Here is a 92,494-nt window from a genome sequence, read left to right as displayed (position 1 = left end):
ACTACGAGGCGTAGGCTACGGCAAGGATCCCCCAGTGCCAGCTTCCGGGACGCAACGTGCACGCCACGAATGTCAGAAACCTGAAAAAGAACCCCTCCCTCGCGCTGCGCCAGGCCGAAGAGTCGCCGGGTCACTGGGGTCAGGTCTTGCAATCCAGCACCGCCCGACTACACGTCGCCCATGGCCAGACCCCTTCGTATCGAGCTAGCCGGCGGGCTCTACCACGTTACCTCGCGCGGCGATCGGCGTGAGACCCTATTGCGGCAGGCCATCGCCGAGCACTTCGGGATCAGTCGAATGACCGTCAGTCGGGCGGTCAAGCGACACGAGGACGCGGCCGCAGCCGATGGCGTTATAGGGGTGACCCCTGGGGGCTCCTGATCGTTCGAAACCGCGACTTGCAAACCTTTGAAACCCGTGACTTGCCCGACCGGATCGACGACCTGAGCCGAGAAGCGGAATCGGGAGGCCTGTCCATCGTCACGCGAGACGGCCGGCCCATCTTCGTTCTCTTCGCGGATGTCGATTTGAATCGCAACGGCCACGATGCCTTCGCCGGGTTCTGGTCGCTCCCTGTCCTGGATCAGCGCGGCATCGACACCGTAGACTACGAGGCGTAGGCTACGGCAAGGATCCCCCAGTGCCAGCTTCCGGGACGCAACGTGCACGCCACGAATGTCAGAAACCTGAAAAAGAACCCCTCCCTCGCGCTGCGCCAGGCCGAAGAGTCGCCCGTGCTTGTGCTCAAGGGCGATGAACCCAACGCGCTGATCGTCCACATCGACAAGTCGATTGCCGAGGGGGAGCGGTCGGTCAGACCAGCCTTGGCTGCGGCACTCTTCAAAGACGGTACACTGTCTTTGGGCGGAGCCGTCCGGCTGAGTGGTATGGTCACGCAGGCGTTTCTCCAGTACCTCGATGAATTGGGTATCGACGTCGTGCGCTTTGACGAAACGACCAGGCACGAAGCCGCGGACCTGGATCGATGGCTCGCGTCGTAATCGCCGACGCTGGGCCACTCATCGCCTTTGCTGGAATCGACGGACTCTTCATCCTGCGGGCGTTGTTTTCGCGGATCTGGATCACCGCGTCGGTGCGGAACGAATGCTTGGTGACCGTGGGAGTGGACGCTCAACGGATCGCTGCATCCATCCGGGACGGCTGGCTGTGCGTCGAGGCCCATGCAAGGGAATCGATCGCCTTGACCCCCAGCCTGGGGCTCGGTGAAAGCGATTCGATCCGACTGGCCCTGGAGGACCGGGAGCATTCACTGCTGATCATGGACGACCGGCTAGCGAGGCGGTGTGCCCTGCGCAAGGGGCTAAACATCGTCGGATCGGTTCGGCTGCTCGATGTGGCGCAGCGGCGAGGGTTGATCCAGAGCGCCGAGGGATGCGTTCGGCAGATGTCGGATTTCGGCTACCGGGTCTCCGTTGACCTGTTGGAGCAGATCCGATCCAGTTAGAAGTCTTATCGTTACCGCAAAAACGGGATCACGCAAAAACAAAAACGCAAACGCAACACGCCGGCAGCCTCAAGCAAGCAGGGTGCTTGAATGCAAGACCCCATCGCGCGCGTGTGACCCCATTGCGTGCCATTGCGTGCATTGCGGACGCCATCGCCGACTCGAGCAATCCGCGATCCCGAACATCGGACAATCCGCTACCAGCCGTTCGTGCAAAAGCATCGGGAGGTCGTCGGAAAGCCAGACAGGTTCCGTCACTTGGCCAACTCGCGCAGGGTATTGCGATACTTTCTGATGCCCTCCTCGGCGATCTCCATCTGCCGCTCGAACTCGGGATCATAGGGGGCCAGCCGATAGCCCCCTTCCGGGGCCTCGGTCAGAATCAGCTTGTCGCCGTCACCAAGATGCATGCGATTGAGCACCTCCCGCGGCAGCCGCACGCCCAAGGAGTTGCCGATCTTGACGATTTTCAGCTGAACCATGACGACCTCCAGAGTAGTTGCGGCTGCGAACACAAACAGGATCGCACCTTGCGAACCGCTCGGCAAAGCCCCGAGAACCGGTGTCTGTCACCGTAGTTGTCCGCTTTTTCACGCCGCTTGCCCAAGATCCGCGCCGCGCTCGCGGCACCGCCCGCCGCGACAGCGCAGGCCGAAGAAGCCGGCGAGCGCGTCCCCTTAGATGCCTATCCGTGCCCGACGTGCCGCACCGGCCGGCTGCGCGTGATCGCCCGCCTGAGCGCCCCGCGCCGCGACGGGCGAGGCGCCGCCTTGCGCGCCTGACACCGATCGCGTCGCCTCCTCCGGCTGGACCGACCCACAACGGTCGGCCCTTGTGCTCGCCTGAAATCCGGAGAATGGCCTAAGATTGCCCGCAGAGCCGTTGGATTGCGACCTCACGGACCGATGCCGATGCCCTTGATCAAGACATCTGCCCCTGCTCGACCCCTGGCCGCGCCCACGCGCCGTTGCCGGGCGGACCGGCCGCGACAATGCAATCCCCTCTTTCTAGAGCGTGCCCGAGCAGACGGACACGCCGTGCCGCGAGCGGATTAGTCCAACAAGCGCCTAAAGCCGACCATGTGCTGCGCCGTCGCACTCGGCGCGTTGTATTCGGCGTCATCATAGGCGCAGTACAGCCTGGCCTAGGCTTCACGTTCGGCTCTAGACAGAAATTGATATGCCCACTGTTCTAAGAATCAGAGGCTTGAGATTTCACTTTTACTCTGACGAAGGCACGGAGCCTGCTCATATTCATATTCGCAGCGCTGAGGGCGAGTGTAAGTTCTGGTTGTCACCGATATCGCTAGCACGAAATAGAGGTGTGCCCTCGCATAGGATCAGGGAAATCGAGAGAATCGTCTACGAAAATCAACCGTTTCTTCTGGAGAAATTCAATGAACACCATGGCGATTGAAAATGAGCCATGCGCCCTACGTGCTTGGGCCGAGGGCCGAATGATCTACCTCGAACTCACAGATGGACGTATCGTTGGCTTCCCGGCGGATCGCTTTAGAATTCTAAGTGCAGCCCCCGAGGAGAAACTGAAAGAAGTGAGCGTTGAGTTAAACGGATATGCTCTTCGATGGGAAGAACTTGACGAGGACCTAACTGTTGAGGGTGTAGTCGCCGGACGATTCCAACTCCCTCTTCCGGAACAAGCTGCATAGCGTTTCAGGCAGAAATTCGCGGAACAAGCGCACAAACTCCGCCCGCATGCTGGCTGGCCGTCGCCACGCTCTGGCCAGCCACCGGAGCGGCCCCGGCCCGGGGATATCGGGCAGGCGCAGCGTCAGCGCACACGGTCTTGGCCCGATCAATCGCCGCGACATGACACCGGCTTGCGCCTCATGCCGCGTAACCCAAGTGACGAAAAAACGGGGTCAAAAAACGGGGTCACAAAAAACGGGGTCACAAAAAACGGGGTCAGGTCTTGCAATCCAGCACCGCCCGACTACACTTCGGCCATGGCCAGACCCCTTCGTATCGAGCTAGCCGGCGGGCTCTACCACGTTACCTCGCGCGGCGATCGGCGTGAGGCCATCTATCGTGACGATGCGGATCGCAGCGCTTGGCTGGAGCTTTTAGGCGATGTCTGTGAGCGGTTCAACTGGCGGTGCCACGCCTACTGCCAGATGACGAACCATTACCACATCGTCGTCGAGACACCTGAGGCCAACCTGTCCAAGGGCATGCGCCAGCTGAACGGTGTCTACACCCAAAGGACCAACCGACGCCACGGGCTGGTGGGACACCTGTTGCAGGGACGCTTCAAAGCCATCTTGGTGGAACGCGATGCGTACCTGTTGGAGCTCGCGCGCTACGTCGTGCTGAATCCCGTGCACGCGGGCATGGTCCCGGCGGCGGAAGGGTGGGCATGGAGCAGCTACCGGGCGATGGTCGGGCGGGCGTCGGCGCCGGCGTGGTTGGAGACGGATTGGCTGCTCGGGCAGTTCGGCGAGGACCGCGGCGTCGCGCAGGCAGGGTATGCGGATTTCGTTCGCCAAGGGGTCGGCAGTGCGAGCATCTGGGAAGGTCTGCGTCATCCGGTCTTTCTCGGCAGGGAGGGTTTCGCCGAGCGCCATCGCGCGACGACCAAGCCCTTGGGACGGCTGCGCGAGGTCCCGCGCGCGCAGCGCCGGGCGTTGGCGGAGCCCCTCGCCGGCTTCGCGCGCCGGTATCCCAACCGTGACGAGGCCATGGCTCGGGCCTTCGCCACCGGCGTCTACACGATGCAGGAGATTGCCGCGTTCTTCGGCGTGCATTACTCGACGGTGAGCCGCGCCGTACGACGCCTCGAGGCCGCACCAGACTGCAACGCGCCCGCGCCGGCAGCCTCAAGCAAGTAGGATGCTTGAATGCAAGACCTGACCCCAATGCCCCTCAATGCCCCTGACCCCATGCCCTCGGGGTTCACTCTGCGGGTGCCGACACCGCGCCGCTGCGATGCTGCCGCTTGGCGGCCATCGCGGCACGCGAGGCAGCCGCCCGGTCGGCGGAATCCTGTTCCCATTGAAGACGCGCCTCCGACGACAGGATCTCACCGCAGACATTGTCCGGGATGCAGTACGACCGCTCCTCGAAGGGATCGTCGAAGCTGTAGCAGACCTGGCCGTCGGGACAGGAGCCGGGCGTGCAACCTTCGCGTCCGGCGCAGAGGGCGGGCGGCAGGCTGCGGCCGTCCGGGCACCGCACGTTCCAGCGTGCCAGGCACTTGGTGGCGCAGTCATGGCCAGAGAAAAAGCCATCACCCTGGAACGTGCAGGCGGAGCCAGCGGGCTGGCCGCAGCCGGCGGGCCACAGGCTCGCGCAAATCGCCAGTACAGAAATGAAGAGACGCCTCCTCATTCGCATGCCACCTCCACCCGGCGGTTGAGCGAGCGCCCGGCCTCGGTGCCATTGTCGGCGATGGGCTGTGCCTCGCCGGCGCCGGCTGCGGACAGGCGCCGCTCGTCGATACCGCGTTGCGCGAGCGCGGCGGCCACCGCCGCCGCACGTCGCTGTGACAGTTCGCGGTTGTAGGCCTCCGAACCCTCGCTGGATGTGTGGCCGACGATGACGATCCTCGACGCCGGCGCGTCCTTCAGGCCTTCGAACAAGGCATCGAGCACCGGCGCCGAGTCCGGGCGAATCAGGGCCGAGTCGTAGTCGAACCGGATGCCATGAACGATCGATCCGCAACCGGGCGGCCGCGTCTCGCGTTCGCTGCACTCGGTGATCAGTGTCGGATCGGACGCACCTGTATAGAGCCTGAACGGGGCGCGGTTGGTCGAGCGCACACCGATGACGGCGCCCTCTTCGTTCAGGCTCAGCACGAAGCTGCTGGGTACGCCGCTGTCGCGATGCCTGCCGGTGGCGTGCAGCAGGTTACCACTCACCGTGCCGCTCAGGTCGCCGGTGCCATCGTAGCAGCCGGACACGTTCGCGCCATCCTGCCGGAGCTCCAGCAGCAGGCCGCGGCCCTTCCACTTGCCCGTGAAGGTCTCCAGCATCGGCACCGGCTCCTGGCGCCCCTCGCCGATGATCTCGCTGAATTCGAAGAAGGTCTTGTCGCGTTGCACATCGATGCCGCCGCGCAGCCTGAGCTTCAACCAGGTCACGGGCTTCGCCGAGGTGGCCGGGATGCGCGTGATCTGTCCCTTCGCCGCGTGCGTCGCCAGGGTCGCGGCCGCGAGGGGCTCGAAGGGACCGTCCGGTCCCTCGCTACCGCCGAGGATCTCGACCTCGCGGAAGAAGGTCTGCGACGGGCTTGGCGTCTCGCGCACCTGCGGCACGGCGAAACCAGTGAACACCGTCGCCGCCGGCAGCCGGTAGACGAACCAGAGTTCCGTGTCCGCCGCGCCCGGTTTGGGCGTCACCACGAAGCCGGCCCCATCGCCATCGATGATCGCCAGCGCCGCGTCCATGTCCACCTTGAGTGCCTCCGCCATCCCGCCCACCCGCACGGGCAGCGCACCATTGGCGAAGTTCAGATAGTCGACGGCATGAGGGTCCTGAGCGGGGGATACCGTCGGTGTCGACAGCATCGCGGCCATGGCCAGGACATGATGCAGCCGAAGTCGTTCGTGAGAGGGCACGGCTGAACGCTCCTTCAGGTTGAGCGCTGGGAAATTCGGTCAGCACGGTCACGATGAAGCCGGCGCCGATCTCGATACGCAGGACGTCGCCGCGCAGGAGCACGAGCGGCCAGATCCAGGCTGCGGTCCCTGAGCGACACGTCGCCGATGCCGACCGCCGTCGGATCGAACCAGCGACCGCAACCCCGTAGACATGGGGGAAGTGATGATGGACAGCCGGCCATCCGTCACGGCGCCTGATTTCAAGAGACATGGCCGCGCCGGTCCACCGGCGCGGCCAGGGTCACCGCCCCGCCCGACGGACGTTGGCGCCGAGGTCGATGGAGACCCCGGCGGTCCGCCGCCAGCGATGGTCGCCCGCAAGCGGGCTCCTACCGGCGCAGGCGACGCCGGCGGAAGCAGCCGGTACGCCTCGCCTGCACTCGCCCGTGGATCAGCGATCCATCGTCTTCCGGCCGGGGTTCGGGAGTCGCGGCATCCAGGCCGTCGCCTCAGCGGGGACGGCCGTTGGGGTCCTGCGCGGTCGATGGCCCGGAGGCGTCGCGGTGGCGGGCGGCGACGCGGACGTAGTGCGCGGCCGAGTAGGCGAGGTGCTCGTGCTCCTGGTCGGTCAGCGGCCGCACGCGCCTTGCGGGCGCCCCGAGGTAGAGGTACCCGCCTTCGAGCACGGTCCCCGGCGCGACCAGGGCGCCGGCGCCGATCAGGGTGCGCGGGCCGACGACGGCCCCGTCGAGTACCCGGGCACCGATCCCGATCAGGCACAGGTCATGGACCTCGCAGCCGTGCAGCACGACCTGGTGGCCGACCGTCACATCGTCGTGGACGATGGTCGGCGCCCCGCGGGGCCGAAAGCGGCTGTCGTGCGAGACGTGGAGGATGGCGCCATCCTGGATGTTGCTGCGGGCACCGATCTCGATGCGATGGACGTCGCCGCGTACGACCGCGAACGGCCAGATCGAGGCATCGGCCCCGATGGTCACGTCGCCGATCAGGACCGCCGTCGGGTCGACCCAGACCCCGGGCGCGACCTGCGGTGCCCTGCCCTCGAAATAGCGCGTGCTCACTCGGCCACCCCCACAGCTGTTTTCCCGCCGATCGAATGTCCGTTCGCTAGTGCCTCGCTCCAGAAATACCGAGGCCGCTTTCATGTCGCCCTATGATGCGAGCGCCGTAGGGGCCCGCTCGCGGCGGCAAAGGGCGCCCGAAACCTAGACAGTAGGACCGCAAAGCGCGGCGCATCCCGCGATGCAGGTGTCGCCAACGCCTGGTGCCGACGCTCGCGCTGGACGCGACAGGCCCGTGCCATGCGCGGGGGGGCCGCCAAGGATGCCCGAATGCGCGATCGTGAGATCGTCAGCGGCGGGAGGCGTCGCGGTTTCCATCAGCGGCGGGATGCGCTGCGCTTTCCATAGGCGGCGGGATGCGCTGCGCTTTCCCGCCCTACGGCTACGCCTCCTTGGCGCCTCTGCGGTTGAACGGCCGGTCATCCGCAAAGGCTATCACAGCGCCGGCCGGGCTGAGCAGAGCGGAATTCTGGTATTCTCGAATCACGCTCCCTGCCATCACCATCGACCGCCGTTGTGCCCATGATCGAGCCATCCCGTCTTCTCGTTGCCCTGGTCCTGGGCACGCTCGCGGCGCCGCTGCCGGCCGCCTTTCGCGACGATGCCTTCGTCCCGGACCAGACGGCGCCGACACCCTCGAGCGTCCGCGAGGGCGAGCATTGGTCGGAGGGCGGCACGACTCTGCCGCCCTGGCCGCAGGACGCCGACCTGATCTTCTTTCCGGTCGATGGCCCGAAGGGCCTCTTTCGGTACGCGATCGACGGGCGCAACCTGGCGATCGGCGAGGACGAGGTGGTGCGTTACACACTGGTGGCGGAATCGGCGAGCGGCGCGCGCAACGTCTCCTTCGAGGGGATTCGCTGCACGGCGAACGGGCATTATCGGCTCTACGCCTATGGTGCCGCCGGGCGCTTCACGCCGGTCGCCGAGACCGATTGGCTGGCGATCGCCAAGAACGACCCGGACGGCTATCGCGACGACCTCTGGCGCACCTATCTCTGCGTGCCGCTGAAGTTCGTCCCCCGGACCCGACCCGAGATCCTGCGCGCGCTCGAGCGCGGCCGCGTCTCGCGCCTCGAGGGCACGGGCTTCATGGCCGATTGAGGCCGACCCGCGACGGCTCCATTCTGTCGATCATGTCCGTGCCGCATTGGCGCGGCGGGTGCCGTGCGCGCCCGCCCCGTCGCGCGGCCGTGCCCCGTTTCACTGGAGGTCTTGCCATCCCATGGACAATCCCCTGCTTTCGATGACCGGCCTGCCGGCCTTCACGCAGATCCGCCCCGAGCACGTCGAGCCGGCCATCGACCAACTCCTCGCGCGCTGCCGCGCCCGCATCGCCGAGCTGACCGCCCCCGATCACCTCCCGACCTGGGAGTCGTTCGTCGAGCCGCTCGACCTGGCCGACGATGAGCTGAGCCGGGCCTGGTCGCCGGTCAGCCACCTGAACGGGGTCATGAACAGCGAGGCGCTGCGCGCCGCCTACAACGCCTGCCTGCCGAAGCTCACCGACTACGGCACCGAGGTCGGCCAGAACGAGGCCCTGTTCCGCGCCTATCAGGCCGTCGCCGGCCAGGAGCACCTGGACGCGGCCCAGCGAAAGGTCCTGAAGAACGCGCTACGCGACTTCCACCTCTCGGGCGTCGACCTGCCACCCGAGAAGAAGGCCCGTTACAAGGAGATCAGCCTGGCCCTGTCGCAGCTCACGAGCCGCTTTTCGGACAATCTGCTCGATGCGACGAACGCCTGGAGCAAGCGGATCGACGACGAGGCCGCCCTCGCCGGGCTGCCGGCGTCGGCCCGCGAGCTCGCCGCCCAGACGGCGACTCAGCGCGGCGAGACCGGCTTTCTGCTGACGCTGGATCTGCCGTCCTACCTGCCCGTGATGACCTACGCCGATGACAGGGCGCTACGCCGCGAGGTCTACGAGGCCTTCGGCACCCGCGCCTCGGACCAAGGACCCCACGCTGGGCAGTGGGACAACGGCGAGGTCATGGAGCAGATCCTCGCGCTACGCCACGAGCTGGCCCAGCTCCTGGGCTTCGCCAACTATGCCGAGCGCTCGCTCGCGACCAAGATGGCCCGCTCGTGCGACCAGGTCGTCGCCTTCCTCGAGGATCTCGCGGCGCGCTCGATCGGGCGCGCCCGCGCCGAGCTCGAGGAGGTCGCGGCCTTCGCCCGCGACCAGCACGGCCTCGACCGGCTGGAACCCTGGGACGTCGCCTACTACTCCGAGAAGCTGCGCGTCCACCGCTACGCGATCAGCCAGGAGGACCTGCGCCCCTACTTCCCGCTGCCGCGGGTGCTCGGCGGGCTGTTTGGCGTCGTCGAGCGGCTCTTCGACATCCGCATCCGGGAGGTCGAGGGCGTCGAGACCTGGCACCCGGACGTGCGCTTCTTCGAGATCCGCGACGCCGGCGGGACGCTGCGCGGGCAGTTCTATCTCGACCCCTTCGCCCGCCAGAACAAGCGCGGCGGCGCCTGGATGGACGTCTGCACGAACCGCATCCACACCACGGCCTATGACCAGCTGCCGGTCGCCTACCTGGTCTGCAACTTCGCCCCGCCGATCGGCGAGCGCCCGTCGCTGCTGACCCACAACGAGGTCGAGACCCTCTTCCACGAGTTCGGCCACGGCCTGCACCACATGCTGACCCGGGTCGACTACCCGGCCGTCGCCGGCATCAACGGCGTGCCCTGGGACGCCGTCGAGCTGCCGAGCCAGTTCCTCGAGAACTGGTGCTGGGAGCGCGCCTCGCTCGACCTGATCGCCGCGCACTGGGAGAGCGGCGCGCCGCTGCCCGAGGACCTCTTCGCGCGGATGCTGGCGGCGAAGAACTTCCAGTCCGGGATGCAGATGGTGCGCCAACTGGAGTTCGCGCTCTTCGACTTCCGCCTCCACCGCGAGTATGACCCCGCCCGCGGCGGGCGGGTCTACGAGATCCTCGACGCGGTGCGCGACCAGGTCGCCGTCATCAAGCCGCCGCCGTTCCACCGCTTCGCCCACGGCTTCTCGCACATCTTCGCCGGCGGCTACGCGGCCGGCTACTACAGCTACAAGTGGGCCGAGGTCCTCTCCGCCGACGCCTTCTCGCTGTTCGAGGAGCGCGGCGTGCTCGATACCGAGACCGGTCGTTCGTTCCGCGAGAACATCCTGGAGCAGGGCGGCGCGGCCGACGCGATGGACCTCTTCGTGCGCTTCCGCGGCCGCGAGCCGCGCGTCGACGCCCTGTTGCGCCACGCCGGCATCGCGGCCTGAGGGGATGGCGATGGTCTATCAGGATCTGCGCGACTTCATCGCCCAGCTCGAGCAGCGCGGCGAACTCAAGCGTATCCGCATCCCCGTCGACCCCTACCTGGAGGTCACCGAGATCTGCGACCGCACGCTGCGCGCCGGCGGGCCGGCGCTCCTCTTCGAGCGGCCCAAGGGGTCGACGATGCCACTGCTCGGCAACCTGTTCGGGACGCCGCAGCGGGTCGCCCTCGGGATGGGCGAGGAGTCGGTCGAGGCGCTGCGCGAGGTCGGGCGACTGCTGGCCTTCCTCAAGGAGCCGGAGCCGCCGCGCGGGATGAAGGCGGCGTGGGAGAGCCTGCCGATCTTCCGCAAGGTCCTCGACATGGCCCCGAAGGTCCGTAACAGCGCCCCCTGCCAGGAGGTCGTCCACGAGGGCGGCGACGTCGACCTCGGCCAGTTGCCGATCCAGACCTGCTGGCCGGGCGACGCCGGGCCGCTGATCACCTGGGGCCTGGTCGTCACCCGCGGCCCCGAGAAGCCGCGTCAGAACCTCGGCATCTATCGGATGCAGGTCATCGGCCGCAACCGGGTCATCATGCGCTGGCTGGCCCACCGCGGCGGCGCGCTCGACTTCCGCGACTGGCAGCGCCAGCACCCGGGCGAGCCCTTCCCGGTGGCCGTGGCGCTCGGTGCCGACCCGGCGACCATCCTCGGCGCCGTCACACCGGTGCCCGATTCGTTATCGGAGTACGCCTTCGCCGGCCTCCTGCGCGGGCGGCGCACCGAGGTCACGGCCTGCCTCGGCAGCGATCTGCAGGTGCCGGCGAGCGCCGAGATCGTCCTGGAGGGCCACATCGCCCCGGACGACACGGCCCCCGAGGGACCGTTCGGCGACCACACAGGTTATTACAACGAGGTCGACCGCTTCCCGGTCTTCCAGATCGAGCGCCTGACCCATCGGCGCGACCCCATCTACCACAGCACCTACACGGGCCGCCCGCCCGACGAGCCGGCGATCCTCGGGGTCGCGCTCAACGAGGTCTTCGTGCCGATCCTGCAGAAGCAGTTCCCGGAGATCGTCGACTTCTACCTGCCCCCGGAGGGCTGCTCCTACCGCCTGGCGGTCGTGAGCATGAAGAAGCAATACCCCGGGCACGCCAAGCGGGTGATGATGGGCGTCTGGTCGTTCCTGCGCCAGTTCATGTACACGAAGTTCGTCATCGTCGTCGACGACGACATCGACGCCCGTAGCTGGCAGGACGTGATCTGGGCCATGACCACGCGCATGGACCCGGCGCGCGACACGCTCCTGATCGAGCACACGCCGATCGATTATCTGGACTTCGCCTCGCCGGTCTCGGGCCTCGGCTCGAAGATGGGCCTCGACGCGACCAACAAGTGGCCCGGCGAGACGACGCGCGAGTGGGGCCAACCGATCCAGATGGAGGCCGCCGTCAAGCAGCGCATCGATCGGATCTGGCGGGAGCTCGGGATCGACTAGCGAGGCGCGCGGGACGAAGAGTGGCCGTGCGTCCGACCGCCTGTTCCTCCCCGTGCGACGGGCGGTCTGCGCGGACCTCGCCGGTCCGGCGAACGCCGGCGCTTCAGGCCCGCCGGGTCATCCGATCGCCGCGCGGCCGCGCCTCGTTCACCATCACCTTGCGCCCCTTCAGCAGCAGCTCGTTGAGCTCGGCGATGGCCCGCTCGGCCTCGCTGTCATTGGGCATGTCGACAAACCCGAAGCCCTTCGACTGCCCGGAGAACTTGTCCTTGATGACCTCGGCGCTGACCAGGACGCCATGCTCAGAGAAGAGGTCGCGCAGCTCCTCGTCCGTCACGCTGTATGGCAGATTGCCGACGTAGATCCTCATCGTTGACTCTCGCGATTGGCGTGCATTGCTCCGACCGGCGCCCTCGACCCGCCAACGCACAAACGGATCGACGACGATACGGGAAACGGGTGCCTCAGCCCTCGGCCACGCCACCGGCCACGAACCGATCGCCGGGCATCCGATCGCTGGCGCGGGCGATCGCAATCCCTCGCAGCGAGGTGGACCGCCAATCGTCAGCGGCGGACGGGCGACCAGGCCTCGACAGCGGAGAGACGCTCGCACCTCGTCGCGCGCGGCCATCGGCGGCGAGGACGGGCACACGGCGTCGGATCGCGGGTGGGCGGCCCCTCGGGCGAGGGGCGGGCCTTCCGGGACGGTACTGGAGGTCGCGGGGGCTCGTCGGATGGGCGGGTCTTGGCCGTCGCTATTCACGTCTTGCTAAAAACCTAGACCATGGTCCAGGGCTCGTCAACGATGCCCGCGGTCACCGGCGGAGGCGGCAAACCCCGCGTCAAGATGGACTCGTCGGCGCCGCCTGCGCTGGAAGGCGCCCACTTGGGGGCGATCGGGGCGGGCCTATCTTGGCGGGCGCCGCGTTGCCGGCCGTCGGGTTACGCCCTCGGGGGCTAACCCGACCTACGGCCCTGCGGCCCGGCGACCATTGGCACGGCCTGCTATCGGGAAGAAGGGGTTGGGCGCGCTGTCATCCGACTCACCGCTTGGTTCTTGGTGAGCAGGTCACCTCAGGCAAGGGCCGCGCCTGTACGGGGGGCCGCCGGGGGATGGGGAAGGTCTGCGGGGAGATCGGAACCGAGGGCCGGCGCGGGACCATCGGCGCCAGCGGGGTACGCCCCGGAGGATGGCCGACGGGGGCGACCCTCCGGGGATGTCGTCAGTCGACGTTGCCCTTGTCGTATTGATCGAGCGCATAGCCGCTGATGGCGCCGACGCCGGCACCGATCAAGGCACCCTCGCCGGCCTCGCCGCTCAGCGACCCGAGCGCCGCACCGGTCGCGGCGCCGACGGCGGCGCCGCTGGCGGTCCGCGAGGTCGTCGTCGTTCCGCAAGCCGCCAAGGTGGCGGCGCCCACCACCACAACCATCAATATCATCAGATTTTTCATCGGCCTATCTCCTGCCATGCGATCTTCGATCGACCGGGTCGGCGGCCCGCCGGCGATTCGACGGCGCCACCCTTCGTCAAATGTACTGCGCGGCGCCGGTCGGCGAGCGCCGCGATCAGTGCCGCGCCAGCGCGCCCGCCAGCCCGTCCTCGAGGGTCGGGTAGGCCAGCTCGACGCCGAGCGCCGTGCGCAACTTGCGGTTGCTCAGCCGGCGGGATTCGCGCATGTAGGACTGCATGCCAGCCGACAGCTGACCCGCCATCTCGGAGATCGGGATCTCGGGCGGCCGCGGCAGACCCGCCGCATCGGCGATCTGAAAGAAGTAGTCGGTCATCGTGCTCGGGCGATCGTCGCAGACGTTATAGACCTCGCCATCGGCGCCGCGTTCCATGGCCGCGACGCAGGCCTGCACCAGGTCGTCGACATGGATGCGGTTGGAGAAGGGTGCCTGCGATTCGCAGACGAGCGGCAGACCTTGGCGTATGCGCTCGAGCGGCAACCGCTCGGGGCCGTAGATGCCGGCTACGCGCAGGATGACCAGGGTCTCGCCACTCGCCTGGCGCCACTGGCGCAGCGTCTGCTCGGCGTCCCAACGGCGCTGGGCGCGCTCGGCGCTCGGGCGCACCGGCCAGGTCTCGTCGACCCAGGCACCGCCGCAATCACCATAGACCCCGGTCGTGCTGATGTAGACGAGGCGCCGCGGATGCCCCTGGCGGGCGCAGGCGGCTACCAGACGGCGCGTCACCCTGTCCTCGACGCCCTGCCCCGGCGGCGGCGCCAGGTGGAAGAGCGACCGCCCGGCGAGCGGCAGCCGGCCCAGATCGTCGGCCGCGAGGTCGATGGCCAGGGCCGGGATCCCCTCATCGCTCAGGGCGCGGCGGCTCGCCTCGCTGGCGACGACCCCAAGCACGGCGGTGCCGCGATCGAGGTAGTGGCGGGCGAGCCGCCGCCCGAGGTAGCCGCAGCCCAGGATCAGGACCGCCGGATCGCGGCCCTCGATCGATTCGTCTTCGCAGCGCATCGTATCCCCTCCCGTACCGACTGGGTCGAAGGGCGATCATAACCCGGCCGCGGGCCGAGGGTCCGCAGTCCCGGAAGGATCCGAAAATGGGGGGCAGTTCGGCCGCGCCGCGGCGTGGTCGGGTGAGGCGCGCACGCACGGCCTCCCATGACAACGAACCGCTCGCGCGCGCCGTGACCCGACAGCGGCCTCCGCGGGCGCCGCGTGGCCGGCCGTCGGGTTACGCCCTGGGGGGCTAACCCGACCTACGGCCCGGGCGAACATCGGCATGGCCCGTAGACACCGTCTTTCCAGCGGCGGCCAGCGCGCCACAGGCGGCGAGGATCGATTCATCGTCGGCGCGCGCGGCGACTCCGACCTCGCCGAAGCCGAGTTGGCGTGCCAGGTCGGCGGTGCGCTCGGCGACGACGACCAGGGGGGTCGCGAGGAGCGCGGTGCGGCCCGCCGGGCCGACGAGGGTCAGCAGGTTCCGCAGGGCCTCATCGCTCGTGGCCATCGTAACGGCCACCTGCTCGTCCCAGCGCGCGACGAGGGCGTCGACGTCGCTGCTCGGCAGCACGCGCCGATAGACCTCGGCATAGACGACCTCGGCCCCGCGCCCGGCGAGGGTGTCGCGCATCAGGGTCCGGCCGCCCTCGCCGCGTACGATCAACACGCGCCAGCCGCGCACGTCGGCGAGCTCGGGCATCTCCAGCAGCGTCTCGCTGTCGTAGCGCCCGGCGGGCACCAGGTCCGGGGCACGCCCGGCGCCGGCGAGCGCCTCGGCCGTGGCCCGCCCGACCGCGGCCAGCCGCGGCCCGCTCGGCAGCGCACCGCCCGGCAGCAGCGGCAGGGCCTGCTCGACGGCGTTGCGACTGACGAAGATCAGCAGGTCCCAGCGCTCGGCGAGGAGGCGCCGCAGCGGGGCCGGGTCGGCGGCGGGCTCGATGTCGAGGACCGGCAGGCGGATCGCTCGCCCGCCGGCCGCCTCGATCAGGGCGCAGAGGCGTTCGGCCTGCGCCGCCGGGCGCGTGACCAGCACCCCGCGCCCGGCCAACGCGCCGGCGGGGGTCATGATTCCTGCAGGGCGGCGAGGATCTCGCCGGCACCCTGGGCGAGCAGCGCGTCGGCCACCGCCTGGCCGATGGCCTCGGCCTCGCTCGGCGGGCCGCTGCGCTCGGCGCGCAGCACCCGGGCACCGTCGGGCGTGCCGACCAGACCGCGCAGGAAGAGCTCCTCGCCGCGCCACACGGCGTGGCCCGCGATCGGCACCTGACAGCCGCCGTGCAGCCGCTCGTTCATCGCCCGTTCGGCGCGCACGCGGGCCGCCGTACCGGCATGGTGCAGCGGCGCGATCAGCGCGTTGACGCGCGGATCGTCGACGCGGCACTCGATGCCGATGGCCCCCTGGCCGATCGCCGGCAGGCTCTCCTCGGTGGTCATCCGGGCGCGGATGCGCTCGCCGAAGCCGAGGCGGATCAGCCCGGCCGCGGCCAGGATGATGGCGTCGTACTCCCCGGCATCGAGGCGCGCGAGGCGGGTATTGACGTTGCCGCGCAACGGCTCGATGACCAGGTCGGGACGGCGGGCGACGATCTGGCACTGACGGCGCAGGCTGGAGGTGCCGACCCGCGCGCCTTGCGGCAGCTCATCGAAACTCGCGTAGCGATTGGAGACGAAGGCGTCGCTCGGGTCCTCGCGCTCCATGACCACGGACAGATGGAGGCCGACGGGGAACTCGACCGGCACGTCCTTGAGCGAGTGCACGGCGATGTCGGCGGTCCCCTCGAGCATGCCCTGCTCGAGCTCCTTGACGAAGAGGCCTTTGCCGCCGACCTTGGCCAGAGGCGCATCGAGCATCTTGTCGCCCTTCGTCGTCATGCCGACGATCTCGACGGCGAGGCCAGCGTGGACGGCCTTCAGGGCGGCGGCGACGTGCTCGGCCTGCCAGACGGCGAGGGGGGACTTACGGGTCGCGATGCGGATGGTCTCGGACATGGGTCGCTTCCGGCAAAAAGCGCAAAATTACACCGCCGCGCGGCGCGGGGCAAATCGGCGCGGCACGCAGGGCCGGGCTGGTCCGTGCTGCGGCCTCTTTTCGAGGTGGTCGAACGGTTGCCGGCAATTGGCTGCCGGCGGCCCCTCCGCATCGCCCGCACCGGTCCCTTGCAAGCGGCCCCCCCTACCGACGCAGGCGACGCCGGCGGCCCCCCGGTGCGCCTCGTCGGCATCCCCCGCTGCATCAGAGGAGATCCGGCCTGGCACGCAGGGTCCAATCCCGCGGCAGTCCGGTCGGTTGTGCAAACGCGCGGCAACGGGTAAGGTTGCGCGCTTCGGATTACGAACAGCGCCCCAACGGCCGCCGACGGACGCGGCCGACGACGCTCCGCCGCAGCTCAGGAATCACCCGCCAAGCCATGCTCCAGGTTGTCGATCTTGCGTGTCGACGCGGTGACCGCCGCCTGTTCTCGGCGCTCGGCTTCGCCCTCGACCCCGGGGTCCTGCTGCATGTGCGGGGCCGCAACGGCAGTGGCAAGACGACCCTGCTGCGCGCGCTGTGCGGCCTGCTGCTCCCCGAGCAGGGTACGATCCGCTGGCGCGGCGAGGACATCCGCACGCTCGGCGACGAGTACCACGGGGACCTCCTCTACTTCGGCCATCTCAACGGCATCAAGGGCGACCTGACGGGGATCGAGAACCTGCGCATCGCCGCCACCCTCGACGGCGACCGGATCGACACCGACGACCTCTGGCGGGCGCTCGCGCGCATGGGGCTGGAGGGCTTCGAGGATCTGCCCACGCGGATGCTCTCGCAGGGCCAGAAGAAGCGCGTCGCCCTCGCCCGCCTGGTGCTCAGTTCGGCGCCGTTGTGGATCCTCGACGAGCCCTTCACGGCGCTCGACAAGGACGCGGTCGTGCTGCTCCAGACCCTGATCGCCAACCACGTCGATGCCGGTGGGTTGGCGATCCTGACGACCCATCAGGAGGTGCCGCTGACCTCGGGTCGGATCCAGCGGCTGGACCTCGGCACCGGTTTCGACACCGAGCACTGACCGATGGGCCGCGCCTTCCTCAGCCTCCTACGCCGCGACATCACGCTGGCGATGCGCCGGCGCACCGATGTCCTGACGACCCTGTTCTTCTTCGTCATCGTCGTCAGCCTCTTTCCATTCGGCGTCGGCAGCGAACAGCAGATCCTGCGCCAGCTCGGGCCGGGCGTCGTCTGGGTCGCGGCCCTGCTCGCGTCGATGCTGGCCCTGGAGCGGCTCTTCGCCGCCGACTACGAGGACGGCACCCTCGAGCAACTCCTCCTCACCCGTCACCCGCTGTCCTTGCTGGTCCTGGCGAAGGTGACCGCGCACTGGCTGCTGACCGGCCTGCCGGTGGTGTTGATCGCCCCCCTGATCGGCATGCAATATTATCTGCCGGAGACGGCGATCGTCGCGATGATGCTGGCCCTGCTCGTGGGCACGCCGGTGCTGAGCCTGGTCGGGGCGATCGGGGCGGCCCTGACGCTCGGGTTGCGTGGCGGCGGGATCCTGCTCTCGCTGCTGATCCTGCCCCTCTACGTCCCCGTCCTGGTCTACGGCGCCGGCGCCGTCACGGCCGCCTTCACGACGCCAGCCGAGAGCCAGCCCTACTTCTACCTGCTGGGCGCCTTCCTGGTGCTCTCGCTGATATTGGCGCCACTCGCCTCGGCGGCGGCACTCCGAATCTCGCTTGAATAGGCAGCGTTGCCTGCCCCTGGGTATCACGATGAAGGTCAATTGGTTCAAGTTCGCCGCGCCCGCCAACTTCTATCCGGTGGCCGGCTGGCTGGTCTCGGTGTTCGCGGTGCTCGCCGCCGCCGCCATCCTGATCGGCCTCTACTGGGGCTTCTTCGAGACCCCGTCGGTGCTCGGCGGGACCAACCCGCAGAAGGAGTACTACCGGATCATCTTCATCCACGTGCCGGCGGCCTGGATGTCGATGTGGCTCTATCTGGTCCTCGCCGGCTGGTGCGCGATCGGCCTGGTATTCAACACCCGCCTGTCCTACATGATGGCCGCCGCGGTCGCCCCGACCGGCGCCATCTTCACCTTCCTCGCCCTCTGGACCGGCGCCCTCTGGGGGCGGCCGAGCTGGGGGACCTACTGGGATTGGGACCCGCGGCTGACCTCGGAGCTGATCCTCTTCTTCCTCTACCTCGGCTACATCGCCCTGCACTCGGCGATCGACGACACCCGCCGCGCCGACAAGGCCGCCGCGCTGCTCGCGATCGTCGGCTTGATCTGCGTGCCGGTGATCTTCTGGTCGATCAACTGCCCGGATCCGACCCAGTGCGCCGCCCTGCATCAGCGCTCGTCGCTGTCGCAGATGGAGTCCAACATCCTCTCCTCGATGCTGATCATGGCCTTCGGCTTCTGGATGTACTCCTTCGCCGCGGCCTTCGCGCGGCTGCGCGGGATCATCCTCGAGCGCGAGGCCGATACGGCCTGGGTCCAAGAACTGGCCACGAAGGAGGCACGTCGATGAAAGAATTCCTCGCCCAAGGCGGCTATGCCTTCTTCGTCTGGGGCGCCTATGGTATGGCAGCGCTCCTGCTCATCGTCGAGGTGGTCGTGCTCGCCCGTCGGCGTCGAACCATTTTGACCCGCATCGGTCGATTAGTCCGGATGCGGGGCGCCAAGACGCCCTGAGCGGCGAGGCGCCGCGGCATTCGGGCGGAGGACCGCCGTCGCGGGCGGTTCGCCGAGGTCCCCTAGAAGAGGTAACTCATGAGACCCAGAACCAAGCGTCTTCTCTTCGTCGGCCTCGCCATCGGCGGTGTCGGCGTCGCTGCCACGTTGGCGATCACCGCCCTGCAGAGCAACATCTCCTATTTCTTCAGCCCGTCTCAGGTGATCGCGGCCGAGGCCCCGACGGACCGCGTCTTCCGCATCGGCGGGATGGTCGAGGAGGGTTCCATCGCCCGCCAGCCCGATGGGCTGACCGTGCTCTTCTCGGTGACCGACAACGCCGAGCGCGTCCAGGTGAGTTACACCGGCATCCTGCCCGACCTCTTCGGTGCCGATCAGGGCGTCGTCGCCCGCGGGCGCCTCGGCCAAGACGGGGTCTTCTATGCCGAGGAGGTCCTCGCCAAGCACGATGAATCCTACATGCCCCCCGAGGTCGCGGCGACGCTGAAGACCGCCCAGACCGATACCCCAACGACGGCGGTCGCAACCCAATGATCCCGGAGATCGGTCACTTCGCCCTGATCCTGGCCCTGCTGCTGGCCCTGGTCCAAGCCTCGTTGCCGCTCGTCGGCTCCTTCATCGGCAACCGCCTCTGGATGGCCTCGGCCCGCCCGCTCGCGTACGGCCAAGCCCTGTTCCTCACGATCGCCTTCGCCGCCCTGGTGCAGGTCTTCCTGGCCGATGACTTCTCGGTCATCTACGCCGCCTCGAACTCCAACAGCCTGCTGCCGCCCGTCTACAAGGTCTCGGCCGTCTGGGGCGCCCACGAGGGCTCGCTGCTGCTCTGGGCGCTGTTCCTCGGCCTCTGGGCGGCCGCCGTCGCCGCCTTCAGCCGGGCCCTGCCGCTCGCGATGGTCGCGCGCACGCTGGCGGTCCTCGGCATGGTCAGCATCGGCTTCCTGCTGTTCATGCTGTTGACGTCCAACCCCTTCGAACGCCTCTTCCCGGTGCCGCCCGATGGGCGCGACCTCAATCCGCTGCTCCAAGACCCGGGCCTCGCGATCCACCCGCCGATGCTCTACATGGGCTATGTCGGCTTCTCGGTCGCCTTCGCGCTGGCCATCGCCGCCCTGATCGGCGGCAAGCTCGACGCCGCCTGGGCACGCTGGTCCCGGCCCTGGACGACGATCGCCTGGACCTTCCTCACGATCGGCATCGTGCTCGGCAGTTGGTGGGCCTACTACGAGCTCGGCTGGGGCGGCTGGTGGTTCTGGGATCCGGTGGAGAACGCCTCGTTGATGCCCTGGATCGTCGGCACCGCGCTCCTGCACTCGCTGGCCGTCACCGAAAAGCGCGGCGCCTTCAAGAGCTGGACCGTCCTGCTCGCCCTCTCGGCCTTCTCGCTGAGCCTGCTCGGGACCTTCCTGGTGCGCTCCGGCGTGTTGACCTCGGTCCATGCCTTCGCCACCGACCCGACCCGCGGGGTCTTCATCCTCGCCTTCCTCGGCGTCGTCATCGGCGGCTCGCTGGCCCTCTACGCCTGGCGCGCCCCGGCGGTCTCCGGCGGCGGGCGCTTCACGCTCGTCTCGCGCGAGAGCTTCCTGCTCGCGAACAACCTGCTACTGGTCCTGCTGACGCTGCTGGTGCTGCTCGGCACCCTGGCCCCGCTCATCTACGAGGCCATGTCCTGGGGCAAGATCTCGGTCGGCTTCCCGTGGTTCAACAAGATGTTCCTCGGGGTGACGCCCTTCGTCGCGCTGGCCCTCGGGGTCGGCGTCCTGGCGCGTTGGAAGCAGGACGAGCCCGCTCGCCTGGCACGCCAACTGGCCCTAGCCGCGGCGCTGAGCGCGGCGGTGCTGCTGGTGTCGTTCTGGCCACCCTTCTCGCACGGCGCCCTGTGGGTGCCGGTCGGCCTGGCGCTGGCCGCCTGGGTGCTCTTCTCGCACCTGACGAGCCTCTACGAGCGGCTGCGCCACAAGACGCGCCTCGGCGGCGGTCTCCTCGCCGACCTGACCGGCCATAGCCGCAGCTACTACGGCATGCTGATTGCCCATCTGGGCGTCGCCGTCTTCATCGTCGGCCTGACGATGCTCTCGAACTTCCAGATCGAGAAGGACCTGCGCATGGCGCCCGGCGATCGCACCGAGGTGGCCGGCTACCAGTTCCTGTTCGAGGGCTCCGGGCCGGTCAAAGGCCCGAACTACGACGCCCAACGCGGCCGCGTCCTGGTCTTCGACGGCGATCGGCAGGTCGCGGTCCTGACACCGGAGAAGCGGACCTACCTGGCGAGTTCGCAGACGATGACGGAGGCGGCCATCGACGCCGGCCTGCTGCGCGACGTCTACGTCTCGCTCGGCGAGCCGCTCGCGGGCGGCGCCTGGAGCCTGCGCATCTACTACAAGCCCTACGTGCGCTGGATCTGGCTCGGCGGGCTGCTGATGGCGATCGGTGGGGTCCTCGCGGTCACCGACCGACGCTATCGCACGGCGACCCAGGCGGCGAGCGTGCCGTCGGCCGGCGCCGTGGCCAAGGCCTGATCGATCGGGAGCCAAGCACATGAGCCAATCTCGCGCCAAGAAGACCCTCAAGTTTCTGATACCGCTCGGCCTCTTCGTGGTCCTCGTCGGGTTCCTCGGCTACGGCCTGACGACGGATCCGCGCAAGGTGCCCTCGCCGCTGATCGGCAAGTCGATCCCGGACTTCACACTGCCGACACTGGCCGACCCGGATCGCCAGGTCACCCAGGAGGCACTGAAGGGCACCGTCTCGCTCGTCAATGTCTGGGCCTCCTGGTGCCCGTCGTGCCGTGCCGAGCACCGCATGCTGATGGGCATCGCCCAGGAGGGCATCGACGACCTCCAGATCGTCGGTTTGAACTGGAAGGACGAGCGCCCGCAGGCCCAGGACATGCTGCGGCTGTTCGGCAATCCGTACGTCGTGAACCTCTTCGACCCGGACAACCAGGTCGGTCTCGACTTCGGCGTCTACGGCGCCCCCGAGACCTTCGTCATCGATCGTCACGGCATCATCCGGTACAAGCACATCGGGCCGGTCGACGCCGAGGTCTGGGAGCAGACCCTGCGGCCCCTCGTGCAGCAACTGAAGGCGCAAAGCTGATGTCTCTTCGTCTGTTCGCCCTGCCGGCCGCCCTGCTCGCCGGCCTCCTCGTCGCGGGCACCTGCGGCGCCTTCACGCTCGAGGAATACACCTTCGAGGATCCAGCTCGCCAGCAGGACTTCCGCGAACTGATCGGCGAGATCCGCTGCCTGGTCTGCCAGAACGAGTCCCTCGCCGCCTCCCAGGCCGACCTGGCCCAGGACCTGCGCAACGAGATCTACCGGTTGATGCAGGAGGGGCGCCCGCGCGACGAGGTCATCGATTATCTGGTCTCGCGCTACGGCGACTTCGTCCTCTACGAACCCCCGCTGAGGCTCAACACGCTGCCACTGTGGCTCGGCCCCATCCTGCTCGCCATCGTCGGCGTCGTGCTCCTACGCCGTGCGATCGCGCAGAAGCGGCCGCTCGCCGACGAGGCGCTGAGCCCGGAAGAGCAGGCCCGGCTCGAGGCCCTCCTCGCTCGCCAGCAAGACCATCCGGACCAGGACCCGCGTACATGACCATTTTCTGGATCTTGGCCGGCGGCCTCACGGCCCTGGCCCTGCTGTTCGTCGTCCCGCCCCTGCTGACGCGGCGCGCGGTCGCCACCGGCGTCGACCAGGACGACCTCAACCTGACCCTCTTTCGTGAGCAACTCGCCGAGCTCGACCGCGACCTGGCCGCCGGCAACCTGGAGCAGGCCCAATACGAGGCCGCCCGTCACGACCTGGAGCGCGAGCTCCTCGCCGACGTCGATGCCGCCCAGCCGAGCGGTCGTCGCTGGCGCGACGGCGGTCGCTGGATGGCCATCGTCCTCGCCGTCGTCATCCCGGCCGGCGCGATCGGGCTCTATCTCGAGCTCGGCGAGGCCGAGATCATCCCGCGGCTCCAGGCGGCCGCCACCCAACAAGGCAGTGGCGGCACGGGGCACGCGGGCGGTGACCTCGCGTCGATGGAGGCACTGGTCGAGCGCCTGGCGGCGCGGATGGCCGAGAACCCGCAGGACCTCGCCGGCTGGCTGATGCTCGGGCGGTCCTACTACGCGATCGAGCGCCCGGACCGCGCGCTCGAGGCCTTCGAGCAGGCCTACGAACTGGCCCCCGACGATCCCGACACCCTGTTGGCGCTGGCCCAGGGGATCGCGGCCGTAGACGATGGGAACCTCTCGGGTCGCCCGGCCGAGCTGATCGAGAAGGTCCTCGCCATTGACCCGGACAACCTCGGCGGCCGCTGGCTGAGCGGCATGCTGGCCTTCCAGCAGCACGACTACGAGGCGGCTGCCGCCCTTTGGGAGGGCGTCCTGCCGCAGCTCGACCCGAACGGCGACGAGGCCATCGAGCTGCGCCAGTTCATCGCCGAAGCCCGCCGCCGCACCGATGAAGCGGGGCCGGCGGCCCCGAACACGACCGCGGTGGCGGGCGCGCCGGCTGAAGCCGAACCAGCCACGGCCATGGCGTTGCCGGAAACCGCCGATGCGCAGGTCGCGGATGCCCGGGTCGAGGTCACCGTTCGCCTTGACGAGGCGCTGCGCGCCGAAGTGGGCGACGACGACACCCTGTTCGTCTATGCCAAGGCCGCCGGCGGCCCATCGATGCCGCTCGCCGTCGTGCGGGCACGGGTCGCTGACCTGCCGCTGACCGTGACCCTCGACGACAGCTTGGCGATGACCCCCGAACAGCGGCTCTCGGGCGCCGAACAGGTCCTCATCGGTGCCCGCATCAGCAAGGCCGGCGAGGCGATGCCGCAAAGCGGCGACTTGGAGGGCGAGACGGGTCCGGTCGCCGTTGGCGCCGACCCGACCCCGGTCACGGTCGTCATCGACCGCGCGCGGCCCTGACGAGGGTAGCCCGCGACGGGCCGACCTCGTCGGCCCCTACCCGTCCCCCTTCTGATAGGTGCCGACCAGCTCGGTACGGGCCAGGATGTGCCCGTCGATCGCGAGCAGGAGCCGATCCTTCGTCGGGTGATCGAGTCCATCGACGACGGTATCGAGGGCGTAGAGGCGGTGAAAATAGCGGTGCCGGCCGACCGGCGGGCACGGCCCCCCGTAGCCGGTGCGCCCCCAGCTGTTGACCCCTTCCCCGGTCCCCGGCGGCAGGTCGTCCGACGCCACGCCAGCGGGCAGGCCGGCGCAGTCCGCCGGCAGGTTGTAGAGCAGCCAGTGGTCCCACACCATCTTCGGCGCCGCCGGATCCGGGGCATCGGGGTCGTCGACGATCAGGACGAAGCTGCGCGTGCCGGCCGGTGCACCGCTCCAGGCCAGGTCCGGCGATACGTCGTCGCCCTCGCAGGTGAAGCGGCACGGGATCGATTGGCCCTCGGCGAAGGCCTGAGAGGTGATCCTGAGAGTCATGGCAACCTCCTCGGCAGAGACGATCTGCCCCCCATTATGGCGCATCCGCGCGATGGCGAAACCCGGAGATCGTGGCTGAACCCCGACCGTCTGCGGACGCGGCCGACCAGCAAGGGCACTCCTCCCAAGCGGCGGGTCGAGACAACGCCACGATCGATCGCCACCGTCATCGCGCCCCTTGAGACTGACCCGCGACGGCCTGATGTTCGCTCTTATGCGAGGTGCACGGCCGCCTTGGCGACTCCGTCACAGAGGGCCTGGTTGGCCCTCGCACTGATCACGGAAATAGCCTATAGTCTGGCTTAAGAAACGCCTACGAGAATTGGGTCGAGGCGCCGCAACGAGAAGTCCCTCCCGCCGACGAGGGGCCGGTGCGGTGCCCGGATTCGACAAGACCCTACCGAGCTGTGCGTCCTTCGGCGGCCCAAGTGGCCGCCTTTTTTATTGCCCCTCTCATCGCGAACGCCCCGACCGCGCTGCCCGAGCGACAGCGCCACGGCGCACCCACGGCCGCCGAGGCACCCTGGCCAAGCTCAGCCGACGGCCGCGTCCGACGCCTTCTCAGGCGCGGGCACACGACAGGCGCCGAAGAAGTCGTAGTGCTCGAGCGCCTCGAGGATGCCGGCCGCGAAGGGCCGCTCGGCGAAGTAGATGCTGTCGATGTCGGCGAGTTGCGAGAGCTCCTCGTGATGACGGTTGGCGACAACGACCGCCAAGGTGTTGCCACGCATCATATCCTCGTCCGCGCCGGAGCCGCCGGCGGTCAGGATGTGCTCCAACGGAATGTCCCACTGGTGGGCGAAGTAGCGCAACGCGAGCCCCTTGGAGGCGCGCACCGGCACGATATCGAGGAACTGGCCGAAGGCGACGACCAGGTTCACGGTCAGGTCCGCCTGGTGCAGCAGCCGGGAGATCTCCTCCAGCGGCGGGGCCTCGTTGGCATCGATGTAGTAGCTGACCTTGAAGCGCCCCTGCTCGGTCTTCGGCTGGAGGCGCAGGCCCGGGACCTCGGCGAGGACCTGGCGCACCCGGGCCGGGTACCAGAGGTGGTCGATATGGCGCGTCCAGGCGCGGTCGAGGGTCAGCTGCGGGGCGTACGCGATCTCGGTGCCGAGCCCCGTGATCAGCACATCCGGCTGCGGGATGCCGTAGCGCTTGAGCACCGCGAGCGCCGAGTCCAGACGCCGGCCGGTCGCGATGCCGAAGGTCGCGCACTGGCGGTGTTCGCGCATGACGCGGATGAAGTCGGCCAGCGAGGCTGGGTCGCCGAGGAGGTTCTGATCGAGATCGGTGAAGATCGCGCGGTCGTGATAGAGCATCGGCCGGCGTGCCGGGACCGCGCGCAGCGGCGCCACCGTCTTCGTGACGATCGGTTCGATCGCCTCCATATAGCGCTCCGCGTGGGCCGACCAGGAATACTGGGCCTTGACCCCCTTGAGACCGCTCGCCGCCATCGCCCGCCAGCGCGTCGCCCCGCACAAGACCTGGAGCAGGGCCTTGGTCATCGCCGCCTTGTCGAGCGGATCGATCAGGATGCCGTTGCGGCACTGGGCGACGATGTCCTGCGGGCCGCCATCCTCGGTCGCGACGATCGGTAGGCCGCTCGCGGCGGCCTCGATCAGCGTCAGGCCGAACGGCTCGGTCAGGGCCGGATTGATGAAGACGCCACGGCGCGCCGCGGCGAGCCGGTAGAGGATCGGCACCTCGTCGGACCTGTGATGCTTCGGATAGGCGACCAGGCCGTAGAGGTCGTAGATATCGATGGCCAACAGCAGGTTCGTGAGGACCGTCTGGGCACCCGAGTCGAGATCGGCGATGTCGTCGCGATTACCGGCGACGATGACCAGATTGGCCGTCTTCTGCAGTTCCTCGGACTCGCCGTAGGCCTCCACCAGGGTCGCGATGTTCTTGCGCTCGTCGGGACGCGAGAGGGCCAGGATCATCGGCCGCTCGGGCTCGCGGAGGAACCGGGCCAGCTCCTGGGCGATCGGCGCATCGGCCTCGCTGCCGTCCGGCGGGCGGAAGCGCGCGAGGTCGGTCCCGGGTGCGATGACCTGCATCCGCTCGGGCTGATAGTGGTCGTAGAGGCCGTACTGTTCTTCGATCTCGTTGGTGGTGCTCGCGATGACGAGGCGCGCCGCGCCGAGGGTGTCCTCCTCGGCGTTGATGCGCCGCGACATGTGGTAGCGATCCTCGATCAGGTCGCGGCCGACGCCGGAGGCGAGCAGGCGCCGACGCTTGACGCGGCCGAGCGAATGACCGGTATGCACGAGCGGCAGGCCGAGCTGGTGGGCGATGCGCGTCCCGACATAGCCGGCATCGGCATAGTGGGAATGGATCAGGTCCGGTAGCCGCTCGCCCCGGTGCAGAAAGGCGAGCAGATTGTCGGCGAAGGCATCCAGATGGTCCCAGAGGTGCTCCTTGCGGATGTACTCCGGGGGCCCCGCATCGATCCGCACGATCCGCGCCTTCTCGCCGAGCGGCTCCTCGGGCCTCGCATAGTCGGGAGGCACGCCCGGGTCCTCGACGCGGCGCGTCACCAGATCCACCTGGGCGACGTCGTCGCGCGCGGCCAGCGCCCGCGCCAGTTCCACCACATAGAGGGTCTGACCGCCCGTGTCGGCATCACGGCCGAGCTCGAGCTCCCGGCCCCGAATCAGACCGTGAACGCTGATGAGGACCAGATAGAGGGGTTGATCCGGGGTCGACATGGCTGACTCCTGTGGCATACGGCACGGCGCGAGGAGACCGCGCAGGGCGGGCCTCCATCCTAAACAACCCGGCGGGGCAGCGCAAAAAGGTGGCCCATGCCTGCCAGCTGGAGGCTGAAAGCTGGAGGCTGCCAGCTCAGGACACCAACGCGAGCCCTCGCAGGACCAGGTCCGCCACCAACTCGGCGCCTGCCGGCAGGGCCGGCAGCAGGCGCGCGCCGTCCCCACCGGTGACGAGGAGCCGCGGGGCGCCGCCGGTGCGCTCGGCGAGCGTCCGCTGGAGCCGCTCGGCGAGGGCCGCCGGGGCCTGGATCGTGGCCGCGCCGATCGCGCCGGCCGTGTCCTCGGCCCAAGGTCGATCGACGGGCGCATCGACCCGATCGGGGACCTCGAGCCGCGGGATCTGGGTACCGCGCAGCAGGGTGTCGCGCATCGCCTCGACCCCGGGCAGGATCAGACCGCCCAGGTGGCGGCCGTCGGCGGCGAGCAGATCGAAGGTGATCGCGGTGCCGGCATCGACGATCAGGACATCACCCGGGAAGTGCCGGCGGGCGGCGACCAGGGCCAGCCACCGGTCGACGCCGAGCCGCGCCGGCTCGGCATAGGCGACCCGCACGCCGAAGGCCTCGGCCTCGGTGCGCACGAAGCCCGGCACGAGCCCCCAGCGGCCCTCGCAGACCCGGCCCAGGGCCACGGCGACGGCCTCACCGCCGACATTCGCGACGAGGATGCGCGCGGGTCGCTCCATCGCCTCCCAGGCCGCGAGCAGGTCGATCGGCAGTCCGCCGAAGTGGCGGACGCTGCCGACCTCGCCGAGCCGTCCGTCGGCATGCCAGGCCCAACGCAGGCTGGTGTTGCCGATATCGACCAGCAGGTCCATCGAGGCGCCCGTTCAGCCGGCCGCGGCCGGGTCGTCGCCGGCCAGGACGCCGGCGGCCTGCCGGTCGGCCTGATAGGAGGAGCGCACCATCGCGCCGCTCGCCACATGCGAGAAGCCAAGCGCCTCGCCGTGCGCACGCAACTCGTCGAACTCGGCCGGCGTCCAGTAGCGGCGCACCGGCAGGTGCTCGCGCGTCGGCGCCAGGTACTGGCCGATGGTGAGCATCTCGCAGCCATGGGCGCGCAGGTCGGCCATCACGGCGAGGACCTCGTCGTGCTCCTCGCCGAGCCCGAGCATCAGGCCGGACTTGGTCGGCACGCCCGGATGCGCCGCCTTGAACGCGGCGAGGAGCCGCAGCGAGCCCTGGTAGTCGGCGCCGGGCCGGGCCTGGCGGTAGAGGCGCGGCACCGTCTCCAGGTTGTGGTTGAAGACGTCCGGGGCCGACTCGCCGGCGAAGGCCGCCAGCGCCAGCGGCTCGCGACCGCGGAAGTCCGGTACCAGGACCTCGAGCCGGGTCCCGGGACTGCGCGCGCGCACCGCGCGCAGGCAGGCGGCGAAGTGCCCGGCCCCGCCGTCGCGCAGGTCGTCGCGGTCGACCGACGTGATGACCACATAGCGCAGGCCCATCTCGGCGATCGCCGCGGCCAGATGGGCCGGCTCCTCGGCATCGACCGGGGCCGGGCGGCCGTGGGCGACGTCGCAGAAGGGGCAGCGACGGGTGCAGACGTCGCCGAGGATCATGAAGGTCGCCGTGCCGTGACTGAAACACTCGCCCAGGTTCGGGCACTGGGCCTCCTCGCAGACGGTCGCGAGCTGGCCGGCGCGCAGCAGCCGCTTGATCCGCGCCACCGCCGGTCCGACCGGGGCCTTGGCGCGGATCCAGGCCGGCTTGCGCAACGGCGCGCCGCCCGCCTCCACCTTGACCGGGATGCGGGCGACCTTGTCGCGGCCGCGTTGGTGGGTCGTGGGGTTCGCGCGCGACGGGGCGCTGAGCGGGTCTGGATCGGCCATGGCGGGTCTCTGTACGGCGTCTGGGCGGCCGGCGACGCGGCCGGCCCCGTGAAATCGATGGATGCGGGGCATCTTATCATCGAACCGGCACCCGCACCGGCACCGGCCACGGCATGGCGCGGGCACCGGCGCTCAATCGGCGTCGGTGCGCCCTTCGTCGGCGTCGCGCTTGTGCGGGTCGCCGGTCGGCGGCTCCAGGTCCTCGTCCATCAGGATCCGCTGGCCGTCGCCCTCGAGGTCGTCGAACTGGCCGCTGCGCGCCGCCCAGACGAGGACCGCGACCATCGCCAGGCCGAAGAGCAGCATGCCGGGGATCAGGCTGTAGATGACCTCCATCGCGGCGGACCTCCGGGTTGCCCGGGTCAGGGCCGGGCGAGGCGGCGCAGCCGGGCCGAGTTGCCGATCACGGCGAGCGAACTCAGCGGCATCGCGATCGCCGCGACCAGCGGCGTGATCAGCGCCGCCATCGCGAGCGGCACCATCACGAGATTGTAGACGAGCGAGATTCCCAGGTTCTGGCGGATCGTACGCATCATCCGCCGGGCCAGCACGAACGTCCATTCCAGGCGGGTCAGCTCGCGGCCGATCAGCACGATGTCGGCGCTCGCGATCGAGACGTCTGTGCCGCTGCCGAGCGCGATGCCGACATCGGCGCGCACGAGGGCCGGGGCGTCGTTGATCCCGTCGCCGACCATCGCCACCCGCGCGCCGCGACGCTGGAGCGCGGCCACCGCTGCCTCCTTCGCCTCGGGCAGGACCTCGGCGAGCGCCTCGATGCCGCCGAGCTCGGTGGCGATCCGCTCGGCCGGGGCGCGCCGGTCGCCGGTCAGCAGGCTCACCCGCCGCCCGGGGGCGCGCAGCCGCGCGACGACCCCCGCCGCGTCCGGACGCAGCGGGTCGCGCAGCGCTAGGCCGAGCGCCGCCCGCCCCGCTTCGGCGACGAAGACCCGGCTGGCGGCGGCCGCCTCGGGGCCCGTCGCCTCGAGCGGTGCGAGGTCGGCGACCCCCTCCTCGCGCAGCCAGTCGGCGGTCCCGACGAGGACCCGGTGGCCGGCGACCCGGCCGGCGATGCCGCGCCCCGGGCGCACCCGCACCTCGGCGACCGGCCGGGCGCGGACGGTGCCCCCGGCGGCCTCCGCGAGGGCGACGAGGGCCGCCGCGGCCGGATGCTCCGAGCCGCGCTCGAGGGCCGCGACCCGCCCAAGGAGCGCGACCACCTCCTCCGGCAGCCCGCCGGCCTCGGCCGCCGACCACTGGCCCTCGCCCGACCAGAGGGCGGTGACGGCCGGGCGCCCCTCGGTCAGCGTGCCGGTCTTGTCGAAGACGACCTGGTCGACGTCGGCCAGGGCCTCGAGGGCCGCGCCGTCCTTGACCAGGACGCCCTGGCGGGCGCCGGCACCGGCCGCGACCGCGATCGCCATCGGCGTCGCGAGCCCGAGCGCGCAGGGGCAGGTAACGATCAGGACCGCGGCGGCGGCCATCAAGGCCGTCTCCAGGTCGCTCGGCCACCACCAGAGGAAGGTCGCGAGCGCGAGCCCCAGCGTCGCCGCGACGAACCAGGGGACGATCCGATCGGCCAGCGACTGGATCGGCGCGCGGCTCGTCTGCGCGGCCTCGACGAGGCCGATGATCCGCCCGAGCGCCGTGTCGCGCAGCAGCCCCTCGGCGCGGACCTCCAGCACGCCGGCACCATTCAGGGTCCCGGCCGCGACGCGCGCCCCCGCGACCTTCGCGACCGGCTCGGACTCCCCGGTCAGCATGGCCTCGTCGACCGGCCCCTCACCGGCCAGGACGGTGCCGTCGACCGGGATCTTCTCGCCGGGGCGCACGCGCACCGTCTCGCCAAGGCGGACCGCGCGGATCGGCACCAGGACCTCGCCGCCATCGCGCAGGACCGTCGCCGCCTTCGGCTGGAGCTCCAGGAGCCGCTCGGTCGCGGTCACCGCCTGGTGCCGCGACAGCGACTCCAGGTACCGGCCGATCAGCAGCACGAACAGGAGGTTGACGACCGTGTCCCAGTAGACGGCGGCCCCGCCGGTCAGGGTGGCGACGAACGAGTAGAGATAGGTGATCGAGGCGCCGAGCGCGATCGGCAGGTCCATCGTCGCGTGTCCGGCGCGCAGCCCGGCGGCCGCCCCCTGGAAGAAGGGCGCCCCGGCGTAGAGGAGCGTCGGGGTCGCGATCGCCAGCCCGACCCAGTGGAAGAGGTCGCGGAACTCGCCCTCGTCGGCCCCGGCGTAGAGGGCGATCGAGATCCACAGCATGTTCATCATCGCGAAGCCGGCGAAGGCCAGGCGATAGAGGAGCGCGCGCTGGCGGCGTCGCAACGAGCCGGCGGCCGCATCCGGGTCGAACGGCAGGGCCGCGTACCCGAGCTCGCCGAGCCGGGCGATGATCGCCGAGAGGCGCAGCCGCTCGTTGTCCCAAGCGACGCGCAGCCGCCGCCCGGTCAGGTTGACCCGTGCCTCGATGACCCCGGGCAACGCGTGCAGGGCCCGCTCGATGAGCCAGACGCAGGCCGCGCAGTGGATCCCCTCGACGAGGAGCTGGATCTCGCGGCGGCCCCCGGGCGTAACGCCATAGTCGGCCTGGACGGCATCCAAGTCGTAGACGGCGAGGTCCTTGGGCGGCTCGAGCGGCGGGCAGAGCGCCCCGTCCGGGGCGCGTCGGTAGAAGCCGTCGAGGCCGGCGGCATGGATCGCCTCGCAGACGGCGCGGCAGCCGGGGCAGCAGAAGGCCCGCTCGCGCCCGGCGATCGTCGCGACGATCGGCTCGCCACCGGGCAGCGGCAGGCCGCAGTGAAAGCAGCTATCGCGCGCCCGAACCGGATCGGTGCGCGCATCGTCGAGTGGGCCGGCGAAGCGATCAGGGACGCTCGACACGCACCCGTCCGCCGACCAGCTGCTCGTCGGCGCCGATCGAGGCCGCGGCGAGCGTATCCCAGACGCCGATCAGCGGGAACTCGACCCGCACGGCGTAGCGCCCCCGGCCCTCCTCGACCATCGGCACCGAGAAGTCGCGGCTCGCGTCGGACGGCCGATAGGCGTAGAAGACGACCCGCTCCGGCGTCACGGGTTGGCCGACCCGATCGACGACGACGAAGCGCACCGTCGTCGGCACGCCGGCCCGCAGCCCCTCGGGGACATCGAGCTGCATCGTCCAGCCCGGGTCGGCAGCGCGGCGCGAGGCGAGGGTCCGCTCGTAGTCGCGGCCCCGCTCGTAGTAGTCCGGCTTGACGAGGCCGGGATTGGTCGTCACGGCCAGGTAGACCATGATCGCATTGACCGCGAGGACCGCGACGATCAGCGCGATCGCCCCGACCAACCAAGGGCTGCGCCAGGCCGGGAGCGGCCGGTTGGGAGATACGGCGACCTTTCCGTTCACCTCGGTACCTCGCTGTAGATGGACCGCCCGAACCCGTCGGTCACGGACCGATGAAGACGCTCTCGCGCTCGGTGCGCAGCGTCTCGCCCGAGGCCCGCTCGCCGGCAGCGACGAAACGCACCGGCAACGACTCGTCGGCCAGCGCCGCCGGCGACAGCCGCAGGAACAGGGTCGCCGGCGTCACCTCGCCATGACGGGCCAAGAGCGGCGCGTCGGCGCCGACCAGCATCAGGCCGGGCGGGCCGTCGACCCGAATGCGCACCTGCATGTCCTCGCCGGTCTTGTTCAGGACCTTGAGGGTGTACTTGTTCTGGATCGAGCCGTCGGCCAGGCGCACGAAGAGCGGTGCCCGCTCGTGCAGGACCTTGAGTTCGATCGCATCGAGCGAGGCCAGGCCGTAGAGGATCCCGGCGAGCGCGGTGGCCAGGATCGTCGTGTAGACCCAAACCCGCGGCCGACGGCGCATCGGCGTCGTCGAGCGCCCCTCGAGCTCATCGAGCGAGGCGTAGCGCACCAGCCCGCGCGGTCGGCCGACCTTGTCCATGACCGCGTCGCAGGCATCGATGCACAGCGCACAGGTGATGCAGCCCTCCTGCTGACCGGCGCGGATGTCGACGCCGGTCGGGCAGACGGCGACGCACTGATGGCAGTCGATGCAGTCGCCCTGGACGGCGCCGCCGGCCTCCTTGCGCAGCCGCCCGCGCGGCTCGCCGCGACGCTCGTCGTAGGCCGGCACGAGCGTCGTGCGATCGAGCATCACGCCCTGGATACGGGCATAGGGGCAGAGCCAGAAGCACACCTGCTCGCGCAGGAACCCGGCCAGGAGGTAGGTGCCGACCGTGAACAGTGCGACCGCGACATAGGCCGCCGTACTCGCATCGCCGGTGAAGAAGGTCCACCACAGGGTCGGGGCGTCGACGAACCAGGCGACGAAGCTGAAGCCGGTCAGGAAGCCTATCGCGAGCCAGGCCAGGTGCTTGACGGCGCGCAGGCCGACCTTGCGCGGGCCGAGCGGTGCACGATCGAGCCGGCGCCGCTCGGCCGGCGCACCCTCCAGACGCTCCTCGATCCAGGTGAAGACATCGGTCCAGACGGTCTGGAAGCAGAAGAAGCCGCAGTAGACCCGCCCGGCCAGGGCGGTCGCGACCGCCAGCAGGATCGCGAAGAAGAGCAGCAACAGGGACAGCATCCAGAAGTCCTGCGGCAGCACGGTCGCGCCAAACAGGTGATACTGGCGGTGCGGGATGTCGAAGAGCACGGCCTGACGGCCGTCCCAACGCAGATAGGGGCCGAGGAAGAAGATCAGCCAGACCGACGCCGTCAACCACTTGATCCGCCGCCAGCGGCCCGGCATCCGCTTGGCGTGGATCGTCTCGCCGCCGGCATTGACGTGCCACTGCCCCGCCTCGGCGTACAGGGCCTCGACGCCATCCGGCTCGCGCCGTCCCGCTTGCTCGCTCAAGCTACGACTCCTGGCAGGAGCGGCGCGCCGCGGCCTCGCACCGCCGGCCGGCGCCGGTCCGTCTTGGTTAGGCGATGTCTGTCAGCAAACATACCGTCTGGCTGGTCTTTTCGCCCGTCTTCCGTGTCGCGAGCGCACTCACATCGCTGGGCTAGGCTCCTGCGCTCGCTCCTTGAAGACAAACGAACGTCCGGCGTCATCCGGTCGGTTTGTTTCCGGCAATCGCCTTACAGCCCGCTAGATGGCGGCGCGCGGCCGATGATCAAAGTCCGCCGCCCAGTTGATGGACATAGACCGCGAGCTTCTTGACCTCCTGCTCGCCGAGACGGCCGCTCGCCCCGAAGTCCGGCATCACCGCCTCGCGACTCCCGGGCCGGCCTGGCTGGTTGACGCCGTGGGTGATCGTGTAACGGGCGCTCTCGTAACCGCCCGGCGCGAACCGCCAGATCCCGTTGCGGAAGCTCGGCGCCCCGACCGTGATGACATCGCCGTTGGGCAGCCGCACGACGACCCCGTCGCCCTCTTGTCCGTGACAGGCGACACAGCCCTTGGCCCGGTAGAGGGACCAGCCGTCCTCGGCCCCGGGCTCCCCGGACTTGAGCTCCGTGACGAAGCGGGCGAGCCGGTCGATCTCGGTCGCCGAGAGGATCTCGCCGTGGGCCGGCATCGAGCCCTGGCGACCCTGCCCAATGCTCTCGACGAGCTTGGCCGGGGTGCCGCCGTACTGCCAATAGTCGTCGGCGAGGATCGGGTAGCCCGGGTTGCCCTGGCCGCCGCTGCCGTGGCAGGCCGAGCAGTTGTCGCCGAAGAGGACCTTGGACGAGGCCACCGTGTACTGGGTCAGCTCGGGGTCGGCGAGGATGTCGGCGGCCGTGAGACCACGAATCCGCTCCTCGAACGGCGCCCGCACGGCCTCGACCTGGGCGACGCCGCGGCGGTACTCCTCGATCTGGGTCCAGCCGAGGAGCCCCTTGGTGTAGCCGTCCGCGGTCGGCCAGAACGGATAGAGGATGCCGTAGCCGACGACGAAGAGGATCGAGGCCCACAGCCCCAGCATCCACCAGCGCGGTGGCGGGTTGCGCAACTCGCGCAGGTTGCCGTCCCAGATGTGCCCGGTGTTGTCCTCGCCAGGAAAGGGATCATTCTCGGCCATCGTCGTCTCCGCTGCGCTCCTCGTCGTCGAACGGGATGAACCGCCGAGACTCGAGCCGCTCCCGATTCTTCGGACGCAGGACCTGGAAATAGACCAGGACCATCAGGACGAAGATCACGACCGTCAGGATCGTGCCGATCCAGTCGTTGACGGTCATCGCCGCCCAGTCCGTCCGCCAGTGTTCGACCAGGCTACTCACGGTACACCGTCGCGTCGTCCAGCGTCGCCATCGTGCCGAGCACCTGGAGATAGGCGACCAGGGCGTCGAGTTCGGTCTTGCCGTCGACCAACTGCGGGGCGATGGCGATATCGACATCGTGGTACGGCACCCCGATCGCGCGCAACCCGCGCATGTGGCGCTGGATCCGGCGCGCGCTGACGTAGCGCTCCTCCAGCCAGCCGTAGCTCGGCATCACCGACTCGGGCACCAGCGCGCGCGGTTCGAGCAGGTGCTCGCGCTGCCAGTCGTCGGAATACTTGCCGCCGACCCGGGCCAGGTCCGGCCCGGTGCGCTTCGAGCCCCACTGGAAGGGGTGGTCGTAGAGCGATTCGGAGGCGAGCGAGTAGTGGCCGTAGCGCTCGCGCTCGTCGCGGAACGGGCGGACCATCTGCGAGTGGCACAGATAGCAGCCCTCCCGCTGATAGACGTCCCGGCCGGCCAGCTCGAGCGCCGTGTAGGGCCGGATCCCGTCGCCTGGCCGCCAGTTCCAGCGCCTGCCCCCCGCGTCGTCGACCTCGACGATCGGCGTCGTCCCCGGGGCGGCGTGGTTCCAGACGATCTCCGGCACCCGGTTGTGCTCCAGCACGCTCTTCAGATAGAAGAGCGGCACGATCTCCACCAGACCGCCGATCGACAGGACGATCGCCAGCACGATCAGGAGCCTCCAGATGTTGCGCTCCATCCGGTCCTGAAGGCCCTTGGGCTGCGTGTCTCGCGTCATCGCTGGGTCCTCCCGGTTCAGGCGGCCGCCGGCACGGCGCGGGCGCGTTCCAGGCCGCCGTCGGCGAGCGACTTCCTGACCGTCATCACCACGTTGAATAGCATCGCGACGGCGCCGAAGAGGAAGATGATGCCGCCGATCACGCGCATCACGTAGTAGGGCTGCATCGCGTCGACCGACTCGACGAAGGTGTAGGCCAGCGTGCCGTACTCGTCGTAGGCGCGCCACATCAGGCCCTGCGAGATCCCCGAGACCCACATCGAGACGATGTAGACCAGGGTGCCGATCGTCGCCGTCCAGAAGTGCAGCGCGACCAGCTTCATCGAATAGATCTCCGTGTACCAGAGGCGCATCATCAGGTGGTAGATGGCGCCGATCGAGACCCCGGCGACCCAGCCGAGCGCCCCCGAATGGACGTGGCCGATCGTCCAGTCCGTGTAGTGCGACAGGGCGTTGACCGTCTTCAGGGCCATCACCGGGCCCTCGAAGGTCGACATCGCGTAGAAGGCGATTGCGATGATCAGGAAGCGCAGCACATAGTCGGTGCGCAGCTTGTCCCAGGCCCCCGACAGCGTCATCATACCGTTTACGGCCCCACCCCAGGAGGGGATGATCATCGCCAGCGAGATCGCCGCCCCGAGCGAGCCGGTCCAATCCGGCAGCGCCGTGTATTGCAGGTGGTGGGCACCGAGCCAGACATAGCCGAACATCAGCGCCCAGAAGTGCAGGACCGAGAGCCGGTACGAGTAGACGGGCCGGTTCGCCTGCTTGGGCACGAAGTAGTACATGATCCCGAGGAAGCCGGCGGTCAGATAGAAGCCGACCGCGTTGTGGCCCCACCACCACTGGATCATCGCGTCCTGGACCCCGGAGAACAACGAATAGGACTTGAACAGCCCCACGGGCACCGCCAGGCTGTTGACGACGTGCAGGTAGGTGATCATCACCATCATGCCGAGGAAGAACCAGTTCGACACATAGATGTGCGAACTCTTGCGGTTGGCGATCGTCATGATGAAGTTGATCGTGAAGGCCAGCCAGACGACGGCGATCAGGATGTCGATCGGCCACTCGAGCTCGGCATACTCCTTCGACTGCGTCAGCCCCAGCGGCAGCGTGATCACCGCAAGCAGGATGACCAGGTTCCAGCCCCAGAAGGTGAACCAGGCGAGGCGGTCGCTCCAGAGCCGCGCGCCGCAGGTGCGCTGCACCGAGTAGAAGGCGGTGGCCATCAACGTGCAGCCGCCGAAGGCGAAGATGACGGCGTTCGTATGCAGCGGGCGCAGGCGCCCGAACGACAGATAGGGGCTGTCGAAATTGAGCGCCGGCCAGGCCAACTGCGAGGCGATGAAGACGCCGACCGTCGCCCCGACGACCAGGTAGACGACCGCCATGACCGCGAACCAGCGCACGACGGCGAGGTTGTACTTCTGCTCCAACCCGGCTTCCATAGGCCCTCCGCAGCCGACGGGATGCGATGAAGGATCGGGGCGACCCGGCCCGCCGACCAGGGGCACCGTCCCGCGCGAACGACCCGCCCCCAAGAAGGACCCTCAGGATCCGGGCCTATCGTTGTCAAGTGTATCCATCAATCATGCCCCCGTTCACCTCGTCGTCTGCGGGGTTGACGCCGCGCAAGGGGGCGATGCCACATCACAGGGCCTCTCACCCTGAGGCATCCCCACAAAATCGGCCTCGACGGCGAGTCGGTACGAACTGGGAGCGCCGGCTTTCAGCCGGCTTCGCGCGCGGGGGGCTCGATGACCCCGGCGCGCGACCTTCGGCGCTGGAACCAGGAGATCACCGATAGGCGCCGCTGGATGGCCGCTGCGCACGTGCCCTTCTACCGGCCCAGACGCCGCCGACGCGGCATCGAGCCGCGACGGCGACGAGCCGGCTGGAAAGCCGGCGCTCCCAGTCAACCGCGCGACGGCGAGATGGCTCGGATTGCGAGGGTCGGCTTCCGTCGGTCAGTCGACCTACGCCACTGCGGTCTATGCCTTTTATCCGGGGATACCTCAGCTTCTCACCCATTTCGCGCCACCGAACGCCCCCGAGCCCTGCGGCGGCACCCGTGCGCGGTCCGTCCCCCGAGCGTCGCGACGACAGGCCGCTCTCCCTCGTCGAGCGCGTAGGCGACCAGCGCCCTGTGCTCTGACCAAGTGACCCAGTCGCAGGGCACCCGATGCCGGCGCAGCAGTAGCGGGATGGATCGGGTGTCCTTCTTCTCATGACCGGGCGAGACGATCTCGCAGACCCAATCCGGCGGCAGCCCGATCGGCCCATCCGGAAGGCGCGGCAGGCGCTCGCGGCGCCATCCAGCGATGTCGTGGCAGGGACATTCGTGCGCTTCGTAGGCCACGCTGATCTCGGTCAAGATCCACCAACCGCCCGGCCTCGCTCCGTCGTCGAAAGTGCCCAGGTGGCGGTTGACTTGGCTTTGGGCCCGAGCATGGCGCGCCCGCGTCATCGGACGCCGGACGATTTCGCCGTCGATCAGCTCGTCGGACGATAGGAGCAGGTCTTGGACGGTCTCGTGCTGGATTGCTGCCATCGACCACCGCGGGTCTGGCTGGGGCGCCGGGGTCTCGTTTCCTGCGTGAGGATGAGCGCTCCGCGGTGCGAACCCGTCCGTAGGTCGCGATTCGCGCCTAGCCCCAAGGCTCGGCGCAACGTCGGCAACTCGGTGGGCGCCAACGGCCTCAACCGAACGATTCGCTACCGGCAACGGACGGCTGCATCGCTCGGGGCGGCGAAGCCCCGCCCCTTGGATCGGCGACACGCCCCTCCCCGTCTGCGCGCCGGCACTCGACGGGGGCACGGGCGGCTACTTGAAGAAGGCGTCCATCGAGAAGCCATCGCGCTCCAGGATGTCGCGCAACCGGCGCAACGCATCCATCTGGATCTGACGCACCCGCTCGCGGGTCACGCCAAGCTCCCGGGCGACACGCTCGAGCGTGGAGTGTTCGTAGCCGCGCAACCCGAAGCGACGCTCGACGACCGCGCGTTGCTTGTCGTTGAGTCTCTGCAGCCACTGCTCCAGGTTGATCTGCACGTCGTGGTCGTGGATGCGCTCGGCCGGGTCGTCGGCGTTCTCGTCCTGGAGGATGTCGACGAGCGGCTTGTCGGCGTCCTTGCTGTAGGGCATGTCGACCGAGGCGATCCGCTCGTTCAGGCCGAGCATGCGCTTGACCTCGCTGAGCGGCTTGTGCAGCAGTTCGGCGACCTCCTCGGAGGTGGGCTCGTGATCGAGGTGCTGCGCCAGCTTGCGCGTCGCCTTCAGGTAGAGATTGATCTCCTTGACGACGTGGATCGGCAGCCGCACGGTGCGGGTCTGGTTCATGATCGCCCGCTCGATGGTCTGGCGGATCCACCAGGTCGCGTAGGTCGAGAAACGGAAACCGCGTTCTGGGTCGAACTTCTCGACCGCCCGGATCAGCCCCAGGTTGCCCTCCTCGATCAGATCGAGCAACGGCAGACCGCGGTTGAGATAGCGGCGCGCGATCTTGACGACGAGCCGCAGGTTGCAGACGATCATCCGTTGGCGCGCCGCGTTGTCGCCCTGCTGAGCGCGGCGCGCATAGAAGACCTCCTCCTCGGCGGTGAGGAGCTTGGCCTCGCCGATCTCGTTCAGATAGAGACGCGTGGCATCGAAATCCGCCTCACCGGCGTCGAAGCGGTCGTCCTCGACCTCATCCTCCTCGACGGCATCGGAGATCTCCCGCCCTTCCTCATAGGCATTGGCGTAGGGGTCGTCGCCGAGCGGCTCCTCGTCGTCCGCGACGACGTAGTCTTCATCGATGAGAGGTACGGGTGTTGCTGCGTCAGAGGCCGAGCGACTCGTCGAGCCGGCTCGTTTATCGGCGACTGTCATCCAAGGCTCCTCCTTTCTGCCTCGCCGGCTCAGCGCGTGCGAGGCAGAAGCTTCAGCGGATCTACTGCTGCACCGTCCTTACGAACTTCGAAATGAAGCTGCGCCTCACCCCCAGTCGTCTGTCCTACTTCTGCGATCGGCTGGCCGCGCGTGACCTTCTCTCCCTTCGCGACCAAGAGCCGACGATTGAACCCATAGGCGCTCAAATAGTCATCTTTATGCTTGAGGATGATAAGGTTGCCGTAACCCTTGAGTCCATCGCCACTGTAGCCGACGGTGCCACTCGCCGCGGCGACGACGAGTTCGCCCGGGCGAGCGGCGATCCGGATGCCCTGTCGCGTGCGGTCGCGGGCATCGAAGCCCTTCACGACCCGCCCGACGAGCGGCCACTGCCAAGCGATGCCCGAGGCGATGGCCTCGCTCGGTGACCGCCGAGGCTTCGACGGCGGATGGGCTGGGGCCGTCGCGGCCGCCCCGGAGACACCGGCGGAGGCCGACGGCGCTGACCGCCCGCGCATCCGCCGCTCATCGGGCGCCGATGGTCCCGATTGCAGCCGCGCCGCAGGCGATGGCGGCGGCGGCGCCACCCGAAGCAGGCCGCCGGCCAGTATTCGGTAAGGCGGCTCCAGCGCGTTCCAGTCGGCCAGCGTCGCCAGATCGATGCCCTCGCGCAACGCGATGTCGCTCAAGGTGTCGCCGGCCCGAATCCGATAGAGACCCTCCGGGGTCGGTTCGCCCGGCGCGTACACGGGCGCCGGCCCAGGACGGGGACCACAACCGCCGAGCAGCGCGGCGGTGAGCGCGGCGGCCACGCCCACCGCGACCGATCGCCGGCCCGCGCGTATCAGCGCGCCTGCCCGGCGCCGCTGCCGAGGCGCCGCCATATTAGCCCGGCATGGCCCCGACCCGGTGGACGACGAAGACCGCCGCCACGAGCGAGACCGTGATCCAGCCGATCCGATCCACATAGGCGTGCAGCGTGCGCTCCATCCGCTCCCCGCCCCAGGCCATCAACGCGGCCACCAGGAAGAAGCGCGCCCCGCGCCCGATCAGCGACGCCACGACGAAGGGTAACAGCGCCATCGCGATGACGCCCGCGGTAATCGTGAAGACCTTGTAGGGGATCGGCGAAAAACCGGCCAGAAAGACCGCCCAGAAGCCCCAGCGGGCGAACCAGGCCTGGGCCGCTTCGTACTCATCCCAATAACCGGCGCCTTGCAGCAGCGGTGCGACCAGTTCGAAGGCGAAGGTCCCGATCAGGTAGCCGAGCAGCCCGCCCAGGACCGAGGCCACCGTCGTCAACGCCGCATAGGCTAGGCTGCGCTCGGGCTTGACCATGCTCATCGGCGCGAGCATGACATCGGGCGGAATCGGGAAGAAGGACGACTCGGCGAAGCTCAGCCCGCCCAGATACCAGGGCGCATACCGGTGGCGCGACCAAGCGAGCGCGCGGGCGTAGAGCGAGGAGAAGATGCGCATCAACAGGTGCCCTCGAGAAATGGGACGAAGCTGACCGGTTCCAGCGCCTCGTGCCGCCAGCCGGTCCGGGTCCGCACCAGGCGGAGCAGGGACTGATCCGGCGCCGTACCGATCGGCGTCACCATGCACCCGCCGCAGGCCAACTGGTTGGCCAGCACCCGCGGGACCCGCGGCGGGGCCGCCGTCACCAGGATCGCATCGAACGGCGCGTACTCGGGCCACCCCTCGGCGCCGTCGGCGTGGCGCAGCCGCACGTTGCGCAGCTTCAACGCCCGCAACCGCCGCTCGGCCCGCTCCTTGAGGTCGGCGATACGCTCGATGCTGTAGACGCGGCGCACCAGCGAGGCGAGCACGGCCGTGTGGAATCCAGAGCCGGTGCCGATCTCCAGGACCCGCTCGCGGCGCACGCCGGCAAGCAGGATCTCGGTCATCCGAGCCACCATGTAGGGCTGGGAGATCGTCTGGCCCCAGCCGATCGGCAGCGCCGAGTCGTCGTAGGCGCGACTCGCCAGCGCCTCGTCGACGAAGAAGTGGCGCGGCAGCCGGCCGATCGCCTCCAGGACGTCGGGATGGGTCACGCCCATCTGGCGCAACCGCTCGACGAGGCGTTCGCGGGCACGCCGCGAGCTCACGCCGAGCGCCTCCCCGTCGTCGGCCGCCGTCAGTTGCACCGCCCGAGCCACTCCTCGAGGGCACCGAGCGCGGCGTGGCGGGTCAGGTCGACCTGCAACGGCGTCACCGAGACCAGGCCATGGCGCACCGCGTGGAAATCGGTCCCGGGGCCGGCGTCCTGCTCCGGGCCGGCCGGACCGACCCAGTAGATGGGTCGGCCGCGCGGATCGTGGGTGCGGGTGACCGGCTCGGCGCGGTGACGATGGCCGAGCCGCGTCGCCGCGAGGCCACGAATCTGCTCGTAGGGCAGGTCCGGCACATTGACGTTGAGGATGACATCGGGCGCCAGCGTCGCATCGCGCAGCCGCAGCACCAGCTCCGCGGCGATCCGCGCCCCGGTCGCCAGGTGGCGCGGATCGTGGGCATCCATCGAGACCGCGATCGCCGGCAGGCCGAGGAAGCGTCCCTCGGTCGCGGCGGCGACGGTGCCCGAATAGATCACGTCGTCGCCGAGATTCGGCCCGTGGTTGATCCCGGCCACGACCAGATCGGGCTCGTCCTCGAGCAGCCCGGTGATCGCGAGGTGGACGCAATCCGTCGGCGTGCCGTCGACGCGATAGTAGCCGTTGGCGGTGCGCACCGCACGCAGCGGTACATCGAGCGTCAACGAATGGCTCGCACCGCTGCGGTCGCGCTCGGGGGCGACGACGATCACCTCGCCGATCCTGGACAGCTCGCTCGCCAGGGCGGCGAGGCCCGGCGCCTGATAGCCGTCGTCGTTACTGACCAGTATCTTCATCGTCGCAACCCAGGCCCACCCGGCCGGGCCCTCCAGGGGCCGACGCGGCACGCCGAATCATCCGTCCCGGACATGCTCCCGATCTCCTCTGTCTGAGGTCGAAGGATGCCAGATCTCGCGCGGATCGGATACCGCATGACGCGACCGAGTTGCCCACAGCCCCCCGCAGCGCGGCTATACTCGAATCCCGCCCCGGCGCAAGCCCCTCGACGAAACGCACCGATCATCAGGCCCATGAGCAAGTCGATCCCACCGGCCGAGCGTGACCTCTTCCGCGAGGCCGTCGCCGATGCCGAGCCGCTCGCGCACGAGGCCGCCGAGCCCCACCGCCGGCGCCCACCGCCGCGGCCGCGACCGCGCCCCGAGGCCGCCGACGAGGAGGAGTTGGCGTATCACCTGTCGGAGGCCGAGGTCGCGACCCACGACTATCTGGAGTTCGCCCGGGCGGGTGTCCAGCGGCGGGTGATGCAGGAACTGCAACGCGGCGGCTTCGCGATCGGCTTGGAGGTCGACCTGCACGGCCTGACCGCCGAGCTGGCCCGCGAGACGCTGCGCGAGTTCCTGCGCGAGTGCACGGCGCGGCGCGTGCGCTGCGCCCGCATCATCCACGGCAAGGGCGCCGGCTCCGGACAGCCGCCCGTCCTCAAGCGCAAGGTCAACTACTGGCTGCGGCTGCGCCCCGAGGTCCTCGCCTTCTGCTCGGCGACCCGCCGCGACGGCGGCACCGGGGCCGTCTACGTGCTGCTGCGCAACCCGGCGAAGGTCAAGCGCGACCGTCATCGCGGTTGACGCGCCGGCCCGGACCATCCCCAGGTCAATCCCGGACGTCGACCGCGCCCGATTCCTCGTCGTGCCAATCGATGAGCTCGCGCAGGACGGCCGTCGCATAGGCGCCGGCCGGCAGCTCGAAGCCGAGTTCCAGCACCTGCGCATCCGGCCAGTGCCAGGCCACATCGAGCGGACGCAACCGCAGTGCGCGGCGCTCCTGCTCCAGGCCAGCCGCCTCCAGCCCCTGCACCCAGAGCGGGAAGGCCGCGGCCACCTCGCCCTCGAGGCGGGCCGGCTCGCCGCCGCTCGGCAGGGCGCCGCGACCCCAAAGCGGACCGGTCGGCGCGATGTCGCCGACCCGGGTCCGGGCGCGCAGCGTCTCGTCGATCGACTCGGCGGCGAAGTGCGAGTGCGAGCCGGCGAGCTGCATCCGGTCGCCGACGAGCGGCCGATCCCAGTCGCCACGGATCACCCGTTCGGCGAGGACCTCGTTGAAGAGCTGGGCGCGCGCGGCCGATAGCCAGAGGCCGCGGCGATGACGATCGACGCGCCCGACGCGGCCCTCGAAGAGGGCGCTGGCCCGCGCCAGATTGGCCTCGCCGCGGCCGAAGCGCTGCTCGCCGAAGTAGTTCGGGACACCGCGCTCGGCGATCTGCGCGAGGCGCTCATCCAGGGCCGCCCGATCGCCGCTCAGCGAGCCGACCCGCAGCCGGAAGCGGTTGCCGGCGAGCGCCCCGCGGCGCAGCTTGCGGCGGTGACGGTGGACCTCGACGACTCGGAAGCCGTCATCGTCCGCCCCGGCCGCCGCCCAGTCGGGCTCCGGGCGGTTCGCGACCGGCACGCTGAACCATTGGGTCGTGACCGCATGCCGGTCCTTGAGGCCGGCCCAGCCGACCGCGCCCACCGGCACGCCGGCGAACGCGGCGAGGCGGCGCGCGACCCACTCGGTGTTGGCACCGACCTTGCGCACCCGCAACAGCCGGTGCTCGCCCTCGCCATCGGGCGCGAAGCCGAGCCGTTCCTCGACGACGAAGTCCGCCGGCGTGGCACGCAGCCGCCCCGCGCCCGGCGGGCCGCCGTGGGCATGGGGCAAGGCCCCGAACGAACGCCAGGGCGCAGCCCCGGTCACGCGTCGCCGCTCACTCGTCGAGCAGGACGACGGCCGCCGCCGCGATCCCCTCGCCGCGGCCGGTGAAGCCCATCTGCTCGGTCGTCGTCGCCTTCACGTTGACCCGCTGGGGCGCGCAGCCCATGTCCTCGGCCAGGCAGGCGACCATCGCCGGGATGTGCGGGGCCATCCGCGGGCGCTGGGCCATGATCGTGATATCGGCGTTGCGCACCGCGAGCCCGCGCTCGCGCAGGCTGGCCATGACCCGACGCAGCAGGATGCGGCTGTCGATCCCGGCATAGGCCGGGTCGGTGTCCGGGAAGTGACGGCCGATGTCGCCGAGACCGGCCGCCCCGAGCAGGGCGTCGCAGAGCGCATGGATGACGACGTCCCCATCGGAGTGGGCCGTGAGGCCGAGCTCGTAGTCGATCGTGACGCCGCCGATGACCAGCGGCCGGTCGGCCGCGAATCTGTGGGCATCGATGCCCTGACCGATCAGCATATTCGCCCCTGTTGTTGCAGGTAGAACTCGGCCAGAGGCAGGTCCTCGGGCCGGGTGATCTTGATGTTGTCGGCGTGCCCCTCGATGAGCCGCGGGGCGCGGCCGACGCGTTCGATGGCCGCCGCCTCGTCGGTGACGAGCTCGCCGGCGGCGAGCGCCGCGGCGATGGCCTCGCGCAGCGGGCCGAGGCGGAACATCTGCGGCGTGTAGGCGTGCCAGAGCCGCTCGCGCGGCAGCGTCGCGCCGATCCGCCCGGCTGCGTCGGCCTCCTTCATCGTGTCGCGCACCGGCATGGCCAGGATCCCGCCGACCGGATCCTCGCGCAGGACTTCGATCATCCGTGCCAGGTCGTCGGCGCGCAGGCAGGGCCTGGCCGCGTCGTGGACCAGCACCCAGTCGTCGGCCGCGGCCGTCTCGGCGAGCGCCTCCAGCGCATTGAGCACCGAGTGGCAGCGCTCGGCACCGCCGGCGACCCGGCGCACGCGCGGGTCCTCGGCGAATGCGGTCTGCGACCACAGGGCGTCGTGCGGGTCGAGGGCGACGACGACACCGCGGATCCGCGCCTCGCCGAGCAGGACGGCCAGGCCCTGGTCGATGACCCGCCGCCCGGCGAGCGGCAGGTACTGCTTGGGGATCGCCGCCCCGACCCGCCGGCCGACGCCGGCGGCCGGTACGATGGCCCAAAACGCCTCGCCGCCGCTCATGGCTTGGGCGCCTCGCCGCCTTCGATGACCTGGAGGAAGACCTCGCCGCGCTTGATCATCCCGAGCTCGCTGCGGGCGCGCTCCTCGAGGGCGTCGTAACCGCTGCGCAGGCTCTCGACCTCGGCCTCCAGCGCGGCGTTGCGCTGACGCGCCTCGGCCAGCGCCGCCTCCTGGCGGGCGATCTCCTCGCGCAGCGCATGGACCTCGGCCAGGCTGCCCTCACCGACCCAGAGGCGGTACTGGAGCAGGCCGAGGAGTACCAGCAGCAGCGGGAGCAGCCAGCGCATCATGACGCCCAGGCGCTGCACCAGGGGTGGACGCGAGCCCAGCGCGATGGCCCCCGCCATCGGCTAGAGCCACTTGAACGCGGAACGCCCGGCATAGACGGCCTCATCCCCCAGTTGATCCTCGATACGCATCAGCTGATTGTACTTCGCGACCCGATCCGAGCGGGATAGCGAGCCCGTCTTGATCTGCCCTGTGTTGGTCGCGACGACCAGATCGGCGATCGTCGTGTCCTCGGTCTCCCCGGAGCGGTGCGAGATCACGGCCGTGTAGCCGGCCGCGTGGGCCATGTCGATCGCCGCGCGGGTCTCGGTCAGGGTGCCGATCTGATTGACCTTGATGAGGATGGAGTTGGCGATGCCCTTGTCGATACCCTCCTTCAGGATCTGCGTGTTGGTCACGAAGAGGTCGTCGCCGACCAGCTGGACGCGTTGACCGAGGCGCTCGGAGAGGAGCCGCCAGCCGTCCCAGTCGCCCTCGGCCATGCCGTCCTCGATGGTCAGGATCGGGTAGCGCGCGACCCAGTCGGCGAGCAGGTCGACGAGGCCGGCCGCATCGAGGCGGCGCCCCTCGCCCGCGAGGTGGTACTGGCCATTCTCGTAGAACTCCGAGCTCGCGACATCGAGGCCCAGGTAGATGTCCTCGCCGGCCTTGTAGCCGGTCTTGGCGATCGCCTCGAGGATCACCTCGATAGCCGCCTCGTTGGACGGCAGGTCCGGCGCGAAGCCACCCTCGTCGCCGACCGCCGTGGCGAGCCCGCGGTCGGCGAGGACCGACTTCAGGGCGTGGAAGACCTCGGCCCCGCAACGCACCGCCTCGCGCAGGCTCGCGGCGCCGACCGGCAGGATCATGAACTCCTGGAAGTCGACGCTGTTGGCCGCGTGGGCACCGCCGTTGATGATGTTCATCATGGGCACCGGCAACCGGTAGGGGCCGCTCGCGAGGGAGCGGTAGAGCGGCAGCCCGCGCTCCTGGGCCGCGGCATGGGCCGCCGCAAGCGACACGCCGAGAATGGCATTGGCACCGAGCCGACCCTTGTTGTCGGTCCCGTCAAGTTCGATCATGCGCCGGTCCAGGGCCTCCTGGTCGCCGACCTCGTGGCCGAGCAGCGCCTCGCGCAGCTCGCCGGCGATGTTGGCGACCGCCCGCCGCACGCCCTTGCCGCCGTACCGACCAGCGTCGCCATCACGCAACTCCAGGGCCTCGCGCGAACCGGTCGAGGCGCCCGACGGCACCGCCGCCCGCCCGATCGCCCCGTCGGCGGTATAGACATCGGCCTCGACAGTGGGGTTGCCGCGCGAGTCCAGGATCTCCCGGGCGCGGATATCGACGATCTCGGACATGGACTTTGGTCTCCTTCAAAGGGCCTGCTTGATTGCGGAAAATTCCACCGAATGAGCGCCGCCGACGTTAGGAACGATTCACGAACGACCGACACCAGCGCACGGACGACAAGAAACTACGAAATACACCGAAAGTCGCGACAAAACGGCAAATGCTCCTGTGTCTATCGAGCCCTTTCGCGTGTTTCGTAGTTCCAAGAAGAGGTACCGGTTGTTCTTGAATCGTCACTTGGTAACAAGTGAACCATACGTGGCGCGCTTGACCATGGGGGGCGGGCCAGAGGCCCGCCCCCCGTTGCTTCAGTTGTTCTTGAACCGTTGCTTAGAGGTCGGCCTCGGCGAAGCCGCGTGCCTTGACCAGCCGGTCGAGCTCGACCAGGGTTGCCAGCAGCGCCGCCATGCGCCCGAGCGGCCAGGCGTTGGGACCGTCGCTCAGCGCCCGATCCGGATCCGGGTGGGTCTCCATGAACAGGCCGGCGACGCCGGTGGCGACCGCCGCACGCGCCAGCACGGGCACGAACTCGCGCTGGCCGCCGGAGCGATCGCCCTGGCCGCCGGGCAGCTGCACCGAGTGGGTCGCGTCGAAGACCACCGGGCAGCCGGTCGCCCGCATCACCGCGAGGGCGCGCATGTCGGAGACCAGGTTGTTGTAGCCGAACGAGACGCCCCGCTCGCAGACGAGGATCGTCTCGTTGCCGGTCGCGCGGGCCTTGGCGACGACCTGGGCCATGTCCCAGGGGGCGAGGAACTGGCCCTTCTTGATGTTGACCGGCCGCCCCTGGGCGGCGACGGTGCGGATGAAGTTCGTCTGGCGGCAGAGGAAGGCCGGTGTCTGGAGGACGTCGACGACCGAGGCGACCTCGGCGAGCGGGGTGTCCTCATGGACATCGGTCAGGACCGGCACCCCGAGGCGGGTGCGCACCGCCTCGAGGATCGCCAGGCCGCGCTCCAGACCGGGGCCGCGGAAGCTCGCCCCGGAGGAGCGGTTGGCCTTGTCGAACGAGGATTTGTAGATGAACGGGATCCCCAGGTCGGTGGCGATCTCCTTCAGCCGTCCGGCCGTCTCCTCGGCCAGGGCTTCGCTCTCGATGACGCAGGGACCGGCGATCAGGAAGAGCGGCCGGTCGAGCCCGACCTCGAAGTCGAGCAGCGGCGTCACTTGCTCGCCCTCGCCACCTGTCGCTGGTGGGCGAGCGCCGCCTTGATGAACCCGTGGAACAGCGGATGACCGTCCCGCGGCGTCGACGTGAACTCGGGGTGGAACTGGCAGGCGATGAACCAGGGGTGGTCGGGAATCTCGACGATCTCGACCAGGGTGCTGTCGAGCGACCAGCCCGAGAAGCGCATCCCGGCGTCCTTCATCGCATCCAGATACTGGTTGTTGAACTCGTAGCGGTGGCGGTGGCGCTCGCGGATCTGCGGCCGGCCATAGACGCTGCGCGCGAGGCTGCCGGGCTCCAGGCGGCAATTCTGACCGCCCAGACGCATCGTGCCGCCGAGGTCGCCGCCCTCCTCGCGCTGCTCAATCTGACCCGACTCGTTCAGCCACTCGGTGATCAGCGCGATCACCGGGTGCGGGGTCGTCGGATCGAACTCGGTGCTGTGCGCCCCCTCGAGGCCCACGACCTGACGGGCGTACTCGATGACGGCGACCTGCATGCCGAGGCAGATGCCCAAGTACGGGACGCGCTGCTCGCGGGCGAACCGCACGGCCGCCATCTTGCCCTCGATGCCACGGCCACCGAAGCCGCCAGGGACGAGGACCGCGTCGACCTCGCGTAGGCAATCGGTGCCCTGCTGCTCAATCTCCTCGGAGTCCAGGTAGCGGATCCGCACCTTGGTCCCCGTATGCACGCCGGCATGGGCCAGGGCCTCGGAGAGCGACTTGTAGGCCTCGGTCAGGTGCATGTACTTGCCGACCATGGCCACCGTGACCTCGTGGGTCGGGTGGTCGAAGCCCTCTAGCACGCGCTGCCACTCGGCGAGATTCGCCGCCGGGACCTCGAGGCCGAACTGACGCACGACCAGGTCGTCGAGGTGCTGGGCATGCAGCAGCATCGGGATGCGGTAGATGTTGTCGGCATCGATGGCCGAGATCACCGCGGCCTCCGGGACGTTCGTGAAGAGCGCGATCTTCTTGCGTTCGGCCTCGGGGATCGGCTGCTCGGCGCGGCACAGCAGGATGTCGGGTTGGATGCCGATCGAGCGCAACTCCTTGACCGAGTGTTGGGTCGGCTTGGTCTTGATCTCGCCCGAGGTGCGGATGTAGGGGACCAGCGTCAGGTGCATGAAGAGGGCGTTCTCCCGCCCCACCTCGACGCGCATCTGGCGGATCGCCTCCAGGAACGGCAGCGACTCGATGTCGCCGACCGTGCCGCCGATCTCGACCATCGCAATGTCGGCCTCATCGGCCCCGAGGCGCACGCTGTCCTTGATCTCGTCGGTGATGTGCGGGATCACCTGGACGGTGCGGCCGAGGTAGTCGCCGCGCCGCTCCTTGCGGATCACGCTCTCGTAGATCTGGCCAGTCGTGAAATTGTTGTTGCGGCCCATGCGGGTACGCACGAAACGCTCGTAGTGGCCGAGGTCCAGATCCGTCTCGGCACCGTCGTCGGTGACATAGACCTCGCCGTGCTGAAACGGGCTCATGGTCCCCGGATCGACGTTGATGTAGGGGTCGAGCTTGATCAGCGTGACCCGCAGGCCGCGCGCCTCGAGCAGGGCCGCGAGCGAAGCGGAAGCAATACCCTTGCCCAGCGACGAGACCACGCCGCCGGTGATGAAGATGAACTTGGTCGTCATAAAAGGGGAAGAAGGTGAGGGAGAGGAGGCCCGGATGGCATTACAAGCTACCAAATCTCCCCCGGGGCCTCAATGCAGCGCAGCAAAATTCGCCGCAGGGCACCGGCATCTCAATGAAAAATCGCGGATCGCTCAGACCGCCCGCCCCCGCAACCAGGGGCGGCAGCGCTGCGCAGACGACAGCCGCCCAGCCAGCGGGAGCGGCCATCCGCGCCCACGGGACCGGGGGTCGCGACCCTTCACAAGGCCGAAGGAGCTTACCTATAATCATTGACAGTTTCGCGCGATTGCGAAACTGGCCTGCGGCGCCGGCCCGCACTGGCGCCGCCGCTGCTTCACGATACAGACCCCTACAAAAACAGTTTCGGAGTGTCAGGATCATGAAAAAGCTCGCCAAAGTCATGGGCGTGGCGGCGATCGCCGGCGCCGCCGCCCTCTCGATGACCTCTGCTCAGGCCTGGTGGGGCCCGGGCTGGGGCGGTCCCGGCTACGGGAACGGCATGAACGACTGGTGGAACGACATGTTCGGCGATGGCTACGGCGACTTCAACATGAACATGAGCGGCGGCGGCCGCGGCTGGGGCCGCGGCTACAACCGCTACCGCGACTACTATGGCTACGGCCCCTACGGCTGGGGCGGCCCCTACGGCTATGCCCCGTATGGTTATGGCGCCCCTTACGGCTATGGCGCCCCCTACGGCTACGGCGCCCCGCCCTACGCGGCACCAGCCGCCCCCTCGGCCCCGGCCACGAGCGACGAGGCCAAGTAGGGTCTCGCCTTCCCGCGGCCCGGCAGCGGGGCGCGCCCCGCTGCCGGGTCCGCACAAAGGGGGGTCGTGCCCGATCGGGCACGGCCCTTTTTCATGGCGCACTTGCGCCTCGCGCCGCGCCCCCGGCAGGCGACCGACAGCGCGCCATAACCCGGCATCCAGGGAGGGCTTTATTTACTTGATCCAGGTCAAACACCGATCCAAAATACCGGCCCAATCACCGCGGGAGAGGGGGTCGTTTTGAATCCGCAAAAGGTCATTTCGTTCGAGACGATCCGGGTCGTTTGCAAGAACTGTACCCTGGCGACGCTCTGCCTGCCGATGGGCTTGACCCCGGAGGACACCGAGCGGCTCGACAAGATCGTCAAGCGCAATCGGCCGCTGCATCGCGGCGACTACCTGTTCCGCAGCGGCGAGCGTTTCCGCTCGCTCTACGTCGTGAAGACCGGGTCGGTGAAGACCTATGCGCCGAGCGAAGAGGGCGGCGAACAGGTCCTCGGCTTCCACCTGCCCGGGGAGATCATCGGCCTCGACGCGATCGAAAAGGACCATCACATCTGCTCGGCGCGGGTCCTGGAGACCTCGGCGATCTGCGAGATCCCTTTCAACCGCCTCGAGGAACTGACCTGTTGCATCCCATCGCTCCAGCATCAGATGTTCCGCCTGCTCAGCAAGGAGATCGGCCACGACACCGACATGCTCCTGCTGCTCGGCAAGCGCAACGCCGAGGAGCGCCTCGCGACCTTTCTCGTCAGCCTGTCCCGCCGGCTACAGCGCCGCGGCCTGTCGCCGAACGATTTCTATCTGAGCATGTCGCGCCATGAGATCGGCAACTATCTCGGCCTGGCGGTCGAGACGGTCAGCCGCCTCTTCACCCGCTTCCAGGACGAGGGGCTGCTCGAGGTCGATCGCAAGCACGTGCAACTGAAGGACCTCGCGGCCCTGGAGGCGATCGTCAACGGCTCCCAGGCCGAGGGCGACCACCAGCGGCGCTCCTCGTAGCGGCGGCGCCGTCGAGTCGCGCTCACCCCTCCCCTTCGGGGATCCGCCGCCACAGACAGGCCCCGCCGCTCGCCTTATCGATCGCCGCCAGTCGGTCGCGGTGCGCGGCCAGTTCCGCGTCGCTGGCGCGCACGACCCGCAGCGCCGGGCGTCGCGAGCGATCGAGCGGTGCCACCGACACCGCCTCGCCGGGCCGCTCCGACTGCTCCGGCGCGTCGAAGGACAGGCTGACCTGACCGCCGGTCATCGCCAGGTAGACGTCGGCCAGGATCTCCGCGTCGAGCAGGGCGCCGTGCAGATCGCGCTGCGAGTTGTCGACCTCGTATCGCTTGCAGAGCGCGTCCAGGCTGTTGCGCTGCCCCGGGTGGCGCTCGCGGGCCAGGGCCAGGGTATCGGTCACCCGGCAGAGATCCACGATCCGCGGCCCGCCCTCGCGCCACAGGCCCAGCTCGTGATCGAGGAAACCCAGGTCGAACGCTGCGTTGTGGATGATCAACTCGGCGCCTTCGAGATAGCGCAGCAGGCCCTCGGCGATGTCGGCGAAGCGCGGCTTGTCGCGGAGGAATTCGTTCGAGATCCCGTGCACGGCGATGGCACCGGCGTCGATCTCGCGATCCGGTTGCAGGTATTGGTGGAAGTTGTTGCGCGTCAGACGCCGCGCGACGATCTCGACGCAGCCGATCTCGATGATGCGATGGCCTTCGTGCGGATCGAGGCCGGTGGTCTCGGTGTCGAGGACGATTTGGCGCATGGGATCGCGGCGAGATCAGAGCAGGACCAGGTTGTCACGATGGATCAGCTCGGGCTCGACGAGATAGCCCAGGATCTCTTCGAAGCGCCCGCTCGGCTGGCCCATGAGGCGGGCCGTCTCGCCGGCATCATAGTTGATCAGGCCGCGGGCGACCTCGCGCCCGTAGGCATCGAGGCAGGCGACGACCTCGCCGCGTTTGAAGCCACCCTGGACCGCGCGCACGCCGACCGCGAGCAGGCTGGTCCCCTGCTCGCGCAGCGCCCGCACCGCCCCGTCGTCGAGCGTCACGCGGCCACGCACCTGGAGCTGACCCGCCAGCCACTGCTTGCGCGCCGTCTGCGGCTCCTGGGACGGCACCAACAGGGTGCCGACCGGCTCGCCGCGGCCGATGCGCACCAGCACCTGATCGCCACCGCCGGGGGCGATAACGGTCGCGGTGCCGGAGCGGGCCGCGAGTCGCGCCGCCCGCACCTTGGTGATCATGCCACCGCGGCCGAGACCGCTGGCGCTCTCGCCGGCGGCCAGATCGAGGGAGGGATCGTCGACCGCCCGCTCATCGATCAACCGGGCCTGCGGATTGGCGCGCGGATCGCTGTCGAAGAGGCCGTCCTGGTCGGTCAGCAGCACCAAGAGCTCGGCCTCGATCAGGTTGGCGACGAGCGCCGCGAGGGTGTCGTTGTCGCCGAAGCGCAGCTCGTCGGTGGCCACCGTGTCGTTCTCGTTCACGACCGGGATGACGCCGAGCCGCAGCAGCGCGCGCAGCGTGCTGCGGGCATTCAGGTAGCGGCGCCGATCGGCGAGGTCGTCGCGCGTGAGCAGCACCTGCGCCGTGTGCAGGCCATGCTTCGCGAAGCAGTCCTCGTAGGCCCGCACCAGCCCCATCTGACCGATCGCGGCCGCCGCCTGGAGCTCGTGCAGGGCCTTGGGCCGGCGGGCCCAACCCATCCGCGCCATGCCCTCGGCGACGGCCCCCGAGGAGACCAGCACCAGGTCGTCACCACCGATGCGCCGCGCCGCGATCTGATTGACCCAGGGCTCGAGCACGGCGCGCTCGAGCCCCTGGCCGTTGCGGGTCAACAAGGCGCTGCCGATCTTGACGACCCAACGCCTGGTACGAGAAAGCTTGTCGCGCGTCAGCATCGCTGCACCACCGTCACGTCCGTCTAGGCCAAAGGATGCCAGGGCGTCTCCGCCGGCTCGTCATGGGACTCAGCGGGTGCGGGCGCACCGCGCTGGGTCTCCAGCCAGGCCATGATGGCCGCCGTCAGCTCGGCGGTGCCGTTCCCGGCCAGGGCCGAGATGCGGAACACCGGCCCCTGCCAGGCGAGCGCCGCGAGCAGCGCCTCGGCCCGTCGCTCGGCCTCGACCGGTTCCAGCAGGTCGACCTTGTTCAGGGCCAGCCAGCGCGGCTTCTCGATCAGGGCATCGTCGTAGGCGGCGAGTTCGCGCTCGATCTGGCGAACCGCCTCGGCCGGGTCCTGCCCCTCGCAGGCCGCGAGGTCGACGACGTGCAGGAGCAGCCGGGTGCGGGCCAGGTGCTTGAGGAAGTGCAGGCCCAGCCCGGCCCCCTCGGCCGCCCCCTCGATGATCCCCGGGATGTCGGCGACGACGAAGCTGTGGTCGCGGCTCAGGCGCACGACACCGAGGTTCGGATAGAGGGTCGTGAAGGGATAGTCGGCCACCCTGGGTCGGGCGCTCGAGATGCACCGGATGAGGCTCGACTTGCCGGCGTTCGGCAGGCCGAGCAGACCGACGTCGGCGAGCAGGATGAGCTCCAGGCGCAATTCGCGGCGCTCGCCGGGGGTACCCGGCGTCGACTGGCGGGGGGCGCGGTTGACGCTCGATTTGTAGCGCGTGTTGCCCAGGCCGTGGAAGCCGCCGCGGGCCACGAGCAACCGTTCGCCGGATTCGAGCAGATCGCCGAGCGCCTCGCCCGTCGCCTCGTCGAAGACCCGCGTCCCGACCGGCACCCGCACCAGCAGGTCCTTGCCGCTGCGGCCGCGCCGCTCGCGGCCCATCCCGTTCTGGCCGCGCTCGGCGCGATGGCGACGATCGTAGCGGAAGTCGACCAGCGTATTCAGGTTGGAGTCGGCGACCAGATAGACGCTGCCGCCATCGCCCCCATCGCCGCCATCGGGGCCGCCCTTGGGGATGTACTTCTCGCGTCGGAAACTGACGCAGCCGCTGCCACCGTCCCCGGCTTCGACGCGGATCGAGACCTCATCGACGAATTTCATGGCCCTGGTAAGGAACGGTGCAGAAACAACCGATACAAGCACGTGGAAGACAAGAAACTACGAACTGCGCGGAAGTCGCGAAAAACCCCAGATTCTCCCGCGTATATTCTGCCTTTTCGTGTATTTCGCGTGTTTCGTAGTTTAGGAGAAGATGCGCCGGTTGTTTTTGAATCGTCGCCAGGTGAGCGGTGCCTTCCTCGGGTCGGCGCCGCAGAACCCGACATCGGGGCCGAATCGCGCCGACCATTCTCGCATCGCCCCTTCGGGTCATCGAACCAGACGGACCATCGGCAGCGGCCGATGCCATCGGGGGCAAGACGGCCGCAGAACGCAAAAGGCCCCGTCGGGGCGGGGCCTTCGGCGCAAGACGGGGGGCGCCCTCAGCCCGCGTCGACGCGCACGTACTTGCGGTTGCGCGGACCCTTCACCTCGAACTTGACGACGCCATCGGCCAGCGCGAACAGGGTGTGATCCTTGCCGCAACCGACATTGACGCCCTGGTGGAAGCGCGTGCCGCGCTGGCGCACGATGATGCCGCCGGCCTTGATCTCCTGGCCGCCGAAGACCTTGACGCCGAGCCGTTTCGATTCGGAATCGCGCCCGTTACGCGAACTACCGCCTGCCTTTTTGTGTGCCATCGAAAATTACCTCAACCCGCGGTGATACCGGTGATCCGGAGCTCGGTGAACCACTGGCGGTGGCCCTGGCGCTTCAGGTGGTGCTTGCGGCGCCGGAACTTGATGATCTTGACCTTCTTGGCCCGGCCGTGCGCCTGGACGGTCGCCGTGACCTTGCCGCCCTCGATGAAGGGCTTGCCGAACGTCACGTCCTCGCCGTCGGCGACCAACAGGACGCGATCGAGCTCGACGTGCTCGCCCGCTTCGGCCGCGAGCTTCTCGACCCGCAGCCGGTCGCCCTCGGCCACCCGATATTGCTTACCCCCGGTCTGGATCACCGCGTACATGATTGCCGTCCCTAAATAGTCATTCTGAGTAGTGCCCATGAGGGCCAGGCTTAAGGGCGGGAATGATAGCGGCCTGCCTAGAGCAAGGTCAAGAACGCCGGACGCGGCGCGATCCGTGCCGATCGGGTGACGGCCCCGGCGCACGCGACCCTTAGCAAGGATTCAAGCACAACCGGCACGTCTTTTTGGAACTACGAAACACGCGAAGCACGCGAAAGAACTCGAAATGCATAGGATTATCCGCTGTTTTTCGCGACTTTCGTGTATTTCGTAGTTTCCTGTCTTCCCCTCGCTTGTGTCGGTTGTTTCTGAACCGTTCCTTACCCTTCTTCGAAAAGGTCGTGCGGGCGCGCCTCGCCCGACGCGGTCGTGCCGGTCCGGGGCGCGTCGGGTTGGCCCTTTCGGGGCGCGTAGCCCGACGGCCGGCGATGCGCCTCCACCGAGACCGCTGGCGCACCGCGTCGGCACGGCTCGCCGAATCGACACGGGTCCGCCCTATCTCCGCCGACGCGCCGGCTTGACAGGCCCCAGTCGCGACCCTAGCATCCCATGGGTCATTTTTGACGTCCTTCCCTGAACTCAAGGCCCAGTATGGAGATCTCCGAAATCCGTCGGCCGGTCGTCGACGACATGCAGGCTGTCGACCGGTTGATCCTTCGTCGTCTCGAATCCGACGTCGTGCTCGTCAACCAGATCGGCCACTACATCGTCTCGAGCGGCGGCAAACGGCTACGCCCCCTGGCCGTGCTGCTGGCGGCGCGCGCCTGCGGCTATGGCGGCGAGCGCCACATCGATCTCGCGGCGATCGTCGAGTTCATCCACACCGCGACCCTGCTCCATGACGATGTCGTCGACGGCTCCAAGCTGCGGCGCAGCCGAGACACCGCCAACGCCGTCTGGGGCAACGAGGCGAGCGTACTGGTCGGCGATTTCCTGTACTCCCGGGCCTTCGAGATGATGGTCGACGTCAACATCATGCGCGTCATGGACGTGATGTCGCACGCGACCAACCGGATCGCCGAGGGCGAGGTCATGCAGTTGCTCAACTGCAACGACCCCGACACGACCGAAGGGCGCTACATGGAGGTCATCGAGCGCAAGACGGCGACCCTCTTCGAGGCCGGTACCCGACTCGGCGCCGTCCTCGCCGAGTCGCCGGCCGCCATCGAACGGGGGATGGCCGAGTACGGCCGATCGCTCGGCATCGCGTTCCAGCTGGTCGACGACGCCCTCGACTACAGCGCCTCCGACGAACAACTCGGCAAGAACATCGGCGACGATCTGGCCGAGGGCAAGCCGACCCTGCCGATCATCCGGGCGATGACGGCCGGCAACGCCGAACAGCGGGAACTGCTGCGCGTGGCCATCGAGGGTGGCGGACGGGAACACATCGACGCCGTCGCACGAGTGATTGCCGAGACCGACTCGATCGACTATACTGCGCAGCTTGCAAGGGGACATGCCGAAACGGCCAAGGCCGCGGTATCCGTCCTCCCCGAGTCGCCGGCACGAGCCGCGCTGATCGGCCTGGCCGACTTCGCCGTCTCGCGCACCTACTGAGCCGAGGGGCGAGCGACGACGGGCTGCAAGGGTTTTAACGGGGTGTAGCTCAGCTTGGTAGAGCGCTGTCTTCGGGAGGCAGAAGTCGCAGGTTCGAATCCTGTCACCCCGACCAACGACCTGAAATGGACGAAGGCCGGCACATCGCCGGCCTTCGTCTTTTCGGACAATCGGCTATCTGAACCTGTCGCGGACCGCCGCGACCGAGTCGCCGAGTTCGCGCCAGGCGTTCTCGACGCCCGTCTTGATCTCCTCCCAGGAGTCCTCCCCCGCCTGGCGTAGCTCGGCCAGCCGCTCGCCAGCCGCCTCCCGCTTGGCCTTCAACTCCTCGACCTGTTCCTCGTACTCGGCGCGACCCTCGGCCGTCGCGTGCTTGGCCTTGGCCTTCAGCTTGTCGATCTCCGCCTGCCACTCCTCGAGCTTGGCCTGCATCTGCTGCTGGTAGGCTTCTCTACTGCTCATGGCTTCCTCCATCGCATGGGTCCGACATCGTGTCTTCACAGACCTGCGTGCCACGGCCATCGATATCAACCCCGCGCCCCCAGCGCGTGACCCAGTTCACGCCGACCAGGGTCGGCCCTGCCAGGGTCAGCCGCCGGCCGCGAGGAAGCGGTCGCGCGCCGCCTTGGCGCGCGAGAAGATCTCCAGCAGCCGCTCGCCGTCGCCGTCCTGAATGGTGTCGGCCAACTCGTTGAGCTCGGCGGCGAAGCGTTGCAGCATCGCCCCAACCGCCTCGCCGTTGGCGAGACAGATATCGCGCCACATGACCGGGCTGCTCGAGGCGATGCGGGTGAAGTCGCGGAAGCCACCGGCCGCATAGCGGAAGATCTCGTCGTTCTCGCGCATCCGGGCCAGCGTATCGACGAGACCGAACGCGAGCAGATGCGGTAGGTGGCTGGTCGCGGCGAGGATCTCGTCGTGATGATCGACCTCCATCAGCGAGACCTCGGCACCGCACGCCTCCCACGCCCGCTGCACCAGCGCAAGCGCCCGCGGCTCCGTCTCGGCGAGCGGCGTCAGGATCACCCGGCGATGGCGGTAGAGCTCCGGGAACGAGGCCTCGACGCCGCTGTGCTCGGTGCCGGCGATCGGGTGACCGGGGACGAAGGTCGGCGGCACCCGCCCGAAGACCGCCCGCACGTCCGCGACGACCGAACCCTTGACGCTGCCGCCATCGGTGAGGATCGTGCGCCCGTCGAGTGCCCCGCGGACCGCCTGCAGGATGCCGCGGATCGACCCGAGCGGCACGGCGAGAAAGACCAGATCGGCGCCGACGACGGCCTCGGCTGGATCCGTCGTGAAGCGGTCGACGACGCCCAGATCGAGCGCACGTTCGAGATTCGCGACCGAGCGGCCGCAGCCGACGACCTCCCCGACCGCGCCGGCCGTGCGCAGCGCGCGGGCGAACGAGCCGCCGATCAGGCCGACGCCGATGACGGCGAGCCGCTCGATCATGCCGCCAGGGCCCGCTCGAGCGCCGCGAGCAGGCGCGCGTTCTCGGCCTCCAGGCCGACCGTGATGCGCAGGTGATTGGGCATGCCGTAGTTGGCGACCGGCCGCACGATGCAGCCCTCGCGCAGCAGGGCGTCGTTGATCGGCCCGGCCGGGCGGCCGAGGTCGACGGCGATGAAGTTGCCCACCGAGGGGATCACCGACAGCCCGAGTTGCTCGCAGCCCACGGTGAGCTGATGCAGCCCGGCGCGGTTCATCGCCACATGGCGGGCGATATGTTCCGGATCGGCGAGCGAGGCGAGCGCCGCGACCTGGGCCAGGCTATTGACGTTGAACGGCTGGCGCACCCGGTTGAGCAGATCGGCGACGGCCGGGTCACTGAGCGCGTAGCCGACGCGCAACGCGGCCAGCCCGTGGGCCTTCGAGAAGGTCCGGGTGACGATCAGGTTGGGGAACTCGCCGAGCCACAGGCTCGCGTCGGGGAAAGACGACTCATCGACATAGTCGATGTAGGCCTCGTCGACGACGACGACGCACGAGCGCGGCAGCTCGGCGATGAAGGCGTGCAGCGCATCGGCGGCGAGCCAGGTGCCGGTCGGGTTGTTCGGGTTTGCGATCCAGACCACCCGCGTGCGCTCGTTGACGAGCCCCGCCATCGCCGCCAGGTCATGACCGTAGTCGCGCGCCGGGGCCACCCGCGCGGTCGCCCCGACCGCCTGGGTCGCGATCGGGTAGACGGCGAAGGCGTGGTCCGAGAAGAGCGAATCGACGCCCGGTTGCAGGAAGGTGCGGGCGATCAGGTCGAGGCAGTCGTTGGAACCGTTGCCGAGCGTGATCGCCTCGGCCTTGACGCCGTGGCGCTCGGCCAGCGCGGCGCGCAGCTCGAAGCCGCCGCCATCGGGATAGCGCCCGAGTTCGGGCAGCGCGGCGACGATGGCCTCGGCGACCCGCGGGCTCGGACCGAGCGGGTTCTCATTCGAGGCGAGCTTGATCGAATCGTGGATGCCGAGCTCGCGCTCGAGCTCCGAGACCGGCTTGCCGGGCACATAGGGTTGGAGCCCCGCGAGGCCAGGGGCGGTCAGGGCGAGGAAGGGATTGTCTGGCTGACTCATGGCAACATCCGGAAAGAGAGGATGGACGGCGGCGCGCACCCACGCGACTGGACCTCGGCCGCCGTCACAAGACGGCCTCGGGATAGGAGCCGAGGACCTTCAGGAACAGGGTCTCGCGCCGGAGGTGCTCCAGCGCGGCGAGGATCGCTGGGTCCTCGCGGTGGCCGATGATGTCGACGAAGAAGACGTAGTCCCAGATCCCCCGGCGCGACGGGCGCGATTCGATCCGCGTCATGCTGATGTGGTGGTCGGCGAGCGGCGTGAGCATCGCATGGAGCCCGCCCGCCTCGTTGCGGCAGGCGAGCAGCAGGCTGGTCTTGTCGTGGCCGCTCATCGGCGCGTCGGCCCGCCCGACGATGAGGAAGCGGGTCGTGTTGTCCGGCTCGTCCTCGATGCGCTTGGCGAGAATGCCGAGGCCGTAGATCTCGGCCGCCGACTCGCTCGCGATCGCCGCCGTCCCCGCGCGCCCGGCGACCAGGCGTGCCGCCTCGGCATTGCTCGCGACCGGGATCCGCTCGGCCTGCGGCAGATTGTGGTCGAGCCACTCGCGACACTGGGCGAGCGACTGCTGATGGGAATAGACGGCCCGCACGGCCGAGCGCTGGGTCTCGTGACTCAGCAGAAAGTGGTGGATGCGCACGCAGACCTCGCCGCAGATGTAGAGCGGCGAGGTCATGAAGCTGTCGAGCGTGTGGCTGACGACGCCCTCGGTCGAGTTCTCGACCGGCACGACGCCATAGTGGACCGAGCCCGCCTCGACCTCGCGGAAGATCTCCGGGATGGTGCCGAGCGGCAGCGCCCTCACGGAATGGCCGAAGTGCTTGAGGGCCGCCGTCTGCGTGAAGGTGCCGGCCGGGCCCAGGTAGGCGACGGTCAGCGGCTGCTCGAGGGCGAGACAGGCGGACATGATCTCGCGGAACAGCCGCGTCATCTCCTCGTCATCGAGCGGCCCCGGGTTCTCGGCCTTGATCCGACGCAAGATCTGGGCCTCGCGTTCGGGACGGTAGAACTGCCCGTCGCCGGCCGCGATCTTGATCTGCGCCACCTTGTGGGCGCAGACGGCGCGCTCGGCGATCAGGGCCATCAGCTGGTGATCGATCGCGTCGATGCGTTGGCGAATCTGGGCGAGTTCCTGTTCCTGGCTCATGCGGCCCCCGGGGCGGCGATCAGGTCCGGTCAGCAGTCGGCGCCTGGACAGCGTACCGACAGGACACCATCGATAGCACGGATCGCGGCGATCGTCGACTCCGGGGCCGGCTGATCCATGTCGATCAGGGTCACGGCGATCTCCCCGCGCGAGCGGTTGAGCATGTCGACGATATTGATCCCGGCCTCGGCCAGATCGGTCGAGATCTGCCCGACCATGTTCGGCACATTGCTATTGACCACGGCGAGGCGGTGCCCACCGTTCGGCGCCAGCTGGATCTCGGGGAAGTTCACCGAATTGGTGACATTGCCGGTCTCCAGATAGTCGCGCACCTGGTCGGCGACCATCACCGCGCAGTTCTCCTCGGCCTCGGCCGTCGAGGCGCCGAGGTGCGGCAGCGTGATGACCCGCGGGTGATCCTTGAGACGATTGCTCGGGAAGTCGCAGACATAGGCGTAGAGGTGCCCCTCGTCGAGGGCCGCCACGGCCGCCTCGTCGTCGATGATCCCGGCGCGCGAGAAGTTCAGCAGCACCGAGCGCTTCGGCATCTGGCGGATGCGATCGGCATTGATCATGTGGCGCGTGTCATCGGTCAACGGCACATGGAAGGTGACGAAGTCCGAACGCGCGAGCAGATCGTCGATGCCACGCGCCGGCGTGACGTCCGAGGCGAGCTGCCAGGCGCGCTGCACCGTGATGGTCGGGTCGTACCCGACGACCCGCATGCCGAGCGCGCGCGCCGCGTTCGCGACCCGCACGCCGATCGCCCCGAGACCGACGACGCCCAGCGTGCGCCCGGGCAACTCGAAGCCGACGAACTGCTTCTTGCCGGCCTCGACCGCCTTGTGGATCGCCTCGTCCTCGCCCTGCAGGCCGCGGGCGAACTGCCAGGCCTGGCCGATGTTGCGCGCCGCGAGCAGCATGCCGGCCAGGACCAACTCCTTGACCGCGTTGGCGTTGGCCCCCGGGGCGTTGAAGACCACGACGCCGCGGCTCGTCAGGCGCGCCACCGGGATGTTGTTGACCCCAGCGCCGGCCCGGCCGATGGCCTTGACCGTGCTCGGGATCTCGATCTCGTGCATGTTCGCCGAGCGGACCAGGACCGCATCCGGGTGGGCCATCTCCGAGGCCACCTCGAAGGCCTCGCGGGGCAGGCGGTTCAGGCCGGCGACGGCGATGTTGTTGAGTGTCTGAATCTTGTACATGGTCTCTTCCAAACCGTTGGGTGAGACGGGGTCGCGCGAGCGGCGCTCAGCTGGGGCCCGGCCGTCGCACGGACGTCTCGAGCCCCTGTTCAGCACCGCGCGAGGCGCACAGGGCCGGGGCTGATGTGCCCCGCACCACCGCCGGGCGCCGCGCGACGGCTCCGGGGCGCCCGCCTTGGGCCGAGGTGGTTCGATCCCCTCAGCCGTTGCGGCGCTCGAACTCCTGCATGAAGGCGATCAGGGCCTGCACGCCCGCCTCCGGCATCGCATTGTAGATGCTCGCGCGCATCCCGCCGACCGAGCGGTGCCCCTTCAGCGTCAGCAGGCCCTCGGCCTTGGCCTCGGCGAGGAACTTGGCGTCGAGTTCGGGATCGGCGAGGGTGAAGGGCACGTTCATCCAGGAGCGGCAGCTCGGCTCGACCGGATTGCGGTAGAAGTCCGAGGCATCGATCGCGCCGTAGAGGGCCGCCGCCTTGCGCTCGTTGATCGCGGCCATCGCGGCGAGGCCGCCGAGGTCCTTCAGCCACTGGAAGACCAGGCCGGCCAGGTACCAGGCATAGGTCGGCGGGGTGTTGTACATCGAGTCGTTGTCGGCGTGGGTGCGGTAGTCGAGCATCGTCGGTGTGCCTTCGAGCGGCGCACCGATGAGGTCCTCGCGGACGATCACGATGGTCAGCCCGGCCGGGCCGATGTTCTTCTGGGCACCGGCGTAGATGATGCCGTAGCGGGCGACATCGATCGGCCGCGACAACAGGGTCGAGGACATGTCCGCGACCAGCGGGCGCTCGCCGACGTCGGGGATGTAGGGGAACTCGACCCCCTCGATCGTCTCGTTGGGCGTGTAGTGGACGTAGGCCGCCCCCTCGCCGAGGGCGAGCTCGCCTTGGGCCGGCGCGCGGGTGAAACGGCTCTCCTCGGTCGTCGCGGCGACGCGCACCGTGCCGAAGCGCTTGGCCTCGGCGATCGCCTTCTTCGACCAGGAGCCGGTGTTGATGTAGTCGGCACCCGCGCCGCGGCCCATCAGGTTCATCGGCACCATCGCGAACTGGGTCGACGCGCCGCCCTGGAGGAACAGCACCTTGTAGCCAGCGGGGATCGCGAGCAGTTCGCGCAGATCCGCCTCGGCCTGCTCGGCGATGGCCATGAACTCCTTGCCCCGGTGGCTCATCTCGGCGACGCACATCCCGCTGCCGTGCCAATCGAGCATCTCCTCCATGGCCCGGCGCAGCACGGGCTCGGGGAGCATCGCCGGACCGGCGCTGAAGTTGTAGGCTCGCGACATATCGAATTCTCCGCTGCAACGTGTATCTGTTCAGTCTGGCTGCCCGGCCTCGTCGCCGGACGCCTCCTCCTCCTCGCCATCGAGCGCGACGATGCGCTCGACGTAGGCGACGCGTTCGCCGTCGCCGAGGTGGATCAGCCGGACCCCTTGGGAGCCCCGACCATGGATCGGGATCCCCTCGACCGCGGTGCGCACCAGGGTGCCGCCGACCGTGATCAACATGATCTCATCCTCGGGCCGCACCAGCACGGCGCTCACTTGGGCACCGTTGCGCGCCGAGGTGCGGATCGAGATGACCCCCTTGGTGCCACGCCCCTTGGTCGGGAAGTCCTCGACCGGGGTGCGCTTGCCGTAGCCCTTCTCGGTCACGGTCAGCACCGTCCCCGGCTCGGCGACCAGGAGCGCGATGACCCGCTGGTCCTCCTCGAGCTGGATGCCGCGCACCCCGTGGGCGGTGCGCGACATGGGCCGCACCGCTTCCTCGCGGAAGCGCACCGCCTTGCCCGCCGAGGAGAAGAGCATCAGGTCCTGGTTGCCGTCGGTGATGGCCACGCCGACCAGGTACTCGTCCTCGCGCAGATCGATCGCGATGATGCCGCGCGCGAGCGGCCGCGAGAAGTCCTTCAGCGGGGTCTTCTTCACGGTGCCGGCGCTGGTGGCCATGAAGACGTAATAGCCCTCCTCGTAGCCGCGCACCGGCAGGACCGCGTTGATCCGCTCGCCCTCCTCCAGCGGGATCAGATTCACGATCGGCCGGCCGCGGGCGTTGCGGCTGGCCTGCGGCAACTCGTAGACCTTGAGCCAATAGACCCGCCCGCGGCTGGAGAAGCAGAGCACGGTGTCGTGGGAGTTGGCGACGAAGATCCGGTCGATGAAGTCCTCGTCCCTGATCGCCGTGGCGCTGCGCCCCTTGCCGCCACGGCGTTGCGCCTGATACTCGGTGAGCGGCTGGGCCTTGACGTAACCCAGGTGGGACATGGTCACGACCACGTCCTCGGGGGCGATCAGGTCCTCGAGCGTCAGGTCGAGCTGATCGATGAGGATCTCGGTGCGCCTGGGATCGCCGAACTGGTCGCGGATCGCGGTCAGCTCGTCGCGGATCACCTGCATCAGGCGCGCCGGGCTGGAGAGGATCGCCAGCAACTCGGCGATCTTGGCGAGGATCTCCTCGAACTCCTTGAGGATCTTCTCCTGCTCCAGGCCGGTCAGGCGATGCAGGCGCAGGTCCAGGATCGCCTGGGCCTGGGCCTCGCTCAAGCGGTAGCCGTCGGGCCCCAGGCCGAGGCCCGCGGCGAGGTCCTCGGGGCGGGTCTCGGCGGCCCCGGTGCGCTCGAGCATCCCCATCACGGCCCCCGGGCGCCAGGCCCGGGCCATGAGCCCGGCCTTGGCCTCGGCGGGGCTCGCGGCGGCGCGGATCAGCGCGATCACCTCGTCGAGATTGGCCAGCGCCACGGCCAGCCCCTCGAGGACATGGGCGCGGTCGCGCGCCTTGCGCAGCTCGAAGAGGGTACGCCGGGTCACCACATCGCGGCGGTGGCGCAGGAAGTATTCGAGCATCTGCTTGAGGTTGAGCAGACGCGGCTGACCGTCGACCAGCGCCACCATGTTGATGCCGAAGACGGTCTGCATCTGGGTGTGCTGGTAGAGGTTGTTGAGGAGGATCTCTGGGCTCTGGTCGCGCTTGAGCTCGATGACGATGCGCATGCCGTCCTTGTCGGACTCGTCGCGCAGCTCGGCGATGCCCTCCAGGCGCTTCTCCTTGACCAGTTCGGCGATCTGCTTGAGCAGCCGGGCCTTGTTGACCTGATAGGGCAGCTCGGTGACGATGATCGCATCGCGGCCGCTGCGCTTCTCGACCTCGTTGTGGGTACGCGCCCGCATGAACAGCCGACCGCGCCCGGTGCGATAGCCCTCGCGGATGCCGCGCACACCGTTGATGAGGCCAGCGGTCGGGAAGTCCGGCCCGGGCACATGCTCCATCAACTCGTCGATCGTGATCAGCGGGTTGTCGATCAACGCCAGGCAGGCGGCGATGATCTCGCCGAGATTGTGCGGCGGGATGTTGGTCGCCATGCCCACGGCGATGCCCGAGGAACCGTTGACCAACAGGTTCGGGAAGCGCGCCGGCAGCACCGCCGGCTCGTCCTCGGTGTTGTCGTAGTTGGGAACGAAATCGACCGTCTCCTTGTCGAGATCATCGAGCAGCGTATGCGCGATGCGCGCCATGCGCACCTCGGTGTAGCGCATCGCCGCCGGGGCGTCGCCGTCGACCGAGCCGAAGTTGCCCTGGCCGTCGACGAGCATGTAGCGCATCGAGAAGGGCTGGGCCATCCGCACGATGGTGTCGTAGACGGCCGTGTCGCCGTGTGGATGGTACTTACCGATGACATCGCCGACGATGCGGGCGGACTTCTTGTAGGGCTTGTTCCAGTCGTTGCCGAGCTCGCTCATCGCAAAGAGCACGCGGCGGTGGACCGGCTTGAGACCATCCCTGACGTCCGGCAGGGCCCGCCCCACGATGACGCTCATCGCGTAATCGAGGTAGGATCGCCGCATCTCGTCTTCTAGATTGATCGGAAGGACTTCTTTTGCGAACTCCGGCATGGGCATGATGAACCGAGGTGAGCGGTCGCGCGGACCCTCGGCGCGACCGAGAAGCCCCTCCCGGGCCCGGACATCGCCTTGGCCCGCCAGCGTCTATGACGGGTGCGCCGCGCCCCACGGGCACCGCCCGCTGGCTCGCGACCCCGCACGACCGAGTGCAAAGTTGCCGGCCGTCGACCTGTCGGCGCGGCCTTGTCGTACTTGCCGATCACGGCGCGTCGCGGAACCTCCGCGACACCCCGCGAGGCGGGACACCCCGCCGGCCCCGACCACACGAGCGGCGGACATCGGGGCCAGGCGGCAAGCACATTCCCGCTCGGCGACTCGAGAGGCCGCCCCGTCGGCGACCGTTCAAGGTCCCCTGAAAACGGTTAAGGATACCATGCCGCCCCCTGCGGAGGGGATCCGTGCGGCGCACGGCGGCGCCGAATGCGGGCCCTTCCCCTCGGACAGGGGAGAGGCCGTCCACGGAGGCACGAGCGAGGCGACCCCGCCCCGATCGGCAACGGGAGAAGGCAGACGAGGCACCGGGGCGGCCTCCGCAGGCGTCGCCTGCCCGGGATCGGGCCCGCTTGCGGGCGATTCGGGCGGACGGCCGGCGGCCGATCGCCGGCGCCTAGTGCCTCGCTCCAGAGATACCGAGGCCGCTTTCATGTCGCCCTAGCAGCGAGCACCGTAGGGGCCCGCTTGCGGGCGACGACGACGCGCTCGTGGCGGCCAAGGAAGGGTTCAGAAACAAACGACACCAGCGCGAAGACGACAAGAAACCACGAAATACACGAACGTCGCGAAAAAACGGCAGATTCTTGTGTGTCAGTTCGGCCCTTTCGCGTGTTTCGCGTGTTTCGTAGTTCCCAGAGCACGCGGAAGACAAGAAACCACGAAATGCACGATCGTCGCGAAAAACCGCAGATTCTCCCGCGTATATTCGGCCTTTTCGTGTGTTTCGCGGATTTCGTAGTTTAAGAGAAGATGCGCCGGTTGTTTTCGAGTCGTCACTTAGGGTGACATGAAAGGGCGGCCTCGTTATTTCTGAAGCGAGACACCAGGGTGCGCGGTGGCCCTGGTCGCGAAGCCGCGTTTGGCCGACCATCGACCGCCCTACGCAAGGGACGCGCCGGGCCGGCCCGAGGGGGTTGCGCTGGAGGCAGGCGACCGGAAGCGAACCGGCCATCGCGGTTCGAGCCCCCTCGAACCAGGCTGGAGAATGAATCACCGCCCTGGATGAACGAAGGGCGATTCTTGGGCACCTTGAAAGATTCAAGGTGCCCGCGCGGGGCAAGGAGGCCTCGCCATTTTCAGTCGCCTAAGCGACCAAAAAATGAAGCGAAGCGGAAATCGCATTTTCGCTTCGCGTCTTGAAAAATTGCCCGGATGGCAATTTTTCAAGGTCACCTCTTGGCGCCTCCGTGTCGCCGTGGCCGATGCGACGGCTGAAGCGACACGCGACAGGGGCGCCGCCCGTCGACATGACGACGAACAGGAGGAACGAGCGATGCGCATCTTCGATGCCGAGCAGACCTTGCTGGAGGACCTCAAGCAGGAAGGCAAGGTGACGGTCCAGAAGGAGACCGCCGCCTTCCGGGTCACGGCCATGCGCCACCCGACCCTCGGCAAGCTGGTGATCGTCGAGGGGCCGGACGGGCAAGGCGTGGTCGTCGAGGCCGAGGAGTAGCGCCGCCCTCCCCGGCCGTCGCCCGTCAGGCGGCCGACTCGGCGCCCCGCTGCGCGTCGGTCATGGCCCGATGCAGCAGGATGTTGAGCAGGCGCATCGTCGCCCCGATCGCGGCGAACACCTGGTTGGCATGCACGCCGCGGGTCTTCAGCTCGCTGCCATCGACCTGCCAGGTGATCGAACACTCGGTCAGCGCGTCGGTGCGCCCGCCCTTGGGGATGCGCACCTCGAAGTCGAGCAGCGGCGGCAGGGTCAGACCGCGGCGCTTGAGGACCTTGGCCAGCGCGTTGTTGAAGGCGTCGAAGCCACCATTGCCGCTGCCCGAGCCGACGAAGCATTCCTCGCCGAGGCGCAGGCGCAGGCTCGCCGTCGACTCCAGGTCGAGGCTGCTGGAGATCGAGCAGGCGAGCAACTCGGCGTGGTTGTAGTCGTTGCTATCGAGGACCTCGGCGATGATGAAGGGCAGGTCCTCGACCGTCATGACCTTCTTCGAGTCGCCGAGCTCGACGATGCGCCGCAGGACCTTCAGTTGGTTCTCCTCCGACAGGCGGATGTCGAGCCACTCGAGGTTCTTCAGCAGCGACGCCTTGCCGGCGAGCTTGCCCAGCGCATAACGTCGGCGCCGGGCGAAGCGCTCGGGGCTGAGCCGCGTCTGGTAGAGACACCCCTTCTTGTCGCCGTCGGCGTGGATACCGGCGGTCTGGGTGAAGACGTCGGCGCCGACGATCGGCGCATTGTCGGCGATGCGCTTGCCGGAGAAGGCCTCGACCAGCTCGCTGGCCCGCGCCAGGTGGCTCTCGTCGACGCCGAGGTCGAGGCCGAGCTGATCGCGCAGATTGACGACGACCTCGGCCAGCGAGGCGTTGCCGGCCCGCTCGCCGAGGCAGTTGACGGTGCAGTGCACGGCCGCCGCCCCGGCCATGGCCGCGGCCAGAACATTGGCCGTCGCGAGCCCGTAATCGTTGTGCGGGTGGAAGTCGAAGGCCAGCCCCGGGAAGCGCCCCACCATATCGGCGATGGCCGCGCGCACCTGCTCCGGGGTCATGACGCCCAGCGTGTCGGGCAGCATGAAGTGGGCGATCCCCGCGTCGGCGAGCCGCTCCACGAAGTCGAAGACGTAGGCCGGGTTGTCGCGATAGCCGTTCGACCAGTCTTCCAGATAAAGATTGACGCCGAGCCCCGCCCCCTGGGCGTGGTCGATCGTCTCGCGCACGTCGCGCACGTGTTCTTCCAGCGTCTTGCCGAGCTGGCCACGACAGTGCTTCTCGCTCCCCTTCGCGAGGAGATTGATGACCCGCCCGCCGGCCTCACGGATCCACCCGACGCTCGCCCCCCGGTCGACGAAACCGAGCACCTCGACCCGCTCGAGGAGCCCGGCCCCGGCCGCCCAGTCGGTGATCTGCGCGACCGCCTCGAGCTCCCCGGCCGAGACCCGCGCCGAGGCGACCTCGATGCGATCGACCCGCACCGACTCCAACAGGACGCGGGCGATGCTCGCCTTCTCCTCGGCGGAGAAGGACACCCCCTGGGTCTGCTCGCCGTCGCGTAGCGTCGTGTCGAGGATCTGGATGTAACGGGCGTCATCGATCATGGCATCTTCTCGATCAGCGGATGGCCGGCCCGCCCCCGGGGGGGGGGCCGACGGTCAGGGTCTCCCCGCGAGGGTCTCGCCGATGTAGTCGCGCAGCGTGGCGATGTCGGCATCGAGGACCGCGCAGCGCGTCGGCTTGTCCATCAGCCCGCGCAGGCTGGCCGGGGCCGGCGCCTCGCGGCCGATCGCCTGGCGCACGGCCTCGTTGAACTTGGCCGGATGGGCGGTCGCGAGGCAGACCAGATCGGCCCGCCCGGCCCCGGCCCGCACGCCGACCGCGGTGTGCGGGTCGAGGATATAGCCAGTCGCGGCATGGGTCGCGCGGATCTGCGCGAGGGTCGCGGCGTCGTCGACGGCCACCGCGGCGAAATCCGCCTGGACCTGGGCGTGCTCCTCGCCGGTCACGCGCAGCTGCCCGGTGCGCCCCATCTCCTCGAGCAGCGAGCGCACCCGCCCAGGGTCCTCGCCGACCAAGTAATAAAGGTATCGCTCGAAGTTCGACGCGAGCTGGATGTCCATCGCCGGGCTCAGGGTCGCGTAGACCTCGCCGGTCGCATAGGTGCCCGAGGCGACGAAGCGGGTCAGAATGTCGTTGCGGTTCGTGGCCAGGATCAGCCGCTCGATCGGCAGCCCTATGCGCTTGGCGAGGTAACCGGCGAAGATGTCGCCGAAGTTGCCGGTCGGCACCGCGAAGGTGACGGGCCGCCCCTCGAGCCGCTCGGCGAGGCGCCCCCAGGCGTAGAAGTAGTAGACCATCTGGGCGAGGATCCGCGCCCAGTTGATCGAGTTGACCGCCCCGAGCCGGTAGCGCTCCTTGAACGGCAGGTCGCTGAACAGGGCCTTGACCAGGCGCTGCCCGTCGTCGAAGGTGCCTCGCAGCGCGACGTTGTGCACGTTCGCATCGAGCACCGTCGTCATCTGCCGCTCCTGGATCGGCGAGATGCGCCCCTGCGGATGGAGGATGAAGATCTCGATGCGCTCCTTGCCGCGCACCCCGGCGATGGCCGCCGAGCCCGTATCCCCCGAGGTGGCACCGATGATGTTGAGCCGCCCGCCGTCGCGCGCGAGCAGGTATTCGAAGAGGTTGCCGAGGAACTGGAGGGCGACGTCCTTGAAGGCCGCCGTCGGCCCGTGGAACAGCTCCAGGATCCAGGCGTCGCCGACCTCGACGAGCGGGGTGACCTCGGGGTGGGTGAAGGTCGCGTAGGAGCGGTCGATCAGGTCCGCCAGGTCGGCGCGCGGCAGGGCATCGCCGACGAACGGCCCTATCAACTCCAGGGCCAGGTCCTGGAAACGCAACCGACGCCATTCCTCGAGGGTCTCGGGGGCGACGCTCGGCAGGGCCTCGGGGACGAGGAGCCCCCCGTCGGTCGCCAAACCCATCCGGACCGCGTCGGCGAAATCCACCGACGCGACGCCCCCGCGGGTACTACGATAGTTCATGTTAGGCAAGATCCGGTGGGGTGGGCGACATCGCGAGCGCCCACGAAAATTCGCAACTTAATGGAAACCCGGACGCCGTTCAAGCGAGTCCGCGACCATCGCCAAGGCGGATCCGGTCTGCGACCTGCTTCGAGGTGGTTGCGGGGTTGACGGTCGCTCCTCGTCGGGGTGCCCTGGGCAATCTCCACCTCCCGGGGGACACGGGTCGGCGTCGCCCGGGCGCACAGCGCCGGCCGATTCCTTCTCAGTGACGATTCAAGAACAGCCGGTACATCTACTGGGAACTACGAAACACGCGAAACACGCGAAAGGGCCGAACTTACACAAGAATCTGCCGTGTTTTCGCGGCTTTCGTGTATTTTGTAGTTTCTTGTCGTCTTCGCGCTGGTGTCGTTTGTTTCTGAAACCTTCCTCAGAGACCGCCGTGCCTAACCCGACAGTCGACGACGCGGCCCCGACCCTCGCGGCTGACCGGCCCGGATCGCCCGCAAGCGGGTACCTGCCGGCGCAGACGACGCCCACGGTGGGCGCGGTACGCGCCGTCTGCATGCGCCCATGGATCCGAACGCATCCGCCTTGCGCCAATCCTTACCATTAGCTATAGCATGGATAGTAAGTATTGACATGCTTGCAACGACGACAACACAATGCTCTGCCCCGGTAGGCCTGGCAGGGTCCGCCGAGGACTAAAACTATGACGAGGGGGCATCTGTCAATTTCCAGACCACCGTCCGCACGGGGCGGTCCGGTCCCAGCCCCGTCACCCCGATTCGATCGCCAAATTCGGTACCAACAATACGGAGTGACTGCCTAATGACGTCGGAGAAACGCACGGGTTATTGGAAGGCGAACCTGACCTTATTGGTCGTACTACTCTTGATCTGGTTCGTCGTCTCTTACGGTTTCGGCATTCTGCTCGTCGAACCGCTCAACGCCATCAGCCTCGGCGGCTACAAGCTCGGCTTCTGGTTCGCACAGCAGGGCTCGATCTACATCTTCATCGCGCTGATCTTCATCTACGCCGCGCTGATGAATCGTCTCGACCGACGCTACGACGTCCACGAAGACTGAGCACGGGGGAAGCTTAATGGATCTGCAAACGATAACCTATATCGTTGTAGGGGCGACCTTCGCGCTCTACATCGGCATCGCCATCTGGGCGCGGGCCGCGACCACCGGCGAGTTCTACGTCGCCGGCAAGGGCATCCACCCGGTCGCCAACGGCATGGCCACGGCCGCCGACTGGATGTCGGCCGCCTCCTTCATCTCGATGGCCGGCCTCATCGCCTTCAAGGGCTATGACGCCTCCGTCTACCTGATGGGCTGGACCGGCGGCTACGTCCTGCTGGCCCTGCTGCTCGCGCCCTACCTGCGCAAGTTCGGCAAGTTCACGGTGCCGGAGTTCATCGGCGACCGCTACTACTCGCAGACCGCCCGCCTCGTGGCCGTCGTCTGCCTGATCGTCGCCTCGATCACCTACGTCATCGGCCAGATGAAGGGCGTCGGCGTCGCCTTCGGTCGCTTTCTCGAGGTGCCCTTCGAGACTGGCGTCATCATCGGCATGGCGATCGTCTTCATCTACGCCGTGCTCGGCGGCATGAAGGGCATCACCTACACCCAGATCGCCCAGTACGTCGTCCTGATCTTCGCCTACACGATCCCGGCGATCTTCATCTCGCTGCAACTGACCGGCAACCCGCTCCCGCAGCTCGGCCTCGGCAGCGCGATGGCCGACGGCAGCGGGCTGATGCTCCTCGACAAGCTCGACCAGACGGTGCAAGACCTCGGCTTCAGTGCCTACACGGTGCAGGCCGACTCGACGCTGAATATCTTCCTGCTCACCCTGTCGCTGATGATCGGCACCGCGGGCCTGCCGCACGTCATCATCCGTTTCTTCACCGTGCCCAAGGTCAAGGACGCGCGCAGCTCGGCCGGCTGGGCCCTGGTCTTCATCGCGATCCTCTACACGACCGCCCCGGCCGTCGGCGCGATGGCCCGCCTGAACCTGATCGAGACCATCCAGACCGGCCCGGTCGGCGAGCAGACGGCGAACGTCGAGATCGCCCAACTGCCCGAATGGATGACCCGCTGGCAAGCCACCGGCCTGCTCGGTTGGGAAGACAAGAACGGCGATGGGCGCCTGCAGTACTACAACGATGCGAACCCGGAATTCGCCGCCCAGGCCGAGGCCTACGGCTGGCAGGGCAACGAGCTGACCAACGTCGACCGCGACATCATGGTGCTCGCCAACCCCGAGATCGCCAAACTGCCGAACTGGGTCATCGCACTGGTCGCCGCCGGTGGTCTCGCCGCGGCACTCTCGACGGCCGCCGGCCTGCTGCTCGCGATCTCCTCGGCCATCTCGCATGACCTGCTCAAGGGCGTCTTCATGCCGCGCATCTCGGAGAAGGCCGAGCTGATGGCCGGGCGCATCGCGATGGCGGGCGCCATCCTGGTCGCCGGCTGGCTCGGCATCAATCCACCGGGCTTCGCCGCCCAGGTGGTGGCGCTCGCGTTCGGTCTCGCGGCCTCGTCCATCTTCCCGGCCTTGATGATGGGCATCTTCTACAAGCGAGCCAACAGCGCGGGCGCCATCGCCGGCATGCTCTCCGGCCTGACCGTGACCCTGGTCTACATCTTCTGGTTCAAGGGGTGGTTCTTCGTCCCGGGCACCGAGATGGCGGCCAACGTCCCGGCCAACTGGTTCATGGGCATCTCGCCGGAGGCCTTCGGCGCGGTCGGGGCGATGATCAACTTCATCGTCGCCTTCGTCGTGGCCAAGGTCACGGCGCCACCGCCGGAGCACATCCAGCACCTGGTCGAGGACATCCGTGTGCCGATCGGGGCTGGCCAGGCCACCGGGCACTGATCGGGCAACCGGCCGCCTAGCGGCCGCGACCCTCGCAAGCCCCGCCTCGGCGGGGCTTTTTTTCGTCACCTGCCGATCGCCGCACGCATCGCAGGCCCGACGGACGGCGCGCGCGGTGGGGCGCCGCCACCGATCGAAGGGTCACCATGACCGGACGAACTGGGTTATCGTTGCCCGGTCAACACCAGCCGAGGAATCGACGATGGACGTGGAGCTGATCGAGATCCGCGACTTTCTCGCCCGCCACCACCCGTTCGCGCTGCTGCCACCCGAGGTGCTCGAGCAGCTGCCCAAGCGCCTCTCCGTACGCTACTTCCGCCGCGGCAGTCAGTTCCCCCCGCGCGACGAAGGCGCCCCCCAGCTCTATATCCTGCGCCGGGGCGCCGTCGAACTACGCGACGCCGAGGGCGAGTTGACGGGCAAGCTCGCCGAGGGCGACCTCTGCCCGAGCGACTGCCTGCCGGACGAACCGAACGCCAGCCACAAAGGCCTCACCGCCGAGGACACCCTGGTCTACGCCCTGCCCTGCGCCGACCTCGCCGACCTGCGCGCCCGCCACGAGGCCTTCGCCGCCCACTTCGAGCAGCCGATGGGCGAGCGGCTGCGCACCGCGCTGGCCGAGATCAAGGACACCTCGGCGAGCAACACCGGCCTGATGACGATCCGCGTCGGCGACCTGGTCGGCCAAGGCCTGATCCAGGCGACCCCGGACACCACGATCCAGGAGGCCGCCCGGATCATGACCGAGCACCATGTCTCCTCGCTCGTGATCATGGACGGCGAGCGCCTGGCCGGCATCATCACCGACCGCGACCTGCGCAGCCGCTGCCTGGCCGCGGGCCTCTCGCGCCAGCGCCCGGTGCGCGAGATCATGACCACCAAGATCCAGACGACCGACGCCAACACGCTCGGCTTTCAGGCCCTGATCACGATGACGCGCCTGAATGTCCACCACCTGCCGGTGCTCGAGGGCGAACAGGTGCGCGGCGTGATCTCCACGACCGACCTGACCCGCTTCCAGAGCGCCAACGCCGTCTATCTGGTCGGGGACATCCACAAGGCCAAGGACACGGAGACGCTGGTCCAGATCAGCCGCAAGGTCTCCGACGTCCAGGTCAACCTGGTCGCCGGCGGGGCGACGGCCGACCAGGTCGGCCAGGCCGTGAGCGCCGTCACCGACGCCATCACCAAGCGCCTGCTCGAACTCGCCGAGGCCGAACTCGGGCCGCCGCCCGTGCCCTACGCCTGGATGACCGGCGGCTCGCAGGCCCGGCGCGAGCAGACCTCGCATTCGGATCAGGACAACGCGCTGCTGATCGCCGACCACGCCAAGCCCGAAGACGACGCCTACTTCGCCGCGCTCGCCAAGCGCGTCAACGACGGGCTCGACGCCTGCGGCTACTACTATTGCCCTGGCGACGTGATGGCCTCGAACCCCAAGTGGCGCCAACCGCTGCGCATCTGGCGCAAGTACTTCACGAACTGGATCGAGCGCCCCGAGCCGATGGCCCTGATGCTCGCCAGCGTCTTCTTCGACCTGCGCGCGATCCACGACCCGGACGGCCTCTTCGACGAGCTGCACGACCATGTCCTCCAGCACAGCCGGGCCAACCGGATCTTCATCGCCTACATGACCTCCAACGCCCTCAAGCACCGCCCGCCGTTGGGCTTCTTCCGCAACATCGTGCTGATCCACGGCGGCGAGCACGACCAGACCTTCGACCTCAAGCACCGGGGCATCGTCCCCGTCATCGATCTGGCCCGCGTCTACGCCCTCTCGGCCGGCATCGGCGCGATCAATACCCTCGAGCGGCTGCGGGCCGCGGGCGAGACCACGGCCCTGAGCCGCGACGGCGCCGCCAACCTGATCGATGCGTTGGAGTTCATCGGCACCCTGCGCGTCCAGCACCAGGCCCGCCAGCTGCGCCGCGGCCAGAAGGCCGACAACTACCTCTCGCCCGACGAGCTCTCGCCGCTGGAGCGCGGCCACCTGAAGGACACCTTCATCTTCATCAACACGATGCAGGAATCCCTCGGGCAACGCTATCAGGTGGGACGCTTCGCCTGATATGGGACTCTCGGCACTCGCCCTGGACTGGCGCCGGCGACTGCGCCTGCGCCGCGCCCCGCCGGGACCGCTGCGCGACTACTTCGCGGCGCCGTTCCCGGACCCGGGGCGCGACTACCGCGAGGTCGAACTGCTCGCCGTCGACCTGGAGACGACCGGCTTCGATCCGCGCCAGGACCAGATCCTGAGCATCGGCTACGTCTGCGTGCGCGGCCCCTGCATCGACCTCTCCAGCGCCCGCCACCACACGATCCGCATCGACCGCGCGATCCCCGAGGCGAGCGCCGTCATCCACCAGATCACCGATGACCAAGCGGCCGGCGGCGAGGACCTGGCCGACGCGATGCAGACCTTCCTCGCCGCCCTCGCCGGGCGCGTCATGATCGCCCATTACGCCCACGTCGAACGCGGCTTCCTCAACGCCGCCTGCCAACGCCTCTACGGTCGCGGCCTGATGACGCTCGTCGTCGACACCCTGCTGCTCGCGCAACGCCGCCTCGAGCGCCGCGACGTCCCCTACAGCCCAGGCGACCTGCGCCTACACGCCCTCGGCGCGCGCTACAACCTGCCCCGCTACGGCGCCCACAACGCCTTGAGCGACGCCCTGGCCGCCGCCGAACTCTTCCTCGCCCAGGCCGCCCACCACGACGACGGCCGCCGCCTGCCGTTGCGGACCTTTCTCTGCTGAAGGGCACCTCGAGAAATCAAGGCGCCCTTCCCGCATCTCGCGCCTGCGCGACCTGCGCCCCCTGCGCGCTCAACCGCGCCCCAGCATCCGCCCCTCGCCGGCCGCGATCCGCTCGGCCCAGAGCCTTGCCTCGGCAATGATCGATGCGGCATCGAGCGTCAGCGGCTGACCGTCGCGGATCAGCTGACGCCCCGCGACCCAGACGTGGCGGACCTGATGGCGCCCGGCCGCGTAGACGAGTTGCGAGACCGGACTGTAGATCGGCTGGGTGTGCGAATCGCCGAGATCCACGGCCACCACGTCGGCCGCCTTGCCGGGCTCCAGCGAGCCGATCTCCTCGTCGAGGCCGAAGGCCCGCGCGCCACTGAGCGTCGCCATCCGCAGCGCCGCCGCCGCCGGCACCGCCGAGGCCGAGCGCGCCACGCCCTTGGCCAGGAGCGCCGCGGTGCGCATCTCCCCGAGCAGATTGAGGTCATTGTTGCTCGCCGCCCCATCGGTGCCGATCGCGACGTTGACGCCGGCCTCCAGCAACCGCGCCACCGGACAGAAGCCGCTCGCGAGCTTGAGGTTCGATTCGGGGCAATGCACCACATGCCCCCCCGCCTCGGCCAGGCGGGCGATCTCGTCGTCCTCGAGCTGGGTCATGTGGATCGCCACCAGGCCCGGGCCGACCAGACCGAGCCGATCGAGCCGGGCGAAGGGCCGCTCGCCGTGCGCCTGGAGCGACTGGACGATCTCATCCTGCGTCTCGTGCAGGTGGACGTGGATCGGCACCTCCAACTCGTCGGCGAGCGTGCGCACTCGGGTGAGCGGCCCGTCGGAGACGGCATAGGGCGAATGCGGCGCGAACGCGACGCGGATCAGCGGGTGATCGCGATACCGGTCGTGCATCTGCAGGCCCAGCGCCACATAGTCCTCGGCCGACTCGGCGAAGCGCGACGGGAAGTCGAGGACGATCATGCCGACCACGGCCCGCTGACCGGCCTCGGCGACGGCCTGCGCGGTCACGGCCGGGAAGAAATACATGTCGTTGAAGCAGGTCACGCCGCCGCGCAGCATCTCCAGCACCGCGAGCCGCGTCCCGGCCAGCACGAAGTCCGGGTCGACCCAGCGCCGCTCGGCCGGCCAGATGTGGTCGTTGAGCCAGGTCATCAGCGGCAGATCGTCGGCGAGGCCACGCATCAGCGTCATCGCCGCATGGGTATGGGCATTGACCAGACCGGGGATCAACACGTGACCGGGCAGGTCCAGCACGCGCTCGGCCTGGATCTGCTCGCGCGCCTGGCCGCTCGGCAGCAGGGCCAGGATCCGCCCGTCGGCGATGGCGAGGCTGTGCTCGACGAGGCAGCTGTCGGCGGGATCGACCGGCAGGATCCAGGTCGGATGTAGAAGGAGATCGGCATGCATGGCGGGCGGGATCCTATCCTTATCAGTTCGTGGCACGAGCCGGGCGGAAGACGGCTCCACACATGGAAAATCAGATTGCTAGGCTATCTCGAAGGGCCTGGGCGACATGCTATTCTTCGGCGTTCATTCATTCAAATGCGTCCTGGCGATTGGAGTAAGGCATGAACCAACTCGAGCGCACCGATCTGGATCGCATCACCCAAAGACCCGATGTGATGGGCGGCAAGGCCTGCGTCCGCGGCACGCGCGTCACAGTCGGCATGATCGTCGGCCAGATCGCCGCCGATCACAGGATCGACGAACTCCTCGCCGACTATCCGTACCTCGAGCGCGAAGACATCCTGCAAGCACTGCGTTACGCCGCCTGGCGGGCTGAAGAGCGAGAAGTCGCGCTAGCCGGGACATGAAGATTCTCATCGACATGAACCTCTCACCGCGCTGGGCCGCCCTGTTGACCGGCGCCGGCATCGAGGTCGCACACTGGTCGGCGGTTGGCGCGCCCAATGCCCCGGACACGGAGACCATGGCCTTCGCCAGCGCCCACGGCTACGTCGTCCTCACACACGACCTGGACTTCACCGCGATATTGGCGGCCACTCGCGGAACCAAACCCAGCGTCGTGCAGATCCGCGCCGATGATGTCAGCCCAGACCGAATCGGCACGCCGGTCGTCAACGCCCTGCGGCAGATGGCAAGCGAGCTGGAACAAGGTGCGCTACTCAGCATCGATCCAGATCGCACACGCCTGCGGCTGCTTCCCTTGCGCCCCCGCTAAGGAGACGCTGATCTATTGGCCCTCCTGCCAAAGATCAGCATGGCAGTCGAGAACGCGGTTTCCGACTTCCTTCGTCCGGAGCCACCCGCCGGCGAGGCGAACGACCCTCTCGCACGCTGAACGGAACCGTCCTTTGCGCGCGGCGCCCGAGCGGCGACAATAGCCGGAAATCTGCCACAGCGAGCCCCTCGATGGAAACCGAACCACGCCTCATCGCGACCCCCGATCACGCCGTCGTCTGGCACCAGGACCGCCTCTACCTTCTCGACCAACGCTACCTGCCGGCCCGCGCCGACTTCCTCGCCCTCGAAGACGCGGCCGCCACGGCCGAGGCCATCCGCGCGATGGTCGTGCGCGGCGCCCCGGCGATCGGCATCGCCGCCGCCTACGGCGTCGTCCTCGCCGCCCGGGCGCGCTACGCCGAGCAGGGCGCCGGCTGGCGCACCGCCATCGAGACCGACCTCGCCCAACTCGCGGCGGCCCGGCCGACGGCCGTCAACCTCTTCTGGGCACTGGAGCGCATGGGCCGGCGGATCGCGGCCCTCGGCGACGGCGACCCGGTGCCGGCCCTCCTCGCCGAGGCCCGCGCGATCCACGACGAGGACCGCGCCGGCAACCGCCGCATGGGCGAGCTCGGCGCCGAACTGATCGAGACGCCGACCGACGTCATCACCCACTGCAACGCCGGGGCACTCGCGACCGGCGGCTACGGCACCGCGCTCGGCGTCGTGCGCGCCGGCTTCGCCGCCGGGCGCATCCGCCACGTCTACGCCGACGAGACCCGCCCCTGGATGCAAGGCACGCGCCTCACCGCCTGGGAGCTCGCCGAGTCGGGCATCCCGGTCACCCTCCAGGCCGACCACGCCGCCGCGAGCCTGATGGCCACCGGGCGCATCGGCTGGGTCATCGTCGGCTCCGACCGCATCGCCGCCAACGGCGACGTCGCCAACAAGATCGGCACCTACGGCCTGGCCGTCCTCGCCCGCTACCACGGCGTGCGCTTCATGGTCGCGGCCCCGACCTCGACGATCGATCTCGCCGTCGCGAGCGGCGCCGAGATCCCGATCGAGGAGCGCGATCCGGACGAGCTCCTCGCCTGCGGCGGCACCCGCCTCGGGCCGACCGGCGTCACCGCACGCAACCCGGTCTTCGACGTCACCCCGGCCGCGCTGGTCGACGCCATCGTCACCGAGAAGGGCGTCGTCCTCGCCCCGACCCGCGAGAAGATCGCCGCCCTGATGGCCGCCTGACGAAGCCACCGCCCGCGCCGGGCGGCGGCTTCAGCCCGTCAGCCGTGTCCGTTCGCGGGTCACCGATGCCCCACGCCTCTCGGCCGCCGCCCGCGGCCTGATCGGCGACGAAGCCGACGCCATGCTGGCCGCCACGGCCAGCGCCTAGGAAATCGCCCGACGAGCTGTCGAATCTGGCCGACGGGGGGACCTTCGCAAACAGACTGACCGTGTACCATACTAAGCGGACCGACCCGCGCGTTGGCGGGTCGCCAGGGAGGCCGCATGGACACGCCCAAGCGCATCAACGACCTCTGCCGCATCCTCGAGGCACGCCGCAGGCCGATCTCGCTGCGCGACCTGATGGATGCGCTCGAATGCTCCGAATCCACGGTCCGCCGGGCGATAAACAGGCTCCGCGACGAATTCAACGCACCCATCCTCTACGACCCGAGCGCCAAGGGCTGGCATCTCGACCGCTCCAGCAACGCGCGCACCTTCCGCCTGCCCGGCCCCTGGCTCACCGCCGCCGAACTGCACGCCCTGCTGAGCTGCCATCAGCTCCTGCGCCAGATCGAACCTGGCCTGCTCGGCCCCGAGATGGCCCCGCTGATGGAGCACATCGAGACCACGCTCGCCAAGCACGGGCTCGACCGCGCGCTGCTCGCCGAGCGCATACGGCTCGTCGCGATCGGCGCCCGCCCGGTCCCGTCCGCGACCCTAATGACCGTCGCCGAAGCCCTGCTGCGCGGCCGCCGGCTGCAGGTCACCTACCACTCGCGCAGCCGCGACGAGACCACCGAGCGGACCCTCTCGCCCCAGCGCCTCACCTGGTACCGCAGCAACTGGTACCTGGAGGCCTGGTGCCACCAGTGCGAGGACTTGCGCCGCTTCGCCGTCGAGCGCCTGCTGTCCGCCCAGCCGCTCACGACCGCCGCCGAGCCACTGCCGACGGCCGACCTCGACGCCCACTTCGCCGACGCCTACGGCATCTTCGCCGGCCCCGCCACCCAGACCGCCACCCTCCTCTTCAGCGGCGAACGCGCCCGCTGGGTCGCCGACGAGCAATGGCACCCACACCAGCAAAGCCGCCACCTGCCCGACGGCCGCTACGAACTCACCCTGCCCTACGGCCGTGCCGAGGAACTGATCATGGACATCCTAAAGTACGGCCCGGACGTCGAGGTCACCGCCCCGGCCGAGCTGCGCGACGCCGTCGCCGACCGGCTCGAGGAAGCGGCCGCCCGTTATCGCGGCCTGGTCAGGTTTTGACAGGGCAGTTGTGCAAACTTGTCCTCGTGGAACCGGACCAATCGCCCAGCAAGCCCCGTTGTCACCTTTTCGGACGTCCGTTTGGCGTTACTGCCGCCACACGAGAACCAAGAGCACGAGCGCCATACACAGAAGAGTCAACACAACGAGCACCGAAAAGTTGAGATTGTTCATTATTTCGACCACTTGGCTAAAAAAAAACAAAAAATTGTTCATAGGAATTTGTTGTTTGAAAAAACTGTAATTTCGGGTTAGTATGTTATCGGGCAAGTGAAGCCATCGCAAGTTCTTTGTGCGGCCGGCGACGTGTCGGCGCGTCAACGATGCGAGACAGCGCGTGACCGTCGGCCTTGATCTAGCAGTTCAGTAGAAGATGGTGACGCCATCCCAAGGAGCTTCCGTGCTGGAACTCCTCGGTTCTGCGACAGACGACCGGGCACACAGAGCCTCATTGAAGCATCGGCATTTGTTGTTTGTTAGGACGACGATTCGTGTTTTCCGCGGCGCTTAGCCGCGGCCTCATTGAAGCCCACAAAGGGATTACTAGACAGAGGAACCCCGATGAGCCTGGAACTGGAAACCCTGAAGGCGGCCGTCGCCGGCAGCGCCGCGGCATTTCGCTGTGTCACCGAGTACCAGCCGATGGGCGGGCCGGGCGACAAGGTCTTTCCGCCGACCTACGAGGGCGGTCGTTACGCGACCGAGGCGCGCGTGGACCCCGCGACGGGGGAACGGGTCGACTGCGTGCTGCTCGACTCGGTGCAGTCGCAGGCCAACCGCATGGAGCTGGCCCTGCTGGACGCCCTGGAGGAGCGCGGCAGCCTGGCACTGCCGCTGATCCGGGTGGCCTTCGCCGACATCCCGAAGCCGATCCGGGTCACGAGCCTCGATGCCCCGCACCGGGCGGCGGACGCGATCTTCCGCGACAGCCGCATCGAAGAGGACGGGGAGTGGCGGGCGTTCCGCGAATCCAGCAAGGGCCGGATCCTCGATCACGCCGACCTCAGGCACGCGACCGGCCTGTTCGGCCTCTGCCCGACGGCCCTGGTATTCGGCCTCTGGGACTCGACCGGTCCGCGCGGCGGCCTCGGCGCCAAGTTCCAGCGGGCGCTGGTGTCGGAGATCGTCGGCTACGGCGCCGTCGAAGGGAAAAAGACCTCCAGCCGAATCGATCCGCTCCAGATCATGCTCGGCGCCGGGCCGGTCTACGCGGCCGCAGACGGCGACTGGACCCTCTCCGAGGCCGAGGCGAGGAAAGAAAAGGGCAAGTCGGTGAAGATCGGCAAGGACGGGAAGCCCTCCGAGATCAACCACGGCAACGTGACCCCCAGCATCGCCGACGGCGGCTTCACGCTGACCCGGGCCGTCCAGACGACCGTGCTATCGCTGCCGACGCTGCGCCGCCTGCGCTTCCCGCTGCCGGACGGCGCAGGGACCGGGCAAGTCGCGATCAGCCAGGCCGCACGCACGACCCTGGCGGCGCTGGGCCTTGCCGCCGCGACCCTGGCCCGCGAGGAGGGCGCCGACCTGCGCTCGCGCTGCCAGCTCTTCCCGACCGGCCCGTTCGTCTGGGAACTCCTCGACCGACCGGGCGAGACGCCGACGCGGTTCGCATTGACCGGCGCCGAGGCCGTGGACCTGCTCAACCGAGCGATCGACGAGGCCCGGCAGAGCGGCCTGCCCTGGGAAGGGACCATCGATCTGACGCCTTCTCCCGATCTGGTGGAGCTGGTCCGGCGCAGCCAGCACCTGGCGGCCCAGGCCGACGGAGAAGACTGATGCTGGCCCTCGCCCTGCACTATCTCAACGGCTGGGCGATGGCGGCGGCGGACGGGGCCAGCAAGCAGATCGCCGAGTGGCCGCCGCATCCGGACCGGGTCTTCATGGCGCTGGCCGCCGCCCACTTCGAGACGGACGGCGCTGACCAGGCGGCCGAGCGCGCCACCCTCGAATGGCTCGAGCGGCTGCCGCCGCCTGAATTGGCGGTCTCGGATGCCGAGTATCGCCGGGTCGTCACCCACTATGTCCCGGTCAACGACACGGGACTGGCAAGGTCGAAAAAGATCGCCGAATTGGCCGGCGCGCCATCGGCCAGCTTCAAAGCGCTGCGAACCGCCGGCCTTGACCAACTCCCCGAACTGCGCCCGCGCCAAGCGCGCGCCTTTCCGGTCGCCATTCCGCACAATCCTGTCGCCCACCTGATCTGGCCAGATACCGAGCCGACGGACGATCAGCGCGACACTCTGGCACGCCTTTGCCGAAAGGTGACGCACGTCGGCCACTCCGCCTCCTTCGTCCAGATGTGGCTGGACGAGACACCGCCGCCGGCAAGCTGGATCCCGACCGTCGGGATCGCCAAGCACCGGCTGCGCATCCCGAGCGACGGCCGCCTCGCCTATCTTGAGGCACGCGTCGCCCGCGACCGGGCCGTCCGCTTCGCCGACCAACAGGGAACGATCGCGGACCTCAAGAGGCGCATGAAGATGACCAAGGGAAAGGAGAAGAAGGCTCTGGCGAGCGAGCTCCTGGCGTGCGAAGAGGCCCTGAGGGCCGAATACCCGGCCGGCGCGCCGGTCAGCCTGCGCCCCGAGCCCGGGCTGTGGCAGGGCTACGACGCACCGCTAGCGGCAGCGCCGGCAGAGACCCCGGGCAGCCTCTTCGATCCGAATCTCGTCGTGCTGCGCCTGTCCGGATCACGCCTCTCGTTGCGCGCGACGCTGCGGCTCATGGCGATCGTACGCGGTGCGGTGATGGCCAAGTGCCCCCAGCAGCCGCCGCCCGAGTGGCTCGCCGGTCACACGCCCGATGGGCAGCCGACCCGGGCGCCGCATCTCGCCTTCCTGCCCCTGCCCTTCGTCGGCCGCCCGCACGCCGACGGCCGCATCATGGGCGCCGCCCTCGCACTGCCGAAGGGGCTCGATCCGGACGAGGCAGCCGCCTGCCTGGCCGACCTCCTCTACGACCAGCACGGCCTGCCGCGCGCGATCCCGCTCTTCGACGGGCACTGGCTCGACGGCACGGCCGAGCTCGAGACGCGCACACCCGCGCCGCAGGAGAGCCTGCGCACCCGTGCCTGGACCGGCCCGGCCAGGCGCTGGGCGAGCGTCACACCCGTGGTCCTCGACCGACATTTCGACGGGCCGGACAAGTGGCAGCGTGCGGCGGACTCGGTCAAGACCGCCTGCGAGCGCATCGGCCTACCACGCCCAGCCGACGTGCTGCTCCATCCCGTGTCGCTGTTCGAAGGCGTGCCGCGCAGCAACGAGTTCCCGCCGATCACGCGCAAGCGCGACGGCGGGCGCATGCACCATTCCCATACTCTGATCCTGTTCGACGAGCCGGTCAGCGGACCCGTCCTCGTCGGTGCCGGCCGTTTCCGAGGCTATGGGCTCTGCCGTCCGTTCGTACAGGGAGGCGACGACCATGTCTGAGCGACCTCTGACCGGCCAGGATTTCGCCGATTTCTTCACGGCACTCTGGCAACGCTCGCCGTTTCCGTGGCAGAGCGCGCTCGCCGAGCGGCTGCTCGCGGCCGACGAGGGTAGCGATGGGGCCGGCTGGCCGCAGGCCATCACGTTGCCGACCGCCTCGGGCAAGACCGCCTGCCTCGACATCGCGCTGTTCGCCCTCGCCGCCCAGGCCCATCGCCCGGCCCAGGGCCTGGCGTTGACCGCCCCGCGGCGGATCTTCTTCGTCGTCGACCGAAGGGTCATCGTCGACGAAGCCTACGCGCGCGCCCGGACGCTCGCCGACCGGCTGGCCAACCCGAGCCCCGGCATCCTCGCCGAGGTCGCCGAGCGGCTGCGCCGCCTCGCCGCCGGCCCGGCGAGCGACGAAATGCCCGACCCCCTGGTCTGTTTCCAACTGCGCGGCGGCATCGTCCGCGACGACGCCTGGGCGCGCTCCCCGACCCAGCCGACGATCGTCTGCAGCACCGTCGACCAGATCGGCTCGCGCCTCCTCTTCCGTGCGTACGGCCGCAGCTTCAAGGCCTGGCCGCTCCAGGCCGGTCTCGTCGGCAACGACAGCCTGATCCTGCTCGACGAGGCGCACTGCGCGCAGCCCTTCATGCAGACGCTGGAGTCCGTCGCCAGGTACCGTCGCTGGGCCGAGCGACCCTTGACCTCGCCGTTTCGGCTGGTGGTCATGACGGCGACGCCGGCCGGCGGGGTCGACCGCTTCCCCGACCCTGCGACGGCCTCGGCGAATCGCGCCCACCCGGTGCTGCAGCGCCGCCTCGAGGCACCCAAGCCCTGCCGACTGGAGATCGCCGCACGCGCCCGGGGCCGAGACCCCGCCCGGGTCAACCAGGCCCTCGCCGAGGCGCTGGTCGCCGAGGCCGAACGCCTGGTCGGCGAGTTCATGGACCGGAACGACGCGCAACCACCAGCGGCCCCGGCCGTCTGCCTCTTCTGCAACCGCGTCGATACGGCCCGCCGCACTCATGCGCTGCTGGCCCGCCGCCAGGTCGGACAAGCGATCCTCCTGACCGGGCGCATGCGACCGTTCGACAAGGACGACACGCTGGAGGCGGAACTCGCCCAGCTCGCCGCCGATCGCTCGGAGCAACGCCAGCTCGCCGCGCCGCTCTTCGTCGTCTCCACGCAGACCCTCGAGGTGGGGGCAAACCTCGATTTCGACCTGATGGTCAGCGAGTGCGCCGACCTCTCGGCGCTGCGCCAGCGGTTCGGACGCCTGAACCGGATGGGCCGGCCGATCGCGGCGCGCGGAGCCATCGTCGTGCGCGCCGACCAGGAGAAGGCCGACAGTGCCCCCGATCCGATCTACGGCACGGCGCTACAGGCGACCTGGGCCTGGCTCGGCAACCAGCGCGACGAAGCCGGCGAAGTCGATCTGGGCGTCACAGCCATCGAGGCACGCCTGCCCGCCGACCTCGGCCCGGTGACGAAGCAGGCAGTGCCGGCCCCGGTCCTGCTTCCGGCCCACCTGGACGCCCTGGTCCAGACGGCCCCGGTGCCCTATCCGAGCCCCGACGTCTCGCTGTTCCTGCACGGATCTCAGGCGGGACCAGCGGACATCCAGGTCTGCTGGCGGGCCGACCTATCGCCCGAGGCCGGGGATGCCTGGGTCGAGGCGGTCGCGCTTTGTCCGCCGGCCACTGGCGAGCTGATGCCGGTCCCATTCGTCGCCGTCCGCCGCTGGCTCGCCGGCGAGCCTGAGGGGGCGGACGCTGGCGACATCGAAGGCCTCGCGCCCGTCGCCGACGAGTTCGACGGCACAACGGCACGTCGGGTGTTGCGCTGGCGCGGGCGGGAAGACGCCCAGATCATCGACAACCCGCGCGAGATCCGACCGGGCGACCTCCTCGTGATCCCAGTCGCGACCGGCGGCTGGGACAGCCTCGGCCATGTTCCGACCGGCGCACTCCGCTTCATCGACCAGGGGGATCGCGGTCACTGGACGTCGCGCGCCAGGGCGATCCTGAGGCTCACCCCGGAGAACCTCAACGCATGGCCGCAAGAGCTCGCTGCGCGAGCACGACTACGCGAGCTCGTCGACGAGGCGAGGACCCGCCTCGAAGAGGAGCCGGCGGCCCTCGCTGCCGACCTCGCGTCCGCTCTCGCCGACCTGAGCCGAGAGGCCGAGGCAGTCTCCTTGCCCTGGCTGCAAGACGTCGCCGCTCACCTCGCCAGCGAGCGGCAACTCGATCGGTGCATCGCCCCGCATCCCTGCGGGGGGCTCGTCTTGTCGAGCCCCAGGCGACCGAGCAACCGTCCGCACATGGCCTCGATCTTCAGCGCCGAGGACGACGCGACCGCGTCCGGGACCGTTCATTGGCCGCTGACCGACCACCTCGAGGGGGTCGCTGCCCTGGCGCGACACCACGCACGCCCCTTCCCGAAGGAGATCGCCGACGACATCGAGCTTGCCGCCCTGTGCCACGATCTGGGGAAGGCAGATCCGCGCTTTCAGGCCCTCCTCCAAGGCGGCACCATCTGGACCAAGCGCGAGCTGCTGGCCAAGTCCGCCAGCCTGCCGCATGGCCGACAGGCCTACGAAGAGGCTCGCGAAAAGGCCGGCTACCCGAAGGGCGGCCGCCACGAGCTCCTCTCGGTCCGACTGCTGGAGAGCGCCCCCGACCTGCTCGCCCAGGCCCATGATCCAGAGCTCGTCCGACACCTGATCGAGAGTCACCACGGTCACTGCCGGCCGTTCGCCCCGGTCGTCGACGATCCCGGTCCTGCCCACCCCATCGGCCTGGCATTTCGGGGCCACACGCTTTCCTATAGCGGGCCGACCGAGCTGGAGCGACTCGACAGCGGGGTGGCGGAACGCTTCTGGCGCCTGACACGCCGCTACGGCTGGTGGGGGCTCGCGGCGCTCGCCGCCGCCCTGATGCTCTCCGACCATCGCCGCAGCGAATGGGAAGAACGCCATGCCAGTGGAGATCCGACATGAGCGAAACACTGCTCCTCGAAGGGCTGGACGCAGGAAACCCGCTGGGCTTCCTCGCCGCGCTCGGCGTGCTGGCACTAAGCCAGGGCATCGCCGCCGAACCGCGTCTCGCCTGGCGTCAGGCACAAGGCGGCTGGCGACCGCAGTTGTCCGGCTGCGGGAGCGATGATGAAGCGCTTGCGGCGCAGCTTTTCGAGGCCCTGCGCAATACATCTTCGACTCCGTTCACGATCGACAAGAAACTGCCGTTCTCACACGCGGTCTATCGTGAGGCGCTGCACAGGGCCGCAGAGTGCGCCGAGCCGGGAAGTCGACGAAACGCAGACCTCCTCGCGGCATTCGGCAGCGATGCCCATCAGGATGACAAGGGCTATTTCGTCGACACTGCCTTGCGTATGGTCAGAAGCGGCGATGCCGCCGGCCAGGGATTACCTGCCTATGCCGAGGCCATCCGAAACAACACCGATTCGAACGACCTCTATCGTGTCCTATTCCACACATGGGACTACCAGGACGACGACTTCAGCCTGCGGTGGGATCCAGCCGAAGATCAGCGCTATGCGCTACGCTGGCATGATCCAAGTCAGCAATCCAATAAGAAATATGGCCTTCGCACGATGCGAGGGGCCAATGCACTGGCGCTGGAGGGCCTGGCGCTACTGCCCGTACACCCCAAAACCAACGGCATCGCAACGACCGGATTCAAGAAGCTCGATCGAGGGGGGGAAGCGTTCACTTGGCCGATCTGGTCTTTTCCGGCGACCATCGATCTTGTTCGGTCGCTGTTGACGCTTGAAGAGATCCATCAGAGTCAACCGAACAGGGGCAACCTGCATCGCCGAGGGATCGTCGAAATCTACCGTAGCGAGCGGATATTCCAGAACCAATACTATAAGAACTTCAGTCCCGCAGGACCCGTCTGATCAGACGTAGGACGGGCTACGATTTTCGATGCGATGCCAAGGAATGAAAATGGATGCACGCGGCCCGCGGGCCGCATGCGCAGCAGGAGACATCGATGGCGAAGACGGACAAAGAGGCGCCAACCCAGGCCGAGCTCCCCCTACCCTTCCCGGACCTGACCCTCGACCAGCCCCTGCTGCCGGCCCGGATGGTCAACGAGTTCTGCTATTGTCCGCGCCTGGCCTATCTCGAATGGGTCCAGGGCGAGTGGGACGAGTCGAGCGACACCGTCGAAGGGCGCCATGTCCATCGCCGCGTCGACAAACCCGGCGGGAAGCTGCCGCCGGCGGAAGACGCCGAACCGGAGCAACACATCCACGCGCGCTCGATTACGCTGTCCTCCAATCGTCTCGGCCTGATCGCCCGCATGGACCTGGTCGAGGGCGAAGGCAACCGCGTCACCCCGGTCGATTACAAACGTGGCAAGCGCCCGCACATCGCCCGCGGGGCCTATGATCCTGAGCGTGTTCAGCTCTGCGTGCAGGGGCTCATCCTCGCCGAGCACGGCTACCAGTGCGAGGCCGGGATCCTCTACTACGCGGCCAGCCGGGAGCGCGTCGCCGTCCCCTTCGATGACGAGCTGCTCCAGCTCACCCGCAACACCATCGACGGCCTGCGCTTCGTCGCCGCCGGTGGACAGATCCCGCCGCCTCTAGACGACAGCCCCAAGTGCCCGCGCTGCTCGCTCGTCGGCATCTGCCTGCCCGATGAGATCAACTTCTTCCGCCATGCCGACCTGACGCCGCGCCCGCTGGCAGTCGGCATCGATACCGCGATGCCCCTCTATGTGCAGGCCCATCACGCCAAGGTGGCGAAGAGCGGCGAGCGGCTGGAGGTCTACGTCGAGGACCAGAAAGTGCAGAGCGTGCGGCTCATCGACGTCTCGCAGCTGGTCCTGTTCGGCAACGTCTACGTCACCACGCCGGTCCTAAACGAGCTGATGAGCCGCGGCATCACCATCTCCTGGCACAGCTTCGGCGGCTGGTTCATGGGTCACAGCGTCGGCACCGGCCACAAGAACGTCGAGCTGCGCACCGCTCAGTACCGCGCCAGCTTCGACGCGACTCTGTGCTTGCGATTCGCCAAGGGGCTCGTCGAGGCCAAGATTCGCAACGCCCGGACCCTCCTGCGGCGAAACTGGAAAGGCCCTTTCGAGCCCGACATCCTGCTCGAAGACCTGATGGGCGACTGTCGCCACGTGCGCCGTGTGACCGATCTCAGCTCCCTGCTCGGGGTCGAAGGCAGCGCCGCCGCGCGCTACTTCAGCGCCTTCAAGCACCTGATCCGGCAAACCGACCCGGCCGACGAACTCGGCTTCGACTTCCAAACGCGCAACCGTCGACCGCCGACGGATCCCGTCAACGCCCTCCTCTCCTACGCCTACTCACTCCTGGCCCGAAGCTGGACCGTAACCCTGTCAGCCGTTGGCCTCGACCCCTACCGCGGCTTCTACCATCAGCCGAGATACGGCCGCCCAGCCCTGGCATTGGACATGATGGAGCCCTTCCGGCCGTTGATCGCCGATTCGGCCGTTCTCCAGGCCATCAACAACGGTGAGGTTCGGCCAACCGACTTCGTCCAAGCCGCAGGCAGCGTCAACCTCACGCCCGACGGACGCAAGCGCTTCATCGCGACCTTCGAACGGCGCATGGCGCACGAGATCACCCACCCGCTGTTCCAATACCGGATCAGCTACCGGCGATTGCTCGAGGTCCAGGCCCGCCTCCTCGGCCGCTTCCTCCTCGGCGAACTCCCGGACTACCCCAACTTCACGACTCGTTGACGCCGATGGACCAACGTCTCTACATCGTCACCTATGACATCTCCGACACCAAACGTTGGCGCCGGGTCTTCAAGATCATGAAAGGCTACGGCGACTGGCTCCAACTCTCGGTCTTCCAGTGCCGCCTCACCAAGGTCCAACACGCGGAACTCATCGCGCTCCTCGACGGCATCATCCACCACACCGAAGACCACATCATCGTCCTCGACCTCGGCCACGCCGAAGCCGTGGTCCCGCGCGTCGTCAGCCTCGGCAAGCGCAACTACACCCCGATCGAACACGAACCCGTGATCGTCTGAGAATGCGCCACCCGACTACCAATCACGCCAGAACCGCTCCATAATCACCCGAGAACTTAGCCACATCCGGACTGTCGTACCGACGCACGCATCCGCCGACACCGAGCGAGCGCTCGTCCGCCACATAAACCCCTGGCAGCGCTCGAAAAGCTTTGCTCTTTAAAAAACCGCAAATTACGGTACAATCTGAACCCGACGCTCGAACCGCCCCACCTCCTCTTGGCTATTCACATGTTCAGCCCTCGCAAAACCTTCCCCGACCCGCACCATTTATGGTCGCAAACGCGAGCGGAATTCCGCGGCGATTCGCCGCGGCCTCATTGAAGCCAGGGGGAAAATCGGTGTATCACGATTCTAGCACAAGAATTCCGCGGCGATTCGCCGCGGCCTCATTGAAGCGCACGGATTGGGTATCTCAGGAGTACCGCCACCGCCACGAATTCCGCGGCGATTCGCCGCGGCCTCATTGAAGCGTTGCCCTCAAGCGATCCGGGCGGCCGGATTCAGCCGCGAATTCCGCGGCGATTCGCCGCGGCCTCATTGAAGCGGCCAAGATTTTGTTTTGATCCCCCCCCGCCCCCAGGAATTCCGCGGCGATTCGCCGCGGCCTCATTGAAGCAACTACCAAAAAAAAACCGTATAGGTGAAGAATGGAGAATTCCGCGGCGATTCGCCGCGGCCTCATTGAAGCGATGTCGATGATCTTGTCGAGAAAGACCCGACCATATTCGAATTCCGCGGCGATTCGCCGCGGCCTCATTGAAGCATGGTGAACTCGAAAGAGCAAGTTTCGGTCTCGTCGAATTCCGCGGCGATTCGCCGCGGCCTCATTGAAGCGCAAGTCCAAGTTGAGCATCCGCAAGACAGATTCCGAATTCCGCGGCGATTCGCCGCGGCCTCATTGAAGCGCGTCGTTTCTTGTCGCGCCATCGGCGCGTCGTAAGAATTCCGCGGCGATTCGCCGCGGCCTCATTGAAGCGCCGGCCTCGATCCGATACTCGCACTCGAACACGATGAATTCCGCGGCGATTCGCCGCGGCCTCATTGAAGCGTTGCGCCCTGACTGGGTGCGCAGGATCAAGCCGACGAATTCCGCGGCGATTCGCCGCGGCCTCATTGAAGCAGCATACGACCAGCGCGCCAAGTCGCTCATATCGACGAATTCCGCGGCGATTCGCCGCGGCCTCATTGAAGCCTTGTCGCCGTGAGCGTGACATCTAGGCTCATTGAGAATTCCGCGGCGATTCGCCGCGGCCTCATTGAAGCGTACCGGCAGATAGCGGTACTGCAGCGATATCCAAGCAGAATTCCGCGGCGATTCGCCGCGGCCTCATTGAAGCACCGCTGCCGGTCGCAGCATCACGGCCTGTGACCCGGAATTCCGCGGCGATTCGCCGCGGCCTCATTGAAGCCTGCGCGACCCCGTCCCACTCGACCCACGGCCCGAGGAATTCCGCGGCGATTCGCCGCGGCCTCATTGAAGCGGCGAGCCGGTCAAGGGTCGGGCGGAAGGTGTCTAAAGAATTCCGCGGCGATTCGCCGCGGCCTCATTGAAGCCAGTCGCTGGCGTAACGTCGCCGTCTGGCTACCTAGTGCCTGGACGGAAAGTCGTTTTCAATCGCAAGAACAATGCCTTATAATCGAATCGGGCACCGGAAGTCGAGCGGCCGGAAGCCGTCTGGGCCCACGGCGCCGCCGCTAACTGCCTGATT

General features: G+C 68.6%; 87 protein-coding genes, 1 tRNA gene and 1 CRISPR repeat array. Of the genes, 39 read left to right on the top strand and 49 right to left on the bottom strand.

What is annotated here, in order from left to right; genetic code table 11:
* Window positions 1-180 precede the first annotated feature (180 nt).
* From CKO41_RS18560 to CKO41_RS05045, 4 genes are read left to right on the top strand one after another with little or no spacing between them, the layout of a single operon-like run.
* Entirely contained in the window at window positions 181-381 is a 201-nt protein-coding gene (locus CKO41_RS18560; protein WP_242463969.1) for a helix-turn-helix domain-containing protein, read from the top strand.
* Between the two features lie 17 nt (window positions 382-398).
* Window positions 399-620: a hypothetical protein gene (locus CKO41_RS05055; protein WP_200381434.1), complete on the top strand. Its 222-nt coding sequence runs from the start codon at window positions 399-401 to the stop codon at window positions 618-620.
* 42 nt (window positions 621-662) lie between these two features.
* Complete coding sequence (locus CKO41_RS05050; protein ID WP_200381433.1) at window positions 663-1,001, top strand: UPF0175 family protein; 339 nt, start codon at window positions 663-665, stop codon at window positions 999-1,001.
* Window positions 986-1,465: a PIN domain-containing protein gene (locus CKO41_RS05045; protein ID WP_200381432.1), complete on the top strand. Its 480-nt coding sequence runs from the start codon at window positions 986-988 to the stop codon at window positions 1,463-1,465. The genes CKO41_RS05050 and CKO41_RS05045 overlap by 16 nt, the downstream gene beginning before the upstream one ends.
* A gap of 254 nt (window positions 1,466-1,719) precedes the next feature.
* Here CKO41_RS05045 and CKO41_RS05040 read toward each other — a convergent pair whose 3' ends face one another.
* On the bottom strand, window positions 1,720-1,947 hold the full coding sequence (locus tag CKO41_RS05040; protein WP_200255426.1) for an AbrB/MazE/SpoVT family DNA-binding domain-containing protein: 228 nt from the start codon (window positions 1,945-1,947) through the stop codon (window positions 1,720-1,722).
* 697 nt (window positions 1,948-2,644) lie between these two features.
* Here CKO41_RS05040 and CKO41_RS05035 point away from each other — a divergent pair.
* The 3 genes from CKO41_RS05035 (at window position 2,645) to CKO41_RS05025 (ending at window position 4,313) form a co-directional block, all read left to right on the top strand.
* Complete coding sequence (locus CKO41_RS05035; protein WP_200381431.1) at window positions 2,645-2,881, top strand: DUF4160 domain-containing protein; 237 nt, start codon at window positions 2,645-2,647, stop codon at window positions 2,879-2,881.
* Window positions 2,862-3,134 (top strand): DUF2442 domain-containing protein, encoded by a 273-nt coding sequence (locus CKO41_RS05030; RefSeq protein WP_200381430.1) that lies wholly within the window; start codon window positions 2,862-2,864, stop codon window positions 3,132-3,134. Before CKO41_RS05035 ends, CKO41_RS05030 begins: the two co-directional genes overlap by 20 nt.
* A 297-nt stretch (window positions 3,135-3,431) precedes the next feature.
* Window positions 3,432-4,313, top strand: coding sequence for a transposase (locus CKO41_RS05025; protein WP_200381429.1), 882 nt, complete (start codon window positions 3,432-3,434; stop codon window positions 4,311-4,313).
* A 64-nt stretch (window positions 4,314-4,377) separates the two neighbouring features.
* On the opposite strand, the gene CKO41_RS05020 is transcribed toward CKO41_RS05025, so the two are convergent.
* The 3 genes from CKO41_RS05020 to CKO41_RS05010 all read right to left on the bottom strand — a co-directional run bounded on the left by CKO41_RS05020 (window position 4,378) and on the right by CKO41_RS05010 (window position 7,105).
* A complete protein-coding gene (locus tag CKO41_RS05020) occupies window positions 4,378-4,812 on the bottom strand; it encodes a hypothetical protein (protein WP_200381428.1) in 435 nt (144 codons plus the stop codon).
* The gene (locus tag CKO41_RS05015) at window positions 4,809-5,999 is read right to left on the bottom strand and encodes an OmpA family protein (protein ID WP_200250870.1); all 1,191 of its coding nucleotides are present in this window, start codon (window positions 5,997-5,999) and stop codon (window positions 4,809-4,811) included. The genes CKO41_RS05020 and CKO41_RS05015 overlap by 4 nt, the downstream gene beginning before the upstream one ends.
* Before the next feature lie 533 nt (window positions 6,000-6,532).
* The gene (locus tag CKO41_RS05010; RefSeq protein WP_338115541.1) at window positions 6,533-7,105 is read right to left on the bottom strand and encodes a gamma carbonic anhydrase family protein; all 573 of its coding nucleotides are present in this window, start codon (window positions 7,103-7,105) and stop codon (window positions 6,533-6,535) included.
* 522 nt (window positions 7,106-7,627) lie between these two features.
* Here CKO41_RS05010 and CKO41_RS05005 point away from each other — a divergent pair.
* From CKO41_RS05005 to ubiD, 3 genes are all read left to right on the top strand, one after another.
* Window positions 7,628-8,209 (top strand): CNP1-like family protein, encoded by a 582-nt coding sequence (locus tag CKO41_RS05005; RefSeq protein ID WP_200381426.1) that lies wholly within the window; start codon window positions 7,628-7,630, stop codon window positions 8,207-8,209.
* 121 nt (window positions 8,210-8,330) lie between these two features.
* Window positions 8,331-10,361 carry an oligopeptidase A gene (gene prlC, locus CKO41_RS05000; protein ID WP_200381425.1) on the top strand — a complete coding sequence of 677 codons (2,031 nt, stop codon included), beginning with the start codon at window positions 8,331-8,333 and terminating at the stop codon, window positions 10,359-10,361.
* A gap of 10 nt (window positions 10,362-10,371) precedes the next feature.
* Entirely contained in the window at window positions 10,372-11,838 is a 1,467-nt protein-coding gene (gene ubiD, locus CKO41_RS04995; protein WP_200381424.1) for a 4-hydroxy-3-polyprenylbenzoate decarboxylase, read from the top strand.
* A gap of 103 nt (window positions 11,839-11,941) precedes the next feature.
* Here ubiD and rbp read toward each other — a convergent pair whose 3' ends face one another.
* From rbp to hemC, 5 genes are all read right to left on the bottom strand, one after another.
* Window positions 11,942-12,208, bottom strand: coding sequence for an RNA-binding regulator (rbp, locus tag CKO41_RS04990; RefSeq protein ID WP_200250864.1), 267 nt, complete (start codon window positions 12,206-12,208; stop codon window positions 11,942-11,944).
* Window positions 12,209-13,061: 853 nt separating this feature from the next.
* Entirely contained in the window at window positions 13,062-13,292 is a 231-nt protein-coding gene (locus CKO41_RS04985; RefSeq protein WP_200253462.1) for a YMGG-like glycine zipper-containing protein, read from the bottom strand.
* Between the two features lie 115 nt (window positions 13,293-13,407).
* Window positions 13,408-14,313, bottom strand: a complete 906-nt coding sequence (locus CKO41_RS04980; RefSeq protein ID WP_200381423.1) for an SDR family oxidoreductase — start codon at window positions 14,311-14,313, stop codon at window positions 13,408-13,410.
* 235 nt (window positions 14,314-14,548) lie between these two features.
* Window positions 14,549-15,367 (bottom strand): uroporphyrinogen-III synthase, encoded by an 819-nt coding sequence (locus CKO41_RS04975; RefSeq protein WP_200381422.1) that lies wholly within the window; start codon window positions 15,365-15,367, stop codon window positions 14,549-14,551.
* Complete coding sequence (gene hemC, locus CKO41_RS04970; RefSeq protein ID WP_200253456.1) at window positions 15,364-16,290, bottom strand: hydroxymethylbilane synthase; 927 nt, start codon at window positions 16,288-16,290, stop codon at window positions 15,364-15,366. Before hemC ends, CKO41_RS04975 begins: the two co-directional genes overlap by 4 nt.
* 419 nt (window positions 16,291-16,709) lie before the next feature.
* Here hemC and ccmA point away from each other — a divergent pair, with 419 nt between their 5' ends.
* The 9 genes from ccmA (at window position 16,710) to ccmI (ending at window position 23,883) form a co-directional block, all read left to right on the top strand.
* Entirely contained in the window at window positions 16,710-17,345 is a 636-nt protein-coding gene (gene ccmA, locus CKO41_RS04965) for a cytochrome c biogenesis heme-transporting ATPase CcmA (protein WP_200253454.1), read from the top strand.
* Window positions 17,346-17,348: 3 nt separating this feature from the next.
* Entirely contained in the window at window positions 17,349-18,020 is a 672-nt protein-coding gene (ccmB, locus tag CKO41_RS04960) for a heme exporter protein CcmB (RefSeq protein ID WP_200253452.1), read from the top strand.
* Between the two features lie 28 nt (window positions 18,021-18,048).
* Window positions 18,049-18,807 (top strand): cytochrome c biogenesis protein CcsA, encoded by a 759-nt coding sequence (gene ccsA / locus CKO41_RS04955; RefSeq protein WP_200253450.1) that lies wholly within the window; start codon window positions 18,049-18,051, stop codon window positions 18,805-18,807.
* Complete coding sequence (gene ccmD / locus CKO41_RS04950) at window positions 18,804-18,971, top strand: heme exporter protein CcmD (RefSeq protein ID WP_200253449.1); 168 nt, start codon at window positions 18,804-18,806, stop codon at window positions 18,969-18,971. Before ccsA ends, ccmD begins: the two co-directional genes overlap by 4 nt.
* Window positions 18,972-19,049: 78 nt before the next feature.
* Complete coding sequence (gene ccmE / locus CKO41_RS04945) at window positions 19,050-19,505, top strand: cytochrome c maturation protein CcmE (protein ID WP_200253447.1); 456 nt, start codon at window positions 19,050-19,052, stop codon at window positions 19,503-19,505.
* The gene (locus CKO41_RS04940) at window positions 19,502-21,487 is read left to right on the top strand and encodes a heme lyase CcmF/NrfE family subunit (protein WP_200381421.1); all 1,986 of its coding nucleotides are present in this window, start codon (window positions 19,502-19,504) and stop codon (window positions 21,485-21,487) included. Before ccmE ends, CKO41_RS04940 begins: the two co-directional genes overlap by 4 nt.
* 19 nt (window positions 21,488-21,506) lie before the next feature.
* Window positions 21,507-22,067 (top strand): DsbE family thiol:disulfide interchange protein, encoded by a 561-nt coding sequence (locus CKO41_RS04935; protein WP_200253443.1) that lies wholly within the window; start codon window positions 21,507-21,509, stop codon window positions 22,065-22,067.
* Window positions 22,067-22,567: a cytochrome c-type biogenesis protein gene (locus CKO41_RS04930; RefSeq protein WP_200253441.1), complete on the top strand. Its 501-nt coding sequence runs from the start codon at window positions 22,067-22,069 to the stop codon at window positions 22,565-22,567. The genes CKO41_RS04935 and CKO41_RS04930 overlap by 1 nt, the downstream gene beginning before the upstream one ends.
* Window positions 22,564-23,883 carry a c-type cytochrome biogenesis protein CcmI gene (gene ccmI, locus CKO41_RS04925; protein WP_200253439.1) on the top strand — a complete coding sequence of 440 codons (1,320 nt, stop codon included), beginning with the start codon at window positions 22,564-22,566 and terminating at the stop codon, window positions 23,881-23,883. The genes CKO41_RS04930 and ccmI overlap by 4 nt, the downstream gene beginning before the upstream one ends.
* Window positions 23,884-23,919: 36 nt before the next feature.
* On the opposite strand, the gene CKO41_RS04920 is transcribed toward ccmI, so the two are convergent.
* The 18 genes from CKO41_RS04920 to surE all read right to left on the bottom strand — a co-directional run bounded on the left by CKO41_RS04920 (window position 23,920) and on the right by surE (window position 42,705).
* A complete protein-coding gene (locus CKO41_RS04920) occupies window positions 23,920-24,399 on the bottom strand; it encodes a YbhB/YbcL family Raf kinase inhibitor-like protein (protein WP_200381420.1) in 480 nt (159 codons plus the stop codon).
* A 533-nt stretch (window positions 24,400-24,932) separates the two neighbouring features.
* Window positions 24,933-27,110 (bottom strand): HAD family hydrolase, encoded by a 2,178-nt coding sequence (locus CKO41_RS04915; RefSeq protein WP_200381419.1) that lies wholly within the window; start codon window positions 27,108-27,110, stop codon window positions 24,933-24,935.
* 136 nt (window positions 27,111-27,246) lie between these two features.
* On the bottom strand, window positions 27,247-27,990 hold the full coding sequence (locus CKO41_RS04910) for a type III pantothenate kinase (protein WP_200381418.1): 744 nt from the start codon (window positions 27,988-27,990) through the stop codon (window positions 27,247-27,249).
* A 12-nt stretch (window positions 27,991-28,002) separates the two neighbouring features.
* The gene (lipA, locus tag CKO41_RS04905; RefSeq protein ID WP_200381417.1) at window positions 28,003-29,001 is read right to left on the bottom strand and encodes a lipoyl synthase; all 999 of its coding nucleotides are present in this window, start codon (window positions 28,999-29,001) and stop codon (window positions 28,003-28,005) included.
* A 132-nt stretch (window positions 29,002-29,133) separates the two neighbouring features.
* On the bottom strand, window positions 29,134-29,337 hold the full coding sequence (ccoS, locus tag CKO41_RS04900) for a cbb3-type cytochrome oxidase assembly protein CcoS (protein WP_200254852.1): 204 nt from the start codon (window positions 29,335-29,337) through the stop codon (window positions 29,134-29,136).
* 26 nt (window positions 29,338-29,363) lie between these two features.
* The gene (locus CKO41_RS04895) at window positions 29,364-31,883 is read right to left on the bottom strand and encodes a heavy metal translocating P-type ATPase metal-binding domain-containing protein (protein ID WP_200381416.1); all 2,520 of its coding nucleotides are present in this window, start codon (window positions 31,881-31,883) and stop codon (window positions 29,364-29,366) included.
* Window positions 31,867-32,385 carry a FixH family protein gene (locus CKO41_RS04890; RefSeq protein WP_200381415.1) on the bottom strand — a complete coding sequence of 173 codons (519 nt, stop codon included), beginning with the start codon at window positions 32,383-32,385 and terminating at the stop codon, window positions 31,867-31,869. Before CKO41_RS04890 ends, CKO41_RS04895 begins: the two co-directional genes overlap by 17 nt.
* Window positions 32,386-32,425: 40 nt before the next feature.
* Window positions 32,426-33,847, bottom strand: coding sequence for a cytochrome c oxidase accessory protein CcoG (ccoG, locus tag CKO41_RS04885; RefSeq protein WP_200381414.1), 1,422 nt, complete (start codon window positions 33,845-33,847; stop codon window positions 32,426-32,428).
* A 262-nt stretch (window positions 33,848-34,109) separates the two neighbouring features.
* Window positions 34,110-35,000 (bottom strand): cytochrome-c oxidase, cbb3-type subunit III, encoded by an 891-nt coding sequence (gene ccoP / locus CKO41_RS04880; protein ID WP_200381413.1) that lies wholly within the window; start codon window positions 34,998-35,000, stop codon window positions 34,110-34,112.
* Window positions 34,987-35,199, bottom strand: coding sequence for a cbb3-type cytochrome c oxidase subunit 3 (locus tag CKO41_RS04875; RefSeq protein ID WP_200250059.1), 213 nt, complete (start codon window positions 35,197-35,199; stop codon window positions 34,987-34,989). Before CKO41_RS04875 ends, ccoP begins: the two co-directional genes overlap by 14 nt.
* Window positions 35,192-35,941, bottom strand: a complete 750-nt coding sequence (gene ccoO / locus CKO41_RS04870; RefSeq protein ID WP_200381412.1) for a cytochrome-c oxidase, cbb3-type subunit II — start codon at window positions 35,939-35,941, stop codon at window positions 35,192-35,194. The genes CKO41_RS04875 and ccoO overlap by 8 nt, the downstream gene beginning before the upstream one ends.
* 17 nt (window positions 35,942-35,958) lie before the next feature.
* The gene (ccoN, locus tag CKO41_RS04865) at window positions 35,959-37,392 is read right to left on the bottom strand and encodes a cytochrome-c oxidase, cbb3-type subunit I (RefSeq protein ID WP_200381411.1); all 1,434 of its coding nucleotides are present in this window, start codon (window positions 37,390-37,392) and stop codon (window positions 35,959-35,961) included.
* A gap of 575 nt (window positions 37,393-37,967) precedes the next feature.
* On the bottom strand, window positions 37,968-38,495 hold the full coding sequence (locus CKO41_RS04860) for a Uma2 family endonuclease (RefSeq protein WP_242463967.1): 528 nt from the start codon (window positions 38,493-38,495) through the stop codon (window positions 37,968-37,970).
* Window positions 38,496-38,768: 273 nt separating this feature from the next.
* Window positions 38,769-39,815: an RNA polymerase sigma factor RpoS gene (gene rpoS / locus CKO41_RS04855; RefSeq protein WP_200381410.1), complete on the bottom strand. Its 1,047-nt coding sequence runs from the start codon at window positions 39,813-39,815 to the stop codon at window positions 38,769-38,771.
* 29 nt (window positions 39,816-39,844) lie between these two features.
* Window positions 39,845-40,504 (bottom strand): murein hydrolase activator EnvC family protein, encoded by a 660-nt coding sequence (locus tag CKO41_RS04850; protein ID WP_242463965.1) that lies wholly within the window; start codon window positions 40,502-40,504, stop codon window positions 39,845-39,847.
* A 196-nt stretch (window positions 40,505-40,700) separates the two neighbouring features.
* The gene (locus CKO41_RS04845) at window positions 40,701-41,294 is read right to left on the bottom strand and encodes a YqaA family protein (RefSeq protein WP_200381408.1); all 594 of its coding nucleotides are present in this window, start codon (window positions 41,292-41,294) and stop codon (window positions 40,701-40,703) included.
* Window positions 41,294-41,965 carry a protein-L-isoaspartate(D-aspartate) O-methyltransferase gene (locus CKO41_RS04840; RefSeq protein WP_200381407.1) on the bottom strand — a complete coding sequence of 224 codons (672 nt, stop codon included), beginning with the start codon at window positions 41,963-41,965 and terminating at the stop codon, window positions 41,294-41,296. Before CKO41_RS04840 ends, CKO41_RS04845 begins: the two co-directional genes overlap by 1 nt.
* Window positions 41,956-42,705 (bottom strand): 5'/3'-nucleotidase SurE, encoded by a 750-nt coding sequence (gene surE, locus CKO41_RS04835; RefSeq protein ID WP_200250086.1) that lies wholly within the window; start codon window positions 42,703-42,705, stop codon window positions 41,956-41,958. Before surE ends, CKO41_RS04840 begins: the two co-directional genes overlap by 10 nt.
* 234 nt (window positions 42,706-42,939) lie before the next feature.
* Between surE and CKO41_RS04830 the strand changes: the two genes are divergently transcribed.
* Window positions 42,940-43,494: a Smr/MutS family protein gene (locus tag CKO41_RS04830; protein WP_200250088.1), complete on the top strand. Its 555-nt coding sequence runs from the start codon at window positions 42,940-42,942 to the stop codon at window positions 43,492-43,494.
* 25 nt (window positions 43,495-43,519) lie between these two features.
* Here the strand turns inward: CKO41_RS04830 and truD are convergent, their stop codons facing one another.
* From truD to pyrG, 7 genes are all read right to left on the bottom strand, one after another.
* Window positions 43,520-44,602 carry a tRNA pseudouridine(13) synthase TruD gene (truD, locus tag CKO41_RS04825; protein ID WP_200250091.1) on the bottom strand — a complete coding sequence of 361 codons (1,083 nt, stop codon included), beginning with the start codon at window positions 44,600-44,602 and terminating at the stop codon, window positions 43,520-43,522.
* A gap of 10 nt (window positions 44,603-44,612) precedes the next feature.
* Window positions 44,613-45,083, bottom strand: coding sequence for a 2-C-methyl-D-erythritol 2,4-cyclodiphosphate synthase (ispF, locus tag CKO41_RS04820; protein ID WP_200250093.1), 471 nt, complete (start codon window positions 45,081-45,083; stop codon window positions 44,613-44,615).
* Window positions 45,077-45,787 carry a 2-C-methyl-D-erythritol 4-phosphate cytidylyltransferase gene (gene ispD, locus CKO41_RS04815; RefSeq protein WP_200250094.1) on the bottom strand — a complete coding sequence of 237 codons (711 nt, stop codon included), beginning with the start codon at window positions 45,785-45,787 and terminating at the stop codon, window positions 45,077-45,079. The genes ispF and ispD overlap by 7 nt, the downstream gene beginning before the upstream one ends.
* Entirely contained in the window at window positions 45,784-46,134 is a 351-nt protein-coding gene (gene ftsB, locus CKO41_RS04810) for a cell division protein FtsB (protein WP_242463963.1), read from the bottom strand. Before ftsB ends, ispD begins: the two co-directional genes overlap by 4 nt.
* Before the next feature lie 3 nt (window positions 46,135-46,137).
* Entirely contained in the window at window positions 46,138-47,415 is a 1,278-nt protein-coding gene (gene eno / locus CKO41_RS04805; RefSeq protein ID WP_200250095.1) for a phosphopyruvate hydratase, read from the bottom strand.
* A gap of 322 nt (window positions 47,416-47,737) precedes the next feature.
* Window positions 47,738-48,574: a 3-deoxy-8-phosphooctulonate synthase gene (gene kdsA, locus CKO41_RS04800; RefSeq protein WP_200381406.1), complete on the bottom strand. Its 837-nt coding sequence runs from the start codon at window positions 48,572-48,574 to the stop codon at window positions 47,738-47,740.
* A complete protein-coding gene (pyrG, locus tag CKO41_RS04795; protein WP_200250097.1) occupies window positions 48,571-50,217 on the bottom strand; it encodes a CTP synthase in 1,647 nt (548 codons plus the stop codon). Before pyrG ends, kdsA begins: the two co-directional genes overlap by 4 nt.
* 380 nt (window positions 50,218-50,597) lie before the next feature.
* Between pyrG and CKO41_RS04790 the strand changes: the two genes are divergently transcribed.
* Together CKO41_RS04790 and fnr are read left to right on the top strand one after the other, a co-directional pair.
* Window positions 50,598-50,987, top strand: a complete 390-nt coding sequence (locus CKO41_RS04790) for a sulfur globule family protein (protein WP_200381405.1) — start codon at window positions 50,598-50,600, stop codon at window positions 50,985-50,987.
* A 240-nt stretch (window positions 50,988-51,227) separates the two neighbouring features.
* Complete coding sequence (gene fnr, locus CKO41_RS04785; RefSeq protein WP_200381404.1) at window positions 51,228-51,989, top strand: fumarate/nitrate reduction transcriptional regulator Fnr; 762 nt, start codon at window positions 51,228-51,230, stop codon at window positions 51,987-51,989.
* 22 nt (window positions 51,990-52,011) lie between these two features.
* Here fnr and dnaQ read toward each other — a convergent pair whose 3' ends face one another.
* The 5 genes from dnaQ to rplU all read right to left on the bottom strand — a co-directional run bounded on the left by dnaQ (window position 52,012) and on the right by rplU (window position 55,941).
* Window positions 52,012-52,740, bottom strand: a complete 729-nt coding sequence (gene dnaQ, locus CKO41_RS04780; protein ID WP_200381403.1) for a DNA polymerase III subunit epsilon — start codon at window positions 52,738-52,740, stop codon at window positions 52,012-52,014.
* Between the two features lie 15 nt (window positions 52,741-52,755).
* Window positions 52,756-53,880, bottom strand: a complete 1,125-nt coding sequence (gene proB / locus CKO41_RS04775; RefSeq protein WP_200251585.1) for a glutamate 5-kinase — start codon at window positions 53,878-53,880, stop codon at window positions 52,756-52,758.
* Window positions 53,881-53,903: 23 nt separating this feature from the next.
* Window positions 53,904-54,977 carry an Obg family GTPase CgtA gene (gene cgtA, locus CKO41_RS04770; protein ID WP_200251583.1) on the bottom strand — a complete coding sequence of 358 codons (1,074 nt, stop codon included), beginning with the start codon at window positions 54,975-54,977 and terminating at the stop codon, window positions 53,904-53,906.
* 380 nt (window positions 54,978-55,357) lie between these two features.
* Window positions 55,358-55,615: a 50S ribosomal protein L27 gene (gene rpmA / locus CKO41_RS04765; protein WP_200251576.1), complete on the bottom strand. Its 258-nt coding sequence runs from the start codon at window positions 55,613-55,615 to the stop codon at window positions 55,358-55,360.
* Between the two features lie 11 nt (window positions 55,616-55,626).
* Window positions 55,627-55,941, bottom strand: a complete 315-nt coding sequence (rplU, locus tag CKO41_RS04760) for a 50S ribosomal protein L21 (RefSeq protein WP_200251572.1) — start codon at window positions 55,939-55,941, stop codon at window positions 55,627-55,629.
* Between the two features lie 591 nt (window positions 55,942-56,532).
* Here rplU and ispB point away from each other — a divergent pair.
* Window positions 56,533-57,501 carry an octaprenyl diphosphate synthase gene (gene ispB, locus CKO41_RS04755; protein WP_200381402.1) on the top strand — a complete coding sequence of 323 codons (969 nt, stop codon included), beginning with the start codon at window positions 56,533-56,535 and terminating at the stop codon, window positions 57,499-57,501.
* Between the two features lie 38 nt (window positions 57,502-57,539).
* Window positions 57,540-57,616 (top strand) — tRNA-Pro (locus CKO41_RS04750).
* Between the two features lie 59 nt (window positions 57,617-57,675).
* Here CKO41_RS04750 and CKO41_RS04745 read toward each other — a convergent pair.
* The 7 genes from CKO41_RS04745 to gyrA all read right to left on the bottom strand — a co-directional run bounded on the left by CKO41_RS04745 (window position 57,676) and on the right by gyrA (window position 66,303).
* Complete coding sequence (locus CKO41_RS04745; protein ID WP_200251567.1) at window positions 57,676-57,963, bottom strand: sll1863 family stress response protein; 288 nt, start codon at window positions 57,961-57,963, stop codon at window positions 57,676-57,678.
* 126 nt (window positions 57,964-58,089) lie between these two features.
* Window positions 58,090-58,956 (bottom strand): prephenate dehydrogenase/arogenate dehydrogenase family protein, encoded by an 867-nt coding sequence (locus CKO41_RS04740; protein WP_200251564.1) that lies wholly within the window; start codon window positions 58,954-58,956, stop codon window positions 58,090-58,092.
* Window positions 58,953-60,065 carry a histidinol-phosphate transaminase gene (hisC, locus tag CKO41_RS04735; protein ID WP_200381401.1) on the bottom strand — a complete coding sequence of 371 codons (1,113 nt, stop codon included), beginning with the start codon at window positions 60,063-60,065 and terminating at the stop codon, window positions 58,953-58,955. The genes CKO41_RS04740 and hisC overlap by 4 nt, the downstream gene beginning before the upstream one ends.
* A gap of 64 nt (window positions 60,066-60,129) precedes the next feature.
* Window positions 60,130-61,212 carry a prephenate dehydratase gene (gene pheA / locus CKO41_RS04730; protein ID WP_200251559.1) on the bottom strand — a complete coding sequence of 361 codons (1,083 nt, stop codon included), beginning with the start codon at window positions 61,210-61,212 and terminating at the stop codon, window positions 60,130-60,132.
* Window positions 61,213-61,241: 29 nt separating this feature from the next.
* Window positions 61,242-62,417 carry a phosphoglycerate dehydrogenase gene (locus CKO41_RS04725; RefSeq protein ID WP_200381400.1) on the bottom strand — a complete coding sequence of 392 codons (1,176 nt, stop codon included), beginning with the start codon at window positions 62,415-62,417 and terminating at the stop codon, window positions 61,242-61,244.
* Between the two features lie 199 nt (window positions 62,418-62,616).
* Entirely contained in the window at window positions 62,617-63,699 is a 1,083-nt protein-coding gene (gene serC, locus CKO41_RS04720; protein ID WP_200381399.1) for a 3-phosphoserine/phosphohydroxythreonine transaminase, read from the bottom strand.
* A gap of 30 nt (window positions 63,700-63,729) precedes the next feature.
* Window positions 63,730-66,303 (bottom strand): DNA gyrase subunit A, encoded by a 2,574-nt coding sequence (gyrA, locus tag CKO41_RS04715; protein WP_200381398.1) that lies wholly within the window; start codon window positions 66,301-66,303, stop codon window positions 63,730-63,732.
* A gap of 1,495 nt (window positions 66,304-67,798) precedes the next feature.
* On the opposite strand from gyrA, the gene CKO41_RS04710 reads away from it, so the two are divergent.
* Window positions 67,799-67,978: a hypothetical protein gene (locus CKO41_RS04710; RefSeq protein ID WP_200381397.1), complete on the top strand. Its 180-nt coding sequence runs from the start codon at window positions 67,799-67,801 to the stop codon at window positions 67,976-67,978.
* A gap of 25 nt (window positions 67,979-68,003) precedes the next feature.
* Here CKO41_RS04710 and CKO41_RS04705 read toward each other — a convergent pair whose 3' ends face one another.
* Window positions 68,004-69,569, bottom strand: a complete 1,566-nt coding sequence (locus CKO41_RS04705) for a hydroxymethylglutaryl-CoA lyase-like TIM-barrel protein (RefSeq protein WP_200251547.1) — start codon at window positions 69,567-69,569, stop codon at window positions 68,004-68,006.
* Between the two features lie 54 nt (window positions 69,570-69,623).
* Window positions 69,624-71,012, bottom strand: a complete 1,389-nt coding sequence (gene thrC, locus CKO41_RS04700; protein ID WP_200381396.1) for a threonine synthase — start codon at window positions 71,010-71,012, stop codon at window positions 69,624-69,626.
* A gap of 813 nt (window positions 71,013-71,825) precedes the next feature.
* Between thrC and CKO41_RS04695 the strand changes: the two genes are divergently transcribed.
* The 4 genes from CKO41_RS04695 (at window position 71,826) to CKO41_RS04680 (ending at window position 76,637) form a co-directional block, all read left to right on the top strand.
* Window positions 71,826-72,083, top strand: a complete 258-nt coding sequence (locus CKO41_RS04695; RefSeq protein ID WP_200253796.1) for a DUF4212 domain-containing protein — start codon at window positions 71,826-71,828, stop codon at window positions 72,081-72,083.
* A 16-nt stretch (window positions 72,084-72,099) separates the two neighbouring features.
* Window positions 72,100-73,881 carry a sodium:solute symporter family protein gene (locus CKO41_RS04690; RefSeq protein ID WP_200253798.1) on the top strand — a complete coding sequence of 594 codons (1,782 nt, stop codon included), beginning with the start codon at window positions 72,100-72,102 and terminating at the stop codon, window positions 73,879-73,881.
* 202 nt (window positions 73,882-74,083) lie between these two features.
* The gene (locus CKO41_RS04685) at window positions 74,084-75,949 is read left to right on the top strand and encodes a DUF294 nucleotidyltransferase-like domain-containing protein (protein WP_200253800.1); all 1,866 of its coding nucleotides are present in this window, start codon (window positions 74,084-74,086) and stop codon (window positions 75,947-75,949) included.
* A 1-nt stretch (window position 75,950) separates the two neighbouring features.
* A complete protein-coding gene (locus tag CKO41_RS04680; protein ID WP_200253802.1) occupies window positions 75,951-76,637 on the top strand; it encodes an exonuclease domain-containing protein in 687 nt (228 codons plus the stop codon).
* A 69-nt stretch (window positions 76,638-76,706) separates the two neighbouring features.
* Here the strand turns inward: CKO41_RS04680 and CKO41_RS04675 are convergent, their stop codons facing one another.
* Window positions 76,707-78,044, bottom strand: a complete 1,338-nt coding sequence (locus tag CKO41_RS04675) for a TRZ/ATZ family hydrolase (protein WP_200253803.1) — start codon at window positions 78,042-78,044, stop codon at window positions 76,707-76,709.
* A gap of 161 nt (window positions 78,045-78,205) precedes the next feature.
* On the opposite strand from CKO41_RS04675, the gene CKO41_RS04670 reads away from it, so the two are divergent.
* The 10 genes from CKO41_RS04670 (at window position 78,206) to cas2 (ending at window position 90,782) form a co-directional block, all read left to right on the top strand.
* Window positions 78,206-78,451, top strand: a complete 246-nt coding sequence (locus CKO41_RS04670; protein WP_200253805.1) for a DUF433 domain-containing protein — start codon at window positions 78,206-78,208, stop codon at window positions 78,449-78,451.
* On the top strand, window positions 78,448-78,819 hold the full coding sequence (locus tag CKO41_RS04665) for a DUF5615 family PIN-like protein (protein WP_200253807.1): 372 nt from the start codon (window positions 78,448-78,450) through the stop codon (window positions 78,817-78,819). Before CKO41_RS04670 ends, CKO41_RS04665 begins: the two co-directional genes overlap by 4 nt.
* A 191-nt stretch (window positions 78,820-79,010) precedes the next feature.
* Window positions 79,011-80,069, top strand: coding sequence for an S-methyl-5-thioribose-1-phosphate isomerase (gene mtnA, locus CKO41_RS04660; RefSeq protein ID WP_200381395.1), 1,059 nt, complete (start codon window positions 79,011-79,013; stop codon window positions 80,067-80,069).
* 264 nt (window positions 80,070-80,333) lie between these two features.
* Window positions 80,334-81,320 carry a helix-turn-helix transcriptional regulator gene (locus CKO41_RS04655; RefSeq protein WP_200381394.1) on the top strand — a complete coding sequence of 329 codons (987 nt, stop codon included), beginning with the start codon at window positions 80,334-80,336 and terminating at the stop codon, window positions 81,318-81,320.
* 561 nt (window positions 81,321-81,881) lie between these two features.
* Window positions 81,882-83,099: a type I-G CRISPR-associated RAMP protein Csb1/Cas7g gene (gene cas7g, locus CKO41_RS04650; RefSeq protein ID WP_200381393.1), complete on the top strand. Its 1,218-nt coding sequence runs from the start codon at window positions 81,882-81,884 to the stop codon at window positions 83,097-83,099.
* Entirely contained in the window at window positions 83,099-84,751 is a 1,653-nt protein-coding gene (gene csb2, locus CKO41_RS04645; protein WP_200381392.1) for a type I-G CRISPR-associated protein Csb2, read from the top strand. The genes cas7g and csb2 overlap by 1 nt, the downstream gene beginning before the upstream one ends.
* Complete coding sequence (cas3g, locus tag CKO41_RS04640; protein WP_200381391.1) at window positions 84,744-87,740, top strand: type I-G CRISPR-associated helicase/endonuclease Cas3g; 2,997 nt, start codon at window positions 84,744-84,746, stop codon at window positions 87,738-87,740. Before csb2 ends, cas3g begins: the two co-directional genes overlap by 8 nt.
* Window positions 87,737-88,660: a type I-G CRISPR-associated protein, Cas3-extension family gene (locus CKO41_RS04635; protein ID WP_200381390.1), complete on the top strand. Its 924-nt coding sequence runs from the start codon at window positions 87,737-87,739 to the stop codon at window positions 88,658-88,660. Before cas3g ends, CKO41_RS04635 begins: the two co-directional genes overlap by 4 nt.
* A gap of 95 nt (window positions 88,661-88,755) precedes the next feature.
* Window positions 88,756-90,483, top strand: coding sequence for a CRISPR-associated endonuclease Cas4g/Cas1g (cas4g/cas1g, locus tag CKO41_RS04630; protein ID WP_200381389.1), 1,728 nt, complete (start codon window positions 88,756-88,758; stop codon window positions 90,481-90,483).
* A gap of 5 nt (window positions 90,484-90,488) precedes the next feature.
* On the top strand, window positions 90,489-90,782 hold the full coding sequence (gene cas2, locus CKO41_RS04625; RefSeq protein ID WP_200381388.1) for a CRISPR-associated endonuclease Cas2: 294 nt from the start codon (window positions 90,489-90,491) through the stop codon (window positions 90,780-90,782).
* Between the two features lie 291 nt (window positions 90,783-91,073).
* Window positions 91,074-92,339: direct repeats of the CRISPR family, unit length 36 nt; unit sequence GAATTCCGCGGCGATTCGCCGCGGCCTCATTGAAGC.
* Between the last annotated feature and the right edge of the window lie 155 nt (window positions 92,340-92,494).

Source organism: Thiococcus pfennigii, assembly GCF_016583835.1.
Taxonomy (GTDB): Bacteria; Pseudomonadota; Gammaproteobacteria; order Chromatiales; family Chromatiaceae; genus Thiococcus; species Thiococcus pfennigii.
The sequence above is the reverse complement of the archived record's forward strand: the minus strand, read 5'-3'. Positions and strand labels throughout refer to the sequence as shown.

What these genes read in the sequence shown, in the direction of transcription:
- CKO41_RS18560 (WP_242463969.1), top strand. Translation starts at nt 181, where the DNA reads ATGGCCAGACCCCTTCGTATCGAGCTAGCCGGCGGGCTCTACCACGTT.
- CKO41_RS05045 (WP_200381432.1), top strand. Translation starts at nt 986, where the DNA reads ATGGCTCGCGTCGTAATCGCCGACGCTGGGCCACTCATCGCCTTTGCT.
- CKO41_RS05040 (WP_200255426.1), bottom strand. Translation starts at nt 1,947, where the DNA reads ATGGTTCAGCTGAAAATCGTCAAGATCGGCAACTCCTTGGGCGTGCGG.
- CKO41_RS05035 (WP_200381431.1), top strand. Translation starts at nt 2,645, where the DNA reads ATGCCCACTGTTCTAAGAATCAGAGGCTTGAGATTTCACTTTTACTCT.
- CKO41_RS05030 (WP_200381430.1), top strand. Translation starts at nt 2,862, where the DNA reads ATGAACACCATGGCGATTGAAAATGAGCCATGCGCCCTACGTGCTTGG.
- CKO41_RS05025 (WP_200381429.1), top strand. Translation starts at nt 3,432, where the DNA reads ATGGCCAGACCCCTTCGTATCGAGCTAGCCGGCGGGCTCTACCACGTT.
- CKO41_RS05020 (WP_200381428.1), bottom strand. Translation starts at nt 4,812, where the DNA reads ATGAGGAGGCGTCTCTTCATTTCTGTACTGGCGATTTGCGCGAGCCTG.
- CKO41_RS05015 (WP_200250870.1), bottom strand. Translation starts at nt 5,999, where the DNA reads ATGGCCGCGATGCTGTCGACACCGACGGTATCCCCCGCTCAGGACCCT.
- CKO41_RS05005 (WP_200381426.1), top strand. Translation starts at nt 7,628, where the DNA reads ATGATCGAGCCATCCCGTCTTCTCGTTGCCCTGGTCCTGGGCACGCTC.
- prlC (WP_200381425.1), top strand. Translation starts at nt 8,331, where the DNA reads ATGGACAATCCCCTGCTTTCGATGACCGGCCTGCCGGCCTTCACGCAG.
- ubiD (WP_200381424.1), top strand. Translation starts at nt 10,372, where the DNA reads ATGGTCTATCAGGATCTGCGCGACTTCATCGCCCAGCTCGAGCAGCGC.
- rbp (WP_200250864.1), bottom strand. Translation starts at nt 12,208, where the DNA reads ATGAGGATCTACGTCGGCAATCTGCCATACAGCGTGACGGACGAGGAG.
- CKO41_RS04985 (WP_200253462.1), bottom strand. Translation starts at nt 13,292, where the DNA reads ATGAAAAATCTGATGATATTGATGGTTGTGGTGGTGGGCGCCGCCACC.
- CKO41_RS04980 (WP_200381423.1), bottom strand. Translation starts at nt 14,313, where the DNA reads ATGCGCTGCGAAGACGAATCGATCGAGGGCCGCGATCCGGCGGTCCTG.
- CKO41_RS04975 (WP_200381422.1), bottom strand. Translation starts at nt 15,367, where the DNA reads ATGACCCCCGCCGGCGCGTTGGCCGGGCGCGGGGTGCTGGTCACGCGC.
- hemC (WP_200253456.1), bottom strand. Translation starts at nt 16,290, where the DNA reads ATGTCCGAGACCATCCGCATCGCGACCCGTAAGTCCCCCCTCGCCGTC.
- ccmA (WP_200253454.1), top strand. Translation starts at nt 16,710, where the DNA reads ATGCTCCAGGTTGTCGATCTTGCGTGTCGACGCGGTGACCGCCGCCTG.
- ccmB (WP_200253452.1), top strand. Translation starts at nt 17,349, where the DNA reads ATGGGCCGCGCCTTCCTCAGCCTCCTACGCCGCGACATCACGCTGGCG.
- ccsA (WP_200253450.1), top strand. Translation starts at nt 18,049, where the DNA reads ATGAAGGTCAATTGGTTCAAGTTCGCCGCGCCCGCCAACTTCTATCCG.
- ccmD (WP_200253449.1), top strand. Translation starts at nt 18,804, where the DNA reads ATGAAAGAATTCCTCGCCCAAGGCGGCTATGCCTTCTTCGTCTGGGGC.
- ccmE (WP_200253447.1), top strand. Translation starts at nt 19,050, where the DNA reads ATGAGACCCAGAACCAAGCGTCTTCTCTTCGTCGGCCTCGCCATCGGC.
- CKO41_RS04940 (WP_200381421.1), top strand. Translation starts at nt 19,502, where the DNA reads ATGATCCCGGAGATCGGTCACTTCGCCCTGATCCTGGCCCTGCTGCTG.
- CKO41_RS04935 (WP_200253443.1), top strand. Translation starts at nt 21,507, where the DNA reads ATGAGCCAATCTCGCGCCAAGAAGACCCTCAAGTTTCTGATACCGCTC.
- CKO41_RS04930 (WP_200253441.1), top strand. Translation starts at nt 22,067, where the DNA reads ATGTCTCTTCGTCTGTTCGCCCTGCCGGCCGCCCTGCTCGCCGGCCTC.
- ccmI (WP_200253439.1), top strand. Translation starts at nt 22,564, where the DNA reads ATGACCATTTTCTGGATCTTGGCCGGCGGCCTCACGGCCCTGGCCCTG.
- CKO41_RS04920 (WP_200381420.1), bottom strand. Translation starts at nt 24,399, where the DNA reads ATGACTCTCAGGATCACCTCTCAGGCCTTCGCCGAGGGCCAATCGATC.
- CKO41_RS04915 (WP_200381419.1), bottom strand. Translation starts at nt 27,110, where the DNA reads ATGTCGACCCCGGATCAACCCCTCTATCTGGTCCTCATCAGCGTTCAC.
- CKO41_RS04910 (WP_200381418.1), bottom strand. Translation starts at nt 27,990, where the DNA reads ATGGACCTGCTGGTCGATATCGGCAACACCAGCCTGCGTTGGGCCTGG.
- lipA (WP_200381417.1), bottom strand. Translation starts at nt 29,001, where the DNA reads ATGGCCGATCCAGACCCGCTCAGCGCCCCGTCGCGCGCGAACCCCACG.
- ccoS (WP_200254852.1), bottom strand. Translation starts at nt 29,337, where the DNA reads ATGGAGGTCATCTACAGCCTGATCCCCGGCATGCTGCTCTTCGGCCTG.
- ccoP (WP_200381413.1), bottom strand. Translation starts at nt 35,000, where the DNA reads ATGGCCGAGAATGATCCCTTTCCTGGCGAGGACAACACCGGGCACATC.
- ccoO (WP_200381412.1), bottom strand. Translation starts at nt 35,941, where the DNA reads ATGACGCGAGACACGCAGCCCAAGGGCCTTCAGGACCGGATGGAGCGC.
- ccoN (WP_200381411.1), bottom strand. Translation starts at nt 37,392, where the DNA reads ATGGAAGCCGGGTTGGAGCAGAAGTACAACCTCGCCGTCGTGCGCTGG.
- CKO41_RS04860 (WP_242463967.1), bottom strand. Translation starts at nt 38,495, where the DNA reads ATGGCAGCAATCCAGCACGAGACCGTCCAAGACCTGCTCCTATCGTCC.
- rpoS (WP_200381410.1), bottom strand. Translation starts at nt 39,815, where the DNA reads ATGACAGTCGCCGATAAACGAGCCGGCTCGACGAGTCGCTCGGCCTCT.
- CKO41_RS04845 (WP_200381408.1), bottom strand. Translation starts at nt 41,294, where the DNA reads ATGCGCATCTTCTCCTCGCTCTACGCCCGCGCGCTCGCTTGGTCGCGC.
- surE (WP_200250086.1), bottom strand. Translation starts at nt 42,705, where the DNA reads ATGAAGATACTGGTCAGTAACGACGACGGCTATCAGGCGCCGGGCCTC.
- CKO41_RS04830 (WP_200250088.1), top strand. Translation starts at nt 42,940, where the DNA reads ATGAGCAAGTCGATCCCACCGGCCGAGCGTGACCTCTTCCGCGAGGCC.
- ispF (WP_200250093.1), bottom strand. Translation starts at nt 45,083, where the DNA reads ATGCTGATCGGTCAGGGCATCGATGCCCACAGATTCGCGGCCGACCGG.
- ispD (WP_200250094.1), bottom strand. Translation starts at nt 45,787, where the DNA reads ATGAGCGGCGGCGAGGCGTTTTGGGCCATCGTACCGGCCGCCGGCGTC.
- ftsB (WP_242463963.1), bottom strand. Translation starts at nt 46,134, where the DNA reads ATGGCGGGGGCCATCGCGCTGGGCTCGCGTCCACCCCTGGTGCAGCGC.
- eno (WP_200250095.1), bottom strand. Translation starts at nt 47,415, where the DNA reads ATGTCCGAGATCGTCGATATCCGCGCCCGGGAGATCCTGGACTCGCGC.
- pyrG (WP_200250097.1), bottom strand. Translation starts at nt 50,217, where the DNA reads ATGACGACCAAGTTCATCTTCATCACCGGCGGCGTGGTCTCGTCGCTG.
- CKO41_RS04790 (WP_200381405.1), top strand. Translation starts at nt 50,598, where the DNA reads ATGAAAAAGCTCGCCAAAGTCATGGGCGTGGCGGCGATCGCCGGCGCC.
- dnaQ (WP_200381403.1), bottom strand. Translation starts at nt 52,740, where the DNA reads ATGCGCCAAATCGTCCTCGACACCGAGACCACCGGCCTCGATCCGCAC.
- proB (WP_200251585.1), bottom strand. Translation starts at nt 53,880, where the DNA reads ATGCTGACGCGCGACAAGCTTTCTCGTACCAGGCGTTGGGTCGTCAAG.
- cgtA (WP_200251583.1), bottom strand. Translation starts at nt 54,977, where the DNA reads ATGAAATTCGTCGATGAGGTCTCGATCCGCGTCGAAGCCGGGGACGGT.
- rpmA (WP_200251576.1), bottom strand. Translation starts at nt 55,615, where the DNA reads ATGGCACACAAAAAGGCAGGCGGTAGTTCGCGTAACGGGCGCGATTCC.
- rplU (WP_200251572.1), bottom strand. Translation starts at nt 55,941, where the DNA reads ATGTACGCGGTGATCCAGACCGGGGGTAAGCAATATCGGGTGGCCGAG.
- ispB (WP_200381402.1), top strand. Translation starts at nt 56,533, where the DNA reads ATGGAGATCTCCGAAATCCGTCGGCCGGTCGTCGACGACATGCAGGCT.
- CKO41_RS04745 (WP_200251567.1), bottom strand. Translation starts at nt 57,963, where the DNA reads ATGAGCAGTAGAGAAGCCTACCAGCAGCAGATGCAGGCCAAGCTCGAG.
- CKO41_RS04740 (WP_200251564.1), bottom strand. Translation starts at nt 58,956, where the DNA reads ATGATCGAGCGGCTCGCCGTCATCGGCGTCGGCCTGATCGGCGGCTCG.
- hisC (WP_200381401.1), bottom strand. Translation starts at nt 60,065, where the DNA reads ATGAGTCAGCCAGACAATCCCTTCCTCGCCCTGACCGCCCCTGGCCTC.
- pheA (WP_200251559.1), bottom strand. Translation starts at nt 61,212, where the DNA reads ATGAGCCAGGAACAGGAACTCGCCCAGATTCGCCAACGCATCGACGCG.
- CKO41_RS04725 (WP_200381400.1), bottom strand. Translation starts at nt 62,417, where the DNA reads ATGTACAAGATTCAGACACTCAACAACATCGCCGTCGCCGGCCTGAAC.
- serC (WP_200381399.1), bottom strand. Translation starts at nt 63,699, where the DNA reads ATGTCGCGAGCCTACAACTTCAGCGCCGGTCCGGCGATGCTCCCCGAG.
- gyrA (WP_200381398.1), bottom strand. Translation starts at nt 66,303, where the DNA reads ATGCCGGAGTTCGCAAAAGAAGTCCTTCCGATCAATCTAGAAGACGAG.
- CKO41_RS04710 (WP_200381397.1), top strand. Translation starts at nt 67,799, where the DNA reads ATGCGCATCTTCGATGCCGAGCAGACCTTGCTGGAGGACCTCAAGCAG.
- CKO41_RS04705 (WP_200251547.1), bottom strand. Translation starts at nt 69,569, where the DNA reads ATGATCGATGACGCCCGTTACATCCAGATCCTCGACACGACGCTACGC.
- thrC (WP_200381396.1), bottom strand. Translation starts at nt 71,012, where the DNA reads ATGAACTATCGTAGTACCCGCGGGGGCGTCGCGTCGGTGGATTTCGCC.
- CKO41_RS04695 (WP_200253796.1), top strand. Translation starts at nt 71,826, where the DNA reads ATGACGTCGGAGAAACGCACGGGTTATTGGAAGGCGAACCTGACCTTA.
- CKO41_RS04690 (WP_200253798.1), top strand. Translation starts at nt 72,100, where the DNA reads ATGGATCTGCAAACGATAACCTATATCGTTGTAGGGGCGACCTTCGCG.
- CKO41_RS04685 (WP_200253800.1), top strand. Translation starts at nt 74,084, where the DNA reads ATGGACGTGGAGCTGATCGAGATCCGCGACTTTCTCGCCCGCCACCAC.
- CKO41_RS04680 (WP_200253802.1), top strand. Translation starts at nt 75,951, where the DNA reads ATGGGACTCTCGGCACTCGCCCTGGACTGGCGCCGGCGACTGCGCCTG.
- CKO41_RS04675 (WP_200253803.1), bottom strand. Translation starts at nt 78,044, where the DNA reads ATGCATGCCGATCTCCTTCTACATCCGACCTGGATCCTGCCGGTCGAT.
- CKO41_RS04670 (WP_200253805.1), top strand. Translation starts at nt 78,206, where the DNA reads ATGAACCAACTCGAGCGCACCGATCTGGATCGCATCACCCAAAGACCC.
- CKO41_RS04665 (WP_200253807.1), top strand. Translation starts at nt 78,448, where the DNA reads ATGAAGATTCTCATCGACATGAACCTCTCACCGCGCTGGGCCGCCCTG.
- mtnA (WP_200381395.1), top strand. Translation starts at nt 79,011, where the DNA reads ATGGAAACCGAACCACGCCTCATCGCGACCCCCGATCACGCCGTCGTC.
- CKO41_RS04655 (WP_200381394.1), top strand. Translation starts at nt 80,334, where the DNA reads ATGGACACGCCCAAGCGCATCAACGACCTCTGCCGCATCCTCGAGGCA.
- cas7g (WP_200381393.1), top strand. Translation starts at nt 81,882, where the DNA reads ATGAGCCTGGAACTGGAAACCCTGAAGGCGGCCGTCGCCGGCAGCGCC.
- csb2 (WP_200381392.1), top strand. Translation starts at nt 83,099, where the DNA reads ATGCTGGCCCTCGCCCTGCACTATCTCAACGGCTGGGCGATGGCGGCG.
- cas3g (WP_200381391.1), top strand. Translation starts at nt 84,744, where the DNA reads ATGTCTGAGCGACCTCTGACCGGCCAGGATTTCGCCGATTTCTTCACG.
- CKO41_RS04635 (WP_200381390.1), top strand. Translation starts at nt 87,737, where the DNA reads ATGAGCGAAACACTGCTCCTCGAAGGGCTGGACGCAGGAAACCCGCTG.
- cas4g/cas1g (WP_200381389.1), top strand. Translation starts at nt 88,756, where the DNA reads ATGGCGAAGACGGACAAAGAGGCGCCAACCCAGGCCGAGCTCCCCCTA.
- cas2 (WP_200381388.1), top strand. Translation starts at nt 90,489, where the DNA reads ATGGACCAACGTCTCTACATCGTCACCTATGACATCTCCGACACCAAA.